This is a genomic window from Streptomyces sp. NPDC051217 (assembly GCF_044455465.1).
Lineage (GTDB): Bacteria > Actinomycetota > Actinomycetes > Streptomycetales > Streptomycetaceae > Streptomyces.
The window spans coordinates 941,126-1,056,468 of the sequence record NZ_JBITEV010000001.1 but is presented as its reverse complement, the minus strand read 5'-3'; the positions used below and the strand labels follow the sequence as shown (position 1 = coordinate 1,056,468).

Below are 115,343 nucleotides of genomic sequence, written 5' to 3'. Positions count from 1 at the left end.
CCTTTCCGATCGGACCCCCATTCGTTCCCTCCCCCAACCAAGCGAGACGGCGTCCTCAAACGTCACAGTGACTTGACGCCCGCCCGTCATCGGAAGGATGCGGTCCCGAGCGAGATCCGGACTACATGCAGTTCAGAACTGGGTTCTAGCCTTGCGAAATCCGGTCGCCAGACGTCCTCGCGTACGACGCGGTCGCGGGTGATTCCCTCACTGGACAGGCCGGCTACCGCATTCCAACGGGCGTCCGCCGCCGTTGATCACCTACCGGTACAGTCCCTGCCCATCGGATCCGTGGAGGACGCATGACTGTTGATACGTCGGTGAAGCTGACCTATGTCGTGACATGGCGTGAGATATCTGAGGGATTGAAGATGCAGATGCGACACAGTCCGGCCGGACGGTGGTGTTATCGCGTCCTGTGGGGACTGTGCGCATTGCTCGGCTTGTTGACCGCAGCCAACCTGTTGACCAGAGGCGTCGGCGCCGCTGGCGTGGAGGTGTGGAGGCTTCTTCTGACTGCCTGCCTCTTCGTGATAGCCATCCGCTGGCTGACGGCCCTGGCCTTGCTCGCCTACGCCCGGCATCTGGGCGAACATCGCGTGACGGTCGACGCGGATGGGATCAGTACCGTTTCCGAGCGGCATACGAATCAGACCAACTGGGGGTTCTACGGGCGCAGCGTCGAGGGCCGGCGGGTATTCGTGCTGCTCACGCCGGACGTGTGGGGAACCGGAGTCCTGATCCTCCCCAAACGTGGCCTGGATGCCCCGCAGGACTCCGAACGACTGCGGTCACTGATCACCCAGCATCTCGCAGCCGCGTGAACGCGGGCGTCGGCCCGTGGCTCCCGAGGTGACTAGGCGACCCCGCCTCAAACTCGCGATTCCGAGCGTCAAGAATCATGAACGAGACTTCGCCACCGCCGCTCACACGATTCTCGCCGCGCCCTCCACGTGCGAGGGTCATCGGGAACAGACTGAAGTTCCCTGAGTTGATGGTGACTGACGCATCTGCGGTACCTCACGGGCCCGCCAGTAATGCGTGCGCGCGGGGCAGGACCGGACGCCTGCCCCTCGTCGTCCCGGGCGCCGCAGTGCCCAGTTGGTTGGTCCGGTTCAGCTCGCGTTCACGATGTAGGCGTAGCAGTCGCCGCAGCCTTTGACGTACGCCCACCGGAACTTGCCGCTAGGGCTGTTGACGGTGACCGAGGTCTCGTGGTTGCGCCACTCGCCCAAGGTGTCACCCATGACACGGAGCCAGGCGTCGCCGTCGCAGCGGCCATTGTTGCCCTTGGCGGCCACGGCTTTCGTCGAGGTGACGCGGAGCGAGTAGGAGGTGAGGCATGAGCGCTCGTAGTAGAAGAAGCCAGTCACGTCGGAGATGATCGTGTCGGACGGGTCCTGCGCCCGCCCGGAGGCGGAGGCGGGGGTGATGGTGAGCATGAAGGCCGCGGCGATGGTGCCGAGGACGGTTAAACCGCGCTTGCCCATGAGAGTTCCTCCCGTGAAGGTCCGTCCGCACGTGCGCCCCTCCGGCCCTGGTGGCGCGAACAAGGATCTTTCAGCACGTCCGGTCGGTCTGCAGGAGTATCCGGCGCGCGGCTAAACGGTCACCGTAAGGGAGATAAACGCCTTGTCGGCCGCGTGAACAAGATGAACTCTCCCCGCACCATCAGAGTCGCTGACTCCGCGCGGGCGCACCGCGTGCTGCACGACCTTGCCCCTGCGACCAGCTCCCACGGCCAGGGCCTGGCGTCGGCGGCTCCGGGACGGTCGCCGCGATCGGCCTGCGGGCTCGCTGCCTGGTCGCCGGTCAGCTCATGTACGACCGGATCCGCTCGGGCGAGTACGAGCGGTCGGTCCGGGCACTGCTGCTCGGTGCCGGACCCGACACCCCCGCTCCGGCTCTGGCCTGACGGCCCCCTGTGCTGCCCCAACCCCCGCATCCGTGCGGGTGGTTGGGGGGGCGGAGGACCAGGCAGACAAGCCCCCCCGGGGCACACCACAGAGGCCCACGTGACCCAAGATCCTTCGACCTGCCGCTCCCGCTGACGGCTCGCCGCTGGCGCGCCTCCCGGGTCCGGTCCCTGGATGCGCCGCGCGAAGCGGTCAGCGACGACTTCTCCGTCAAGTTCGGCGAATCAGTACGGCAAGAGGACCTTCAAGTGAGAACAAGCTTCATCCACGCGGATGATCTACACCACTCCGACCCAGGCCACGGGCCACGCTCTACGGGCGGCGGGCCAGCAAGTGGGTGTCGAGGAAGCCTCGCTCGGACGCCGGGTCGTGGAGCAGCCGGGCGAACGTGACAAGCCCGGCCCCGGCCAGCAGCTCGGCGAACCGGTCCACCGGCCAGCTATAGGCGGGCGTCACCTTATGGTCGAAGCGGACGGGCTCCGGTCCCTCGGTCCCGAAGAGGGACACCAGGAGCAGGCCCCCTGGTGCCAGGACACGCACCTGCTCGGCGAGCAGCGCGGGCAATTCTCCAGGTGGGGTATGGATGATCGAGTAGTGGGCCAGCACTCCGCCGAGTTCACCGTCCTCGACCGGCAGGGCTTCCATTCGCGCTTCGTCGAACCGCAGCGCCGGACGGGCCCGCCGAGCGTGGTCGACCATGGCCGGGGAGAGGTCGAGCCCGAAGGCGTCCAGCCCCAAGTCGTGCAGCATGGCCGTCAGATGACCGGGGCCGCACCCGACGTCGGCTACAGGGCGCCCCTGGTTTATGTCCAGCTCACGATGTCACGTACGCAGTTGAACAGGCTCCTTGTGTGGAGGACATGTCCTCCACACGGCAGTAGCTCCTGATGAGGCGCATACTTCTGCGTCTCATCTATCCGCGATGATGGGCGCCGGACAGGGGGCGAGATGACGCAAGTGTTGCGTGGGAACCTTCGGGGGAAGCAGGGCACCGCGCCGTCGTCGGTCTACTGCATCTCCATACCGGCAGTGCTGGCCGCGCACAGAGCGGTTGTGCGCGCGGACGCGGGTCACCGAGTTTGGTCTGTCGGTCAGATCCTCGGATACGGGTCACTCGTGTTGCTTGTGGAGTCGCTAGGGGTCCTGTTGGTGTTGACCGTGCTCGGCTGAACCCACTAGGAGCTGTCCGGGCGACCACGCTGAGAACGGCGGCGGTGATGTACACGGGACGGGACCCGTCCAGTTGGTCTCCCAGGCCCGGAACAGGGCCCGGGGCCATTGGCTGGGCTCTGTTCAGCTGCGAATCCGGGTCGGCGACGCCGACCGGGTGCCGTCCGGCTCCTCCAGAGCTGGTGGCGCGCCACCGTCGCGCGCCAGACACGGCGGGCCGGGCCGGGGATCGCGGTCAGACCTCGGCGGTGACCGGGGACCAGAGAGCGTCGATTTCCCGCTCGGCCGCCGCCCGGCTCTCCTTCGCAAGGGGGATCAGCTCGGCCATGGAGGGATTCACCTCGGCGAGAGTGAGCTGGGCTGTGATGAAGCGCGGTTCCAGCCCCATGTTCGCCACACCGTGCGGAAGCCAGGCCTGCGCGTGGTCCCAGCCCGCACGGGGCGTCCCCTCGTTGTAACCCCCGCCGCGTGAGGCGAGCACGATGAATTCCCGGCCTCCGAGCAGACCGGTGTGTGTCTCGGTGTCGATCGACAGCCCCGGTGCGAGGAGGTGGTCGATCCATGACTTCACGCTGCTGGGCGCGGCGTAGTTGTACAGCGGCAGTCCCAGCAGGACGGTGTCGGCTTCCTTCACCTCGTTGACCAGTTCCATGGTCAGCGCCCATGACGCGGCCTGGGCCGGGGTGTGCTGCTCGGGCGGCAGCCTTCGCGCCGGGAGGGTCGCCGCGGTGAGGTGCGGCTGCGGATCACTTCCCAGGTCACGGTAGGTGACAGTGCCGCCGGGATGCGCCGCGCGCCATGCGTCGGCTGCCCGTGCGCTGAGTGCGCGACTGATCGAACGATCGCCCTGGATGCTCGAGTCGATGTGCAGCAGATGAGGCATGTCGCTAGTCCTTCATGGTTCGTTTGTGTTAGGCAAGCCATTTATAACACATGGATAATGTGTTGGCTCGCGTAGACTCAGGACATGGCCTCTTCCCCCGTCGACCAGTCGGCCCATCGCTCGGGTGCGTTGCTCGATCACCTTGCGCGGCGGATGCGCCTGCGGGCGGAATCGGTGCTGGCGCCGCTTGGGCTGCGCCCCCGCCACCTGGTGGCCCTCACGGTGCTCAGGGACCGGGGCGGCAGCACGCAGCAGGCGCTGTCATCCACGCTGATGATGGATGGGACCAACGTCGTCGGACTGCTCAACGACCTGGAGTCCGAGCAGCTGATCGAGCGGCGGCGCTCCCCCCGGGACCGTCGGCGCCACGTCGTGGAACTCACCGCGACCGGCCTGGAACGCCTCCGCAAAGCCGAGCGCGCACTCGCCGCAGCCGAGAACGAAGTGTTCTCGGCACTCGACGAAACGCAGCGCGAGACCCTGTACCACCTCCTCCGACAAGCCGCGAGCGGCGAGGGGGGCGAAGGCTGCCCCCGCGCTATGGGCGCCCTGCCCATGGAGGCCGGAGTCGGCGAAAGCGGTGGTCAAGGCTGCGAGGGCGCGGATGGCATCGGCCCGGCTCGCCGGACAGTCGCCACGCCGGAGTCATGAACCCACCGCGGAACCGCCCGTCACGAACTGCTGCCCGGCGCCCTCACGGGGCGGCATTGCTGTGATCACGTCGTAGGCAGCGTCAAACCTCCCATTCAGCTGTCCGGAGTCAGACTCCGGTTGGTTCGCGACCGGCCCATGTGCACGAGGCGGCAAAAAGCGGGGTGTTCGCTGCGGGCGGTGCCGGATGTCGGAAACCGTCCACAGGCGCTCCCGACCATCAACAACTGTGCTCCCACGGGGAACCGGCAGCCCCTGGCCGGGTTACGACGCCGTGGGTCGCGAGGGGCTTCCGGGGAGGGGGAATGACCGCCGACGCGCAAGCCGTCGAGCATCACGGCCAGGGCACGTTCGGGCACCGCCCCCTCCGACGCACCGGGCGGCGGCATCGGCCTCAGGAGCAGTAGGAGCCGCGACGATCGCGCTCGACGCCGCCGGGGACAGGAAGGCGAGCCGAACACAGAGTTGCAGCTCGCGCGCCGCGCCCAGGAGGCGTACGAGAGCGTCCCACGCTCTCGGTCCACCGACGGAACCCCGTGCTTCGTCCAGCACCTTGGTGAAACTCTCGTGGGCGACGGTGACGATCAGCGGTTCCCGGTCGGGGAAACGGCGGTACGGCGTGCCCGACGCCGACGCCTGCCTCCCGCGCGATCTCCTCCATAGGCACGTCGGCCGGACCGGCCGCCCGCGCCACTCATCGGGATCGGCTGCGTCGGCCGCAGCGGGCGCTCGTACGTCAGCACGCTACCGAGCCCCATCCGCTCGGCGGCCTGGGCGACGCGGGTCACGGTGTCGGCCGCGCCGACACCGGCATTCGGAAGGGCCGCACCGATCTGGCGAGTACGTGGGGGCCGACCCGAGAAGCCGGGGAGGCCGCCCCCATCAGGAAATGCCGAGGGTGGGCAGGAGCACGGCGTCGAGGTAGTCGCGGAGGAACGCCTGGTCGACGGACCGGTCCTCGACGAGCTGCCGGGCGACGAAGGCGCCGACCAGCATGTGCGGGAGGAACGGCAGAGCTGGATGGTCCGCGGCGATCTCGCCCCGGTCCATGGCTCGTTGCAGCACCGCCTTGAGTCCGTTCGTTTCGGGCTCGACGATCACTTCGCGCAGCACCTGATGCAGACCGGGGTTGGTGTGGACAGCATGGAAGAGGCCTCTTATCAGTGCGGAGTCCGTCTCCATCCGGGAGTCGTCGGCCATCGAGACCATGGCGTGGAAGTCCCCGCGCAGCGAGCCGGTGTCGATCTGTGCGACATCGGCCGGCTTGTTGTGGCGCAGGGCTCGTGCGACGAGCTCCGGCTTGCTCCCCCACTGGCGGTAGAGGGTGGCCTTGCTGGAGTGGGCGCGAGCGGCGACGGCGTCCATGGTGAGTGCGTCGTAGCCGACATCGCGCAGCAGGTCGAGCACGGCTCCGTACAGCTCTCCCTCGCGCTCCGGCGTCAGCCTGGTGCGTGCCATGATCCACCCCCTGCCGGGCCCGGACCTGCCGCCCGGCCCCGGTCCGGCTGATCGGAAAACAGGTACGGGGCGTCCTGCACGCCGCTCACCTGGTTGTTTACTTCAAGCATGCGCGCAGGGCGGCTGCCGGACGGCGCCTGCCGCCCGTTCGAGGACCATGGCGTCGATCACGGTCGCCGATCCCGTGCACGCATCGTCCTCGTACAGGCGGGCGCTGCCAAGCCTTCCGGCGGCCGGCCGGCCCGTCGGCGGGCCACTCGCCCGGCAGCCGACGCAGCCGGGTGGCGCAGCTCGTCCTGGCCACGGGTACCGATTGAAGGAGGGACGGCCGTCCTTTCCGGTTGACCCGGTCGCCGTCTCAGCGAGAACCGCCTTGACGTCGTCAGTCACGGCTGAAAGCAGCTTGGGCCGATCCGGGGCCGCCCACCGCCTCCAGCCACTGCGCCAGACCCGTCGCTTCCTCGCCCGCCCATCCCACGTAGCCGTCCGGGCGGATCAGGAACAGGCCCTTTCCGTAAGGGGTGTTCGCGGGCAGGCGGCGCACGTGCAATTGGTCCGTTTCACCTGGAGGGGCCTCCGCGTCCGTGCCCGCCATCAGCAGCGTGAAGTGCGGTCCCCGCAACCCTTCGAAGATTCTGGTGCCGTCCGCGAGGCGGCCGTCCGGGGCGCGGTCGCCCGCCTGCAGGGCGCCGGCCGCACCTGTTGACAGAGGGCCGTTGCGGTAGCCGAGGCCCAGTTGGCGCGTGGCCGCGCCGCGCTGTTCCTCGCCCCGGTGGACACGGGTCGACAGGCCGAGCACCTGCTCCGCCACTGGCCGCCGCTCGGCCTCGTACGTGTCCAGCAGCGCCTCCGGTGCCCCGCCGAGGAGCACCTGGCCGAGCTTCCAGCCCAGGTTGTACGCGTCCTGGATGCTGGTGTTGAGGCCCTGGGCACCCGCCGGGGAGTGGATGTGGGCCGCATCGCCCGCCAGGAAGATCCGGCCCTCCCTGAATCGGTGGGCCAGTCCCGTGCGTGGGCGGAAGTCGGACGCCCACAGCACCTCGGTGACGTCCTCCGCGGCCAGATGCGTACGGGCCGCGACGAGTGTCCGGATCCCCGAGTGCGAGGTGTCCGGCGCCGATCCGCTCTCGACGCTCGCCGACAGCTGGAAGTCGTCCGTCCCGGGCAGCGGGCACAGCGTGAAGAACGAGCCGTTCGCGCCCGGGAACATGTGCCAGTTCAGCCGGTCCAGTGTGGGGATACGGAGGTCTGCCACCACGATCGGCTTCGGGTCGACGGTTTCGCCGGTCATCCCGATGCCGAGCAGCCTGCGGACCGTGCTGCGCCCGCCGTCGGCCGCCACCAGGTACCGCGCCCGTACTGTCCTGCCCCCGGCGACTCCCGCGGCCCCGCCGCCTCCGGAGAGCTCCGCGGTCACGCCCTCACTGTCCTGTGTGAAGCCGGTCAGTGCCGTACCGAAGGTGACACTGCCGCCCAGCTCCACCAGCCGGTCGTACAGGATCTCCTGCGTGCGCCACTGCGGCACCAGCCGGGGCCCCGGGTACGGCTCCCCCTCCGACGGCGCCGACTCGTCGGACATCTGGCGCTCGCCTTTTCGCTCGCCGTCCTGCCAGACCATCGGGACCGGCGGGGGGCCGCCCGCCGCGAGCATCGCGCCGACCACTCCGAGGTCCTCCAGGACCTCCATCGTGCGGGGCTGAATGCCCTTGCCCCGCGACCCGGGGAACAGCTGCGCCGACTGCTCCACCACCTGTACGGACACCCCGCGGCGGCTCAGATCGATCGCCAGGGCCAGACCTGCGGCTCCCGCGCCGACGACCAGTACGTCCTTAACGTTGTTCAGTTCCATGATTCCGAGAATGTACTTAACGATGTTAGATTGTCAAGGTGGCTCATACTCGACTCGACCGGACCCTCGTCGCCCGCACCGCGCTTGACCTGCTGAACGAGGTGGGTCTCGAAGGACTGACGCTGCGCGCCATCGCCGCCAAGCTCGGCGTCAAGGCGCCCGCCCTCTACTGGCACTTCAAGGACAAGAAGGCGCTGCTCGACGAGATGGCGACCGAGATGATGCGCCGGATGGTGGACGACCTGTCCGTCTCCGCCCCGGGCAACTGGCAGGACGGGCTGGCCGAGGGCATGCGCGGGCTGCGTGATCATCTGCTGCGCTACCGCGACGGCGCCAAGGTCTACAGCGGTACGCACTTCACGGACACTGCCTACGCCGGGCCGATGGAGGCCAACCTGCGCGCGCTCACCGGAGCCGGCTTCACGCAGGCGGCAGCGGCCCGCGCGTGGTTCACCGCGTACAGCTACACGATCGGCTTCGTCATCGAGGAGCAGTCGATGGGGCCAGACCCCGCCACGGAAGGCGGCGACGCGTACGACGTCGATGCCCGCGCCGAGCGGCTTGCCGCGTACCCGAGGGCGGCGGCCGGCGGGTACGAGATCTTCCGCGACCGCGGCGCGGGCTTCGAGGCGGGGCTCGCCGCCGTCGTCGCCGGCATCGGCCTGACCCTTCTCGGACCCGGCCACGAGAGCGCCTGACGGCATCCGGCGATCTCAGGACGGCGCCCCGTCCCTCAAGAAGGTGCCCGGCGGCCTCAATACCGCTTCCCGCACCCCTGGGCCGGACACCGCCGAAAATTCTCCGCCGGTCGGCGAGATTCTCTCCGCCGGCCAGGTCGGCGTCTCCTCGGAGTAGTTGACCAACGGTGTTGGACAACTGGCTTTGCGGTGCTCCCCGTTCTTCTCTCCGGGTGGAGGACCAGCTTTTGAGGAGAGCCGGTCCTCCATCTCCCGAGCGGGTGCCCGGCCCGGCATCGATGTGGTGATCCGGCAGACCTGAACGCCGACGCCGGTACCGCAACCGCTGCGGACCGGCGCGGCGTCGAAGTCTGCGTGGAGTGCGCTCAGCGGGCGCCTACCACACCACCGTCTTCCCTGGTGATGACGATCGTGGCAGACCGGGGACGGCCGGTGGGACTGAAGTCGGGCCAGTTCGAACTCAGCCGGGGGTTCTCGGGCGTACCCGAGTCACCGGGGTGCTGGATGTTCACGAACAGCGACCGGCCGTCCGGCGTCGACGTGATGCCGGTGATCTCGCTGCGCGGCGGACCGACCAGGAACCGCCGGATGTCGCCGGTGTCGGGGTCGGCCGCCAGCATCTGGTTGTTCTGCGCGACGCCGTTGACCGTCGGCTGGGTGCCGTCGGTCTGGATCCACAGCCGGCCCTGCGCGTCGAACCAGAGGCCGTCGGGCGAGCCGAAGGCCTGGTCCGGGGGAACGGTGGCTCCGCTGGCCTCGTCCCCGGCGAGCAGGAAGATGTCCCACTCGAACTTCTCCGAGCTGGGGTTGCGGTTCTCGTCGATCTTCATGATGTGCCCGAAGCGGTTGTTGAGCCGCGGGTTGGGCGCGTTCACCGACTCGGTTCGGGCCGTGTTGTTGGTGCAGGTGAAGAACACCGCGCCGGTGCCGGGCTGCACCGAGCACCACTCCGGGCGGTCCATCGGGGTGGCTCCCACGGCGTCCGCGGCAAGACGCGCGTGGATCAGCACCTCGGCCTGGTCGGCGAACCCGTCGGCCTCGGTCAGGCCCGGCTTGCCGTGCACCAGCGGCAGCCACCTGCCGGAGCCGTCCTCCTCGAACCGGGCGACGTACAGAGTGCCCTTGTCGAGGGGGCTGCGCCGACGCTTGAGCGCGTCCTTGATCGGCTCGGCGCCCACGAACTTGTAGAAGTAGTCGAACTGCGTGTCATCGCCCATGTAGACGACGGCCTCGCCGCGCCTGCCGCGCACGACGACGGCGTTCTCGTGCTCCATCCGCCCCAGGGCGGTCCGCTTCTTCGGCTTCGACGAAGGGTCGAAGGGGTCGATCTCGACCACCCAGCCGAACCGGTTGTACTCGTTGGGCTCCACCCGCATGTCGAACCGCCGTTCCGTGGTGTACCACGGGTACGGGCTCTCCGATCCGATGCCGTAGCGCTCCTCGACCGAGCCGGCCGGCGGCGGTTCCTCGTCGTAGAAGAAGTACTTGTTGATCGTCTCTTCGCACGTCAGGTAGGTGTCCCAAGGGGTCGGCCCGCTGGCGCAGTTGTTCAGGGTGCCCAGCACCCGGACGCCGTGGGGGTCCGCGCTGGTGCGCAGCAGCGGGTGGCCCGCCGCCGGACCGGTGATCTCGGCAGGCGTGGTCATGGTCACCCGGCGGGCGTACTTGGATTCGTTGAGGCGCCACTGGTCGTCGCGGCGCCGCTCGATCTCGATGATCGACACACCGTGCGCGGCCATCGACTTGGCGGTCTTCTCCGACGTCCAGTCGGCACGGCCGTCGGTGTGCAGCAACTGCTCGGCCGTGGCCTCGTGGTTCACGCAGAGCAGACCGGAGCGATCGCCCTTGAGCGGGAAGAACCACATGCCGTCGTGCTGGTCACCTGCCTGCTTGGCCTGCTCGGCAGCGGTGTTGCCGGCGTCCTCGGCGTAGGCGGGCCCGGACGGCACGATCGGGTCGCCCCAGGGGTAGAGCACTTGGTATCTGTAGCCAGGCGGCAGCACGACCTCGTCGGCGGTACTCGGTGAGACCGCCGGGAACCCGAGCAGCGGCTTGCGGCCACCGCGAGTCGCGACTCCCGCCTGTTCGGTAGCGGCTGCCGCGGGCGGGGCCGCGAAGAACGACGCGGCAGCGGTGACGAGCCCTCCGGCAACCACCGTCCTGCGGGAGAGGCGACGCTGGGCCAGTTCGGACATCGAAGGTGAAGCAGACGGGGAAGGGGAAGCGGGTGTGTCGGGGCGCACGTACGGCCTCCAGCCAAGATCAACAACGGGGGTGCCCCTATCAGGGGTTCGCCACACTAGGAAGCCGAGATGGCCCGATCTCCCCTCGAAGGTAAATGAAAGGTCAAGAGAGGGAGGCGTCGAGGTGGAACTCCGGGATCCACTGGGGCGATTGGGATCATGGCGCGGCCGTCGGCCGCGCCGGCACTCCGTCGATGCGCGCCGCGGGGCCCCGGCCCCGGCGCCGCCCGCGCCCCGTTCACGGGTGACAGGATGCGGGGACCCGCCACGCCGGGCCGCCCCCGGTGCGGGGGCGGCCTTCTTGCCGTGGTGGCTCACCGGTTGTCCTGCCCGGCGGCGCGGTTCCAGGCGGCGTCGCGCAGCAGGCGCAGGCCGTTGAGGCCGACGATGACGGTGGATCCCTCGTGGCCGAGCACGCCGAGCGGCAGGGGCGGTGTCCGGCGAGGTCCCAGATGACGAGGCCGGAGATGAACACCCCGGCGATGACCAGGTTCTGTACGACGAGCTTGCGGGCCGCGCGGGACAGGGCGATGACGGTGGGGACTGTGGCGAGTTCGTCGCGGGCCGCCGGGATCAGGGCCGTCGCGCACTCGGCGGTCCGGTCGTAGACGTCGCCGTTCTGCGCGTCGCCCGGCATGCACCCTCCCGCGAAATCAGAAATGATAATCGTTTAGCTTAGCCGGATACCGAGCCTGTGCGCCACGACACGCACGCCCGACCTCGGGCCAGTTGAGAATGGAATCCATTTCCGTATACCGTCTGCTGCTCACCCACCGAGGAGATACGTCATGGCCGTTCCGAAGCGGAAGATGTCCCGCAGCAACACCCGCCACCGCCGCGCGCAGTGGAAGGCCACGCCGCCCCAACTGGTACCCGTCACCGTCGACGGGGCGGTGTACCGAGTGCCCCAGCGACTGGCCAAGGCGTACGAACGCGGCCTGCTGCGCCCCGAGGGCTGAACGCCATGACGGTGCGTGCGGGCAGGAACATCCCAAGTGGCCGCCGGCGCACCGGGTCCGGCGGTGATGATGCGCGGAGCCCCTATCGGGACCGAGCCCCCTCCAGCCGGGATTGACCTGCACGTCCGCACCCGGGTGCCGTGCGTCACCGCCGTACATACGACTCAGAAGCCCGGGGAAGGTATGCGTGCGAACAGTCACGAACAGGTGGTCACCATGGCCGACCGAGGAGACTGGTTGAGCCCCTTGCCCTTGTACCTCGAACCGCGTGTCGAGCCGCGCATGGTCGACCTGTTACAGGAGGAGGGTTTCCTTCGCACGCTGGTGGACGCGCTCGGTTCACCGTTGAACGTGCTGCTGCCCGATCAGGTCGCGGACAACGTTGCCAGGTTCCGTTCCGTATACCGCAAGCACCGTCTGAGCGGCACGATCTTCTTCGCCCACAAGGCCAACCGTTCGAGCGCTCTGCTGCGCAGGCTCGCCGCCACGGAGGCGTCGGTCGACGTCGCGTCGCTCGGCGAGTTGCAGCACGCCCTGGGCGCCGGCTTCACGCCGGACCGGATCATGGCGACCGGTCCCAAGGACATGCCCTTTCTCTGGCTGGCGGCCCGGACGGGAGTGACCGTTCATGTCGACAGCCGGGCGGAGTTGGAGCGGCTGGCGGCTGTTGTCCGTTCGTCCTCGCTCCCACGGGTTCGGATCGTGCTGCGGCTGTCCGCGTTCGACACCTATGGCGCCAAGGTACTGAGCCGGACCAGTCGTTTCGGCTCGCCTGTGAGCGACCTCGACAGCCTCCTCGGAGCGGTCGCCGAGTGCGGCTCGGCGGTGGAACCGGCAGGGGTGGGCTTTCATCTCGACACGACCAACGTCGCGGAAAAAGCTCTCGCGCTGGAAGGCAGCATCACAGCGATGGAGGTACTGCGCGAGCGCGGTTTCCGACCTCGGACCGTGGACATCGGCGGCGGGTTCGGGGTCAACTACCTGGCTCACCGCGAGCAGTGGGAGCGCTACACCACCGAACTGACCATGGCGGTCCTGGGCCGACGGCCTTCCTTGTCGTGGCGCGGCCATGGCTACGGGCTGCGCAACGAGAACGGCACAGTGCGCGGTTCACTCGGCCTCTATCCCGCCTACCGCGCGGTGGCGGGCGAACAGTACCTGGACGAGATCCTGTCGAGCCCTGTCAGCTCGGAGGCCGGAAGCACCCTGTCCTCCGCACTCCTTGAGAATCTGTACGACCTCAGTACGGAGCCCGGCAGGGCCCTTGTCGACCAATGCGGCGTAGTGGTGGCCCGCGTACTCGAAGTGCGGAACCCCGACGACGGGCCGCCTCTCGTACGGCTGGCGGCGAAAGCGGACGACATCGGTCTGGAGGACCACGGGATATTCGTGGATCCGGTGATCCTCGGCCATGACGCGGCCCGTGACGGCGAAGGCGTGGGGGTGTTCCTGTCCGGCAGCCTGTGTCTGGAAGGGGACCTCATCTCACGCCGGCTGGTGTTTCTTCCCCGTCTGCCGGGCCCCGGCGATCTGCTCGCCTTCGTGAACACCGCGGGATATTGCATGGATTTCCAGGCCAGCCGGGCTCAACACCTGCCTGCCGCGCAGAAGGTGGCCGTCTGGCAGGACGACGGTTCCTGGCGGTGGAGTCTGGATGAACAGTACTGGCCGACGGCAGGTCTGGGGGGAACGCAGTGAGGTACGACAGCGTCACCGCGGCGATCGGGGACACACCGCTGGTCCGCATCGAACCCGCGGTTCATGGGCTGCGTCACATCGATGTGTACGCAAAGCTGGAGATGCTGAACCCCTTCGGGTCGGTGAAGGACAGGGCGGCGTGGAACATGGTGCGACCCGGGCTGGAGTCCGCGGTCGAACGGCGCAGTCAGATCGTGGAGCTCTCCAGCGGTAACACGGCCAAAGCGCTGTCGGTGATCGCCGGCATGTACGGGCTGTCCTTCAAGAGCGTCACAAACCGCATGCGGGTCCCGGAGGTCAGGGACCTGCTCCTCCTGCTGGGGGCGGAGATCGAAGAGCTCCCCGGCCGCAGCGAGTGCCTCGACCCCACCGACACCGAGGATCCGCTGACCCTCTTCCACCGTGCCCTGTCCGACCCGGACAGCACCTACCTGCACACGGACCAGTACTACAACGAGAGCAACACGCGGGCACATGAGCTGGGCACCGGTCCGGAGATCCTGGCGGATCTGGACGGCCGGGCACCGGACTGGTTCATCGCCTGCGTGGGCACTGCCGGCTCTTCCACCGGGGTGGCCAGAGCGTTGCGTGCAGCTGATCCCAGGGTCCACGTCGCGGGGCTGGTCGCCCACAAATCAGATTTCATTCCGGGCATCCGCACCATCGACGAGGTGCACGAGGTGGGACTCTTCGACCCGGCCACGTACGACACCATGGCGTCCGTCTCCGCCGACGAGGCAATCGAGGGGATGCTCACCCTCAACCGCCGGTGCGGCATCCTCGCGGGCCCCACCGGCGGCGCCGCCTTCCACGGCGCGGTCCGTCATCTCCAGGCGGTCGACACTCCGACGGCGGACGGCGAGCGGCGGACCGCGGTGTTCATCGTCTGCGACCGGGTCGAGAGCTACCTCAGCTACGTCAAACAGCGCCGGCCGGACCTGTTCGGTCTCAAGGAACGCAAGAACTCCCTCCGGGACGTCTCCGAGGCGGAGTTGGGCGCGGTTGTTTCTGTTCCGGCCCACGAGGCCGAAGCGTGGATCGGCACGGCACAGCCGCTCATCATCGACTTGCGGAGTGCTTCCGCCTACACCGCGCTGCACATCGAGGACTCGATCAACATCGCCGACGAACTGTTCGGGGAACTCGTCCGCGGCGGTCTCCCCTTCAGCCGGCGTCGGCCTGTGCTGCTGGCCTGCCCGGTCGGCGACCGGTCCGCACGGTTCGCGGCCCTGCTGACCCGGATGGGACATTCCGAAGTCCGGAGTCTGGACGGCGGGATCATCGCCTGGCGTGACGCCGGCGCACCGCTGGTGAGGGACTGACGCCGATGCCCTCAGCCGTACCACCCACCAACGCCCCCGACTTCCCCGAGGAGTTGCGCGACTGGCAGCGCGCCCTGCGGGAGCAATTCCCGATCCTCACCGGTCACCCCGGCCTGGTCTATCTCGACAGTGCGGCGACGGCACAGAAGCCGCAGGCCGTGCTCGACGCCGTCCACAAGTATCTGACGACGGCGAACGCCAACGCCGGACGTGGCACCTACCCGTGGGCGAACGCCTCGACCACCCTGGTCGAACGGACCAAGGAACAGGTCAAAACGTATCTCGACGACCCGGCGCCCGATCGGTCCACCGTCCACTTCACCAGCGGTACCACCGAGGGGCTGCGTACCGTCGCGCGCGACTGGCTCGCCGGGGCGCTGCGGGAGGGGGACGAGATCATCGTGCCGTTCGCCGATCATCAGGCGAATGTCGCCCCGTGGACGGAGGCCGCGGATCTCCTGCTCTCCCGAGGCGTGCGGGTAGCGGTACGCGGTATGCCGTACCAGTCGTCGTCGGGTGATTACGACATGCGGGCACTCGCCTCCATGGTCGGCCCGCAGACCCGTTTCGTCGCGGCGACCCATGTCCATCACGTCTACGGCGCGGACATGAACGTCCCTCGCATCCGTGAAGCGGTCGGGCCGGACATCCCGATCTGTCTCGACGCCGCCCAGAGTGTCGGGCATCTCCCGGTGTCCGTCCGAGACATCGATGTCGACTTCGTGGTCTTCTCCGGCCACAAGGCCATGGCCTTGCCGGGGTCTGGCGCCGTGTGGGCCCGTCAGAGCCGGGGCGCACGGTTCACTCCGGGCGGATGGAGCGGAACGCCCAACACCACCGGCATAGTGAGCCTGTCAGCCGCCCTGGACTGGCTCGGTGAGGCGGGCACGGATCGTATCGAGCGATGGACGACGGCTCTCGCGCTACGGCTGACCGACGGACTGCGACACCTGCCCGCCTATCAAGTGCTGGGCTGCCAGACCAGCCTGGCCCGGGAATCTCAAGTTCAGCACCGCTGCGGCATAGTGACGTTCCGTCATCACACGATCGGGGCCGCCGACTTGGGGTTCGTCCTCTTCAGCCACGGGTTCATGGTGCGTACGGACGGACACTGCCAGGGCGAGGCAGGCGAGCGCACGAGTTCCGTACGGGTCAGCACCCACCTCTACAACACTCCCGAAGAGATCGACCAACTGCTCGGTGTGCTCGGCTCCCTGGAGTGAACTGCGGCGGCTCCGGTCACTCCTGAGTGTGCCGGATGGCGTCCAGGACGATATGGGCCACATGGTCGTCGGTCAGTGAGTACTCGACCTCCCGGGCCTGGCGGCGGGATCGCCCCAGTGGCCTTCATGCGACGCGTGGCGGTGGCCTTCATGCGACACGTGCCGGTGGCCGTCATGAACGTAGTCGGTGTGATCTTCGTGCGGCACGGCCATATGGCCGCAGTCGGCACCGTGCCCGTGGGCGCGTCCCTCGTGCACGGCATGCCCGGCCGTGGGGCACTCGTCTCGCACGGCTGCGCCGTCACTCGCACATGCACCCCGCCATGCGAGGCGGCGCTTAATGGATATGATTTCCAAGAGCTGCGGATCCGGTTGCCGCCGGAGCGTCCTGCCGCGGATGGGAGTCGTATCGACCCCGGGATGACGCGGCATCCGGAGAAGCACATCAGGAAACTGAGGGATCGGGATCACATGAGCATGAGCCTGCCAACCGCCGCACGGTGGGTTGACCGCTGGGAACAGCAGCAGCAGCGATACGCGGTAGATCGCGAGGAACGCTTCACCGTCATCGCCGACGTCGTCGAGCACGTGACCGCGGACCGACCCACCCCTCGCATCCTGGACCTCGGCTGCGGCCCCGGATCGCTGCCCGCACGGCTTTCGAAACGGTTGCCGCACGCGCGAATCGTCGCCGTGGACATGGATCCCCTTCTCCTCGAACTGGCCCGCACTCGCCACCCCGACGCCGCCCGTTACGTCGAGACGACCATCGGCACCCCGGGATGGGTCTCCGCTCTGCAACTCTCCGGCCAACTTGACGCCGTGGTCTCCACCACAGCGCTCCACTATCTGCCGGAAGACATCCTGCGGCGCACCTACGCGGAACTCACTCCGCTGCTGCGCGACGGCGGCGTCCTCATCAACGCGGACCACCTCTCGCAGGACGGCGGCGCCACCACCGCCGAGATCACCGCCCACGTCGGACACCGGCGCGCCGAACGACAGCAGGCGTACGCACATGAGGACTGGGAATCCTGGTGGACCGCCATCGAGCAGGAACCCGAACTGGCCGAGTTGCTGGCCGTGCGACGCCAACGCGGCGTGGCACACGCCAACGGCTGCGCACTCACCGTCACCCGTCACCTCCAGCTCCTCCGAGAGGCGGGCTTCGCGCAGGCCGGCTCTGTCTGGCAGATCGGCAACAGCTGCGTCATCGTCGCCATCCACGAGCAGTCGGCCAACGCGCAGGAGTGGGTGGCACACCGCACGAGGCCCTCTACGACAGGACGGCCGGGTATGCAGCGCTCCTGATGACATCTCCGTCTCCGAACGGCCTCGGCGGTATTCGACGACGCCTCCGACGGCTTCGCCATATGGACTCCGCCGCTGTGGGACCCCCTCGGCCGCGCCACCGTCGACGTCGTCGGGCCCCGGCCGGGCGAGCACGTTCTTGACGCCTGTTGTGGAAACGGCGCCGCTGCCATCCCCGCCGGAAGGGCGATCGGACGGGACTGTGTGACGACGTCTACGGAGGGCCTGTTTGGGCAGCTGAGTGCGAGGCATCGGCCGTCGGCGCTCACCCTGGGGAGGGGCCGGTGATGTCTGGATCCGCGACCGGGCGGGCGGTCAGGGCCGCGAGACGTTGAGTGGCAGATCTCGGTGGAAGACGGCCATGGCCCGGCCGGGGCCGTTGTAGTCGTCGACGGTCTTCGTGTGGAAGCCGAGGCGGCGGTGGAAGGCGATCGAGCCGGTGTTCTCGATTGACGTAATCGCCTTCAGCTGCCGTGCACCGTGACGTTCCGCTGCTTCAGCGAACGCCGCATACAGACGACGCCCGAGACCGGTGCCACGGGCGTCGTCCCGCGTGGCGATCAGATGCGCGTACCCGGTGCCCTCCGGGGTGACGAACCCGAAGATGTACCCACGGATTCCGTCCTCGGCCCGGGCAACCAAGCAGGTGGAACCGAACTCCTGCACCAGCGCCAGAAGATGCAGCGACCGAAGGTCGCGTTCACCCCAGTAACGGGTGTGATCAGTCAGGACCTGGTGGAAGTCGGCCATCTCGGCCGGTGCGATGTGTATCCCCATGATGAAGATCATGGCAGGCACCTTGGCCGTCACAGGCGAAGGTCCACACGGGTTCGGCAAGTTGTGACGCCGACCTCTGGCCCGTGCGGCCAGTTCCCGCGTTCAGCCGCCGGCTGAGCTGAGGGCCAGGCCCACGGCGTAGGTGACCGCCATGGCGAGTGCTCCGCCGAAGACGTTGCGCAGCACCGCCCGCCGCGGGGGAGCCCCGCCCAGCAGTGCGCTGACCGCCCCCGTGGCCGCGAGAACGACGAGGACGGCAACGGCTGTGACAACCACCCGCGACGACGCCGGCAGCAGCAGGATCACGAGCAGCGGCATCAGCGAGCCGACAGTGAAGGACACGAAGCTCGCCCCCGCCGCCTGCCAGGCACTCGTCAGCGCGTCCGGGTCGATCTTCAGCTCGGCGTCCGCATGCGCGGCCAGCGGATCCCTCGCCGTCAACTCCTCAGCCACCATCCGCGCCAGCGCGGACGGAAGCCCCTTCGCCTCGTACAACCCCGTCAACTCATCCAGCTCGGCCTCCGGAGTCTCCGCCAGTTCCCGCTCCTCCAGCCGCAGTGAGGCGCGTTCGGAGTCCCGCTGGCTGCTGACGGAGACGTATTCGCCCACCGCCATCGACATCGAGCCGGCCAGCAGTCCGGCCAGCCCCGCCGTCAGCAGAGCCGTATGCGAGGTGGTGGCGCCGGCCACACCGATGACCAGACCCGCTGTGGACACCACACCGTCGTTCGCTCCCAGTACCGCGGCACGCAACCAGTTCAGCCGTCGGCCCATGGACCGGCCGTGCGGCTCGTCGTGCCCGCTCACCTGTCCCGTCATCTGCCATCCTCCAAGAAAAAACGGGACACGCGGACGCCGCCGGTTCCTGCTTCAGGCTGTCAGCCGCCGTCTTGACGACGTATCAGCAACACGCCGGTGGTGGTGCGCCTGGCCTCGCACGCGGGTGTCAGCCGGGGAGTGTCAGGCGGAAGGTCGTGTGTCCGGGGCCGCTGGCGACGGTAACGGTTCCGCCGTGGGCGGTGATCACGGCGTGGACGATGGCGAGGCCGAGACCTGTGCTTCCGGTGCTTCGGGAGCGGGAGTGGTCGGCGCGGACGAACCGGCCGAAGACTTCGGGCTGGAGCTCTTCGGGGATACCCGGTCCGTTGTCGCTCACGCTCACGGTGGTGTCGGTCCGGTCGGTGGTGAGAGTGATCGTCACATCGGTGCCGGGCGGGGTGTGGGTGCGGGCGTTGGCAAGGAGGTTGCCGATGGCCTGCTGGAGCCTGTGGGCATCGCCGGTGACCGTGACCGGTTCTTCGGGAAGGTCGAGGAGCCAGTGGTGGCCGGGGGCCGCGGCGCGTGCGTCGTCCGTCGCGTTCAGGATCAGCAGCGTCAGATCGACCGGCTCATGTTCGAGGGGGCGTCCCGCGTCCAGACGGGCGAGGAGGAGCAGGTCGTCCACGAGGCGGGTCATGCGCTGCGACTCGCCGTCGATACGTTCCAGGGCGTGGCGGACCTCGGCGGGGACGGGGCCGTCGTGACGCAGGGCCAGTTCGGCGTGGCCGCGGATGTTGGCGACGGGGGTGCGCAGTTCGTGGCTGGCGTCGGCAGCGAAGTGCCGGAGTCTCTCCTCGCTCGTCTGACGTTGGGTGAGGGCGTCCTCGACGTGGCCGAGCATGTGGTTGAGGGCGGTGCCGACCTGGCCTACCTCGGTACGGGGGTCGGTGTCGGGCAGTGGTCCCGGCATGGCGATCTCGCCGCTGGCGAGCGGCAGCCCGGCCACCTCCGCCGCCCGGGCGGTGACCCGCTGGAGGGGCCGCAGCGAAGCGCGTACCCACAGGGCCCCGGCGATGCCGGTGGCCGCGAGGGCGGCGCCGAAGAGTGCGGCTTCGACCGCTTCGATGCGGTGAACGGTCTCCTCCACGGGATGGAGGGGCAGCCCGGTGATGAGGATGTCCCGGTCGTCGCCGCGGACGGCACTGACGCGGTAGGCCCCGAGAGTGGAGAGGTGAATGCTGTGTCCGTCTCCGTCCACGGGGACACCCGCGAGGGCCCGCCGATCCCCGGCGGTGAGCTGGAGGGGGCGGTCGGTCGCGTCGTCGACGACGGCTGCCTGGGTGACGGCGCCGTCCAGCAGGCGGGCGCCGACGGTCGATTCGGCCTGACCGCGCGTGTCGGGGTGGTTGTCGGCGTCGGGTTCGGCTTCGTGTTCCAGGCTGGCGGCGAAGCGACCACCGGACGCGGTGAGCTGTTCGTCGAGGCGCCCCATCAGGAAGCCCCGGAGAGCGAGGGCGGTGGTGATGCCGACGACGAGGCACGCGAGGGCGAGCAGCAGGACGAGTCCGGCGGTGAGCTGGCCGCGCAGAGTGCGCGGCGGCAGCCGCTTCACGAGGATTCCGGTTTGAGTACGTAGCCGACGCCGCGCACCGTGTGGATCATCGGGGCGCGTCCGGCGTCGATCTTCTTGCGCAGGTAGCTGATGTAGAGCTCGACGATGTGGGCGTGTCCGCCGAAGTCGTAGGCCCAGACCCGGTCGAGGATCTGGTTTTTGGACAGCACCCTGCGCGGGTTGCGCATGAGGAACCGCAGGAGTTCGAACTCGGTGCGCGACAGATCCACGACGGCACCGCCGCGTCTGACCTCCCTGGCCTCTTCGTCCATGGCCAGGTCTCCGACGGTCAGCCAGTTCTGGCCCTGCCCGGTGGCCATGCCGGCCCGCCGGAGGAGCCCGCGCAGACGGGCCAGGACTTCTTCCAGGCTGTAGGGCTTGGTGACGTAGTCGTCGCCGCCGGCGGTGATGCCGGCGACGCGGTCCTCGACAGCGTCGCGGGCGGTCAGGAACAGCACGCACACGCTGGGCGCCTCGCGCCTCAGCTCGCGCATGATCCGCAGGCCGTCGAGGTCGGGCAGCATCCAGTCCAGGACCACCGCGTCGGGCCGGAAGTCGCGGGCGGTGGTGAGAGCGGTCGCGCCGTCGGATGCTGTGCGGACCTGCCAGCCCTCGGCGGTCAGGACCCCGGCCAGGACCTCGGTGACATCGGGCTCGTCGTCCACGACCAGCACCCGCACGGGCTCTCCGTCGGGGCGGTGCAGAAGGGATGTCTTACGCGGCTCGTCCATGGTTCCTTCAGCATCCCCTGCCGAGGGCGGCCGACGGGTGAGACGTGACTCTGAGTTCCCTCTGAATCGGCGCCGAGGGAGGTCCTCGGACCGGCCGGCGGGCTGGTTTCAGAAGGTACGCAGAGGTTGGGCTGTGAGGCTGGCCGCCCGTCGCCGGAGCCGGTCTCATCCGGTTCACCCGGTTCACCCGGTTCACCCGGTTCATCCGAGGAGACTCATGGCCACCATGTACGCGAGCCGCGGGCTGCGCCACCGGCGTCCGCGCCGAAGTGCCGTGCCCTTCCTCGCGCCGCTGGTGATCTGGGCCGGCGCCGGGGGGGTCCTCGCCCTGTGGTGGGGCGATACCACCTCGGTGGTCGGACCGGCGGGCTGGCTCACCGGCGCTGGACGCATCACCGGGCTCCTGGCCGGCTACGCCTGTGCGGTCCTGCTGGCGCTGATGGCCCGTGTCCCGCTCCTGGACCACACGATCGGCACGGACCGGCTCGCCCGCTGGCATGCCCTCGGAGGCCGCTGCACCATCTCCCTGGCCCTCGCCCACACCCTGCTGATCGTCTGGGGCTACTCACTGGCCTCGCACACGAGTGTGGTGGGCCAGACCTCCACACTCGTCCTTGACTACCCCGACCTCCTCAAGGGCACCGCCGGCTTCCTGCTGTTCCTGGCCACCGGGGTCCTCTCGGCCCGCGCGGCCCGGCGCAAGCTGACTTACGAGACCTGGCACTACCTCCACTTCGCCACCTACCTGGCCGTCTTCCTCACCTTCGGACACCAGCTCTCCAACGGAGCCGACTTCGTCGGCAACCGCGCCGCCCAGGCGGCCTGGTACACGCTCTTCCTCGGCGTCGCCACGCTGATCGCCTGGTACCGGTTCGCCGTCCCCGTCCGGCGCGGACTGCGCCACCGGCTGCGGGTCACCGCGGTCCGCCCCGAGGCACCGGGCGTGGTCTCCGTCCACCTCACCGGCGAGCACCTCGACGAACTGGGGGGCGAGCCGGGGCAGTTCCTGCGCTGGCGCTTCCTGGTCCGCGGCCTGTGGTGGACCGCCAACCCCTACTCCCTGTCCGCCCCCGCCCACCCTCACCACCTGCGCATCACCGTGAAAACCGCCGGTGGCCACAGCGCCGCGCTCGCCCACCTCCCGCCCGGCACCCGGGTGTGGGCAGAGGGACCGTACGGCGGCTTCACCGCGAACCGCCGCACGGCTCCCAAAGTCCTGCTCCTGGCCGGTGGCGTCGGCATCACCCCCCTGCGCACGCTCTTCGAGACGCTGCCGGGCCAGGTCACCCTCGTCTACCGGGCCCGCCGCCCCGACGACCTCGCCCTGCGCGGCGAGATCGACGCCATAGCCGCCCGCCGCCAGGCCACTGTGCACTACGTCGTCGACGAGCCCGCCGCGCACTCCTCACCGCTCACCGCCCGGGGCCTGACCACCCTGGTGCCGGACCTGGCCGCACACGACGTCTACCTCTGCGGTCCGCCCGGCATGACACAGACCGCCATCCCTGCCCTGCGCGAAGCCGGCGTCCCGGCACGGCGCATCCACCACGAGTCGTTCGCACTCTGAGGACAACCGCCATGCGCCGAGCAATCCTCGCCACCACCGGAACCAGCGCCCTGATCGTCGCGCTGCTGGCCCTCAAACCCCACCAACTCCCCGCCCTCGCCGGAGTGGACGCCCGTACCCCCACGTCCTCCTCGTCGGGCACGTCGGGCACGTCGGGCACAGGCACGTTCACCGGGGATCCCATCAACACCCGGTACGGAACCGTGCAGGTCGCCGCCACCCTCTCCAACGGAAAGATCACCGCCGTCAAGGTGGTCCAGGCCCCGGACCAGAGCGGCAGGGACCAGCAGATCAGCTCCTACGCCCTGCCCCGCCTCACCCAGGAGGCGATCGGCGCCCAGAGCGCGCACATCGACGCCGTCTCCGGAGCCAGCTACACCAGCCAGGGCTACATCCAGTCCCTGCAGAGCGCCCTGGACCAAGCCCATGCCTGACACCACACACGGGCTGCGCCACGTCGAACACGTCATGGGCACCGTCTTCTCCTTCGACATCCGGGACAAGCCCACCACCACCATCCACGACGCCCTCGCCGAAGCCGTGCGGCAACTCCACGACGTCGACGCCGTGTTCTCCACCTACCAACCCGACAGCCACATCAGCCGCCTCGACCGGGGCGACATCCGACTCGACGACTGCCCTCCCCAAGTCCACCAAGTCCTGTCCCTCTGCGCGCGGGCCACCGATGTCACCGACGGCTGGTTCAGCATCGTCCCCGCCGGAACCCTCGACCCCTCGGGCCTCGTCAAGGGCTGGGCCACCGAAGCCGCATCCCAACTGCTCAGCGAAGCCGGCGCTGTAACCGCCCACGTGGCTGTACTGGACACGGAGTCCAGAGTTCCGCAGTGGCCGGTAGACACGCCCGCGTGGTAGGTGATCCGGTGGTCGTGCTCCGTAGAGCCGGTCACACCGCCCGACTGATGTCGGGAACCGACCGTGTCGAGGGGGCTCTTGTGGGGGAACGGGCCGGGGTGTCGAGGGGCCGGTGGCGTGAGCGGGGCGGGCGGAGGTCTGTCTCGTGAGCCCGGGGCTGGACACGGCGTTCATAGCGCCGCGGGACCGGGAGGAGGTGGTCCGCAACGCGGTGTGGGAGTCGATGGTGGCGGTCGACATCGACCACGGCCCGCCGGCGCGGGCGACGGCGTCACCCTCCGCCGCACGGAGCGCCTCGCCCGCCAGGACGAGGAGCCGGGCCAACCCCCGGCCCACGCGGCGTGGACTGCCTGGCCGACAAGGGCTACCGGGGCGCCGGTGACACCGTCCGCGTTCCCCTCTCGACGCTGGGAGACGCTGTCCGCAAGCCAGCGGGCTGTCCACCGCTCTCACTCGAAATCCTGACCGGCCGAACCGCCGCGAGTTCCCGCGCCTCCCCGCGACGCGTGGACGCCTTCCCCAAGACGTCTGCGGTGGGGTCCGGAACGCCGGACCCAGGGGTGGCGCGGAAACTCGCTGCCGTGGGGCTGAACCGGGGTCAGCGGACGGTGGTGACCCGGTGCTCCTTCAGGGCCGCGCAGTTGGAGTTCTCCACCGAGACGTACACGTTGGCGATGTTGCCACCCCAGCTGACGCAGTAGCCCTTGCCGTAGACACGGCTCGGACCCGCGTACGACGTGAAGTTCCCGGAGTCGTCGGCCCACTCGCCGGTGTCGGGCACGTAGATGTACGCCGACATGAGCTTGGCGGTGCCCGGGTTGGTGCGGATGGTCGCGACGCAGTTCTTGCCGTTCGCGGAGTTGTACGTGAGGTAGACCGTGCCGTATGAACCGATGGGAGCCGAGTTCACGGTCTTGTAGCCGCTGCCGCAGACTCCCTGCGGCGTGACGTTGGGCGCGGCGTGCGCGGTGGCGCCGAACGCGGCCGTGGTTCCCACCACCAGCGCGGTCAACGCTCCTGCGGACGCGACATTACGCATGATTCCCACAATTTCCCCCTTATGACTCCGAGAGCGGTTTGCTCACACTTGATAGACCCTCCAACGGCACGGATGGTTGTACCCGGTTCGACGCGGAGGTGTCGCGGTGTCACCCGGCGGCGTCCCGTCCCTACGCGGCTCGCGCGCAGACACCCGGGCTTGCCCCTCCTCGGGCTGGACCACCGTGTCGAGGGGCACGCACCCGCGAACGCCCTCACACACCTGAGAGGTGGGTCACCCCGGAAATTATTGAACATGGTTTTCATTCCAGATAGTGTTCCGCATGTCCACTTCATCTCAACAGGAGGTTCGATGTCCGGAACCCTGACTCGCGCCATATTCTTCTCCGGCGCGGTCGCTGCCTCGATCGGCCTGGCCGCCGCTCCGGCCCAGGCCGCCGCCGTCACCCTGTCCGAAGGTCACGTCGATGTCATCGACATCGCCTACGAGGGCGGCGCGCTCGAACTGGGTCTGCACGACGAGACCACCGGCACCCCGGTCGAGAGGGACCCGGCCGAGGTCACACTGCGCGTCAAGCCGGAGGCGGAGATGGCCGTGCCCGGCAACAGCGCCTTCTCCTTCCTCGGCTCTCCCGGCGACCCGGTGTGGATCCTTCCGCAGACCGAGAACCCCGATCTGCTGTTCGCCGGCTGGGCCGCACACGAGGTGCCGACCGGCACTTTCCAGAACAACTCCGTCCAGTTGAAGCTGACCGCGGTCAGCGGCCCCGCCGACGTCAGCCTCTACGACATGAACCTCACCGCCCCCGTCAAGCGGTTCGACAGCGGGGACGGCCTGCCCGACTCCGTGAACGTCTCCGCGGGCGCCCACCACCACACCAACTGGGCCTTCGAGGCCGAGGGAGACTACACACTCACCTTCCAGGCAACGGGCACGCTCACCGACGGCACGACGATGAACTCCGCCCCCGTGGACTACCACTTCACCGTCGGCTGAGCCCCCCGGGGGCGAGGCAGCGCACTCGGACCCTTCCCGGGAACTGATCGCGGCGGCAGCTGAACCCGTCCCACGCGGACACCGCGCGCCGAACTCCCGAGTCCTGGCGATTCGCCTACCGGCCCCGCCACGCCTCACCGCGCGGACATCGAGGCACTGCGCCACGGACGGCGCGCACGTGAATGGCGGGTGGTTCCTGAGACGTCAGGGGCCACCCGCCCTCGTCCACCTGCGCAACGCCGCAGCCTGGGCCAACCAGGCCACCGGCACTGACCTGGCCGAGCAGGCCGACCCCCACTTCGCAAACCGCGATTCCCCGAGCGACAGGACACCCACCTGTCATGCCACTCGACGTCTCCCCGCAGCCGCCCGCCGACGCCGAGCTCGGCGAGGTCCGTGAAGAAGACTGCGTGGAAACCGTCCGTACTTCTCTGCCGTACGCCTACACGCTCGTCGCGAGCCTCGTCGATGAGCTGCGCGGCGGCGTCACCGAGTTGACCGGCAACCACACTCCGCCGCCATCGGAGAAGGAGCGCGGGCAGCTGCCTCGGACGCTGTCCAGCGACGCCGTCCGCGGCGGCCCGGAGCGGCACTTCGGTGTCGGCCTGGCCTTCATGAACCGCCACCGCGTCGCCGTGTTCCGTCCCGAGGCGGTCCGAGGCGAGACGCACAGGAAGTTCACCTCGCTGCGCTCGCAGATCCTCAACCGGTCGCCCGAGTTCCGCGACCGCTGATCCCGCCGCCCGGGGCCGAGGCTCGCCCCGGCCCCGGGGGTGTGTCCGCTGGTCCGGGATGTGCGGGGCGCATCTTCTCAGGCGTCCTCGGTGGGCACACACTGCGCACAGGTGCCCGCCACGCTTATCGCGTGGCGTACGTCCCGGAAGCCGTACCGGGGACCGATGCCGGCGAACCAGTCCTCCAGTGCCCGGCAGGTGAAGGGCACACTGTCACCGCACGCCGTGCACACCAGGTGGTGGTCATGGACCGGCGGCACGTACCGGTAGACGCGCCCCCAGATGCCGCCCCGGTGGAGCACTTCGACCAGCCCCTCCGATTCGGCGGCTGTGAGGGTGCGATAGATGGTGGACAGACTGATCGCCATGCCCCGGGCACTGATCATCATGTGGAGCCGCGGGGCAGTGACAAACCCTTCCACACCGGCGAGTACGTTCAGGATCACAGCCCTGCGCTCGGTCGCCGGGCGGCTGGGCACGCCCTCCCGTTCGGAGTTCGGCCGGGTGCGACTCACCGCTGGGACCTCCTTCCAACTCATGTCCGGACGTTGTCGTGCTCGTCAGTTCTCCAGCAGACGGCCCCAGACCACCAGTCGGTAGCGGGAGGTGTATTCAGGGGTGCAGGTGGTCAGCGTGAGGTAACGGCCGGGCATGGCAGCCCCGGGGTAGTGACCGACGAACCCACGGTCGAGGACGAGGTATTCGTCGACGCCCTCGGCGATCGGCGCGGTCAGCCCGCTGCGGGGGATACGCAGGACCGCGAACGTCTGAGAGCTCGCTGGGCGACGTCTCTGACTACTGCCGGCGGCGGTGGCGTCGCGCCCATCGTCCGCGCGGCGCCCGCGGGCGTTCGGTTCCTGTCCGCTACCGGGGGCGCCCTCCGATCCCGTGGCGCGATCCGGGCCCGGCTCGCCAGGGTGCCCCCACCGCTGTTCCAGCCGTTCCACCTCGCTGCGGGCCCGCGCCTGGGCGGCGTGGTTGGTCCACCACAGCAGGTAGACGGCGAAAAGCACCATCACCATGCCCAGCGTCAATGCCGCGTCGCTCACCCCTCGGACCACCCGGTGCACCGTGTTCACCCCGCCGGAGTGCGCTCGGTCGGCGCCGCCTGTTCCGCTGTCGCGGAGGGCCCCGGCACGAATGCCGCCTGTTCGGGCTCGTGTACTGCCTTCCCGCGGTGGCGCCTTGACATGAGGAGGCCGTGGTGAGGGGCAAGCAGCCAGCACAGGACGAACACGCCCGTGACAACGAGGACGATCAGGCCACCGGCAGCCAGGTTCAGGGCGTACGAGAGGTAGAGGCCGGTCACCGCGGAACCGGCACCGATGGCGGGAGCAACTGTCATCATCACGCCGATCCGGTCGGTGAGCAGACGCGCGCAGGCCGCCGGCGTGATCAGCAGGGCGAGGACCAGGATATTGCCGACGGCCTGGAGCGAGATCACGACGGTGATGGTGACCAGCGCGTACAGGGCGATGTCCAGGGCGAAGACGGGCAGTCCGGCGGCTTTCGCGGTCTCGCGGTCCAGGCTCACGGTGACCAGTTCCTTGTGCACCGCGCCCGCGACGAACAGCAGGATCAGTCCCGTGAGCGCGACGGTGACGACATCGCCGTCGCTGATGCCGAGGATCTGCCCGAAGAGGAAGGACTCCAGGGAACCGCTGTAGCCGGGGGCGGTGCTGAGGATGACGATGCCCAGCCCGAAGGCCGCGGCGAAGAAGACGCCGATGACGGTGTCCTCCTTCAGGCGGCGGTTCTGGGAGACCACGGCGATCGCCACAGCGGTCAGCAGACCGGCGATGGCACCGCCGATCACCAGATTGAATTGGACGACGAAGGCGATCGCCACACCGGGAAAGACGGCGTGGGAGACGGCGTCGCCGATGAACGCCATGCCCCGCAGGACCACGTGGGCGCCGACGACGCCGGAGACGATGCCGCACATGACAGCGACCGCGAAGGCCCGCCGCATGAACAGGTGCTCCCACGGACCGGTCAGGAAGTCGGTGATCGCGCTCATCGTGTCACTCCCAGGGAGGTCAGCAGCTGGTCGGATCTGGTCACGCCGAAGGCGCGCAGCCACACAGCCGGGTCCCGCAGCGTCTCAGGAGCCCCATCGGCGATCACGGTCTTGTTGAGCAGGCAGAGCCGGGTCGCCATGTCCGCGGCCGCCGGGAGGTCGTGGGTGGTCATCAGCAGCGCCCTGTCCTCCTCGCGCAATTGCTGGAAAAGGGTGGTGAGGAGTTCCTGGGTGGGTATGTCGAGTCCGGTGAACGGCTCGTCCAGCAAGAGGAGTTTCGGGCGCAGGGAGAGTGCGCGCGCGACGAGGACACGCTGGCGCTGGCCGCCGGAGAGTTCTCCGATCGGTCGTCGGCGCAGATCCGTCATGGACACGCGTTCAAGGGCTTCCCGCACGGCTTCGCGGTCCGTGTGCCGGGGGCGGCGCATCCAGCCGATCCGATGGGTGCGCCCGGTGAGGACGGCCTTCTCGACGGAGAGGGGGAAGTCCCAGGCGAACTCGTGGCGTTGGGGTACGTAGCCGACCGTGCCCCGCCGGCGGTCCACGGGCTGCCCTTCGAGGCGGATGGTTCCGCTGCGCGGGGTGAGCAGGCCGAGGACCGCGCGCAGCAGCGTGGTCTTGCCCGCGCCGTTCGGGCCGATGAGTCCGACGAGTTCGCCACTGCGCACCGTGAGGTCTATGTCGTTCAGGGCGAGGCGGCCGCCGAGTTCGACGGCGACCGAGCGTATGTCGAGCGCGGGAGCCCCCGTCGCGGTGTCGTCGGTCACTGGCCCTCCCCTTCAGCGCGGGAGGCGTCACGAGTGTCGTCGTCGGCCGGGGGGCCGTCCGCCACTGCCTTGCCGCGGCCCCGGCGCCACACCAGCGCACCGGAGATCGCCGCCACCGCGGTGGCGGCGCCGACGCCCCACCACAGGCCGGCGGTCGAGTCACCGCTCGTTCCTGACGGCTCCGCCGCCGGATCCTGGGTGTTCGGTGTGGACGGCTTTTCGGCGGGCGGCTTGGCCACGAATGCCTTCGCCGGGTCCTGCGGGCCGACGGAGAACCGCAGGGTTCGGGTGTCGTGGTGGCTCTTGCCGTCCTTGGTCTTCGCGCTCATGGTCACGTCGAGCAGATAAGTGCCGGGCTTGGTGAACGCCCAGTTTCCGTGAACGTGGCTGTTGATCTCGATCCCGGTCTCCTGCGGGAGCTTCGCGGTCCCGTCGAAGAGGATCCTCGGGGCGCCGAAGCTGCCATTGAGGAAGAGGACGAAGTCACCCGGCCCTTCAACCGCGTTGAGCTGCCAGGTCACCTCCCGGTCGACGGTGGCGGCGACCTCGGGTTCCTGGCTGTTCCAGCCCGGCCAGAGGATGCCTTCCTGCTGGACCTGCGGCAGCAGCCATATGTGACTGCCGGGTGTGCCGAGGAAGCTGAACGCCTTGTCCTCGGGGACCTTGATCCTGGCGGTGTCGTTGACCTGGAGGACGACGTCCGTGGTGTCGCGCCAGATGGCGGGCTCGACGGTGTCGTCACGGACCTGCACCGTCCACCGGCCGTGGTCGAAGCGCGGCCCCATGTCGATGTGGCCGTCGCCGACGACGGTGCGGCCCTTCCCGGTTTCCGGGGCGGCGTGGGACTCGGCCCCGGGGGTCGGTGACTCGGCCGCGGCGAGAGCCGGGGTCAGTGCCAGCAGGAGGGTCGCGGCGGCGGTCGCCACGCCTCTGCGTGCCGTGGTGGTGTTCACTTCTTCGTGCCTCCGAGGCAGGAGCGGAGCTCGTCGGCGTTGTGCCGCATCATGTCGGTGTAGTGCTGGGCGTTGTCGTCGAAGGCGTCGCCGTAGAGCGTGCAGACCTTGACGTGCTGGTCCTTGGCGACCTGGGTGAGCACGGTGGCCCGCTGTACCAGGTTCGGCTCCATGAAGACCGCCCGGACCTTCAGGTTCTGGATGGTGCGCGACAGCTTCTCCACGTCGTCCGCGCTGGGTTCCTGTGCCGGGTTGGGTACGACAAAGCCGGCGACCGTCATGTCGTAGGCGTCGGCGAGGTAGCCGAAGGCGTCATGCGTCGTGATCAACTGCCGCTGGCCGGACGGGATCGCGGCGATCTGGTCGCGTACGTACGCGTCGAGTTCGTCGAGTTGCTCCTCGTACGTGCGCGTGCGGGCGTGGTACGTCGTGGCGCCCTCGGGGTCCCGCTTCTTGAGGGTGTCGCGGATCAGCAGCGCGTACGCCTTGGCGTTCTGCACGTCCTGCCACAGGTGCGGGTCGATCTCGCCGTGCACATGCTTGCCCAGGACGGCCTGCGGCAGCTGGTAGATCTCGGCGCCGGGGGCGCCGAGGAAGGAGAACCGCTTCTCGCCGGGCACCTTCTCCAGCGCACGGCTGGGTACGTCGATGACGAGGTCTCCCGGCGGGATCTCCTCCTGCGTCTTGCCCTTCGTACGCAGGTCGGTGAAGGCGGACATCTTCCCGTTGTCGACGTTCACCGTCAGATCGGTGTGTCCTTCGTCAAGAACGGTGTCCCCCGGCCCGGCAACGGTATGGGGGTCAACACCGACCGCGAAGGTGAACGTGCCTTTCCCAACCGGCTGTGGCGCCTTGTCGTCGGGGTTCTTCAGCTTCGCCTCAAGACTCAGCCGGTACACGCCGGGCTTGGTGAAGGCCCAGTTCAGGTGGGTGTGGGCGGCCGGCGGCAGGCTGGTGGAGTCCTTCGCCGAGAAGCCGTCCGCGGAGTTGAAGTAGATCTTCGGCCGGCCCAGGGACTCGGTCAGATAGGCGACCAGCTCGCCAGGGCCTTGGACGTCGGTGGCGGAGAGAAGGATGTCGGAGGAACGGGTCGCACCCCGTGCTTCGCCATCCCCTCGCACGCGCAGGCCGAGCCAGACCACATCCAGGCCGACGTCCTCGACCAGCGGGATGACGTTCGCGCCGTACGTCTCGGACGCCTCGGCGAGCGAGACGTTCGGAGTGCCCTTGCGGGCATTGGCATCCACGGTCTTGATCAGGGCGTGCTCTTCGAGGAGCAAATGGTTGGTGAAGGTGACGTCCGCCTCGGAGACCGCGTCGGCGTCCCTCGGGGTGGGCTCGTAGGAATGCGGGTCACCGCCGGGCGGCACGATTGATGTGACCTGCACGCGGTCACCCCCGACCTCGCGGACAAGGTCTGCGAGGATCTCGGTGGTGGTCACCACCCTCAGTGCCGCGCCCGGCTTCTCATCGTCGGCCGCGGGCCGGGCGTGGCCCGTGCAGCCGGTCAGGGCCGCGCCGAGGGCGGCAGCGGCGGCAAGCGTCCGTACGACGGGTCTGGGAACGCGCATGATGAAGGAACTCCCAACAGGCAGGGGGTCGGCGCCGGGGAAGAGGACTCCCGGCGCCGACCCGGGGGAAGAGTGCCGGCGGCTAGGCCGTGTCTGACACATGGCGCCGTCCGCCCGCAGGGCGGGGCGCGCGCCCGCCGCGGAGCGGCTGATGACTCGTCGGCGCGTGCGATCGCAGGGCGGAGGATCGTTCTCGTACTGGACGTACGTGGACGAGTCCGACAACGCGGCGAACGTGCGTGCCGGGCGTCGCGCGCCAGGCGGGATTTGTCAGACACGGCCCAGAGCCGGGTCGCGGGGCGCACCGTTCAGGACTGGACAGCTTCGCCACCCGCCGCGGTGGTCACGGTGCGGCGCCGGTCGGCGCGACTTAGCAGCATGGCCGCGGCGCCGCCGAGAACCAGAACCCCGGCGCCCATGGCGAGCGGAACTGCCGCGCCGCCACCGGTGTGGGCCATGCTGCCCCCGGTGTCGCCTTCGCTGCCGGTCATCGAGGACCCGCCGGTGCCGGAACCGCCCGGATTGGACCTCGAACCGCCATCCGAACCGGAACCGGAGCTACTGCCACCGGTGGCGCTGCCGGAACCTCCGGTGGAGCCACCGTCGTTGCCGCCGCCGGGGGTGACCGCGTTCGGGTCGACGTCACCGACCGCGAAGGTGTACGTGCGGCTGTCCGATGCGGGCCGCCCGTTGGGCAACGTACCGCTCAGGCGGAAGGTGACCTTGTACGTGCCCTGCTTGCTGAAGCCCCAGTTGGCGTGCGCGTGCACGCCCAGGTTGACCTTGTGGGTGTCGGGCAGGCCGTCCTCGCTGTCGAAGAGGACCTGCGCGCCGCCCAGCCCCGCGGTCTCCCAGATCGCCAACGATCCGGGGCCGGTGACCTTGGTCAGCTTCATGTCGATCGGGCCCTTGAGGTCTCCGCCGTCCAGGGCCTCGGTGTTCCAGCCGGCCCACACCACGCCCTGCTTCTGCACCTGCGGAATCAGCCAGAAGTAGCCGCCGGCCGTACCCAGGAACGAGTAGGCGGTGTCGGCCGGGATCTTCTCCTTCGCCTGTGGGTTCACATGGAGCACCACGGAGGACGGCTCACGCCAGACGATGTCGCTCGGGTCGCGGCTGTCCTTGAACAGCGTCCGCAGCTTCCCGCCGACCATCTTCCCGGCGATCGCGTCCACGTGCCCGTCGTCGATGACGACTTTCTGGTCGGCGATTGGGTCACCGGCGGCCTTTACGTCCGATGCCGGGCCGGTTCCCGGGCGGGTGGCCGCCGCGCCGTCACCGGCCGCCGATGGTGTGGGCGTGGGCGTGGGGTCGGGGGAAGGCCGCGGGGCCGACGCAACGCGTACGGTCCACTCCGCCTTGGTGGTTGCGGTCTTTCCGGTCGCGAGCCGGGCGGTGGCCGTCGACGTGAGCCGGTACTCCCCCGGCTTCGTGAACGCCCAGGCGACCTCACCGCTGTCGGCGGGAGGGAGCGCCTTGGCGTCGGGAAGTCCGTCGGCGCTGTTGAACAGCACCTGCGGGCCGGATGCCTCTGCGCCGGCGGTGGCGTCCTTCGCGGGCTGGAACACCGCGACATTCCCTGGTCCTTCGATACCGGTGAGCGCCCACTCCACCTCGCTCTCAGCGAGTTGGCCCACCGGGATGCCGGTGGTGTCCCACCGCGGGGCCTCGTCCGGGACCTGTCCACCGGGCGTGGAGCCTTCCAGGACCCACACCGGGGTTCCGGGCCTGCCCAGGAAGGTGTAGTCGTCGTCCTCGGGGACGGTGGTGCGGGCGTCGCCGCCGACATCGAGGTCCGGGGCGGGCGTGCTCGATGACGGGGCTCGGGCGTCGTGCTTCAGGTCGAGCGACAGCTCGCCGTCGTCGAGTGACAGGACAACGTTCGTCCGCGGGGCGGCGGGCGCCAGAGCGCCGTTGTCCGGGCTGTCGGCGAACGCCACCGGCGCCAGGCCCGCGGCCAAGGCCGCGGAACCAACGGCCGCGGCTGCGGCCCACCGCGAATTCTTGGGTGATGCCATGGGGTTGGGCACTCCTCATCCAGCGACGGCCTTCGGCACATCGCGATCGACTCATGGACCGGGCGGGCGCGCGTCCGGGTTTCGCGTGGACCATGCGAGAACCCGGGCGATCCGCTCCAGGCGTGGGAATCAGGAGGTCGCGAGGCTCGCGTCTGCGGGCGCCGAGCGCGCCTTGCGCCGGTGCGGATACACCGCGGCACCGGCCCCCGCCGCGAGGAGAACCGCGCCGCCCAGGCCGAGCGGCAGCGCTACGCCGGCGCCGGTTTCGGCGAGTTCGCCGTCGGGCGATGTGCCACCGTCCGCACCGCCGTCGGCCGAGCCTCCGTCGGTGGCGCCCCCGTCCGTAGCGCCGTCGGTCGCGGCACCGTCAGTGGATCCACCGTCGGTCGTCGCACCGTCAGTGGATCCACCGTCGGTCGTGGCACCGTTGGTGGATCCACCGTCGGTCGTGGCACCGTTGGTGGATCCACCGTCCGTCGTGCCGCCGTCCGTCGCACCACCATCGGTGGCCCCCCCGTCCGTACCGCCGTCGGTGGTGCCTCCATCACCCCCAGCGGTCTGACCACCAACGGTCGTACCGCCGTCCGCACCCCCGTCGGTGGTACCGCCATCACCGCCACCGGTCTGACCACCGCTCTGGCCACCCTCGCCAGGCAGGGTCACGTCGTCCGGGTCGACATCGCCGACGGCCATCGTGAACACCTGGCTGTCGGAAACGTCCTCGCCCGAGGCGAGCTTCGCCTTGAAGGTGAACGTCATCCGGTAGACGCCCTGCTTGGTGAAGGCCCAGTTGGCGTGCTCATGGGTTTGCGCCCGTACCTGATACGTGTCGGGCAGGCCGTCGCGGGTGTCGAAACGCATCAGCGGCTCACCGAACGGGGACCAGCCGAAGACGATGAGATCTCCGGGGCCCTCGACCTGGTCCAACGAAAGGCCGAACGTGCCCTGGGTGTCAGCCGCTTGGAATGCCTCGGTGTTCCAACCGGCCCACAGCACCTCGGGGTCCTGCGTCTGCGGTACGGCGTAGTAGGTGTCGCCCGCATTCCCGAGGAAGGCGAGCCCGTCCGCCGGATCCGGGATCGTCTCCTGGCCCTTGGACGTCAGATGCATGATCACCGAGCCCGGCTCACGCCACACCGCGTCATTCGTCCTGCTGTCCCTGAACAGCGTGCGGAACGTGCCGTTCACCAGGCGCGGTGCGACCGCGTCGACGTGCCCTTGGTCAATGACGACGCGTTCGTCGAGTACGTCACTCGGCGTGGGATCCGCTGCCGGTACCGCCGCGTACGCCGCTGGAACGGTGCTCGTACCGCCACCTCCGGCGGCTCCCACGGAAACCAGCCCGGCCACGGCCAGAGCCAGCACCCCCACCACACGCGCAGACCGCGTCATCGATCTCATCCGCCCCTCATCCGTTGTTGTGTCCGCACGCACGCACCGGCGGCAAGAGATGGACGTTCCCCCCCTCGCTCCGCACGCGGCCGCATGTCCGTCTCCGGCCCGCTCGCACAGAGCGCCATGCGCAGGCGAACCGTCGCCCAGAATTCCTGCGTGACCACGACAACGTTAGACGAGATGGTAATCATTTTCAACAACTCGCGGGGTCGACTCCCGGGATCGACTACCGGGGTCGCGGCGGCTCATCAGTAGCCGCGCCAAAGGCATGACGGCCAGGGGGAGTTGGGCCCCTGGGAGACACGCATGGTCAAGCCGTCGACCAACATGCTCCGCCGGCACACCCGAAGGACGCCGTCCACAGTCGGACGATGAGGGACAGCCGGGCGATGGCGCCGGGACGGCGCCGCCCCGGGACCGGCGAACCCCGGCCGTGACCCCGCTGAGCCACGGCCAGGAGTTCCCTCCACTACATGAGCGGCCACATGAGCGGCTACATGAGCGGCACGGTCACCAGGACGACTTGGTGATCCCGGGGAGGAAGCCGGCATGGGCCTGCTCCCGCATGCGGACACGCGACAGGCCGAACTTCCGCAGGTGGCCGCGCGGTCGCCCGTCCACACTGTCCCGGTTGCGCACGCGGGTCGCGCTGGCGTCGCGGGGCTGGCGCCGGAGTTCCCCCACGGCCACCCGGCGTTCGGCCTCGGTGGAGGACGGCCGGCGGATGATCTCCTTCAACTCGGCACGCCGGGCCGCGTACCGCTCGACGATCGTCTTGCGCTTCTCGTTCTGCGCGATCTTGCTCTTCTTGGCCATCAGACCTTCACCCCCCGGGCGCGGACACGGGCCACAGCGGCCTCGATGCCGATGCTGTCGATGGTCTTGATCGCCTTCGCGCTGAGCGTCAGCCGGACATACCGGCCCTCGCTCGGCAGCCAGTAGCGCTTGCGCTGGACGTTGGGGTCGAAACGGCGCGATGTGCGTCGGTGCGAGTGGGAGATCTTGTTGCCGAAACCCGGCTGGGCGCCGGTCAGTTGGCAATGGGCGGACAAGGTCTTACCTGCCTCTCGGGGGGGGCGACTGCTTGTTGGTTATGAAAACCATTGCCATATACTACCCTCCATGACCCGCAACGAGATACGCCCGATCACCAAACTCCGCTCCACCGCGGGGACCGGCTACACCTACGTCACCCGCAAGAACCGCCGCAACGACCCGGACCGCATGGTCCTGCGCAAGTACGACCCGATCGCACGCAGGCACGTCGATTTCCGCGAAGAGCGCTGACCCCTGCGTTCGCCCCCTCCCGCTCCCCCTCCCCCGAAGGACACCGAAATGAAGCCTGGCATCCACCCCGCGTACGGCCCTGTCGTCTTCCGCGACCGGGCCGCGAACCACGCTTTCCTCACGCGCTCCACCCTCACCAGCGACAGGACCGTCGAGTGGGAGGACGGCAACACCTACCCGGTGGTCGACGTCGAGATCTCGAATGTGAGCCATCCCTTCTACACGGGGAACGCCCGTGTCCTGGATACCGCCGGACGAGTCGAGCGGTTCGAGCGCCGCTACGGCCGGCTCGGGGAGAACTGATGCGGGACGAGGCCCGGCTGCCCGTCGTGATCGTCGGCGGGCTCCACTCCGATGCCCGCCGGGAGGTCGTGGACCGCCTGCTGCGTACGGTCCCCGGCAGTGTCGCCCTCCACCACAACTTGTCCACGGCGGCCGAAGGTACTGTCCTGCGCCAGGTGCGCGACGCCTCGGGCGAGCTGTCCCGTGGCCACGCCCCGCTTGTCAACGACTGCGCCTGCTGCGCACTGCGTGAAGATCTGGTCCCCGAGCTGGAGCGGCTGGCCGACAGCGGGCCGGCCCGGCTCGCGATCGTCGAGCTGTGGGACTCCGTCGAGCCCAAGGCGATGGCCGAAGTCGTCGTCGCCCACGGCGTCGGCGTGGTCGAACTCACCAACGTGATCACGGCAGTCGACCCCGCGCTCGTGCTCCCCTACCTCGCGAACGGCGACGACCTGGCCGAGGCGGGTCTCGCAGCTGCCACGAGCGACCAGCGCACCATCGGCGACACCTGGGCCAGGCAGCTGGAGTACGCGCCCGTCCTCGCCATCGTCGACAACGAGGAAACCGACGACGAGGACCGCGCGCTCCTCGCCCAACTCCACCCCACCGCCCGCCAGGTGACCGCCGGCTCCGGCGAACTCGCCCGGCTGGCCTTCGCCGGCTTCGATGTGGAAACGGCCGCCGCCGCCCAGCACCCTGCCTGCGCCCTGCTCCCTCAGGAGGCGGAGGAAGCAGGTGTGGCCACCTTCGTCTGGCGCCGCCGCCGTCCCTTCCATCCCGAACGCCTCTATCAGGCGCTGGAAGACCTGTGCTGCGCTGCCGCCCGGAGCCGCGGGCGGTTCTGGCTCGCCGACCGCCCCGACACCCTTCTCGCCTGGGACGCCGCCGGCGGAGCCCTGTGCGTGGAGAACGCCGGCCCATGGCTGGCTTCCCTGCCGGACGCCGCCTGGGAGATGGTCCCGCCCATGCGCCGAGCCGCTGCCGCACTGGACTGGCACCCGGAGCACGGCGACCGCTGTCAGCACCTCGTCTTCACCTCCCCCGGCCTCGACCGCGAAGGGCTCGTACAACTCCTTGAGTCCTGCCTGCTCACCGATGCCGAGTACGCCGCCGGCCCCGAGGCGTGGAGGCGACTGCCGGCCGCGTTCGACTCCCTCCTCGACCCCGTCACATAAAGCCGGCCACACATCAGCCCGGTCCGCGACCCACCACCGCAGGAGCACACATGGCCCGCCGCCAAGACCCCCGCAAACCGCTGAAGTCCCGCCCCAACCCGCTGGACGCGGCAGGGGTCACGTACATCGACTACAAGGACACCGACCTGCTGCGGAAGTTCATCTCCGACCGCGGCAAGATCCGCAGCCGCCGCGTCACCCGCGTCACGGCCCAGCAGCACCGGCAACTCGCCACGGCGATCAAGAACGCCCGCGAAATGGCGCTGCTCCCGTACGTGAGCCGGTAGCTCTCAGCTTGTTTCCCAACGTCCGCTTCTGGAAGGGGGTTTGGTCGTTTTGGGGCTGTGAGCGCTGGGTGGGACAGAGGTGCGGCCTCGGTGTGTGCGTTGTCACGGAGCTTGACGTCGCCCGGTTGCGGCGACGTCTCGCCGTGGCTGTGCAGATCCGTGAGCTGGTCGGCGCCTGATCGACGCCGGACAGTGGAACAACGGCGACCCGCGGATCCTGATCGTCCTCGCGCCGTTCCCGCTCAGACGCTGGTGGCCGCCATCGTGATCAGTTCCTGGAGGCGCAGCCCGCGTGCCGCGTCGAGCGGGCCCGCGGTCCCCGAGCGGACCGCGGCGGCGAACTCGCGGCGCAGCACGGGCCAGCACTCCTCGTGGTCCAACTCCGCCGTGTCGTAGGTCAGTTCACCGGTCGGTCCGTACAGTTCGACGCGTGTACGGGCCCGGTCGAGGCCCACCGAGCCGGACAGCGAGGCCTGGCTGACCGCGCCGTTGGTGTGTTCGCACGTCAGCTCCGACCAGCGGCGGGGATCGCCCGAGCCGCGGACCGAGGCGATCGGGCCCACCGCCATGTCCAGCAGATCGAGCAGATGTGGTCCGAGGTCGAGCAGTGCGCCCTGTTCCAGGCGCCAGGGCGTGGCGAGTTCACCCGTGCGGAACGCGCCGTGCAGGTAGCACGACCTCGCCCCGGTGACCTCGAACTCCTCTGCGCGGCGCAGGAATTCCCTGGTGACCGGGTGGTACCGCTTGGTGAGTACGAGCTGGGTGACGACGCCGTGCTCGGCCACCGCGTCGGCCACCCGTCGCGCCGCGTCGAGATCGGGCCCGAGCGGCTTCTCCAGCAGCATCGGACGGCCGGCCCGTGCCGCGCGTACGGCCAACTCGGCCTGCACGGAGGGGGGTACGGCGAAGGCCACGGCCTCGCAGCGGTCGAGCAGTTCCTCGAACGAGCCGGCGACAGCGGCAGCGTACGGCTCGGCGGTCTCCCGCGCCGCCTCGGGACGGCGCGCCCATACGGCGGCGAGCGCCGTCTCGGGCCCGGCCGCGAGCATGCGGGCGTGCATCGTCCGGGCCCAGGGGCCGGCCCCCACCAGCCCGACCTGGACAGGGCCGGCATCGGTCGCGGGGTAGGGGTCGTACGGCACGGTGTGCTCCACAGCGGTCGGGGGTGGTGGTCGGTGCGGGGGCGTCTACCCGTTCATCGCGGCCAGCCTGTCGTCGGCCTGGTCCGGCGAGTACAGCCGCTCGACCACCATCGTCGCGGCGCCGGTCAGCGCGGCCTGGTCGCCGAGTCCGGATGTCACGACGTTCAGGTGCGCGGTGGTGCGGGGCATGGCGCGCTGGTACAGCAACTCCCTCACACCCGTGAGGAACGGCGTGCCCGCGAGGTCCCCCGCGAGGACGAGTACCCCCGGATTGAGGAGCGTCACGACCGTCACGAGCACTTCCCCCACCCGCCGCCCGGCCTCCCGCGCCAGTCGGACCGCGTCGGGCTGACCGTCCGCCAGACGCGTCCGTACGTCGGACCCCGAGGTGGTCGGAATGCCCGCCGACGTGAGCTGCCCGGCGATGGCGCGCCCGCTGGCGACGGCGGCCAGACACCCGTACGCACCGCACATGCACAGGGCATCGGCCCGGTCGTGCAGCCGGATGTGCCCGATGTCGCCGGCGCCGCCGTCGATGCCCCGGTACGGCTCTCCGTCCACGACGACCCCGGCGCCGATCCCTGTCGACACCTTCACCAGCACGAACGCCGAGCAGTCGGGGTAGTGGACGCGTTGTTCCGCGTACGCCATCAGATTCGCGTCGTTGTCGACGAGCACCGGCACGGGCGCCGTGCCGGCGGTCGGGACATGGCGCGCGTACGCCCGCTGCATACTCTCCGGGATCGGGTACTGGTCCCAGCCGGGCATGATCGGCGGCTGGATGACCTGGCCGGTGGCCCAGTCGACCGGCCCCGGCACGGACAGGCCGATGCCGCACAGCCGGGCGGGTTCGGCACCGGCCGCCCGGAGGAGACCGGGGAACCAGCCCGCCAGCGTGTCGAGGACCTTGTCGGGCCCGTCGGCGATGAGCAGCGGCTCCGAGCGCTCGGCCAGGATCCGTCCCGCCAGGTCGAGGACGGCGGCGCGGCTGTGCCGGGTCTCCAGGTCGACGGCGATGACGACGGCGTGCCCGGAGTCGAACTCCAGGCGTGCGGAGGGCCGTCCGCCGGTGGACGCGCCCGTCGCGTCGCGCAGCCAGCCCGCCGCGAACAGCTGGTCGAGGCGGTTGCCGATGGTGGACCGGGAGAGTCCGGTCGCGTGCTGCAACTCGCCGCGGGTGGTGGCCTGTCCGCCACGGATCAGCCGCAGCAGATGCCCGGGGCTCGCCTGGTTGGCCGGCATGTTCGTGAATGCTCCTCGCTCTGGTTCTAGCCCTTGTCGGCGCCGCTGGTCAGGCCCTCGGTCAGCAGACGTTCGGCGGCGAAGAACAGCAGTACCACGGGGATGGTGAGGACCACGGAACCGGCCATCAGAACGGTCTTGGAGACCTCGATGCCTCCCGCGAGCTGCTGAAGTCCGAGGGAGACCGTCCATTTGTCCGGCGACGCGGCCAGGAAGAGGAGCGCGAAGAGGAATTCGTTCCACGCGATCATGAACACGTACAGCCCGGTGGCCATCAGGGACGGCAGGGCGAGCGGCAGGATCACCTTCCGTACGGTCTGGAGCCGCGAGCAGCCGTCCAGGGCCGCCGCCTCCTCGATGCTGCGCGGGATGGTCGTGAAGTAGTTCCTCATCATGTAGATCGACACCGGCACGGTCTGTGCGATGTACACGATCGCCAGGCCGACCAGGTTCCCGGAGAGCCCGAGCTTGGCGAACATCACGAACAGCGGCACGGCCAGCAGCGTGGCGGGGAACAGATAGACGGCGAGGAACATCGCGCTGACGTGCCGGCTGCCGAAGAACCTGAGCCTGCTGATGGCGTACGCGCCGGGGACGGCCGCGGCGAGGGTGAGCAGCACCGTACCCAGCGCGACGGCCGCGGAGTTGAGCAGCATGCGCAGGAAGCCCTGGCCTCCCTCGGAGGTCGGCTTGAGCACGCTGCGGTACGTGTCGAGGGTGAAGTCCTTGGCGGCCACCCAGAGCGAACCGGGGTCCAGCAGCAGGGCGTCGATCGGCTTCACCGACAGCAGGAGCATGTAGTAGAAGGGCACGATCGTGATCGCCGCCAGGAAGGCGATGGTCACCCATCGGGCGACGCCGAAGAAGCGTTCCTCGAACTGCGTGCGTGTCATCACGACTCCTCCTGGACCTTCTTGGCGAAGAACGTGAAGTAGATGCCGAGCAGCACCATCAGTACGGCGGCCAGCACGAGTGCCTGGGCCGCCGCGGCGCCCACGTCGAAGCGCGCGGTGAGGAAGTCGTAGACGCGGACGGCGACGACGTCCGTGCCTGCCCCGCCGCCGGTCAGCAGGTAGACGTCGTCGAACTTGTTGAAGGTCATGATGAATCGCAGGACGCTCAGCAGTGCGATGACGGGCATCAGTTGGGGCAGCAGGATGTGGCGGAAGTTCTGCGACGGTGTCGCGCCGTCGACCCGCGCGGCCTCCTCAAGACCGTCCGGCACGGCCTGGAGCCTGGCCAGCAGGAAGAGGAAGGCGAAGGGGAAGTAGCGCCATGCCTCGAAGGCGATGACGGTGAGCAGCGCGAGGGGTATGCCGAAGTGCAGCCCGAGCAGGCTCACTTCGTACGAGCGGGTGGACAGGAACGCGATGGGATCGTCCCAGCCCAGCAGCTTGCCGCCCCACTCGTTGACGATGCCGTACTGGGGGCTGAGCGCGACCTGCCAGACGAAGGCGACCGCGACGACGGGTGCGACGTACGGCAGGAGCATCGAGCCGCGCAGCAGTCCCCGGCCGCGGAACGGCCTGCGCAGGGCGAGCGCGGCGATCAGGCCGAGCAGGATGGAGCCCGCCGTGGACCCCGCCGTGTAGAGCAGGGTGGTGGAGAGGCTGGACCAGAATCCGGCCGAGCCGAAGACAGCGGTGAAGTTGTCCAGGGACCAGTTGCCGAACAGGCCCATGCCCTGGATGTCGACCAGCCTGGCGTGCTGGAACGCCAGCAGCACGGTCCACAGGATCGGGATGATCACCACGACCAGCACCACCAGGAAGGTGGGCGTGACGAAGGCGAGTCCCGCACGGTTCTCGCGCTGCCCGGCGGTGACCGGGCGGCGCTTCTTCCCGGTGGGTGGGCGGCTTTCGGTGGGAACGCGGCGCGTCTTCGCGCCGCTCGGTGCAGTGCTCATATGGATTCCTCGACGGGGGCGCCGGGCGGCGGCTACTGGAGTGACTTCTGGAGGGCGGAGACTTCTTCGTTCGCCTCGCGGGCGGCCTGGCGGGAGGAGATCTGGCCGCTGGTCATCGCGCCGATCGCCTTGGGGACCGGGAGTTCCCCGTTGGTGGCGCCGACGAGGGCGCCCTGGCCCTCGGTGATGCCCCAGCGCTTCATGTTGTCGACGCCGTCGGCCAGTTGGTCGAGCAGGTCGTCGGAGTAGACCTCGTTCATGGGCTTGCGGGTGTCGACGCCGGCGGTGCTGGCACGCCAGGCCTTCTGGTACTTCTCCGGCTCCGCGGCCGTCCCCCGGCGGACGGGGATCTTGCCCTCGGGCGCCATGCCGAACCAGTCCTCGTACCCCTTGTCCATCATGTACTCGATGAACTTGGTCGACGCGGCGGTCTCCGCGGTCCTCGTCACCGCCCACGAGGTCACCTCGCCGAACTGCGCGGGTGACCCGTCGGGGCCCGCGAGCGCGGTGACGATCCCGGTGTTGTCGGCGAGGAACGTGCCGTCCTTCTTGCATTCGGGGCAGCTCGGCAGCGCGTCCTTTCGCAGTCCCGCCAGCTCGTCCAGGATGAACGACGACCACACGATCATGGACGAGGCGCCGGAGAAGTAGGTGGCGCGCGTCGAGTCGACGGACTGGGTGCCGGCCGGACCGTACTGGCGGCCGAGCTTGTCGTAGGTGTCGAAGGCCCTCTCGCAGGCGGGGGAGTCGAGTGCCACGTCGCCGGCGTCGTCGACGAGTCGGCAGTTGTTCGCGAGCGCGATGTTCTCGAAGCTCTGCTGCGTGAAGACGTCGCTGGGGTCGGTGGCCACGGAGATGCCGTCGCGGCCCTCCTGGTCGAGCGTGTCGGCGGCCTTGAGCAGCTTGTCGTACGTGTCGGGCACCGCCAACCCCGCCTCCTTGAGCTGGTCCTGGCGGTAGAGGAGCAGTTGCAGCCAGGCGTCGGAGGGGACGGCGAGCTGCTTGCCCCCGTCCGCGGTCAGACTCAGGGCGTTGTCGGCGAAGGTGTCCTCACCGAGGCTGTTCACGATCTCGCCGCTGACCTCGGTGTTGAGCAGGTCGTTGCTGTACATCTGCCAGACCTGGCCCATCGGTACGGCTCCGATGACGTCGGGCAGCGTGCCCGCCGCAGCCGCCGACATGATCAGCTGCGGCAACTGGCCCTCGTCCACCCCGACGAGGTCGACCTGGACGCCCGTCTCCTTCTCGAACCGGTCGATGATCTTGTTGGTCGCCGCCATGCGCGGCGGAAGGTTCTCCTGTGACCAGACTGTGATCCTGTTGTCCGGACGGGCCGGGCCGGTGCCGGCGGAACAGCCCGCCAGCACACCGACACCCAGCACCGCCGCCAGGCCCGCCGCGATCCCCTTCGACCGCCGGATCCTCTTGCGCATGGCTCGCCCTCACCTACTCGGATCCCGAACTGCTCGGATCTTCGCGCCTTATGTTTTGGATAGCGGCATCTCAGCACTACTTCTGCGTATTGACAAGACATAAGTCTGAGATAGGTTCGACCTAAGTCCGACGAGGCGTGCCACGCCTCACCCAGCCGGACGCTCAGCACCGACCCACATCTCGGAGTCTTCACGTGGAACGCGTCGTCCAGTTCACCGCCCCACGGCACGTCGAAGTGGCCGCGCACGCCAGTGCCCCGCTGCCGGCCGGGCACCTGCGGGTCCGCACCCGCTACTCGGGCATCTCGGCCGGTACGGAACTCACGGCCTACCGGGGCACCAACCCGTATCTGACCCGTACCTGGGACCCCGAGGCACGGATCTTCCGTGACGGCGCGGCCGGCATCGAGTACCCCGTCGCCGGCTGGGGCTACTCCGAGGTCGGCGAGGTCACCGAGGTCTCACCCGAGCTCGAAGGCGGCTTGGACGGCGAGCGCGCCCGCCCGGCCGGGCTGCCCCGTGTCGGCGACCTGGTCTGGGGCATCTGGGGCCATCGCAGCGAAGGCATCGTCCCGGTCGAGCGGATGATCGGCCACACCCTCCCCGAAGGCCTCGAACCGCTCGCCGGAGCCTTCGCCCGGGTCGGCGCCATCGCCTACAACGCCGTACTCGCCGCCGACATCCACGTCGGTGAGGACGTGGCCGTCTTCGGCCAGGGCGTCATCGGCCTCCTCACCACCCGCCTCGCCCAGCTCAACGGCGCCCGCGTCACCGCCGTCGACGCGCTCGACGGACGGCTCGCCACGGCACGCGCCCACGGTGCGAGCCGCACCCTCAACGCCCGTAACGACGCGGTCGCCGAGTCCATACGCGAAGCCACCGACGGCCGGGGCGCCGACGTCGCCATCGAGATCAGCGGCGCCTACCCCGCCCTGCACGAGGCCCTGCGCTCCGTCACCGTCGGAGGCCGTGTCGTCGCCTCCGGCTTCTACCAGGGCGACGGCGCCGGACTGCGGCTGGGCGACGAGTTCCACCACAACCGCGTCCAGCTGATCAGCTCTCAGATCGGCGGTGTACCACCGCAGTTGGCCGGCCGCTGGACGGTGGACCGACTCCAGCGGACCTTCCTCGCTCTCGTCGCCGACGGCCGGGTCGACGTGGCGTCACTCGTCAGCCATGTCGTCCCCGCCGCCGAGGCCGCCGACGCCTACGCGCTCCTCGACGAACGCCCCGCCGACGCCCTCCAGATCGTCCTGGAATTCTGAAAGGCTCCCCGATGCTCAAGACCGCTTGCCAGGAGCAGTTGCTGCCCGGGGAGACCCTTCAACAGAAGTGGGACTTCGCGCGGGACGCCGGATTCGACGGGATCGAACTGCGCGCCAAGGGCGACCTCCACTTCCAGGAACGCCTCCCCGAACTCCGCCGGGCCCTGCGCGACGGCGTCGTCATGCCGACCGTCTGCGTCGACATGCTCCACTTCTTCGGAGCCTTCGACGCGAACCTGCGCCGCGACGCGATCGTCCAACTCAAGTCCCAGCTCTCCGTGATCGCCGAACTCGGCGGACTCGGCGCCCAGACCCCGGCGTCGTACGGCATGTTCTCCCGCCGGCTCCCGCCGTTCGAACCGCCGCGAGGCGCCGACGAGGAACGCGCCGTCCTGCTCGAAGGACTCACCGAACTCGGCGAACACGCGCGCAAGGAAGGGGTGTCCCTCTTCCTGGAGCCGCTCAACCGGTACGAGGACCACATGGTCAACCGGCTCGACCAGGCCGCCGAGTTGATCCGCACCGTCGGCCTCGACTCGGTCCGCATCGGCATCGACAGCTACCACATGAACATCGAGGAGGCCGACCCGGCGGGCGCCATCCTCGCCGCAGCGCCCTATATCGGACACGCGCAGGTCAGCGACTCCAACCGGTTCCAGCCCGGCGCCGGCCATCTGGACTGGCCCGCCTGGCTCGCCGCGCTGCACTCCATCGGTTACGAGGGCTACCTCGCCGTCGAGTGCCGTCTGACCGGCGATCCGGTCGAAGCCGTACGGTCCATCCCCACCCTGCTGCGAAGGTCGGGTGCATGACGGCCATCACCGCCGGCACAGCCGCGCCCCTCGTATCGGGCGCGGCCGGGACCCACACCGGCCGTCGGGCCCTGCGCGCCGCGGCGTCCCGTGTGCTGCTCGCCAACTGGACCGGCGCCTCCACCGTGCCCTCCCACACCCTCTACCCGCACCAGTGGAGCTGGGACTCCGCCTTCATCGCCGTCGGCCTGTCCCGCCTCTCGCCCCGCCGGGCACAGCGCGAGCTGGAAACGCTCCTCGGCGCGCAGTGGGCCGACGGCCGTATCCCGCACATCGTGTTCAACCCGGCCGTACCGCACGAGGCGTACTTCCCGAGCCCCGACTTCTGGCGCTCCAGCACCGCCGGAGCCGCGGCGGGCGCGCCTCGGGACATCGAGACCTCCGGGATCGTGCAGCCACCCGTGCACGCCCTCGCCGCCCGGCTCGTCCACGAGAGCGACCCCAAGACGTCCAGGCGGCGCGGCTTCCTGGAGCGGGTCTACCCGCGGCTCGCCGCCTGGCACGGCTATCTGCACGCGAACCGCGACCTCGGTGGCGGCGGGCTCGCGTCCGTACTGCACCCGTGGGAACCGGGCATGGACAACAGCCCCTGCTGGGACCGGCCGCTGGAGCGGATCGACCCCGCGCCCGCCACCTCGTTCCGCCGGGCCGACCTCGCCCACGGCGACGCCGCGGACCGGCCCACCGATCTGGACTACGGCCGCTACGTACGCCTCGCCACCGACTACCGCGACCGCGGCTACACCGACGCCGGCGATCCGCACGGCTTCGTCGTCGAGGACCCCGGCTTCAACGCCTTCCTCATCGTCTCCGAACACGCCCTCGCCGCCATCGCCCTGACCCTCGGTCAGGACCCGGAACCGCACCGGGAACGCGCCCGCGCCCTGACCACCGCCCTGGTGGCACGGCTCTGGCACCCCGAGGCCGGCCTGTTCCTCTGCCACGACCTGCGCACCGGCACGCCCATCGACGAGAAGAGCGTCACCGGACTGCTCCCGCTGCTGGTACCGGACCTGCCCGGCGATGTCGTCGAGGCCCTGCTGCGCACCGCCTGCGGCGAACACTTCGGGCTGGGCTCCTCCCCCACGGCACTCGCCCCCAGCTACGACCTGCGCGGACGCTCCTTCGACTCCTCCCGCTACTGGCGCGGACCGGCCTGGTTCAACATCAACTGGGCCGTCGAGCGCGGACTCCGGCAGCACGGGGCGCTCGCCGGCGCCGACGGCCTGCGGCACGCGATCCTCACCTCGGCCGGTGCCTCAGGCTTCGCGGAGTACGTCGATCCGCGCACCGGCCGGGCACGCGGCACGACCGACTTCAGCTGGACCGCGGCCGTCGTCCTCGACCTGCTGGCACGCACCGAGGAGCGGGAGGAGGGCATGGACCGATGAGTGCGGCACCCCAACTCCTCGTCCACGCGGGCACGTTCGCGGCACTCGACGGCGGAGGCGACATCACCGGCACCCGCGGCAGATCACCCGACGGACTCTTCGTCCGCGACGCGCGCCACCTCAGCCGATGGCGGCTCACCGTCGACGGAGACGTACCCACCGCCCTCGTCCCCGGCGACCCCACCGGCGGCACGACAGTGGTGCTCACCGCGAGCAGCACCCGCGACGAACCCTCCGACTGGACACTGATGCGCCGACAGGCGCTCGTCCACGGCCGGTTGGTGGAGCGCGTACGGATCATCAGCAACATCGCCCAGGACACCACGCTCATCCTCACCGTCGAAGCCGACGCGGACTTCGCCGACCAGTTCGAGCTGCGCGGCGACCGGCGTACGTACGACAAGCCCGGCGCCGATCGGGACACCCACACCGTCCCCGGCGGCGTCGAGTTCATCTACCGGCGCGGCGACTGGCGCTCGTCCACCACGGTCACCGCGACCCCCGCGCCGACCACCCTCACGGACAACGGCACCGGCCGTGATCTCACCTGGCACCTGCCGCTGCCCGCCCACGGCAGCGCCGAACTCACCCTGACCGTCACCGCGCGCGCCCACGGGGCCGCCGAACCGCCAACCGCCCCGAGAGGCCCCGAAGAGGCCGAGGCGCACGTGCGGCGCGAGAGCGCGTGGCTGCGGTCCGTCCCTCCGCTCCCGGCCGACGACGACACCCCACTCGGCCGCGCCTGCGCCCAGGGCCTCGCCGACCTCGCGCTGCTGCACGTCCCTGCCACCGGCCCGGACGGCGAGGACCTGCGCGTTCCCGGCGCCGGGGTTCCCTGGTTCCTCACCCTGTTCGGCCGCGACTCACTGCTCACCTCGTTCTTCGCGCTGCCCCACCTGCCGCGCGTCGCCGAGTCGACCCTCCTCGCGCTCGCCGCCACCCAGGCCACCGCCCACGATCCGGCGGCCGTGGCCCAGCCCGGCAAGATCGTGCACGAGATCCGTCACGGCGAGCTGTCCCACTTCCGACAGGTCCCGTACGGTCGCTACTACGGCTCCGTCGACAGCACCCCGCTGTTCGTCGCGCTCCTCGCCGCCCATGCCCGGCAGACCGGGGATCCCGCCCTCGCGCGCCGCCTCCAGCCCCACGCCCGCGCCGCCGTCCGCTGGATGTTCGAACACGGCGGACTCGACCGGCACGGCTACCTGGTCTACGTCTGCGACCCCGGCGGCCTGCTCAACCAGAACTGGAAGGACTCCGCCGGCGCGGTCTGCTTCGCCGACGGCACGCAGGCGACGGGCGCCATCGCCGTCGCCGAGGCCCAGGGCTACGCGTACGACGCCCTGCGCGGCGCGGCGACCCTCGCCCGCACGGCATGGGACGACCCCCGCTGGGCGGACCAACTGGACGCGGCGGCACAGCAGTTGCGGGCCCGTTTCCACGACGACTTCTGGATGCCCCGCAGCGGCTTTCCCGCGCTCGCCCTCGACGGGGCGGGGCGCCAGGTCGACGCGCTGGCCTCGGACGCCGGACATCTGCTGTGGTCGGGCATCCTCGACGACGAGCGCGCCCGAACCGTCGGCCGCCGGCTGCTGGAGCCCGACTTCTTCTCGGGCTGGGGCGTCCGCACCCTCGCGGCGGGCCAGGCGCCGTACCACCCGCTCTCCTACCATCGCGGCTCCATCTGGCCGCACGACAACGCCGTCATCACGCTCGGACTCGCCCGCCACGGACTGCACGACGAAGCCGCGCGGGTGAGCGCCGGTCTCCTCGACGCGGCGGCGGCGCACGGCCACCGGCTGCCCGAAGTCATCGCGGGCCACCCGAGGGAGGACGGCCACGGACTCATCCCGTACCCGCACTCCTGCTCGCCGCAGGCATGGGCGGCGACCACCCCCCTGGCCCTGCTCACGGCCCACCGCGCCGCCGGCGCCTGACGCCGGGGGCCGGTCCGGCGATCGAGGACGCGGGGACTCACTCCTGGGCCGGCAACTCCTCGATCCCGTCGTGCAGTTGGAGCGGCGGCCCGGTGCCCCCAGCGCGCCACCGCCTCGGCGTCCAGATCCCGGCTCCACGGCCAGCTCTCCATCGACGCCGACCGGAGTTCGCCGGTCGCTGCCTCAGCGGCCGCGCGCAAAGCGTCGCGTTGTCCACGCTGTTCCTCCGTTCCGTCATAGGGTCGGGGGGCCCTGAAGCTCTGCGAAGAAGTCGGCCAATTCCGCCGCCGTCTTCTCCGGGTACTCGAAGGGCACCATGTGCCCGCATCCGGGTATGACTTGACAGCGCTGAGGACTCAACAGGGCTTTGACCTCGGAGAGTTTGCCGATCGGCGTGACCTGGTCCTCCTCGCCCCAAAGGAGCAGGGTGGGTGTGGCAAGAAGTCCCGCCTGCCGGTAGAGGTCCTGCTGACGGTGCAGGTCGTAGTCGCCCAGAGTGGCGAAGAGGGCGTACATCGAACCCTCGCAGCGGTAGGTGTCGCACACCATGTCGGTCAGGGCTCGCACCTGTGCGGGGGTGCGGACGTTGTGGGACAGGTGCCCGCGCAGCAGCAGTTGACCCAGGTGCTTGCCGAGGAACGGCCCGACGCCGGGCGCCGTGGCCAGTCGTACGGGTGGGGCGTCGCCCTCGGTGAGTCCCGCCGGGCCGATCAGAGTCAGGGACTTCGTCTGCTCATGACTGCGCCGCAGCAGGGCCAGCGCGGTGAGCGCCCCCATCGAGGAGCCGACGGTGTGCCACGGCTGCGGTACGTCGAGGGCCTTGACCAGGTCGTGTGCCTGGCGCACGAACAGTTCACGGTCGTACGGGCCCTTGACGCGGTCCGAATACCCGCGCCCGTAGGCGCTGTACGTCAGGGTGCGCAGCCCGCGGCGGTGGAGATGGTCCACGACACCGTCCCAGTAGAACAGCGGGACGGTGAGGCCCCCGAGGAGGAAGACCAACTCCCCGTCGTCGGGTCCGGTGAGTTCGTAGTGCGTGATGCCGTCGGACAGCGGGATGAAGCTCCCCCGCAAGCGGCTGCGGGTGTCCGGGTTCAGGGGGAGGTTCTCGCCCCTGGCTCGGTAGAACTTGGGCATGGCGGAACTCATTCCTGAGAGGCTGTGGGACTCATTCCTGGCTGGTGGACGAGGGAAGCCCCAGATGCGAGCGGATGGCTTCGCGTATCTCTTCGGGTGCTTCTTCGGGCATGAGGTGCCCGATACCGGCGAGGACCACTTCCCTGCTGCCGGGGATGTCCGGGAGGAAGTGCTGGCCGTCGATCAGGTCGCTGCGGAGGATCATCGTCGGGGCAGCGATCTCGGCGATCCGGCCGGAGCGGTCCAACTGGTCGGTGTTGGCGAAATCGATGAAGGCGGAGCGGTTACCCGGCCGGTTCATCATCGCGGTGACCCGGTCGACCAGGGCCTGGTCGACGTGCATGCGCGGACCGACCGACGCACGCAGATTCTGCTCGGCCGTTCCGCTCGGCGCCCACCGCCGAAGCAGCGGACGCAGCAAGGGGTTTCGGGCCATCCGCAGAGCCTGCGGCAGGGACTTCTCGGGGTACCCCGTGGCGTTCATCAGAATCAGCCGCCGCACCCGCCGCGGGTGCTCGACCGCCAGGTTCCAGGCGATGTTCCCGCCCAGCGAACTGCCTGCCACGTCCACCTTGTCGAGGCCCAGGCCGGAAAGGAATTCCGCGACGAGGGACACGTACGCCTCGATGCGGTAGTCCCGGTCGGGACGGGGTCCGGTCAGACCGAAGGCCGGCAGGTCGAGCCTGATGACCTCGCAGTCGGCCTTGAGACCGTCCGTGACGGGATCGAAGGCCTGAAGTGAGGAACCGCTGCCGTGCAGCAGGAGAAGGGGAGGACCGCTGCCTTCTCGTTTGAAGTGCACGCGCACTCCATCGACCCAGGTGAAACGGGACTCCTCGTCGACATGGGCGTCGGCATCGGCATCGGCTTCGGCAGCAGTCATGTGTGGGCTCCGTCGAACATGCGCATCACCGAGGTGCGCTCAAGTCGGGCGGGAAGGCCACGCAGCACGGCGTCCCGTGCGGTGCTGAGCGGTCCCGAGGGCACGGAAGCGATCTGGTTCATACGAATCGCCTGGCGCTGGATCCACCGGACCCGCGCGCGACGTTCTTGTTCGTAGGCCCGGAAAGCGGCGGCCGGCGAGGCGGCGTTGTCCAGGCGGCGGGCCAGCACCGCCGCGTCCTCGATGGCCTGCCCGGCCCCCTGGCCGAGGTTGGGCAGCATCGGGTGTGCGGCGTCGCCCAAGAGGGTCACCGCGCCGGAGCCACCGCGCCAAGGCCGGTGCCGCAGCTCGAATTCGACAGTGTTCTTCGGCTCGGTGGCGGCGAGCGAATCCCGTGCCTCACGCGGAAATTGGCGGTAGAGCCGTTGATAGAAGGTGAGACGGTCGTCCGGGTCCAGCACAGGATGAGCGGGCGTGGGAATCAGGGCGAACCAGGAGCTGCGTCCGTCAGGCAGCGGAATGATCCCGAACTGCAGGCGGTAGCCCCACCATTCGAGCACCTCGTCGGGCCGCTCGGCCGCGGTCTCGGTGACCCCTCGCAGGCAGGTCGTCCCTGAGCTGACGGCCGGTCGGTCCCCGTGCAGCCTCGCTCGTATCAGCGAGTCGATGCCGTCCGCGGCCACCAGACCTCGGCCCGGCAGACGCTCGCCGGAGCGCAGATACACCGCCACTCCCCCGGCGGCCGTCTCGAACCCGATCACGGGATCTCCTGTGACCAGGCACCCGTAGTGGAGTTGGGAGAGCAAGGTCTCGTGCAGGTCGGCACGGTGGATGCCGAGCGCGGGAGCGCCGACGGCGCCCTCCACGTCCTCGGCCTTCACCTCGGTGAGGATCCTGCCGTTGACCGACATGATCGAGGTACGGGCAACTCGCCGCCCCCTGGCCGCAGTTCGGCGGCCGATGTCCAGTTCACCGAGCACCCGCATGGTGTTGTTCTGGAGCAGGATGCTCGCGTTGACCACCGTCGGCCGGGGCGCCGCCTCGATGACCGTGCAGGCGATTCCGCGTCGCTGGAGTGCCAGGGCGGCGGCCAGACCCCCGATGCCGGCACCGGCGATCACTATGTGCTCAGGCGATGTCGACAACAACCTTCCCCTTTGAACGTCCACGCTCCACGTACTCATGAGCGGCCGCGATGTCGGTCAGCGGATAGGTCTGGTCGATGACGGCCCGCACCTTGCCCCCGGCGGCCAAGCGCGCAAGGAGCTCCAGGGCGGCTCGGTCCGGGCGGAACAGGGTCCAGCCGTAGCCTCTGCGCCGCAGAGCCTGGCGAAGCCGTCGGCCGAGGAGCGTCGCGGCGGCCTGAACACCACCGACGAGCAGACCTTTCTCGTCGACGAGCGGCATCAGCGGGTGCACGATCGTGCCGTAGCCCGCTCCCGGTCCGCGGCGCAGGATGGAGAGCATCTTCCGCTCCTCGGCCTGGTCGGCCAGGCAGATCGCGAAGTCGATGTCGCGCAACTCCTGGGCGAAGTCCTGCGTGTGGTAGTTGATCACCGCGTCGGCGCCGAGGTCCCTGCACAGGTCGATGCCCGCCGGTCCGGCCGTGGTGGCGACGTACGCACCGAGTCCCTTGCAGACCTGGAGGGTCACCACGCCGGTGCCCCCGGAACCGCCCTGCAGGAAAACCCGCTTACCGGGAGCGCTCTCGGGCCGGAACCCCGCAGCCTTCAGGGCAGCCCATGCTGAAAGGAAGGCGTATGGGAGGGCGGCCGCCTCGCGGTAGGACAACTCCTCGGGCTTGGCCACGAGGTCGTCGGCCTTGACGACGCAGTACTCGGCGTACGCCCCCTGAGGTGAGGGCCGCTGCGCGCCGAAGACGGCATCGCCGACCCCCAGTGCGGAGACCCCGGGGCCGACGGCGGCAACGTCTCCGGACACGTCGTTGCCCAGAACGAGGGGGAATCCGGCGAGCCCGCCCAGCTTCATCAGTTTCCGGCCGTAGCCGCCCCGCCTCCGGCAGTCGATCGGATTGACCGAGCTGGCGCGCTGCCTGACCAGGACCTCGCCCTTGCCGGGCGTGGGAGTCGGCGCGTTGTCGGCCACCTCGAAGACCTCCCGAGCCGCGCCGAACCGGGCTATCCGGGCGGCCCGCATATGGCTGGGGGTAGTGGGTGCGATGCTGGAGCTCATAACGGATACGCTAGCACCGAAAAACTCTTTACGGCTACACAGACTCCGTAATTAGTGAGTGCAGGAGGGTGAAGATTCATGGCCGCCGAAACCTCTGCCCTACCGGGGAGTCCGGCCTGGTGGGCGAATCGCCCGCCGGCTCCCGTCCGCCGGCGCGGGCGTCCACCGGTGGACGTGGGCAAGGTCATCGACATGGCCCTGAAGCTCATCGACGAGGTGGGCGTCCAGGCGCTGACCCTACGGATGCTGGCCGACTCGCTGGGATCGGGCACGGCGACCCTGTACCGGCACTTCGCCGGCAAGGACGAGCTGCTGGCTCATGTGGTGGACCGGATTCTGGGCGAAGTCCGGCTGACGCCGGATGCCGTGAAGGGGCTGTCCTGGCGAGAAGCCGTCACGGTGGGGGCCGAAGGGCTGTACGACACCCTGCGCCGACATCCGAACGCGCTCCCCCTGCTGGTATCGCAGGTACCCGTCGGCCCGAACGGTCTGGCGAACCGGGAGCGCGCCATCGGACTCCTCCTCGGCTTCGGCTTCCCCGTCGGTTTCGCGGCCCGCGCGTTCACCGCGATCGGCCACTACGTGGTCGGATTCGCCATCCAGCAGCACGGCCCGGGTGCAGCCCAGCCAGAAGAACAGCCCCAACTGCACGACTACTACCGGTCCCTCGACCCAGCCGCCTACCCGGCCACGACAGCCGCCGCGGCGGAACTCACCAGCGTCCCACTCCACGAGGAATTCCGCTTCGGACTCGACCTGCTCCTCGACGGTTTGGAGCGCGCCAGGCGGGCGAGGTGACAAACCGTCGGCGTACCGCGAGCACGCGTGCAGTGCGGTAGCCGGGAACGTCGACCGGGTGGCGCGGCTCCTGGGCCACGCCTGTCGTCAATCGCCGGACGGGACCCGGTGAACCTTCCCGGTCACAGCACCAGGGCCGTCTTGGGGATCAGACCCCGCTCGCGGGCCCGGCAAGATCCCAAAGACTCGCCCCAGCAGCAGAGGGCGTCGGCGGCAGTTCGTGTCCGGCGGTCAGCGGCGGCTCCGCCGAGGTGAGCAGGTTCCGATACCGCTCCGCCAGTTGGGACGGCCGATTCCGGCTGAAGGCGACGAGCTCGCGGAAGACGCCGGAGTCGGCCAGGGCCACCGGGTCTTTCTGGTCGACGGCGTGGAGATCGACGTCATCCATCGCAGCCTCGGCCGTCACCACGTCGGCCAGTGCGGCACCTGCCCGCTTCGCCCGCAGTGCGTCGAAGGGTTCTGGGCGCTGCGCGTCGACCACGCCGGCGGCATCCAGCCGTGCCTCCTGCGCTCGGACCTGCGCCTGAACGCGAAGAGCCTGCTGCACGACCCCGACCGGTTCGCCGAAGCCGTCGCCGGACACATCTCGTCATTCACCGAGGGGACCCTGTGAGCCTGCCGCCCACCTACGCACCGATCCCACTCGACCGCCACGGCCGGCAAGGGCACTTCGTCGTACTGGAAGGGGTCTCACTGCGGGCCACCCAGTCCGGCCGTCAGCCCCGTGACCGACGTTGGGAGGGCCACGCGGGAGCAAATCTGGCCTCAAGCCGTGGAACGCTTCGAGCACGGGGCAGAGATCCCGTTCTCCGTCACCACTCGTGCTCGGCGGATGTCTTGACAAGCCGGTCGCGCCAAACGCGACGGCCTTGCGTTGTTCTGCAGTGTGATCATGCGCGGGCGGTGTTACGCGTTGTCGAAGTCGGTGCCACGGGTGAGGTCTTCCCACGCGGCCCGCTCCTCCAGTGTCTGCTGGACCCGCGGCGTTCAGGCGGTCGAGTGTCTCGTTGCCGAGGGCAAGCCTCAGCGGTGGACTGTCGTCGCCCAGAGCGGTCAGCAGCGCCGAAGCGATCTTCGCCGGATCGCCCGGCTGCTTGCCCGTTACCTCCTCCATGTGGGCCCGCAGGGCGCCGACCGTGTCTCCGTAATCACGATCGCGTCGATACGCACCGGGTCGGTCACGTCGAGCTCGACCGATTGCGCCCGCCCCGGGGTATGCGGAGACCAGCATCCGTGCCCCCTGCGTACGGCGGTCGGCCAGAACGACAGTGTCACCGGCCCCCAGTGCTGCCCGCGAGATCTCACGGCCGAGCCCCGAAGCGGCACCCGTAACCAGCCAAATCCGTTCCATGGAAGGATTCTCCCCTCCTGGGGAGACGTATCATCCATGGCTCAAGATGATACATCACCCTTACTGGACATGCAAGGCGCCCTCCCCTTGATCATCAAAAGGTTCGTTCGCCACCGTCCGTATCTTTGTCTCCGACTCCCGTCGGGGCGCCTCGGCGGAGCCGTCCTCGCGGGTGGGCGCCACTCGCCCGGCGTGGGTGACGTGTCCCCTCTTCGGTTAGGCTCGGCGCCATGGCTGATCCCCAGTGGTTGACGGAGCGCGAGCAGCGAGCATGGCAGGGATTCCTCTCCATGCAGGAGGAAGTAATGCGCCGCCTGAACCGGCAGCTACTCCTCGACTCCGGCCTTTCGGAGCCGGAGTACGCCATCCTTGCCACACTGTCCGAGGATGCGGAGAGCCGCCTCCGCATCTTCGAGCTACGGGATCACCTCAGGTGGGAGAAGAGTCGTCTCACCCACCTGCTCTCCCGCATGATCAAGCGCGGACTGGTCGAACGCCACCCCTGCATGGCTGATTCCCGCGGGGCATACGTCACCCTCACGGTCGAGGGCCGTGAGGCCATCCAGGCGGCCAGCCCGCTCCATGTCGCCTACGTGCGCCGCTCGTTCATCGATGCGCTCAGCCCGCTTCAGCTCGACGCCTTGGCGACCATTTCCGAAGCGGTGCTGACGCATCAGCGGGACGAGCCCGAGGAATGAGCGGGCCACGAGCGCGGTGCGGTCGGCGTCTCGGACGTCCCAGGACACGGGGGGCATCCGGGGACGCCGGGGCGTCAGCGGCCCCACGCTTTACTGAATGGGTGATGCATCAACCTTCTTAGGTTGATACATCACCCACTAAGCGCTAATCTTTGATGAGTCGCCCGCACTCTGCGGGCCGCATGACCTACCGCTAGGCGCTGTCCGCAAGCCACGGCGGCCACTGAACGAAGGACACTCTGATGCCTGATTCCGTCAAGCTTGCCGTCGTCTACTACTCGTCGACCGGTACCGGCACCGAGATCGCGAAGGCGGTCGCCGAAGGCGCCGAAAAAGCGGGTGCAGAGGTGCGCATCCTCAAGGCCGCCGAGCTGGCCCCGCAGGGTGTCATCGACAGGAACCCGGTCTGGGCCGCCCACCATGTCGACACAGCCCACCTGCCTGCGCCCACGCTCGACGACATCGAGTGGGCAGACGCGGTGATCTTCGGATCGCCGACCCGGTTCGGCAATGTCGCGGCTCAGCTGAAGCAGTTCATCGACACGCTCTCCCCCTTGTGGGGTGAGGGCAAGCTGGCCGACAAGGTCTACAGCGGCTTCACCTCCACCGCCACTCTGCACGGCGGTCAGGAGTCCACGTTGCTGGCTCTCTACAACACCATCCATCACTTCGGCGGTGTCATCGTCCCTCCCGGCTACACCGATGCGGTCAAGTTCGCCGACGGCAACCCCTACGGCACCTCGCACTTCGACGCCCAGGGCACCATCCCGGTCGGCGAGGACACCCGCGCCTCCGCCCGCTACCAGGGCGAGCGCGTGGTGCGGTTCGCAAAGGCGCTCAAGCTGGGCCTCGACGCCTGATCCGCACGGAGCGCCGCCGCCCCGGACTCGGCGGCGGCGCGAAGGGCCGGCGAGCGCACGCCGGAGGGGGCCCGCAGCCCCCGGCAGGTCGAAGACCTGGTTGGGCAACATCAACCTGTTCGGGGTCTTCAACGGCGTGATCGCCTGTATACCTTCACGAAGAGGGTCGGCGGCGGCTCGATCGTCAACATCGGCTCCAGTGCCGGACTGCGCGGCTATCCCAGCGCGGTTGGCCACGTCAGCTCGAAGTGGGCCATCCGCGGCCTCACCAAAACCGCCGCGATCGAGATCGGAACGCACGGGATCCGGGTCAACACCGTCCACCCCGGGCAGACCCATACCCCCGCCACCGTGAAGGCTCCGTTCAAGACCGACCACGTCGCCCTCAAGCGCGTGGGGGGAGTCCGAGGACATTACCCCGGTCGTCCTCTTCCTCGCCGGCGACGACTCGCGCTGGATCACCGGAGCCGACTTCAGTGCCGGCGGAGAACTCGCGGGCGACGCCACCCAAGGGCTGAACGTCCTGCGGAGCGGCCTCACCGACTCTCTCGCCCCGCGGGGACGCTCGGGTTCGAACGCGCAATGCGAACAGCGAGAGCGCTTGAGGAATGCTCGACGACTTGGCAGGGCGCATTGATCACTGCGGGCCGATAGGCACCGAACCGGCGCTTCCCTTTATCGCCCGCCGAATGACGGCTTCATGACGGGGATCGGAGCCCTCGCCGAAGAGTCGACTACCTATGAATGAACGCTGCGCGAGTCCAACATGCTCGAAGAGCCGCAGAACTGGCAGGCGCACTACGGTGACCGGCCGACCTTCGTTTTCACTTCCCGGGAGCTTCCACGGCCCGTCGGCGCCGACCTTCGCTTCGTCCGGGGACTGGTCGCCGACGCTGTGCCCGCGATCGTGAAATCCGCCGGTGGGAAGGACACCTGGGGCATGGGCGGTGGTGAACTCGCCGGTCGGTTCCTCGATGCGGGCGCCCTCGACGAGATGGCCTTCTTTGTCGCTCCGGTCTCTCTCGCCACCGGAGCGCCACTCTTCCCCGGCGAACAGCCGCAGAACGAATGACGCTCACGAGCGTCGCGCGGTTCGGGCCATTCGCCCACTTGAGGTACAACATCAAGCGGCAGCTTTAGACGGTGTCTTATGCCGAACGGCAGTACTTCCGCGAGGAGTTACAGCTCAGGAAGGCGAATTCGGTGATCGCCAAGGACCTGCGGGTCAGTGTTCGCTCGGTGCAGCGCCGGCGGCAGACGTAGGACGAGGGCGGTCCGCGCGCTCTGCGGTCGCAGGGCCAGTGTCGCTGCCGCCGCTTTACGGGACTGGCTGACCATCTGCTACCTGCCGCGCGTCGGGCGGGCTGCTGCCAGGACCCGCAGTGCCGACGTAGCAGCCTCTACGTCCCCTCCACGGTCTACATACAAGACGTGGGCGTGACGAGTCCTCGGAGGCCAGGGCCCTCCAGGTGCTCCAGCAGTGGTTCGGGGGCCGGTCACGGCTGCCGATCACGGCCCCCGGGGCTGTCGGACATCGCACCGGTGTCGGTGTTCCTGGCCGGTTGCCCCGGGGTGTCCGGGTCAGGGCCGGAGGCCGCCGGAGGCGAGCAGGACCTCTCCGGTCACCCATCGGGCCTCGGGCGAGGCGAGGAAGGTCACGGCGAGGGCCACGTCCTCCGGGCGACCCAGCCTCCCGAGCGGTGTCTCGGAGATCAGCTTGTCGATGTACGGGCTGCCGATGAGCCCGTGTTCGTGGCCGCCCTCGGTTTCCGTGCCGCCGGGGGCGACGGCGTTCACTCTGATGTTGGCCGGTCCGAGTTCCTTGGCGAGGACGCGGGTGATGGCCTCTACGGCGCTCTTGGTCGCCGTGTAGATCATCTGGTTCGGCTGGGAGATCTGGACCGCGGTGGAGCTGATGTTGACGACGCTGCCGCCGCCCCGGCCGAACCGTTTCACCGCTTCGCGGGTCGCCAGGACGACCCCGAGGACGTTGGTGTCGAACTGGTGGTGGAAGTCCCGCTCGGTGATCTCGGCCAGCGGGCCGAACTCGTAGACACCCGCGTTGTTCACCAGGATGTCCAGCGAACCGAATGTCTCGACGGTGCGATCGAACAGCGTGCTCAGGTCGACGGCCTTCGTGACGTCGGCGACCATGGCGATGGCCTTTCCGCCCTGGTGGGTGATGGCCTCCACGACCTGCTGCGCGCGGGTGCGGTCCCGGTCGCCGGGGTAGTGGTTGACGACGACCGCCGCACCGGCGGCAGCCAGGTCCTTCGCTATGCCGGCGCCGATTCCCTGTCCAGCGCCGGTGACCACGGCGACCTTGCCCGTGAGTGAGCCCATGATGTGTCCCTTTCGCAACGAACGGACTTCAGTCCGGTTTGTTGAGTGCAACAGGACCACGGTCCGTTTGTATTTCCGTCGAAGGCGCCGGGTTCGGCCTCGGCGCGACAGGTGGCCTTGAGCACCACCTACACCGCTGGGGCCAGACGGACCACGACGTCGAACCAGCCGGCCTCCAGGCGCTTCAGGGACATCCCGCGCCGGCCGATCAGGTGATCGACGAGTGCGGTGGTGAGATAGCCCATCAGGGTGTGCGCGAGGAGTTCGATGTCACGATCCGCGTTCACCTGGCGCAGCAGCGTGGCGATGTGGGTGGTCCGAAGAATGTATGGCGGGGTCGTATAGAGGCGGTCGGTCTCCGCGTGGGCGGCCAGATAGAGGTCGCGGTGGGAGCGTTCGTGGCGGATGACGGCCGGCCCGAAAGCCCGAAGCCGTTCCATGGCGGGCGCGTCGGGCCCCAGCGGTGGTGGGCCGGTGAGGAAGGCGGCCTGGAGCCGTTGCTCGTGGTGATCCAGGAGTGCCTGCACGAGGCCGGCCCGGTCCCCGAATCGCCGGAAGACGGTGCCCTTACCGACCCCCGCGGCAGCGGCGACTTCCTCCATGGTCACGTTCGCGACTCCACGTTCCGCGGCGAACCGGGCCGCCACTTCCAGCAGTCGAGCGCGATTGCGCGCCGCGTCGGCCCGTAGCCGCGGCTGTTCGCCGAGCAGGAAGACGGACTGGACCGCGCCGTGCCGCCCGAACTGTGGGGCAAACTGCGCGCCGCTGATGTCCTCGGGTCTGGCGCGGAGGAGCGCTTCGAGGAAGACGAGGAATTCAACCTGGGCGGTCGGGCCGCCATCCCCGTCATCGTGGAGCACCCGCAGGTCTCCAGGGCGGGAGTTCGAGTTCGAGGCGGCGATGGGGCGGTGAGTGCTTCCTCACCCCACTGGCGGTGACGGGCCCGCTCCGTGCCGCACCCCGCCAAGACACCCCCGCAGCCGACATCAGCCGAAGCCACCCAGGTCACCACCGACGACTGATCACACGGCTTGGATGAGGACCAACCTATGCCTCCCCAACCGGCAACTGGCCGGCAGGCGGCGTGGCGTGTGAGTGAGTGAGCACGCGGAACGCCTCGGTATGTAACGAGGTTCGCCCTTTCTGTTCAGTGGTCCTTCATTTGCTGATCGCCCTGGTTAACAAAGCTCCGTTCGTCGCCCCCCTGACACACCTGGCCCCGCAGAAAGACGAAGCACCGTGCCCCTTCCTTCCCTGGACAGACGGAAGTTCCTGACTCTGACGGGTGGCACCCTCGGTGCCGCTATGACGTCTCAGCTCCTCGGAACCCCGGCTCAAGCCGATACGGCTGAACTCGACCCGGCACCTTTCACTCTCGGCGTCGCCTCGGGCGAACCCGACGACGAGAGCGTCGTGTTGTGGACCCGGCTGTGCAACGACCCCTTCGACGTGGAGACCGGTGGCATACCGGCCCAGCCCGTCACCGTGCGCTGGGAGCTCGCCCGCGACGAGGACTTCAAGCACGTCGAGTGCTCCGGCGAGGTCACCGCCGTCCCCGAGTCCGCGCACACGGTCCACGCCCTCGCCGAGGACCTGAAGGCGGACCGCTGGTACTGGTACCGCTTCCAGGCCGACGGCGTGTACAGCCGCACCGGGCGCACCCGGACCCTGCCCGCGCCGGGCACGGCCGCCGACAGGATGCGCTTCGCCTTCGTCTCCTGCCAGGCGTGGGCGGGCGGCCCGTACCCGGCTTACCTCGACCTGGCCACCCAGGATGTCGACTTCGTCGTTCACCTCGGCGACTACATCTACGAGACCAGTAATGGCTCCCTGGAGGAGTTCCGGCGGCTGTACGCCCTCTACAAGACCTCTCCGGACCTGCGGGAAGCCCACGCCCGGTTCCCGTTCTTCCACACCTGGGACGACCACGAGGTCCAGAACAACTACGCCGCCGACGCCCCGGGCGGAGCGGGCGACGGCAGGCCGTTCCTCGACCGGCGCGCCAACGGCTACCAGGCGTTCTACGAGCATCTGGCGATGCGGACGGAGCAGCGTGCCGCCGGCCCCGACGCGCTGATGTACCGCACGCTCAAATACGGCCGACTCGCCCAGTTCAACGTGCTGGACACCCGTCAGTACCGCAGCGACCAGGCGCTCGGCGACGGCCGCAAGGAGCCGACCGGCGAGGTCTACGACGAGTCGCGCACCATGACCGGCCCCGAGCAGGAACGCTGGCTGCTCGATCAGCTCGACGCGTCCCCGGCCCGGTGGAACGTCATCGCGCAGCAGACCATCATGGCCGCCTTCGACTACGACCTCGGTCCGGGCCAGGTCGTCAACCTCGATCAGTGGGACGGTTATCCGGCCGCCCGGTCGCGCATCCTCGACCACATCGCGAAGCGCAAGCCGTCCAACCCGGTCGTCCTCAGCGGCGACTGGCACACCCACTGGGTCAACGACCTCAAGACCGACTTCACGGACCCCGCCTCGCCAGTCATCGCCACCGAGTTCGTCGGAACGTCGATCTCCTCCGGTGCGGGCTGGGACAACGATGTCCGCCAGGGGCTCGCGGCGAACCCGCACGTCAAGTTCTACAACGGCGGTTACCGCGGCTACGTCCTGTGCGACGTCACCGAGGACCGGTGGCGCAGCGACCTGAGGATCGTGCTGGACTCCCGGGACGCCGTGTCCCCGGCGTACACCATCGCCTCCTTCGACGTACACGACGGTGTCTCGGGGGCGCGGCGGCGCCGGGACGGCGGTGACGGACTGGTGGGCAGGGTCGTGGACCGGTCCGGGAGGCCGCTGCGAAACGTCGCGGTCACGGTCACCGACCTTGAGGGGACCCGTATCGCGGGTACCACGACCGACCCGTCCGGCGAGTTCATCGCCTTCGCCCCCGCGGGCACCTACCAGGTCATCGCCAACGGCGTCGGCTACGAACCCGAAAGCCGCGAGGTGACGATCCGCCGTAACGGCTCCACCGCGCTCGACCTGCGGCTGGACCGGACCACGGCAGCGTACGCCGCGACCGGACGCACTGTGCCGGGCCCGCAGTCCGAGGCCACCACCTCGGACATCATCCTCGGCAACGATCTGCTCGCCCTCGCGGTCTCGGCCGGTTCCAGCGACGGCCAGCTGCCGAACGTGACGGTCGGCAAGCCCCGCGACCTGGCCGCCGTCGGCCACCTCGACCAGCTCGACTGGCTGAACCTGCCCTACGCGTCCACGGCCCGCCCGCGTGGCGGCAACGCCTGGCAGCAGCTCACCGTCAGGTCCGCCGCCGTGGACATCGTCCGCGCGGGTGGCACCAGCGCGGTGGTCCGTGCGGTCGGCGCCGGTACGCAGGTACCCGACCTGGACGTGGTGACGACGTACACCGTCACGCAGGGCGAGCCCTGGGTCCGCGCGGAGAGCATCTTCACCAACCGGGGTACGGCGGAGCAGACCTTCTGGACCGGGGACGTGATCGACCACGACGGTCTCGGCCAGCGCACCGGTGTCCCCGGAACCGGCATCATCACCGCCGGAACGCCCGCCGACTTCACCCCGACCGCGCCGTGGATCGGCATGACCGGCCTCGACGGCCAGACGTACGGCCTCGTCTATGAGGACACCGCGTTCACGGTCTACGCCTGCGGCATCTGGGTCATGAGCCAGCGTCAGGTCACCCTCCCGCCGGGCGGGACCTTCACCCTGCGCCGGCGCATCGTCGCCGCCGACAGCCGGGACTCGGCAGACCCCTTCGCCCTCCTCGACCGGCTGTGACAGCGCGTCACTGCAGCCCGGCCGACGCGACGGCCGACGCGACGGCGGGCGAGCCCGGACCGCCCCGGCTGGTATCCACGACTCAATCACTGTGACGATACGTCGCCCCTCGGGCGGCACCGGAGTCCGGTGCCGCCCGAGGATGTGCCGTCGTCCTCCATGGCAGGCGTCGGCACCAGCGGACGTGCTCGCACACCGAGACTTCCGGGATGCGGGCGTGGATGATGTCGGCGAACGGTCGTAGTCGCTGGGCACCTGGCGCTTGTAGCCACAGCCGTGTCCACCGGGACGATGAGTTCCAGCACGCTCGCCAGCCTGTACACCACCGGCCGGACGCCACCGCGACCGGCGTCGATCCTCGAGTGGGAACGGCTGGGACACCTCCGCCGTGCAGTCCTCTCACACCCGTCAACGAAATCACCTGACGGCACCCCGTCGGCTCTGCCACGGATTAAGAAGCTGTGCTTCTCACCGCCTGCGTTTTCTTCTGTTGGACCGTGCGACCGAGCCGCCCTGAGCATGGACGAGCACGTCACCATCGCAGTCAAGGAGTAAGACGGGCATGAAATCGACCTCGCTCGGCTCGACCGGGCTTCACGTCTCCCGCATCGCGTTCGGCACCTGGCAACTCGGCGGCCAGTGGGGGAGCTTCGACGAGAACCGGGCCATCGCGGCCATCCGGGAAGCCCGCGAGCTCGGAATCAACTTCTTCGACACCGCCCAGGCCTACGGCTTCGGTGAGTCGGAGCGCTTGCTGGGCAAGGCCCTGCGCCCGGAGATCACCGGGGACCGGGACAGCGTGGTGATCGCCACGAAGGGCGGTGTCCTGCCGGAAGGCGGGCGTGACGCATCCGGCGATTACCTACGGCAGGGTGTGGAGCGGAGTCTGCGCAGCCTCGGAGTCGAGACCATCGACCTCTACCAGGTGCACTGGCCCGACCCGACGGTGCCCGCCGTGGAGACGGCAGCCGTGCTGCAGGAACTGGTCGACGAGGGAAAGATCCGATTCGTCGGGGTCTCCAACTACGACGCCCGGGAGATGGCCGAGTTCGCCGCGGTCCGCCCGGTGGACACCCTCCAGCCGCCCTACCACCTCTTCCGCCGCGGCATCGAGACGGAGATCCTGCCCTACACGATGGAGCACGGCATCGGCGTCCTCGCCTACAGCCCGCTCGCCAGCGGATTGCTCACCGGCAGCATCCACGAGAGCACCATGTTCGAGGAGAGCGACTGGCGAAGCCGGGCGACCGCCTTCACCGGCGAGACTCTGAAGCGCAATCTGGCGGTCGTACGGCGACTCGCGGACTTCGCCGAAATGCGCGGGCTGACGGTGGGACAGCTGGCGATCGCCTGGGTGCTCAACCAGCCCGGGGTGGACGTGACCATCGTGGGGGCCCGCAGCAGCGCCAACATCAAGGCCGGCGCCATGGCCGCCCACGTGGAACTCAGTGCTGAGGACCTCTTCGTCATCGCGGAGCTCACGGCCGACGCCGTGCCCATCGAGGGTGCGACACCCGAGGGGGTGGTGTGATCCCGTGTCCTTGAATGACCGGCCTTCGGGCCGGACCCCGGGGCTGCGGCTCCTCCGGGACCCGCCCGGAGGACGGACCGCACTGATCAGCCACGGCCCGTGGCGAGGCCGGGCACAAGGCTCAGCAACCGCTGCGCGGCCGGACTCGTCCCGCCCTGGCCGGGGACGACGACGGCGGAGCGCCACACCGGACCGTCCTCGCCGCTCAGCGGCACCGCGCTCAGCTCCGCAGCCTGCGGTTTGTCCGCGATGTGTGCTGGTACGAGGGCCAGCCCGAGCCGGTGCCCGACGAGATCGAGGAGGCTGTGTACGTCGTTGACCTCCAGGGCGACCACACGTTCCACCCCGGCCGCCGCGAAGGCACGATCGGACAGTGCGGGCCGCACTGACGCAAGGGCTCTGCACCCCGGCAACCCTCGTGTTCATGGGTGTTCGGCGGTCAGGCCGCCCAGTACCCGGTGGACACCCCTGTCGCCTCGAAGACGAAGGCAAACTTCGTGGCGTCCCTCACGTCGGTGGCGATAACCGTCCACACGCCCCTGCGAGCCAGCTTGAAGTCGTCCTGGCACTGGGTGCCGCCACTCGAAGGAACGAAGCACACTCTGATGTAGCGGTCGGCATTCGTCTTGATGTTGATGTCCGCGCAGTTACTGGTCGTTCGGAAATGGCCGTTGCCTATGTTCGGCAGGAACGTCGAGTCGGCCGGTTTGCTGTAGCTGTGGGCGCTCCCGTAGCAGGTGGCGGCGCTGGCGGTGGAGGCGCTTCCGATGAGCGCCGTGCTTGCGAGGGCCGTGGTGACGACGAGACTGCTGATCTTCCTGTGGATACTCATGCATTCCCCCTGCTTGACCACTCTGGGCTGACCACGACTCAACGCGACCAGCAGGTGGCGTCCTGTAGTACAGACGGTCGTGTGCGGTATCTGGCGAGGCGTTCAGCAGAAGTATCGAGTGAACGGATAAACGGCTGATGAACGGGGATGTCTGATTCCCTTCGTACCGTCCCACCCGCCGTCGAGGCTCTCCTTCACCACCAGGTCGGCAAGCCCAGCGCGCAGCTGCGCGAGCAGTTCGGCCGGAGCTCCCGGCGCGGGAGCGTACGGCGTGAGGGGTGCGTGGTCGGGCTGCGCGTTCCGCGGCGAGACCTCTTCTTCGTGTGTGCCGAGGCGCTGTAGTTGTCACCGACGGCACCGAATAACCTGCGAAGGAACCAGGTCGAAGCAGCCGGACTGTCACCAGAGAGGTGCTGTAGTTGTCACACACAGCCGATCGCCGGTCTTCCTGTCACGGGGCGCAGTGTGACCCGCGACGACCTCATCGCCATGCTCCGCGAACAGACCCCGGCATGCGGACCTGCACGCGACACCTTGATCGCCGGGGGTGACTTCGTCGTCTGGGACGGCCTGGTCCCCGCCAACCGGCACGCGGGCGTCTTCCGACGGCGAATGCGCCACTCCCTGAGGCGTGGGCACACGATCGATGGCCGTGCCGACAGCGTCGACATCCTCAGGCGGGCCGGGGAAGAGCCGCTTCGTACCGGAAGCATCGACGCGGTGGACAAGTCGTCGGTGTTCACGATCTTCCTGAACTCCACGGCGACAGTAGTGGTGGCCTGCTGCGGCGGGCGCCGACCCACCACCATGGAGGCGGCCGACGCCCCCGAGTGACAACAAGCCTGCCTTTGTGCCAACTGTCGTGCTTCGGCTCAGGCGGGGAATTCAGCGGTCGTATATTCGCTCCTTTTCAGTAGTCCAGATCGAGGTAGTCAATGTCGTTGATTGCCACCTCCGACCGTCCCATGGCGCGCCCGCCGTCGTCCTGGCACCGCGAGTACGGGAAGCTCTTGGCCGTCGACGTCCGCACGAGCTGATCGCGCCGTCGTACCTGAGCGGCATCATCGCCCGGCAGGATCCGAGGGCGGTGTACGTGCTGGGGCAGCCGGGGGCGGGCAAGCTGGTGTCCTCGCCCATGGTCAAGCGGGCGATGCGGGCGGGCGCCACCCGTCTGGAAGGTGACGACTTCAAGGCATCGCATCCGGACCACTTCCAGCTGCTCAATGATGATCCGCGCAACGCCGGGGCGGCGGTCCGGGCGGATTACCGGGCCTGGTTCGCGCGGGCCGAGGCGTACGTGCGCGACCGGCGTGGCGACGTTCTCATCGAGGCCGCGCCCGGCAGCGCCCAGGAGTTCCTGGGCAGCGTGCTGCCGTTCGCGGGCGCTGGCTACCCGGTGGAGCTCGTGGTCCCGGCCGTGCGTGCGGCCGACAGCCGGCTCGCCACCGCCCTGCAGATCGGTGTCAGCGGACGGTTCACCACCGAGTCCGGGCATGACCAGTGCTTCGGAGCCCTCGCCGACGTCGTTGTTCTTGCCGAGCGGCATCCGGCGATCAACGCGATCACGCCGGGCGCTGCCCCGTCACCGCTGGGAGCTGGACGCCATCGCGGCCCTCGCACGCCCGCTGATGCCCTCCATGATGCAGCCGCCCCGCCTCGGCCAGGGGCCCGCACAGGCGACGATGAGCGAACCTTCTCTTGCGTTGGGCCGCTACGCGGCCAGAGCACGAAGGCCCTGAGCGCTTCCGACGCTGCCTACCTCGGGCCGCCGCGGCGGCACTCGGCAGGTTCTACCCAGGCTCTACTTCGATGCCCTCGCCACCACTGGGTACGTCGGGCTACTCCAGGATGTCCAGCTCCGGGAGCATCCACGATCTTCATCGTCTCCAGGCTGACCGTGACGACTCGCTTTGCTCTTCGTGTCGACCGTCGCCTGGAAGCGATCGATGATCCACTCGATCGCGGAACGGGCGTCAGCCGACCTCTCGATGCGTCTCGCTGAAATGTGGGCAGAGTGGCATGGACGTAGTGGACCTCTGGCTCTTCTGGGATGCGACGTTGGCCCGAGTAATGTGACCGCGTGTCTGTTCAATCACATGGTGAAGAGGAAGCCGAGCGCGTCGCAGTGGCTTGGCGGGCTGTGACCGACTGGCTTGCCGAGCACGCCCCCACTTCGTACGCCTCCCTCCTGCCGCCCGCGACGGACGAAGAGATCGCCACCGCCGACTCCCAGCTGAGGCAGCACCTCGGGTTCGGGCTGCCCGTGGAGCTGGGCGCGCTGTGGCGACTGTGCGGTGGTGTGGAGCACCAGGACATCGAGGCCGACGAGCAGGGCGAGATCTTCTCCGGGGAGTTCTTCCCGGACGGGCTGCTTCTCTCGCCGGCCAAGGCGCTGGGGCCGCGCCTTCCCGGGCCGGGGACGGAGGACTTCTGGGGCGCCGAGGTGGTTCCCTGGCTCACGGGGGACGACGAGGACGCTCCGCTGCAGGGCTCCTACATCGGCGCCCGTGGTGTCGGGAAGTGGTCGTTCGAGGACAACCCGGCCGGCACGCCCGATTACCCGTCGATGGCCGTCTACCTGGAGAGCGTTCACCGCACGCTGAACGTAGGGCCTGCGAACCTGATGGGCTCCGATGTGCCCGGCGTCGTGTGGGGCTGCCTGATCTGGGACCGTCCTCAGGGGTCCTGGCTGACGGATGCCGCCGGGCACTGGAGCCCGGTTCACTGACCAAAGCGGTCCCCGCCCGGATCCGGGCGGGGACCGTCAAGGATTACTTGCTACGGCTTGGCCATCGTGCAGAGCAGTGCAGCCTTGGACGGGTCACACGCCTTGAACCAGGCATTGCCCGGGTCGAGGGTGTAGGCGTCGCCGTCCAGAACCCGGAACGTCTTGATGAATGTTGGGTCGGTGAACCCGAACTTGTTCATCGATCCGGAGTTCACCTTCAGCGACATCGACGACCGGCCGCAGTTCTCTGCGAACGTCGGGGCGTCGTAGCGGGTGTCATCGAGCAGGTGCTCACTGCCGTCGTCGGTCTTGGCCGCAACGGTCTGGATGCACTCGCCGCCACCGTTCGCACCAGCGGTGTTCATCCCGCCGTTCACCAGGGGCGTGCCGGGGGATTGGTAGGTGGAGGAGAACGGGAACTCGTCGCAGGAGATCGCTTCAGCGGCGCCTTCGGTGATCTCCGGGTGCAGGGCCGTCCAGGGGTGCTTGAGGAACGGCTTGCTGGGAACCCATCCGTCCGTGCGCTTGGACCGGGACTTGGAGCACATCACCTTTTCCCGGTTGTTATCAGTGTCATAGCCGGTCGCGTTTCGATTCTGGGGCGGCAGGTAGGTCAGTGGATCGGAGCGGTTCTTGCCGCTTCCCTTGACCTTCGACTTGTTCTGGATCAGCCAGGCATGCGCCGCGGCGGCCGGGTACTTGCCGGTGTTGAACTTGTACTGAGGGAAGTACTGCGGCAGCACACAGCCGGGGTCGGCGCCGTTCGCCGTGACCTTGTCGCAGCGCACGTCGATGCGCGGAGAGCGGAACGGAGTGTGAAAGGTGTCGTCTTTCTTGCCCCCGCCGGCTCGTAGTAGGTGTCGAACTGGCCGATGAACCAGACCGGGAGCCCCTTCGACAGGTCGACGTCCCGGGAACCGGTGGCGCTGTTGACCGAACCGTCCCACTTGTGGCCGGCCGTTCCGGTGGCTGCCGCAGGACATCAGCCCGCTCGTTAGGGCACCCTCCTCTTACAGACCGCCTCGCCTTCCGCGAAATTGCGACTGAGCGTGCGAGCTGCCCTGGTCAGGAGTCCGGACTGGGGTCAGGGTAGGAGGTCAGCACGAGGTCGATGAGGGCTTTGGCCGCGGCGGACGGGCGACGGTCGGCCGCGGTGATCAGCGAGGGCACGAACAGCGGTGCCGGCCGCACCCTCCGCAGGGCGACACTGCGCGAGCCCGATGCCACTGACGCGCTCAGAAACGCGAATCCGAAGCCCGCTCTGACGAGTTCGACGACTGTGGGGATGTCGGCCACTTCGACGGCGACCACGCGCCGCAGACCGTTTTCCTGGAACAGCCGGTCGACGCTGAGGCGGGTGCCCCATCCGGAGGGAACCTCCACGAACGGCTCGCCGTCGAGCTCGCTGAGCGCGATGACCTTGCGCTTGGCGAACGGGTGGTTGTCCGGACAGGCCAGCAACATCGGCTCGGACGCCAGCGGGCGCACCGTCAGGCCAGGCGGATAGTCACTGGGCAACGCGGCGAAGGCCAGGTCGAGTCTGCCATCGATCACCTGGTTGACCAGTTCGACGGACCCGCCCAGGGCGGCGCTCGGGATGATCTGGACCTGCGGGCGTTCCTGGTGGTAGCGGGTCAGCACGGCGGCCAGGTCGATCAGGGTCATCGAGTGCATGATGCCCACCCGCACCGAGCCGCGGAGGCCCCCGTGCACGGCGGCGACGGCGTCCCGCGCGGCGTCCGCCGCGGACAGTGTGTTGCGCGCCTCGACGAGGAGCGCCCGGCCGGAGTCGGTGAGCTCGACGTGGTGCGTGGTGCGATCGAACAGCCGACTGCCGAGCTCGCGTTCCAGTGACCGGATCGAGACGGACAGCGCCGACTGTCCGAGATGTGCGCGGGCTGCGGCGCGAGTGAAGCTGCGTTCCTCGGCGACGGCGATGAAGTGTTCCAGGTGCCGCAGCTCCATGTCATGCCCCGAATCAATGACTGTCTTCGGAATTCTTTGTTGGACAGCATAACCGCAAGGCAGAAGGCTGAAGGGGCTGGGCGTGGCAACGGGCTGCGGCCATCAATCGTCTATCGCGACAAGGACACCTTCATGTCTTCCGTCCTCAGCGCCGGAGGTGAACGGGCCGGGGTGGAGCATCTGCACCCTTCGCACCCGCGACGCCGCCGACACCACTCGTTCGGTTTCTGGGCCGCGACGTTGGCCTTCCTGGTGAACATGGGTTTCTCGGCGGTCCCGACGCCGCTGTACGTGCTGTACCAGCAGCGCGACCACTTCTCCACGATCATGCTCACCGTCGTCTACGCCGTGTACGCGGTCGGGGTGATCGCCAGCCTGTTCCTCGGCGGTCACCTGTCCGACTGGGTGGGGCGCAAGTGGATATTCGTGCCCGCGCTGCTGCTCAACGTGGTCAGCGCACTGATCTTCCTGTTCGCCCCGAGCCTGCCCGGACTGATGGTCGCGAGGGTCATCTCCGGCATATCCATCGGTCTCACGACCGCCACGGCCACCGCGTACCTCGGTGAGCTGCATATCGGGGTGCTCGGCGGCGACACGAGCTCGCCGCGCCGCGCCCAGGTCGTCGCCACCGCGGCCAACCTGGGCGGCATCGGCGTCGGCCCGCTGGCCGCCGGCCTGCTGGCCGAGTACGCGCCGCAACCGCTGCGCCTGCCCTACATCGTGTTCGCCGCCGTGCTGCTGGTGCTGGCCCTCCTGGTCGCGGTCTCGCCGGAGACCGCGAACCGGCCGGTTCCGGCTCCGCGGTACCGGCCGCAGCGGATCGCCGTACCGCGGCACGCTCGCGGAATGTTCTTCGCCGCCACCGCCGCGGGCCTGGCTGCGTTCTCCGTCTTCGGCGTGTTCAACTCGCTGGCTCCGAGTTTCCTGGCCGGCACCATGCACCAGGAGTCGCACGCGGTGGCCGGCGCGGTGGCATTCGCCGCATTCGCAGCGGGCGCCGTCGCACAGATCGCACTGAGCCGGGCCGGCCTGCAACTGACTCTCCGCGTCGGCCCGTTCCTCCTCATCCCGGGCCTCGCGCTCCTCGCGGGCGGGATGTGGCTGCCGAATCTGGCGACGTTCGTGATCGGTGGCGTGCTCACCGGCGCCGGTGGGGGCCTGGCCTTTCGGGGTGCGCTGACCGCCGCGGGGTCGACCGGCCCGCCGGAGTCACGGGCCGAGGTGCTCTCCGGCTTCTTTCTCGGCGGGTACATCGGGCTGTCTGTTCCGGTCGTGGGGCTGGGCATCGCCACGCAGTACGTGTCGGCTCGCCTGGTGATGCTGGTGTTCGTGGTGTTCGTTGCCGCCGCCGTGGTGCTGTGCGTCCGCTCGGTGCTCGCGCAGCACTCCCAGGGCGACACGGGGGTGCGACCCGAGTGACCTGGTCGCCGACAAGGGTGACCTGGTCGCCATCAAGAAGGGCGACTCCATCATGCCGTGGAGCAGCCGCGCGTGCGCCCGAAGGGGGAACCGCCATGACCACCACCAATTCACCCCGGCCGGCACCTCTTGGGCCGGCTCCGACGGAGAGGGCACTGCCCCCACACTTCTGATGCGGTCCGACACGAACGAGGTGCGCCCGGTCAGGAGCGAATGGAGCAGGACCAGCCTGGGCACAGCCTGGACACCATCGCCCAGACCGTCGGCCTCAGCACGCGGCACCTCAGCACGCGGCACCTCAGCGCCCGGTTTCACCGGGAGAGGGGCATGACACCGGGCCGGTACCAGGAGTCCCTGCGCATCGAGGCCGTTCGGGCACTTCTGGATGCGGGCGACGATCCCGTCGAGACGGTCGCGGCAACATCCGCTCCGCGCGTCCCCGACCGCCTATATCAGGCGCGGTTTCGTACGACTGTGGTGGACGTCCGGGTCTGATTGTCGCGGCCGGAAAGCATACGATGGATGTATGCCTGGACAAAGCTCCATGTGCACCAAAGGATCCGTTACGTCCCCGAATGTACGTCGCGACGCGTACATGGCCGCGGCTCTGCGTCGGATTCACGCCAGACTGCGTCCGAGCACGATCACGGCGTACCTTGTAACGGCCGGTGCCGGTGGTGATCTACCCGTCCTGGCCCCCGCGATGGCGCTCGACACTCCTCTGGGGTTCACCCTGACGCCGGGAATGGCAGCGGACGACGGGCGGTTCGCGACCGCGGTCGCCTACCGCACCGGTGAGCCGGTGATCTGGGACGAGGAGCACCTCCGTACCCTGACCCAGAGCGAGCCGGTGCTGATGCAGTATGCGCCGTACGCCATGATCGTGGTCTCCGTCCCGTTGCGAACGGACCGTCGGCGCTTCGGCGCGGTGACCCTGCGCTGGGCTCCGCCCGAGGACGTGCCCCCGGAATCCATGGACTTTCTGGTGGGAGCCGCGGATCGACTCGCTGTCGAACTGGAGCGGGCAGCCGGGGATGGCGCCGCCATGGAGTCGCCCTTGGTGCCTGCGTTCATTCCGGAGTCTCCCGGCGCGGGCTCGAGCGGGAGTACGGCTGTCCTTTACCGGTTCCAGCGTCTTGCCACCGAACTCAGCGCCGCGAAGAGTCCCAGGGACATCGTGGCGGCCGCGCAGGCCCAGGTGGTGCGCCCGTGCGGCGGGCGCGCGATGGCCCTTTGCCTGGCCGAGAGAGGCCGGCTGCGTGTGGTGGGTGCAGCGGGTTTCTCCAAGGCGGACCTGCGCAGAGTCGACGGGGTTCTGCTCACACCCGGTACCCCGGAGGCGGACGCCACCGTAAACCCTCAGCTCATGGTCTTTGCGACGGGGAAAGAGCTGCGCGCGGAATATCCCGGTCTCGACCGGTACCACGACGACACGATGGCGTGGCTTTTTCTCCCGCTGATTGCGGACGGTCGGGTGGTGGGCTGCTGTGTCCTGTCCATCGACCGGCCCCGCGGGCTGCGGGACGAGGAACTCGCGGTACTCACCATGATGCTGGGCCAGGTAGGGCGGTCGCTGCAGCGGGCCCGGGCACACGAGCTGGAGCACATGATCGCCCGGAGCATGCAGCACGGTCTGCTGCCCCGGACCCTGCCGCACCTGCCGGAGATCGTCTCCACCGCGCGCTATCTCCCGGCGACCGGCGGTGCCGAAGTAGGCGGCGACTGGTACGACGTCATCAGCCTGCCGGGCCAAGGCGGCATCGGACTCGTTATCGGGGACGTCGAGGGACACAGCCTCGAAGCCTGCGGGACCATGGCACAACTGCGCAGCGGTGTGCGCGCCTACGCCACGGAGGGCCATGACCCCGCCACCGTGCTGAACCGCAGCAACCGGCTGCTCGCCGAACTGGACCCCGACCACTTCGCCACCTGCTGCTGCCTCTGGCTGGACCTCGAGACCGGGACGGCCACCCTTGCCAGCGCGGGCCATCCCGCGCCGGCGATCAGTGACGCACAGGGACGGGCCAACACTCCGCACCTGCCCGTCGGCCCACCTCTGGGAGTCAACCCCGAGACCGTCTACCTTCAGACGGAGACAACACTGGCGCCCGGCTCGCTCCTCGCCCTCTTCACCGACGGACTGCTGGACCTGAGCCATCCGGACATCGATGCCGGCGTCGAACGGCTGCACCGCACCCTCGCCGACGGCCGCGGCCAGGACTTGGAGCTACTGGCCAACCGGCTTGTCGGCGGTGCTTGTCCGGAGGCTCGGCGCGACGACGACATGGCCCTGCTGCTGGTGCGGTACGACGGCGCCCGCGAAGGGCCGCAGCGCCGGGTCGCCCGGGTGTTCGTCCAGCGCCGCGATCTCCAGCATGTGCGGCGCCTCCGGCACTTCCTGCAGGGGCTGCTGCCCGGCTGGGGGCTCGCAGCCCTGCTCGACAACCTGGAACTCCTGATCACCGAGGCAGTCACCAACGCCTTGATCCATGCCGACACCGAAGTCGACGTACGACTGCGCGGATATCCCGATCACCTGCGCGTCGAGGTCCGCGACAGCGATCCCCGTCCGCCTCTCCTTGTCGCCAACCTGGGACCTGGGGAGGCAGGAGACGCCGAAGCCGAGTCCGGACGCGGCATGCTCATCATCGACGCACTGGCATCGTCCTGGGGCAGCTCACCGGCCGGCCGGGGCAAGACGACCTGGTTCGAACTCGGCGTCGCGGACCAGCTCTGACAGCCCTGCACGGGGCGGGCGAGCCCGCCCCGTGCAGGGACGGCGGGAACGCCCCGACCCGCGATGTCCGCGATGTCCGCGATGGCCGGCGTAGATTCCATCAGCCCGTCGACGATCACGCACATGTCCGCCAGGACCCACTCGTCCGCATCATCCACGGCCGCGTTCACTGCGGAAGCATGGTGAACCGCGTCGCCGGTCATGGTTGTACGCACCCGGCGAGGCGCCCCGGTAGCTGATGGGCTGAGCGGCGGCGGCTTCGGGGCCTCAGCTGACCGTCTCGGCCGTGCGGCAGATGGTGCAGACGACCCTGCGTGCCGGCAGCCGACTCGTCGTGCGAGCGAGGCCATTGCGCTGTTGGACGTGTTCCCGGACGATCTGGGCGTGGTCCTGACATGTGAACAGGCCGCATCGGGCACAGACGCCGATGCCGACAGTGTCGACGCGTCCCTCCTGGGTGCAGTCATAGCAATTCATGTTTCACTCCGTTGCGTGAAGGTCGAGCCTTGGACTTGGACCGGGTAGTCGGAGTCCGGGTGAGCGGACGGCTTCGTCCGTTTGCGGTGTCGGACGGCGTCCAGTTCCAGCAGCTCCTGCCGGCTGAGCAGGAGGTCCGTCGCCGCGGCGGTAGGTTGCCGCCCCCCCGTGGTGACCAGGACGTCTTTGCCCCGCTCGCGGGAGGCGAGGGCCTTGGCGATGAGCGTCTCGTCGTGGCCAGAGTCGCCGGGCCGACAGCCAGAAGTCCAATAGAAGAAAACGAACGTGTTCAGCAGCTGCGCTTCTGGATCGCGGAGCTTCGGGGCAAGCGGCTGCTGCCTGGCGCGGTTCAGGCGACCTTGTACGGCGCGGGCTCCTGGGCTTTGGTCCACTGCTTCGCGCCGGCCTTGTCCCGGATGTAGTCGCGTGATGCTTCTGCCAGGCGCCGTGCCCGCTTCAGGTCCGGGGAGATGAGCTCGCCGCCGTACTTGAGTACGCGACCGTTGACCAGGACCGTGTCGACCTCCGCGCGCGTGGCCTGGAAGACGATCTGGTGGGAGGCGTTGGTGAGCGGCACCATGGACGGTGTGTCGGCCCGCAGCAGAACCAGATCCGCCAGCTTGCCCGGCGTGATCGAGCCCAGTGACGAGCCCAGCCCCAGGGCGTCGGCCCCGCCCTGCGTCGCGAAGTGGATGACATCCTCGGTGCGCAGGTCGTTGTTGACGACGGTCTTCCCGTCAGCCTGTGCGGCTTGGTGGCCGAGTCCCCGGTCGGCGTTGAGAGTGGCGCGCATCGCGGAGAACATGTCGGAGCTCCACCAGACGCTGGTGTCCATCGACAGGGAGATGGGGATGCCGTGTTCCCTGACCTTGCCGGTGGGAGGGTAACCCTGGCCCGCGTTGAGCTCGCTCTCGGCGGAGATCGACACGTTGCCGCCCGAGTCCGCGATCAGACCGTAGGCGCTGTCCGGAAAGGATCCGCCGTGCACGTAAGTGTTCGTGGGCAGCAGGAAGCCGTTGTCGCGCAGGATCTGGAGGGCGTTGTCGGGAGAGTACTCCCAGATACCGGCGTGCTGGGTGACCATGAGGTCCCGGTTCCGGGCGAACTCCCAGGCCGGCCGCTCGGGGAACGCCGGATCGGTGGGGGTGTCCCAGGCAAGTTGCATGGTCACGAGCTGGTTCTTGGACGAGAAGCGGGTGCGCAGCAGCCGGTCCACGTCACCACCGGCGGTGGCCCACTCCTGCGGCGGTGCGGAGAGGTCGCTGTAGGCCAGGCGGGCCCGCCCACGGGAGTCGAAGAGGGCGTCCGCGGCGGCTTCGGCGTGATCGAGGGTGTACAGCGCGTGTGACCAGTCCAGACTGGTGGTCACACCGCTGTTGATGGCTTCCACCATGGACAGGTAGTTGCCGGCGTAGACATCCTCGGGGCGCCAGTACTTGGCCCACCCCAGGTACATGAACTGGAAATAGTTCTGGATGCTCCATTCCGCTCCGACACCTCGCAGCACCGTCTGCCACATGTGCCGGTGGGTGTCGATCATGCCGGGCATGAGAATGCGATCACGCCCGTCGATGACGACGGCGTTCGAGGGCGTGTGCAGATTCTGTCCGACCGCCCGGATGGTGGAGTCGGTGACCAGCACGTCGGCGTTCTGCTGGACGCTGAGCCGGGGGTCGCCCGTCACCACGGTGGCGCCGCGGAAGACGATCGGGCGGCCCGGCGTGAAGGACGGCGTCCGAGCGGGCGCCTCCGGCCGGGCCACGGCGGTGGCACCCAACCCGACGGCGGCGACTCCCAGGCCTGTGCCCGCTCCGACCAGGAAGGATCTGCGCCCCAGTCGGGACTGAGAGCGGTCCTGGGGGTTCTGCTGGTCCGAAGGCGACGGCTCGTCGCTGTGCATAAGGAACTCCAAGTCTGTACCGGCCGCTTGGCGTGCCGGAGTGGAACGTGGTGGGTGGTGGCAGACAAGGCGGGATCGTTCAGCCGCCCTGTGGGATCACCTGACAGGACGCTAGCAAAGTAGTTGAGTATTCATAAGTTGAAATTTGTACTACATCTAAAGTCTGAGGTGTCTGGTCCTTGAGGCCTCGGCAGGCCGAGCGTCGGCGAAGGCCGGGGGTTCGCGAATACGGGGCGCGAGCGCGCACCACTGCTGCGACGGCACGCGGGGGCGCCGATCGTGTGGCCCGCCATCAAGTAGCCGCGGCGAGGCCGGGCGCCGCCGCCCAGCCCCCGGACTCGGCCGCCACCTGCCGGATCAGACCTCGAGTACGCCGGGCAGCGCACCGAGTTCGGTGTTCCCATCGGGTCGTTCCAGAGCGTGCCGACCGAGTCCGGAGCCGGACGGCACATGCCGGTGCGGCTGCTGTCACTTGATGCGCCCGAGTTGGCGAAGTGCTCTGCGGTAAGCCGGAGTTCGGCGGCCGCTGCCGAACTCCGGGCGGTCTGGGGGCGGCTGGACCCGGGGTCGGGATGACGACCGGCGAGAGGGCGAGCATCCAGGCCAGGCACACCTGCTGTGGGGTCGTGCGCGGCTACTGGTTGTGCACGGAATTGATCACTGAAATGGATGGAGGTATGGCAATCCTGTTGTTAGGCTTATGAATCATGGAATTGCGGCATTTGGAATACTTCGTCGCCGTCGCCGAGGAACGGCACTTCACCCGTGCCGCCGAGCGACTGTTCGTGTCCCAATCGGGGCTGTCGGCGTCGGTGCGGGTGCTGGAGCGTGAACTGGGCGCCCAGCTCTTCCGGCGCAACACCCGGAGCGTCGACCTGACCGAGGCCGGCTGGGCCCTGCTGGGCGAGGCCCGCCGTACGCTGGCCGGAGCACGGGCTGCCAAGGACGCAGTGAGTGCGATCAGCGGACTCCTGCGCGGCACTCTGGCGGTGGGCGCCGAGCAGTGCCTCGGAGCGGTGCACGTCTCCGCCCTGCTGGCTGAGTTCCGCGGCCGACACCCTGGGGTCGAGGTCCAGATGCGTCAGGATGGTTCCCAGGCCCTGGCCGAGGACGTGGGCACAGGCCACCTCGATCTGGCCTTCGTCGCCCTGACCGGGGACACCCCGAGTGGAGTTCGCGTGATCCCGCTCGCGACGGAGCGGATGGTGCTGTTGTGCGCCTCCGGTCACCCCCTCGCAGGGCAGGAGGCGGTGGACTGGAAGGAACTGGTCGGCGAGACCTTCGTGGACTTCGCTCCCGACTGGGGCGCTCGCGCCGTGTCCGCTGGGCCTGCCTGCTGTTCAGGCCGACAGGACCAGCGTGATGGGTGAAGACGGACGCCGGCTCAGGCAGCAGAGCGACCAGACCCGTCACCACGCCAGCGCTCTGGCCCTCGCCCTGATCCTTTAGGAGAGGATCACCGGCCCGGCGCACGTACGGTGAGATGACGACCCGCCGGCGGGAGGACCAGCCGATGAGCGCGCAGCCCGACCACGCACCCCTCACGCCGTACACCCCCACGCCGGGAACTCCGGCCGAACTGCTCGCGCAGCTGCGCGCAGAACGCCGCGCACTGGGTGCCGGCCTTCGAGCAGGAGTGGGCGCAGGCCCTCGAGGAGTCGCGCCGCACGTTCTCCCTCACCACGCCGTACGAGGTCGTCCAGATCTGGCAGGCCCGCGTCGCCTCCGCTCCGGCGGTCGACGCGTTCCTCGCCTCCGGCCGCGACGAGAGCGGCTTCGGGGACCTGGAGGAGCTCCGGAGCAGGCGCCGGTGACTGGTCAGCCGTATGCGGTCCGGCTGTCGCCGCCGGCTGCGAAGGTGCTCACCGAACTGCCCGAGCACGCGGAAGAGATCGTGTGGGACGTGCTGGACGCCGCCGCGTCCGCCCCGTGGTTCCGCCAGTGGGACACCGGTAACCCCGAGGGCGAGGAGGTCCGTATCGCGTCCGTCGGCCGGCTGTCCGTCATCTACTTCGCGAACCGCTCGCTGCGACACCTGTCCGTCCTGGACATCGTCTGGATCGGGTAACTGCCAGAGACAACGCCCCCGGCCACGGTAGCTGCCGAGGTCGGGTTCGTAGGCGGCCAGGTTGTCCGCAGCCAGCCGACGCCGGATCTCCACCGCCTCCTCGGCAGCGGTCAGAGCCTCGCCCCGCCGGCCCGCCTCCGCCAGCTGGAATACCGAGGTTGGACAGAGAGGCGGCGAGGTCGGGTTCGTGAGCGGCCGGGTTGCCTGCGGCGAGTTGATGGTGAGTGTGGGCGATGACGGTGGTGAGGCGCAGGGCGAGGGGGCGGCGATGCGGGATGGGTAGGGGAGTGCGTCTGCTGCGGTCTCGGCACCCGGGTAGGTCAGGGGGACGGCGTCCACGTGTTCGTGCGCTTCCCGTACGGCAAGACGAAGTAATGGCGCATTCGGCGCTCGTCACGCGAGGGCGCGGATCGCCTCGATGGTCCGGTCCACGCTGAGGGTCCCGTTCGCGCAGTCGCGCAGCAGGGCCGTCACCCGTTCGTCCTGGTATTCACGCAAAGGCGCGGGTGGGGCCTCGGGTGCTGCGGCTTGGGCGACGTCGTCGCGGGTCAGGAGGTAGTCCGCCAGGGCGGCGCAGGAACGGTGCTGGAAGATGACGTCCGGCTTGATCGGAACGCCGAGGACCGTCCCGACCCGGCGGGCCAGGCGCACGTAGATGATGGAGTTCAGGCCGAGCTGCCGGAACGACGCGTCCTCGTCGAAGCCCAGCGCCTCGTCGCCGATCTCCGGCTGGAGGATCTCGCGCTTGATGCGCTCGATCAGGTCTCGGCGTAGGTCGGGCGCGGGCTCTTGCGCGGCGGTGATCCGGTCGATGAGCGAGGTGAGCACCTTCGATTCGCTCAGTTCCGTGAAAACCGACACGCCCGCGTCCCGCAGATACCGGATGCAGTCGGTCCAGCGGACGGGCTTGGCGATCTGCTCGGCGAGCAATTCGCGGACTTCCTGCGCATCGGGGCCGAACGGCCGGCCGGTCACGTTGGAGATGACCGGTGTCCGCAGTTCGCCCACGTCGACCGAGGCCAGCAGGTCGCGGAAGCGCGCGGCGGCCGGGGCCATCGCCGGCGCGTGGAAGGGTCCGCTGACTCGGACCGGGACGAAGCCTCGGACACCCTCCACCTTCTCGAAGACCAACTTGATCCGCGCCAGCTCCTCGCGGCTGCCGGAGAGCACGAACTGCTCGGGCGCGTTGTAATTGGCGATGACGACGCCGGTGGCATCGTGCTGCTTCAGGGTCTCCTCGACGATCTGCTCGGAGACACCGACGACTGCGGCCATCGCACCGCCGCTGACTTGGCTCATCAGTTCCGCACGGCGTTGCACCAGCGTCAGGCCGGTTTCGAAGTCGAAGGCGCCGGCCGCGAACAGTGCGCTGTACTCGCCGAGGCTGTGGCCCGCGAAAAAGTCCGCGGGTGGCAGGTCCTCCTGCGCCGCTGACCAGTGCAGCGCGTTGACGACGTAAGTCGCGGGCTGCGCGTACGCGGTCTCGGACAGCCGTCGTTCCGGGTTTTCCAGACAGAGCTCTTCGATCGAGTATCCGAGCACCCGGTCGGCGCGGCAACGGAGGTCGGGGAACCTTCCGAACAGGCTTCGTCCCATCCCCTTCTTCTGGGTGCCCTGTCCCGGGAACACGTAGCAGCGCATCAGATCCGCCCGCCCCCGAGGTCGAATCCAGCCGGCGGCGTCGGCCACTCGGGAAGCTCAATGATCCGGACCACGGCGCACGTCCAGGTGAAGCCGGCGCCGACGCCGAGCAGCATGCAGAGGTCGCCGACGTCTACGGCGCGCTCCTCCACGAGGTGTTCGAGTCCGGCGATCTGGTCGCCCGCGCCGAGGTGGCCGACGGTGCGACCCCAGGACCAGGTCGTGAGATCGAGGTCGATATCGAGTGCGGCGAGGACCTCGCGCTGCAGCACAATGCGTCCGAAGTGCGGAACGACGAACCGGGCGACGTCGCCTAGACGAATGTCCGCGTCGTGCAGGGCTCGATTGACGCAGTCGCTGAGGCCGGCCCGGAATCGGCGGGTGAACTCGTCGAGCTCCACGTCTCCCAGGTACTGCAGTTTGCGCACACGCAGGTCAATGGGGAGCGTGGGGTCGTGGTGAGGCGTAAAGGGCGCGTCGCCGCGATGCAGGCGCTCAAGGGTTGGATCCGACACCGTGGAGGTGCTCAGCACCTGTGCGAACCCGGACCTCTTGCTGAGCACCATCGCCGACGCACCGTCGCCGGGGACGATGCCGATGTCGCTGTTCCAGCGGTCGATCGCCGGCGGACTGACCTTGTCGGCGGTGGTCACCAGCGCCGCCACGTCGTCGGTGGCCGTGAGGGAGCGCGCCGCGATGTCCAACGCGGTCATGCAGCCGTTGGAAGCATTCTTGACTTCGAAGGCGAGCGCCGAATGGTCCCCGAGTACTTCGCGGTGGATGTAGGAAGCCGTCGGGTAGAGCTCGAGGCCTTGGAAGTACACGCAGGCGTGCAGCAGCAGCGCGATGTCCTCGGCCCGGTGACCCGACCTTTCCAGTGCATCTCTGGCAGCGGCCACTGCCATCTCGGGCGGAGCTTCGTCCGTGGCCTCGCAGACCGACTCGAGCTGCGTGTCCTCGGCGTCCTGGGCGTCGAACCGGCCGTCGGCGACGGCTTGTTCGACCTTGGTCGCCGGGGGCAGGTAGGTTGCGATACCCGCGATGAACAGGGCCTCTGTCTTCACTTCTCGTTCCCTCTCAGGGTGGTGGCGTCGTGGAGCAGGAGCCCGACGATGGCCTCGGCGGTCGGGTAGTCGAACACCAGTGTGGCGGGCAGCACGGTGTTCAGCCGCTTGGCGAGGCGCTTGCGCAACTGGACCATGGTGAGCGAGTCGATCCCGAGGGAACGCAGTGCTCTGTCGGCCGGCACGCTGTCGGGTCCGGGCAGGCCGAGCACGTCGGCGGCTTCGCTGCGGACGAGGTCCAGCAGCAGAGCCGGTCGTTCGGCTTCGGAGGCGTCCGCCATCCGCGTATCGAGCGACTGTGCGGTCTCGGAAACTTCGGCTTGGCGCCCTTCAGTTGTGCGCTGCAGCATGTCGCGCAGCAAGGGAGGCGCTTCCGCATCGCCGAGCGCGTGTCGCAACGATGCCAGTTCCAGCTGCACGGGCATCAGCTGGGTCTCGGGCCGTGTAAGTGCGACATCCAGGGCATTCAGGCCCTCGGCCAAGCTCAGGGCACCGATCCCCTGACGCCGCAGGCGTCCCAGCTCGGCCTTGCCGAGGTGGGCGGTCATGCCCACTCCGGCCTGTTCCCAGAGCCCGAAAGCGAGGCTGAGTCCTGTCAGACCCCGCTTGCGTCGGTTCGCCGCCAGGGCGTCCAGCGTCGCGTTCGCCGCGGCGTACCCGCTTTGTCCTGCGGTGCCCAGCGTTCCGGCCGCCGAGGAGAAGAGTACGAACGCGGCCAAGTCCAGCCGCTCGGTCAACTCGTCCAACAGGCGCGCGCCTTGGACCTTGGGTGCCATCACCCGGTGCAGCCGCTCTGCGGTAAAGCCCTCCACCAGGCCGTCGTCGAGCACGCCGGCGAGGTGGAACACGGCCGTGAGGGGATGGCTCGGGTGGATCCCTTCCAGTACCGCAGCCACTGCGGCCCGGTCCGCGACGTCGCCCGCGACCAGGTCCACTCGCTCGGCGCCCGCGGCTTCGAGCTCCCGCACGAACGAGCCGGCTTCGGGGGTGTTGCCACCGCGCCGCGACAGCAGCACGAGCCGCCGCGTTCCGTGCGCGCGGACCAGGTGTGCGGCGAGCGCGCTGCCGAGCTCGCCGAGACCGCCGGTGATCAGCACCGTGCCGTCCGGGTCGAGGGCGCGTGGCAAGGTCAGCACGGTCTTGTGCGCAGCGTTCTGCTGCGCGTGGCGCAGGGCATACGGCGCGTCGCGTACGTCGAAGGCAGTGAACGACCCCCTGTCCTGCCTCGAATCGGGGGCGGACGGATCAGCGGCCGCCTGTGCGAAGGTGAGGTTCGCGGGCATCGGCCTGAGGGTGGCACCGTCCACGCGGATCTGATTGCCGAGCGCGCCTGCCGCACTGCCCATGACCCGGTCACCCGCGTGTACGGAGGTGACGCCGCTGCCGACCTCCATGACGATCCCTGCGAACTCCAGGACCTGTGCGTGCCCCGGGCTCATCCCGGCGGCGCGCACCTCGACGCGGACTTCCCACGGCGCGACCGGCTCCGGCGCGCCCTCGTCGTGCGTGGCGGCGATGACGTCCAGCTGATCGTCTTCCCGCTGATGCAAGTGCCAGCTGCCTTCGTCCGACAGGACGAGCGCGTCGACCTCCTCGACGGTCGGCCTTGCTCGTGGCACGTGGGCGGTCTCGCCGCGCAGCACGCACTCCGGCTCGCCGCCGGTCTCGATCACGCGCGCCAGGAGCCGGAAGTCCGGGGTACCGGGATTGAGGTCGATCAGGCGCAGCACGCGCCCAGGTTGCTCCGTGCGGGCCGTGCGCACCATGCCCCACACTGCGGCATGGGCCCAATTCCCTACCTGATCGTCAGGACTCGATGACACTGCGTCACGGGTGATCCAGACGAACTCCGCGCCCTGGAGCCGGGCATCGCCGAAGCACACTTGAAGCGTCCGCAGCGCTTCGGCGGCGCTCCGTTCCGCATCGAACCACTGAGCGGACGCGCAGTCAGGCAGCGCGAACAGCAGTCGCCGAGGCGTATCCGCCCGGACATCGAGCCGCTTCACGAGGGCGTCCAGGTCGGGTACGACGTCGGCGCCAAGCCCCGCGCCCAACTCCGCGTCGCCGACCACGAGGGTGCCCGCAGGGTCGGGGGTTTCGGCCACGGGGTGTACGAGTTCGAAGCCGACGCGGTAGAGGTGCTCGGCGAACGGGTGTCCGCGACGTCTGCCGCGCTGGAACTTTAGCCTGCCGATCCGGGCCACCAGGTGGCCTGCCGGGTCGGCCAGCCATACGGTGGCCGGCGCGAGGTCCTCGTCTCCGCCGGATTCGAACGACACTCGCACGGTCAGTTCTCTACCTGCGGCACGAAACAGCTCGACGTCCGACCAGATGAACGGGACGAGCGGCCCAGGAGCCGCACCCGCCTCCATCAGACCGGCGACGACGACCTGCAGTGCCGCGTCGAACAGCGACGGATGCAGGCCGTGGTCGGCCGGATCCAGCGCGCCTGGAAGGGATACCCGCGCGTAGTAGACGCCGTCGCGGCAGGCGAGTTCGCGCAGTCCTCGGAAAGCCGGGCCGTAGTCGAGCCCGTTTGCGAGGGCGCGTCCATAGAAGGCTTCGATGTCGAGGGCCCGGGCATCGGGCACCGGCCAGTTATCGATGTCCGGCGGCATCGTGGCGCCGACGCACGCACGGGTCACGCACTCTCCGGTCACGTGCTGCTGCCAGATCAGCGGCTCATCCGTGTCCTCGGGTTGGCTGTAGAACGCGAAGGGGCGTCGTCCGTGCGCGTCCGGATCGCCGACGGTGGCCTGGATCCGCAGCGCGCGGCCCGGAAGGAGGACGACCGGCTCCAGCAGCGTCAGGTCTGCCACGGCGTCGGCACCTGCGGTCCGGGCGGCGAACAGCGTAGCGTCGATCAAGCCCGCGCCCGGCACGTAGACCTGCCCGCTGACGACGTGATCGGCCAGCCACGGGCAATCGTTGAGCGACAGCCGGCCGGTGAACAGGTAACCGCCGCTGCCGGCGAGAGTCGTGATCGCATCGAACCACGGGTGGCCGTCCGCGGACTGACTTGCCGTCACCACGACGGGCCCGGCCGGAAGCTCGCCGAGCCAGAAGCGTTGGCGTTGGAACGCGTACGTCGGGACGTCAACCTTGCCGGCGCCACGGGACCCGAGGGCTCGCTCCCAGTCCAGAGAGAAGCCCCGCTCGAACAACGTGGCGGCCGCTCGCCAGAGCTGGTCCACGCCGCCCGAGGCACCTTCAGAGGGTGGGCCGACCTCGACGAACACTCCGAAGCCCTCGCCGCGCAGCCGCTCCAGCGCGCGGTCGAGCCTCATGGGCTCTGGCTCGGGCAGGTCGCGGAACCAGTAGTCGCCGCCGAGCTCCGGGCCCGGCACGACCTCGCCCGTCAGGCGCGAATAGAAGGGGATGGAAGTCCGGGCAGGGGCAATCCCTGAAATCGCACCGCCGACCGCGTCCCCCGAGCGCGCGCGAGCTTGAAGGGCGATGACGCGGGCGCCGTCCTCCAAACTCAACGCCCCGCTCACCACGGCGGCGGCGACCTCGCCTTGCGCGTTGCCCACCACCGCCGCCGGCTCCACACCCCAACTGCGCCACAGCGCCGCAAGTCCGAGGTATGTCGCGAACAGCGTGCACGGCAGCACATCCAGACTGTTCACGTCCTCCTCGCCGCGCAGCACCTTCAGCACGGACCAGCCGGTCAACGGCGAGAGGACCGCGTCGCACTCCGCCACGGTGTCGCGGAACACTGCGCTCTGCTCCAGCAGTTGACTGTTCATCCCTGGCGGCTGCGCGTCCTGACCGGCGAATACGAAGGCGATCTCCCCCAGCGCCGTGCCGGAGCCGGGCTCGACTGCCCGCAGGGCTTCGGCAGCATCCATGGCGTTGCCCGCGAAGACCACGGCGCGCGCGTCGAAGTGCGTACGGCCGACGGCGGAGGTGTAGGCGATATCTCGCATCGACGCGGCGGGCCGCGCGTCGAGCCACTCGGCCCAGTGCTGGGCCTGCGCACGCAGGGCGGCCGTGTCGGTGCCTGAGATCACCAACGGGTGGACGAGATCGTCGCCAGGCTGGTCCGCGACGACGGTCTCCGGGGCTTCCTCGATGATGATGTGCGTGTTCGTGCCACTGATACCGAATGAGCTGATGCCGGCGCGACGCACCCGCCGTGTCCGCGGCCACTGCCTCGGCTGCCGCAGGAGCTCCAGTTCGCCGCCGGTCCAGTCGATCCGGGTGTTCGGCCTTTCCGCGTGGAGCGTGCGGGGCAGCCACTCGTGCTGAAGCGCCATCACCATCTTGATGACGCCGATGACGCCGGAGGCCGCCTGAGCGTGGCCGATGTTGGACTTGGCCGATCCCAGGTGCAAGGGTCGCACGCGGCCCGAGAACACTGCGGCAAGGGCGCCGGCCTCGATGGGATCGCCGAGCACGGTGCCCGTGGCGTGCGCTTCGACGGCGTCGATGTCGGCCGGGGCCAGTCCCCCGTCGGCCAAGGCACTGCGTAGCACGCGCTGCTGCGCGAGGCCGTTCGGCGCGGTGAGCCCCTGGCTGCGGCCGTCCTGGTTCATAGCGGTGCCCCGCACAACGGCCAGCACACGGTCACCGTCGCGCCTCGCGTCCGAGAGCCGCTTGAGCACCAGGACGCCGCAGCCTTCCGCCCAGCTCGTCCCGTCGGCGTCGTCGGCGAAGCTCTTGCAGCGGCCGTCGGCCGCGAGCCCATTGAGGCGGCTGAACTCGACGAAGATCTGCGGGGTGCTCATCACGGTCACTCCGCCGGCGAGCGCCAGGTCGCATTCGCCGCTGCGCAGCGCCTCGCACGCCAGGCGCAAGGCCACGAGCGACGAGCTGCACGCGGTGTCGATGGTGAGCGCCGGCCCGGACAGGCCGAGTGTGTAGGCCACACGCCCGGAGATCAGGCTCGACCCGTTGCCAGTGATCTTGTAGCCGTCGCTGCTCCCGACGTCCCAGCGCCGAGCAACGTCGTAGTCCGAACTCATCGCGCCGAGGTAGACGCCTGTGTTGCTGCTTTCGAGGGACGCAGTGCGCAGATTGGCCCGCTCCAGTGCCTCCCATACGACTTCCAGAACGAGCCGCTGCTGCGGGTCCAGGGACAGCGCCTCACGCGGGCTGAGCCCGAAGAACGCCGCGTCGAAGTCCTCGACGTCGCGTACGAAGCCGCCCTTGCGCTCGAAGCGCCCGCCAGTGGCGGCGCGCTCCGCCTCCTCGATCGTGCTGAGATCCCACCCGTCCCAGCGCTGTGGGAACGGGGAGGAGGCTTCGCGGCCGTCGACGAGCAGTTCCCAGAACGCTTCGGGCGTGTCGATTCCGTCCGGAAGCCGGCAGGCCATGGACACGATAGCGACGGGGTCGTCGTCGTCGGGCCGCATGGGCACTACGGCGACGGCGGGCGAGACTTCCGGGGCCTCGTACCGCGCATCGGCGTGCGTCAGCAGCAGTGTCGCGATTGCTTGCGGTGTGGGGTAATCGAAGGCGAGCACTGTGGGCAGCGAGACCCGTGTCCGTGCGCTGAGCCGGTTTCGCAGCTCGACCACCATGAGGGAGTCAAAACCCTGTTCGCGCAGCGTCATGTCGGGGCGCACGCCTTCCTCGGGCCGGCCGAGCAAGGCTGCGGCCTCCTCCGTGACGAGTGCGACCATCGATCCCAGACGCTCGGGTTCGGGCAGTGCCATCACGTCCTCGCGCCACGAAGCACTGTTGACGACCGGGATCGCGTCGTCGTGTTCGTCCAGCCAGTAGCTGCGGTGTTCGAACGCGTACGTCGGAAGGTCCGCCCTGCGCGTATCCGAGGTCGAGAACACACGCTTCCATGGGATCGGGACCCCTTGGATGTGCAGCTCCGCCAGCGCCCGCAGCGCCTGTTCGATCCCGCCGTGATCGCGGCGCAAGCTGCCCACCACGACGGCCGCCCCGTCGGCTTCGGTTCCCTGCGCCAGGGCTATCTGGAGCACCGGATGCGGACTCACCTCGACGAAGATCCCGAACCCGTCCGCTCGCAGGCGTTCCAGCGCGCGATCGAAGCGCACCGGCTCGCGCAGGTTGCGGCACCAGTAGTCCGCGTCGAGCTCCGGCCCAGCTGCCCGCTCCCCCGTCACGCTCGAATAGAAGGCGATCCCCGCATCCGCGGGGGCAAGGCCCGTGAGCTGCTCGCGCAGCGCGGGCAGCAGCGAATCCATGTGCGGGCTGTGCGATGCGTAGTCCACGTCCACGCGCTGGCAATACGCGCCGGTGGCCTCCATCTGCACGAGGAAGCGGTCCACCGCCTCGGCGTCTCCGGCCACGACGGTCGATCGCGCGGTGTTCACCACCGCGACGGACAGCGCCTCGCCGTAGGCCGCCAGCTCCTCGATGACTTCGCCCACCGGGCGCTCCACGAGTCCCATCGCCCCGTCCGGCGCATGATCGTGCACGGCCCGAGCGCGCAACGCCACAATTCGAGCGCCGTCCGCCAGGCTCAACGCCCCGCTGACGACCGCCGCGGCCACCTCGCCCTGACTGTGGCCGACGACCGCCGAGGGCTCGACGCCCCAGGCGCGCCACATCGCGGCGAGACCGACATACATCGCGAACAACGCCGGCTGCACCACGTCCGTGCGCGTGAAGGGCGGCGCGAGACCGTCCTGCCCACGCACGATTGCGGCGACCGAAAACCCGGTGTGCGGGGTGAGGGCCTCGTCGCAGGCCGTCACGGCCTCGCGGAACGCGTCGTTCTGCTCCCACAGCGACCGGCCCATCCCCCACCACTGAGCGCCCTGGCCGGGGAAGACGAACGCGACGCGGCCGCGACCGGTAGCCGCGCCCGTCACTACCGCGTCGTGGCTCTCGTCCGCGGCGAGCGCCCGCAGACCGGCCACCGCCTCGTCCGTCGTTCCAGCGATCACCACGCCGCGCGTGGGGTGCTGCGTGCGGGTCGTCGCCAGCGAGTAGGCGACGTCGGACAGCCTCGTCTCAGGCGACTGCCCGAGGTGGCTCGCCAGCCGTGCGGCGTTACGCGCGAGCGAGTGCGGGCTCGTGCCGGACACCGCCAGGCAGACAGGACCGCCCGCATCCGGTGTGGCCTGTACCGGCGCGCCCTCGGGCGCCTCGCCGAGGGCGATATGCGCGTTGGTGCCGCCGTATCCGAAGCTGCTCACCCCCGCGAACCGCGGCCCGGCCGGCCACGCAGCTGCCTCGGTGACCACTTCCAGACGTTCGGCGGGGAAGTCGATGCGCGGGTTCGGTGTGCGGAAGTGCAGGCTCGGCGGAATGACACCGTGGTGCACTGCCAGCGCGACCTTGACGAGCCCGAGCACGCCGGCCGCCGGCTCGAGATGGCCGAAGTTCGTCTTCGCCGAGCCGATGCGCAGCGGCGCGGGCCGGTCGGGCCCGAACACGGTGCCGAGCGCACCCGCCTCCGTTACGTCGCCCAGAGGCGTGCCCGTGCCGTGCGCCTCGACGTACGACACCGCACACGGCGCGACGCCGGCGTTCTCCCACGCCGACCGCAGCACCTCCGTCTGCGCCTCGTGGCTGGGGGCGGTGAGTCCGTCTGTCGCGCCGTCGTTGTTGACGGCGCTGCCGTGCACCAGCGCATAGACGCGGTCGCCGTCGGCGAGCGCGTCGGACAGTCGGCGGAGCACGACTACCGCGCAGCCCTCGCCCCGGGCGTAGCCGTCGCCGTCGCCGTCGAAGGCCCGGCACAGGCCGGCAGGGCTCTGCGTGCCGAGTTTCGTCAAGGCCACCGAGGTGTTCGGATGCAGCATCAGGTTGACGCCGCCGGCAAGTGCGAAGTCCGACTCGCCGGAGCGCAGGCTCTGCACGGCGAGGTGCACCGCGACCAAAGAGGAGCTCGACGCGGTCGCCACGCCCATCGCGGGGCCGCGCAGCCCCAGCGCGTAGGCGATGCGGGACGGGATCACCGAGTTGTCCCAGCCGATGGCCGAGTGGGCGTGGATCGCCTCGGCGACGCCCTGCGTGAACAGCGGGTACTCCTGCCACATCGCGCCCATGAAGACGCCGGTGCGCGTGCCCGCGAGACTCGCTGTGGAACGCCGCGCGTCCTCGACTGCGGCGCACGCCACCTCCAGGGCAATCCGCTGCTGCGGGTCCATCTGCCGTGCCTCGGCCGGTGGGATGCCGAAGTACTCCGCGTCGAATCCCGTGACGTCATCGAGGAATCCACCTCGACGGTTCGCCGCCCAGCCGGACGCCTCCGCGTCGGCCCACGCGGTGGCGTTCCACCGGTTGGCCGGCACCTGACGCACCGCGTCGATACCCTTGAGCAGAGCCTGCCAGAGTGCGGTCGGATCCTCGATCAGTGCCGGCAGTCGGCAACCGATGCCGACGATCGCCACCGGCTCGTGGCGGTCGTACGTCTGGGCGGCGGTCTGGTCAGCCACGGGAAGCCCCGATCTCGCCGGACGCGTAGAGCGCCAGGCATGTCTCCTCGACCGCGGCGAGCGGCCCCGCGTCGTTCAGGATCGTCATGTGGTTCGCGGCGTCGATCTCCACCAGGCGAAGGCCCGGCAGCTCTCGCCCCCAGTCCTGCTGGTAATTCACGTGGTCGAGGGAGAAGGTCTCGCCGGCGACCTGGAAGTAGGGTTCGACCTCGCCCAGGAAGAGCCCGCGCCGGTTACGGAAGTAGGTGCACACCACGGCTTCCGGCCGCGGCAGAGGCTTGATGGTGTGCTCGCCGAGCCGGTAGGCGAGCTGGATCGCCATGTTGCGCCTGATGAACCGCGTGATCTGGGCAGGTCTCATGGCGAGCCCGCGCTCGGCCGCCAACTCCGCGAGCCGCAGTACGAACGCGTCCTCGTCCAGGTCCTCCGCGACCTCGTCCCGGTGGACGAGACGGGCACGCAAGACCGCCGGGTCCTTCTCCCCCGCCGGCCAGAGCAAGGAATTGACGACCTGCAGAGCCGCGCTCTGCGCCGACTGGAACCCGTTCGCGTTCGACTTCGCCAGGCCGGTCTCGTCCGGCGAGTCCACCATCGTCAGCGAGGCCACGTCCTGGCCCTGCGCCTGCAGCCGCCGGGTCACCTCATAGGCGACGATGCCGCCGAGGCAGAATCCGCCGACGTCGTACGGCCCCTCGGGCTGCACCGAGCGGATGACCTCGGTGTAGTACTCGGCCATGGCCGTGACGCCCTCGATCGGCGCGTCCTCGGTCAGCAGGCCACGGGCCTGAATGCCGTAGAACGGGCGGTCGATCCGCTCGGCAATCGTGCGGTAGGACTCGACGCCGGCGAGGGCGCCGTGGATCCAGAAGACCGGCCTGCCCTCGGTCGCGCCGTTGAGGCGCACCTGCTCCGGGGCCAGCACGCGCGTGGAGCGGGCCTCCGCCTCAGGCAGCCTCGCGACCACGTCGTTCAACGTGTCATGCGGCTGCCACCATTCAGGCTGGAAACCCGGAAACACATTGCTGATCCGGCCCAGCATCGCGACCAAAAGCAGGGAGTTGAGACCGTAATCGGCGAGCGACCTCGTGCCGTCGATCTCGTGGCGCGACAGGCCCAGCACCGAGGCGACGAGGTCGGCGACGAAGGCTTCGCCGTCCGGAGGGCCGACGCCTGTGTGCGAGACCTGATCCGGCCGCGGCGCCTGCTCGGCGAAACACGTCAGACGTGCGAAGGGATACCCGGGCAGTGCGATCCGCCTGCGTCGAGCGCCGCGATGCATCAGGTCCCAGTCCATGAACGTGCCCGCGGCCCAGTGTTCTGATACGTGGTCGAGCTGCGTCGGCTTCCCGTCGTGTTCGGCGCCGGCAGCAGGATCGACGCCGTCGGCGAACGCCACGTGGGCGAGCGTGTCCGGGTCGCCGCCCAGCCAACCGCCCAGAATGCGAGCGGCCTCGTCAGTGCTCTGCGCTACGAACGCCAGCCGGCAGCTCATCGCTTCCCGGCCGACCTGCAACGTGTACGCGATGTCCGCCCAGGAGCGCGGATCCGCTTCGGCAAGCCGATGAATCAGCCGGCGCGCCCGCTCGCGCAGAGCGTCGACGCTCTGCGCCGAGAGCACAAGGACCTGCGCACCCGGGTCGTCGTCCAGGTTCGCGGAGGCGATGTGCTGCTCCAGCACAACATGCGCGTTCACGCCGCCGATCCCGAAGCTGTGCATGCTCGCGCGGCGCGGTAGCGGCCGACCGGCGTCGTCGGTGCGCTCGGGCCATGGCAGGTTCTGCGCGGCGATGCGCAGCCGCGTCCCCTTGAGGGAGAGGTCGCGGTGCAGCCGCCCGAAGCCCGGGAGCGCCGGGATCACGCCGTGCCGCATCGCCTGCGCGGTCTTCACCAGCGCGGCCAGGCCGGAGACCACCTCCGTGTGCCCGATGCAGGGCTTCACGTTGCCCAGATACGTCACGTCTTCGCTGTCGTCCTCGCTGCGGAGTCCGGCGCCGAGCGCCGCCAGCTCCGCGCTGTCCGCCAGCATCGAGCTCATGCCGTGGGTCTCGATGTAATCCACGGCGCCCGGATCGATCCCGGCGTCGGCGTAGGCGTGCGCGACGGCTGTCTTCATGCCCCTGATGTTCGGTGCCGTAAAGGACACACCCCTGCCGCCGTGGGCCACGCCGGTGCCGCGCACGACGCAGTAGACGAAGTCCCCGTCCTCCATGGCCCGACTCAGTGGTTTGATCAGTACGGCGGCGACGCCCTCGCTGCGCGCTGTACCGTCGGCGCCTTGCTGAAACGGCCGGACGTCGCCGCGCGGGCTGAGCATCCCGGCGGCCTGCATCCCGCCGAAACCTGCGGGCGACATCACCAGGTTCACCCCGCCGACGAGCGCCTGCTCGCACTCGCCGTCGCGGATGGATCGGATCGCCCGGTGCAGGGCCACGAACGAGGACGAGCACGTCGTGTCGCACTGCTCGCTGGGGCCGTTGAGGTCGAGCAGGTACGAGATCCGGTTGGGCACCATCGCGGGCGACGGCAGGCTCATCAGGTCCATGGCTGCGGGCCGGTATTCGCTCTGCGTCGTAGCGACGAACACGCCCGTGGGCCGGTTCCGCAGCTCGGCCGGCCGATAGCCCGCGTCCTCGACGGCGTTCCACGACGTCATCAACAGCAGGCGCAGCTCCGGCGTCACCTGGCGCGCCTCGGTCATCGACATGCGGAAGAAGAGAGGATCGAATTCATGCACCCCGTCGAGGAATCCGCCCCGCAGCGCGGCTGCCTCGTCGCCGTAGCACGCCCAGTCCGCACGCTTTTCCGGCGGTGCGGTGATGCACCGTCTGCCTTGCTCGACGATCCGCCAGAACTCGTCGATGTCGTCGGCCCCGGGGAAGCGTGCGGACATGCCGACGATCGCCATGCCGTCGAGCGCGGCCTCGTCGAGCTCAGGCTGAGGTTGAGGCTGCACAGGATCGGGCGCCCGGTCTGGCAATGCGGGCTCCGGCGGAAGCACATCCCGCAGGTCCTCGGCGTATTCGGAGACGATGAACTCGCCGAGCTCAGCCAGGGTGTTGTGCTCGAACAGCACAGTGATGTCGAGGTCGATGCCGAGCGTCCCGCCGAGGGTCCGGGCCACGTTCACCGCGAAGATCGAATCGAGCCCGTAGTTCGAGAAGGGCTCGCCCCGCCCGATCCTCGTCCGCGGGATGTCCAACGCCTCTGCCAGCACATCGAGCGCGACTGCCTCGATGTGGGCGCGCAGCCGGTCTCCGGGCTCGCTCCCGGCGCTGTGATCGGCCACGGCGCGCGCCGGACTCTCGCGCACCGGCGCCACTTGCGGCGCGGACGGGCGCGGTACGGCCGTCGCCTGCCGTATGACGCCGTCGCTCTCGGCCACGATGATCTGCTGTCCCAGATCCTCGGCATCCTGCGCGGGCAGAGCGATCGCGCGGAATCCCTCCTGCATCAGGACGTGCCGCCAGTGCGCCGTGGAGAGCAGCGGGCTGCCCTGGATACGCAGGTGCGGGTCCTCGTAGCGCCACCATCCGTCGAGGAGGCCGAACGAGAACTGGCTGAGCAGGTTGTTCGCGGTCAGCTCGTTCAGAACCAGCAGTCCGCCGGGCTGGAGAAGCGCCTTGGCGTTGCGCAGGGTGTGGCGGATGTCCCGGGTGGCATGCAGGACGTTGGCGGCGACCACGACGTCGTACCCGCCGAGGGTGAAGCCCTGATCCGCCACCGGGCGCTCGATGTCCAGGATTCCGCAGGTCAGCGAAGGATTTCCCGCACCGAACGAACGCTCCGCGTGGTTCAGGAAGACCCTTGATATGTCGGTGTAGCAATACTCGCGCACGTCCAGCTGCGCGGACCGCAGCGCCTCCAGGACGACGGCGCTCGTGGCACCCGTGCCGGCGCCGATCTCCAGGATCCGCGCGGCATCCGCCGTCAGGGCTCGTGCCCGCCGTCGCAGCCGCGCCACCATGTCGGCGGCCAACACCTGGTTGAAGAACGCTGACGCCGGGTTGGTCGCGTAGGCGTTCTGCACCAGCTCCAGCGATCCCCCGGGGAAGATGACCTCGGTGGCCGGTCGCCGTCCGCTGAGAATGTCGGGGAAGGCACGCAAGGTGGTCTCTACCAGTAGGTGGGTGGCCGCGAGGTCGGGATTCTCCTGCCACGCGGGCTTTCCCGTCTCCCACTCGCGCCACAGCTGCTCGATCGGCCGATACCGCATGGCATCGTCGAGCAGGATCCTGCCGTCCCGCCGAGCGATGTAGCCGGCCCCCTCGAAGACCCGCAGGCACTCGTCGAACCAGGCGCCGTACCCCGGCGCGAGGCCTGCCGACTCCCGTGCGGCCTCCGGAGTCTGCCCGGATTCACGGAACGCGCCGAGCGTGCGCAGATGGGACCAGAGAAAGTCGAGCAGCAGCTGTTTCATGATCAGTCCCTTCGAAGGCCGCGATCAGATCGCGAGCGCGGTCAGCTCTGCGGTGCGGGCGCGTAGCCGCTCCAGTTCGCCGCCCGGCGCCGCCGCCGGTTCCTGGACGTCGGCGGGCACAGCGTCCGGCGGCACGGCCGTGGGCAGGATGACTTCGTCGTCGCCCAGAACGATGCCCCGGTTGTTGAGCGCGGGACTGAACTTCATCAACGTCAGCCTGCTGACTGGCCCCGCGCACAGCCGTTCGATCGCCGCCGTCAGCTCGTCCGGCTGGATGAGCGGCGCCTGCGCTCCGACCACCGCGCCCCGCTCTCCCTCGGTGGGTGCGTTGTTGAAGCAGTAGCCCAGGTTCAGCACCTTGCCGACAGCGCCGTAGTGGCGTTGCACCGTCAGTGCGAACGAATCGAGGAACGTGCAGGCGGCCGCGTAGTTCGCCTGCTTGATGGCTTTGAGGTAGGAGTTGATCGAGGACAGGAACAGTGCGAAATCGAGCGAGTCACCGCCGAACACCTGCATGCACCGGACGCTCGCGTCGACCTTGCCGCGCAGCACGTCCTCGAACTGCGCCTCGCTCATCCGGGCCAGGCTCGCCCCCGAGAACACGAGGCCCGAGTGGATGACGCCGTGCACCGCGCCGAACCGTCGTACGATCTCGTCCTTCGCCGCGCGCAGGGACGCAAGGTCGGTGGCGTCGGACCGCAAGTACAGCGGCGCAGGCCCGTCCGCGCCGGTCGCCTGAGCGATAGCGGCTTCGACTCGCGCGTCCTGCGGCCTGCGTCCGAGCCACACCACCTGGGCGTGGTACCGGCGGATCAAGTACTCGCTGATGACCGTGCCAAGGGCGCCCGCCCCGCCGATGATGACGTAAGTGCCGCCCTGCCGCAGCCGGGACGACGTCGGCGAGGCCGGCTGAACAGTCATCAGCCGCTGCCCGTGCCACCGGCCGTCGCGGTGGATCCGCAGGTTGCCGTCCGGGGCCGCGGCCAGGTCGAGCACCGCGGCGAGAGAAGGCGCGTCGTAGTCCTCGACGTCCGCCACCCGCACCCGCCAGTCCGGATACTCCTTCGCAGTCGACCCCGCCAGGCCGGCGACACCGGCGTGCGCCGGGTCGACGACCTCGGCCTCATGGACGGCGTGCGCCCGCTCAGTGATCAGGGTCAGGCCCAATGAGCGATCGCCGTACCCTGCGGCCAGAAGTGCTTTCACCGTGCGGAAGGCATGCAGCGAGCCGCTGGACTGGCCCTCGACGACGCTCGCACCGGACCGGTCATCCACGGCGCTGGGCGCCACCCAGATCAGATGGTCGAGTTCCGGGACCGACCGGAGAGACGTCTCCAGGTCGTCGTGCGTACTCTGCGACGGGTCCGCGACCACGTGCGCGCCTGGAAGGCGCGCGATGAGAACGTCCCGCGCCTGCCCTGGGGACGCGATGATGCCCACTGATTCGGCACTCCGCGGCCACGTCGCGGATTCCGTCTGCTGAAGGGGATCCCACACCGGCACCAGCGTGGCGACGCCGTCCGACGGGTCCGGCGTCTGCTCGGCTCGACGGCCTGCGATGCCTCGCAGACGCAGGCACACCGTGCCGTCGTCGGTCGCGAGGTCGATGTCGATCCGGTCCGCGCCGCGCGCGTCCTCGGCACGGCGTATCAGGGCCCACATTGTGGTCGCGCCGGGGGCGAGGACTTCGGCCGACTTGATGGTGAACACCAACCCGACCCGATCGTCGCCGTCGAGCAATCGCATGCACTGCATCGCCGAGTCCACCAGCGCCGGGTGCAGGACGAGGCCGTCCATGGTTCCTGACGCCGCGCTGGGCAGCCGCAGTTCGGCGAGCACCGCGTTGTCGCTGCGGTGCACCGCCACGACCCCCTGGAACGTGGGGCCGTAGGCGATGCCGCGATCCCGCCACTCGGCGTAGAACCGCAGGGGGTCGAATTCTGTGGCCTGGAAATCCCGAAGCAGCGCGGGCAGATCGAGCGCCTGCGCAGCCGTCGGCTCCGCGGCGGACACCTCGCCTTGACAATGGAGAACGGGTTCGTCTCCGGCGGACTCCGTGGAGGACACCATGAACCGGGTGACGTCGCCGTCCGCGCGAAGAGCCACCCGAAGTGCGCGCGGCACCCCCGACACCGAGAGAGGTTGCAGGAAGACGATGTCGTGCAAGCGAACCGCGTCGCTCGCGGTCCGCCTCGCCGCTGCTGCGACCCACTGCAGATACATGGCCCCCGGGGCGATCCCGGTTCCCTGCACCTGATGTTCACGCAGGTAGAACTCGTCGCCGGTGAGGACTCGCCCATCGCGCTGCGGCCCATCGTCTGCCACCGCGCGGATCGGCAGCGCATAGCGTTCCTCCTCGAAGGGGTAGCCAGGCAGCGGAACGCGGCGGTAGCGGCTGTCGCGGAACAACTCGGCGAAATCCGGTGCCTCACCGTCAAGGAACTGTTGGGCGAATGCCTGCAACCTGGAGTCTGCGCTCTGCGCCGGAATGTCCTGCCCGGAGAGCCAGGTAGTGCACTGGCTTTCCAGTTCTGCGATATCCCGGACCACACTCGCCCATCGATGCCGCAGGTGCCTGCGGCCGAGCAGAAGTGTGTGGCTCACGTCGCCGACATCGAGGTCCGGGTGCTCGCGGCAGTGGCGCGCGAGCCGGGCCACCTGTTCGCGCAAGGCGTGCTCCGTCGCCGCCGACAGCGCGATCAACCGGGCCCCGTCTTGCCTGCTCCGCGGCGGCGTGGGCGGCTCCGATGGCTGCTCGATGACAGCGTGGGCGTTGGTTCCGCTCGCGCCGAGCGACGTGACCGCGGCGCGCCGCTTGCCGCCTTCGGGCACGGCCCACCGCCTCGGCTCCGTGTGCACGAAGAACGGGCTGCCGGCCAACGTGACACTGGAGTTCGTCGCGGTGTGGTGGGGCAGACCGGGGATCACCTCGTGCCTCATCGCCAGCAGTGCCTTGATGACGCCGATCACGCCGGCCGCGGCCTGCGCGTGGCCGATGGAGGCCTTTGTCGAGCCGAGCGAGCAGAACCGCTCGGCGTCCGTGAAGCCGCGGAACGCGCGATCGAGCGCCCGGAATTCCACCGGATCGCCGAGCCTGGTTCCGGTGCCGTGTGCCTCGACCAACCCGATCCCCGCGGGGTCGATTTCAAAGTCCTGATAGATCTGCCGGATCAGCCGTTCCTGCGAGGTCCCGTTCGGCGCGGCGATCCCGTTCGTAGTGCCGTTGTGGTTAATCCCGATTCCACGGATCACGCCGTGGATGTGGTCGCCGTCCGCCTCAGCGTCCGAGAGCCGTTTGAGGATCAGCGCACCGACTCCCTCGGCGGGCACGAATCCGTCGGCCGCCTGGTCGAACGAACGGCACCGGCCCGTCGGGGAAAGCATCCCGGCCCGCGACGCCGCCAGATACAGCCGCGGCGAGTTCTGGACGTAGACCCCGCCCGCGATCGCCGTGGTGACCTCGCCCGCCCACAGCGCCTGACACGCCAGGTAGAGGGAGACCAACGAGCTGGAGCATGCGGTGTCGACCGCGATCGCCGGCCCGTGCAGGTCCAGGTAGTACGCGATGCGGGACGGCACGAGCGAGTTCATGTTGCCCCACAGTGCCTGGCCCGGGTAGTCGGACGGCCCCGTCATATCCAGGTAGTCGCCCGCAGCGCAGCCCACGTAGATACCGCACCGGTCGCGGTCGAGCGACTCGCCCGCGTGGCCCGCGTCCTCTAGCGCCCGCCACGCTTCCTGAAGGAACAGCCGCTGCTGCGGCTCCATGTAGACGGCCTCTGCACCGGAGATCCCGAAGAAGAGCGGGTCGAACTCGTCGACGCCGTCCAGGAGACCGCCGTCCAGGCAAACGCTGCCCAGCGACGCGAGGTCCCAGCGGGACACCTTCGAGACAGCATCCCGGCCGGAGGCCAACAGGTCCCAGAACTCGTCGGCATCCCGGGCGCCCGGGAACCGGCCGCTCATGCCGACGATCGCGACGGGCTCCCGGCCACCGCCCGACGGCTCGGATACCGCGGACGGCTCGGGTTCCGCCGCCACGATGGCGGCGCCTTCCTCGTCGACGATGAAACTCGTCAGCCGCCTGATCGACGGGTTCTCGAACAGCACGCTCGGATCGAGGTCAGTGCTCAGCGACTCGTTGAGCCGGTGCACCAGGGAGACGCCGGTGAGCGAGTCCAGTCCGTAGTCGGCGAAGGGCTTGTCGGCCGCGAGCTCATCCGCAGTCAGCTTCAGCGTTTCGGCGAGGATCCGCTCGACGGTCGCGCGGACGTGCTTCTCGAGCGAGCCGGGCGCGGCAGGCCGCGGATCCCGGCGCGGGACGGGCGAACCGGCGCGCGCCAGCAGTACCTGCTGGCCCAGGTCGCGGGCGGGCTCCGCCAGCAGTTCAACCGTGTCGAACCCGCACTCCCGCAACACTTCGCGCCACGAGTTCGAGGACAGCGCCGGTCCGCCCTGGTTACGCCTTCCGTCCGTGAACCGCCACCACCCTTCGAGGAGCCCGAAGGTCAGGTGCGACCACCAGTCGTTCCGGGCGAGCTCGTTGAGTACGAGGACTCCGCCGGGCCGCAGCAGTGCTCTGGCATGACGCACTGCCTGCACGATGTCCTTGGTGGCGTGCAGGACATTGTTGGCGATGACGATGTCGTAGTCGCCCGCGGTAAGTCCCTGTGCGCCGGGCTCCCGCTCCACGTCGAAGGTCGTGAAGGACAAGTACGGCACGTGGCCGGCGAACCGCCGCTCCGCGTCGATCAAGAACGCCTTCGAAACGTCCGTATAGCAGTACTCAGCGAGGTCGCGGCCCGTCAGTTGGGCGAAAACGCGCTCGCTGGTGCTGCCGGTGCCCGCTCCGATCTCCAGCAGCCGGATCCCGTCGCGGCGGGTGTCCACCTCCGCGCGCACCGCGCCGGCCGTCACGTCGTTGAAGTAGTCGGCCGTCACGTTCCCCCGGTACGCCGGTTCGACCAGCTCGAACGAGCCGCCCGGGAACATGACCGCAGTGGCCTTCGTCCGCCCGGACAGGATCGCGGGCAAGGCCTCGATCATGCGCTCGGTCAGGCCGGTCTTGGCCGCCAGCTCCGGATCTTCGGCACGGACGTCCTTCCACGCGCGCCAGGTGCGCCACGCCTGTTCGAGGCCTGGCGCACTCATCCTGGGCGCCACGAATTCGCCCTCACGCACGAGTTCTCCGTGGCTCAGCAGCACGGTCACCGTATGGTCGAGCCACTGGGCGAGGGACGGCGTGATCCTCTGCCCGATCAGGTCGCGACGAACGGGCGCGTCGAAGAGTCCCGCCGCCACGAGCTGTGCGAGCACGAGCGGGCGCGAGAGGCTGTCCATCTCGTCTGTGGCGGACGCGCGACCGGACAGGAACGTCTCGACGCTCTCAGGCCTGGCCGCGGCCACGAGCAACGATGCCGCGTCGAGCGGGTCAGTGGCCCGAGGAACCGACACCGCCTCGGCAGCCGGCCAGTACCGTTTCGCAGCGAACGGATACGTCGGCAGGCTCACCCGCACCGGCGGATTCGCGCCGTGGTAGGCGTGCCACTCGACGTCGATGCCGTTGACCCACAGGGGCGCGATCTTGTCCCACTCCCCGTGCTCGAGCCACCCGGCGGCCAGGTCTCGCAGCTCCCCGGGGCGATCGAAGAGGCCGAGCAGCTTGTCCTCAGGCCGTCGGGCCGTACCTTCGAACACCGTTCCGCGCGCCCCGCGCTCGACGTAGTCCTGAAGGGTTGCGATCAGCCCGTCGACGTCGTTCGCGACGAAGACCACTCGTTCGGCCATCGCCCGCCGCCCGACCTGCAGCGTGTACGCGAGCGACGCCAGATCGCCGTGCGCGTCCCGGTATCCCGGCAGGAACTCCAGAAGCTGCCGCGCGAGGACGCCGAGCCGCTCCCCATCGCGGGCCGAGAGGACCACCGCTTGGGGGCCGGGGCGTCCGGCGGCCCGCGCACCGGTCGGCGCCTGTTCCAGTACCGCGTGCACGTTGGTGCCGCCGATCCCGAAGGAGCTCAATCCCGCCCGCGCGGGCTCGTCGCCGTCCAGCGGCAGATTCCGGTCGGCCACGAAGAACGGCGACTCGTCCCAGTCGATCTCCGAGCTCGACACGTCGCAGTGCAGGGTCCGCGGAACCTCTCCGTGCTGCAAGGCCAGGGCCACCTTGATGAGGCCGGCGATCCCCGCGGCCGCGTCCAGGTGGCCGATGTTGCTCTTGACCGAGCCGATGCCGCAGTACTGGCTGCGTGCCGTGTAGTGGCGGTACGCCTCGGTCAGAGCCGCGACCTCGATGGGATCGCCGAGCCTCGTGCCCGTGCCGTGCGCTTCGACGTAGCTGATCGTCGACGGGTCCGTGCCCGCCTTGTCCAGCGCCTTGCGGATCACCTCGGCCTGGCCGCGCACACCGGGCGCGTAGAACCCTGCTTTGTCGCCGCCGTCGTTGTTCACCGCGACGCCGCGGATCAGGCAGTAAATGTGATCACCGGCAGCGATCGCCTCACTGGCGCGCTTGAGGACGACCACGCCGACACCTTCACCGCCGGACATGCCGTCGGCGCCGTCGGCGAACGCGCGGCTGCGCCCGTCGCTCGAGAAGTTCAGGCCCGGCTGGTGCACGTATCCCAGTTCCCCCGCGGAGAACAGGCTGGCCGCGCCGACGATCGCCTGGTCGGCATCGCCGGCCAGGAGTCCCTGACAGGCGACGTGCACCGCGCTCAGCGCCGAAGAGCAGTTGGTGCTCACCGCCATGCTGGGGCCACGCAGGCCCAGCTTCGTGGAAATCATCGTGGGCACCGTGCCGCCTTGGGCGAACAGCCACGCGGCGTAGGTCTCAGAGCTCGCCAGGACCCGCGGGCCCGACGCGTTCGCCATCAGAGCCGGGAGCAGGGCCTGGTAGAAGTTCGTGCTCGTGGACGTGGTGACGCTGGTCTCGGGAACGTCCTCCGGGCGGTAACCGGCGTCCTCCAACGCCTGCCACGCGTGCTGCAACAGCAAGCGCGCCTGTGGGTCCATGAACTCGGCGTCGCGGGGGGAGATGTCGAAGAACGCTGCGTCGAACTCCGCCCTGCCGTCCACGACCGACCGCTGCGGCACGTACCCGGGTCGGGTGATCAGCTCCTCCGGCACTCCGAGCGTGCGCAGTTCCTCGACTGACCATGACGTGCCGCCGCTGCGTCCTTCCACGAGCGCGGACCAGAATTCGCGGTGGTCCATGGCTCCCGGGAACCGGCAGGAGATGCCGATCACCGCGATCGAATCATCGAGCGAGGCGTCGTCGGCCGCCGGAGTGGCATGGCGCGGATCAGGGTGCTGCTCGGGCTCGACCGGCTGCGCCGCAGGTGCCTGCCCAGCAGGCAGCAGCCCCGTCAGGTGTCGGGCCATCGTCGCGACGGACGGGTGCGCGAAAACGCTGGTGGGTCGCAACGAGCAGCCGAACTCGCGGTTGATCTGCGCCACCGCTTCGATGGCCGCGAACGAGTCTCCGCCGATGTCGAAGAAACCTGCGGCACGATCGATATCACGCGAGCCGAGCACCTCTTCGAAAATCCCGCGCACGGTCCGCTCGATGTCGAGCGCGGCCACCGGGCTGTCGGCGGCCGGGAGCGGCACCGTCTGGGCCGCCTCGGTCAGCTTCGCCCGGTCGACCTTGCCGTGCGCCGTGAGCGGAAAGGCGTCCAGGGCCACGAATGCGGCGGGCAGCATGTAGGCGGGGAGGGCCTTGGCGAGTTCCGCGCGCAGCAGCGCGGCGTCGACCGGCGCGTCCCCGTTCCCGGTGTAATAGGCCGTGAGCCTGTCTGACAGGCCGACATGCTCGAGCAGGACGACGCTTCGGCCGATCTCCGGGTGGGCATTGAGCACCGCCTCGATCTCACCGAGTTCGATGCGGTGGCCGCGCAGTTTGACCTGGTTGTCCATCCGGCCCAGGACGACGATCTCGCCATTCGGCAGTCGGCGCGCGCGGTCGCCTGTCCGGTACAGCCGTCCGGGCGCGAACGGGTTGTCCAGGAAGCGCTCGGCCGTCAACTCCGGCTTCCGGTGGTAGCCCAGGGCGACCCCGTCGCCTGCGATGTGAAGCTCGCCGGTTACGCCGACAGGCAGGGGACTCATGTTCTGGTCGAGGACGTATAGCTGGGTGTTCGCGATGGGGCTGCCGATGGTCACCGGCTCCTCACGGCGCAGCCGCTTGGCCGCTGACCAGATGGTCGTCTCCGTGGGCCCGTACAGGTTCCAGGCCTCGCCGCGCGCCACGAGTTGGTCCTTCAGGCCGTCGGGTAACGCCTCGCCGCCACACAACACCTTGACGCCCTCGGTGTTCTGCCACCCGACGCGCACCAGCATGGCCCAGGTCGCCGGAGTGGCCTGCATGATGGTGGGCCGCCAGTCGGCGACCTTTTCGGCCAGCAACGTGGCATCGGCGGCCGTGGCCGATTCACAGATGCAGACCTGCCCGCCGGTGATCAGCGGGAGGTAGAGCTCCAAGGCGGCGATGTCGAAGCTGTGCGTGGTGATGGCCAACAGCCGATCGTTGGACGCCACTCCTAGCGTGTGCGCCATGGCCAGCACGAAATTGGTCAGCGCCGCGTGCGGAACTACGACGCCCTTGGGCTTCCCCGTGCTGCCCGAGGTGTAGATGATGTAGGCGGCTGAAGGTGTCGAGGCTCGCGAGTCCGGCGCATCGACGGTCGTCTCCCCCGCCGCTGCCCATGCCTGGGCGACCTGATCATCCTGGCGGTCTGTCGGGTACAGTCTCGCCTTCGGCGTCCCCACGGCGGCCAGCCTGTCCATCACCGCCTCATGGCAGATGACGAGTTGCGCGCCGCTGTCCTCGACCATGTAGGAGAGGCGTTCGGCCGGCAGTCGGCCGTCCAAGGGCAGGTACACCGCGCCGAGCCTCATGACGGCCAGGAGGGCCACGACAAGGTCGAGTGACCGTTCGTAGCAGACCCCTACAACGTCCCCGGGGCCGACGCCTTGACGCGTCAGCGCCTGTGCCAGCGCCGAGCTGTGGTCCGCGAGTTCGCGATAGGTGAGAGTCCGCTCCCCGCAGGTGACCGCCGGGGCATCCGGGTTCGCCTCTGCCTGCTCCGCGAAGAGATCCCAGCACGTCCGATGCGCGGGAAAGTCGACCTCGGTGCGGTTCCATGCCTCGATGACGAGGCGCCGTTCCTCGTCGTCGAGCAGGTTCAGCCTGCCTATGGGCGACTGCCCGTCCGAGTCGAGGATGCTGTCCACCAGGGTGGCGAAGTGTTCTGCCATGCCCGCGACGGCGTGGGCCGAGAAGGCGTCGGGGTGGTATTTCCAGTTCACCAGGAACCCGTCACCGGGAGCCACGTCCACCGTGAGGTCGTACTCACCCAGCTGGTACAGCCCGTCGACGAGCTCGAAGTCCGTCTCGCCGGTGGCGCGGGCCCGCTCGCCCAGGTATCCGGAGAGAGCAGAATCCTGATAGTTGTACACGATCTGATAAAGAGGCGACCGCGGATTCACGCCCCGGGCACCGAGATCGCCCACGATCCGGTGGAACGGGTAGGTCCCGTGCTCGAGTACTTCGAGCACCGTGGACTGTACGCGCCGGGCGAACGACGTGAACTCCTCGGAGGCGTTTGGCCTGCTCCGGACGGGCAGCGTGTTGACGAAGTAGCCGACGATCGGGTCGAAGTGTTCCGTCGGGCGCCCGGCCACCGGCATCCCGATGACGAGGTCCTCGCTTCCGGTGTACCGGTGCAGCAGAGTCAGGAAGGCCGCCAGGAAGAAGATCCCCGGGCTGATCCCATGTGAAGCGGTGAAGGCCGCGATGACGGCGGCCTGCTCTTTCGGCAGCCGGCTCGTGTATACCTCGCCCACATGAGGCGCGTCCGGCAGAAGAGCCACCTGCGAGGGTAACCCTGTCAGGACGTCCGCGCCGGCGAGCTCCCGCACCCAGAACTCGCGGTCCTCCTCAGCGCGCTCGCCGGCGAGTACGTCCCGCTCCCACGCGACGAACTCACCGAATGAGGCGGAGCCCACCTCGATCGGCACGTCCCGCCCCTCGACCCGCGCCCGGTACGAACTGAACAGCGTGTCGATGACGAGACGCCCCGACACTCCATCGATCACGAGGTGATGAATGACCAGCAGAACGTACGCCTCGGACGCGGAGCGACGCAGGACAGCCAGCCTGGTCAAGGGATCACCGGCCAGGTCGAACGGCCGCCTCGCGCTTTCCTTCAAAAAGTTCAACACTCGACCGGACGGCAAATCGGAGATGTCCACGTACTCGACGAAGAAACCGTCCGCATCTCCGTGGGACAGACGCGGCCCGTCATCCGTCTCGCGCACCGCGGCCGAGAGAAGCGGATGCCGGGAAAGCGTGTCGCGGAATGCGGCCTGAAGCGCCGCAGTATCTACGTCCGCAAACGAAAAGCACACGGGAACGTTGTACGCATACGTCTCCGGCTCCATCTTGGCAAGCGCCCACAAGCCGCGCTGCCCCTCGGACAAAGGAATGTCCACGCGTCTGTCGAGCTCGGCCAGTACCCCGGTCGTCGACATGTCGCCGTCGGCATACATGCGGGCGAGCGCGCGAAGGCTCATGACGGACTCCTTCCTGCCACACCACCCAGGCATGACGCTGCGGCAGAAGATCGCGAGCGAACGCAAGGACTCTGCCCAAGCCCGCACGGAGCGGGCTTCCAGTTGTCTTCCAACTCCCACTCGTGCACCCCGCCGACTACGACCGTTCCTTGATCATCGTGGTCGAACATCGCGTCCCTGTACCAGGCCACGTCCCCGAGCGGCTCCCGCAGCGGCACCGGCTCCGGATTCCGGGTGCCGAAGATCAATTGGTCTTGTGATTCGACGTACAGCACCTCGACCAGATCCCAAGCGGGTGGTGTCGAACGACTCGGGATGGTCTGACCGCTTCGGCACGCTCACCAGCGCGTCGGCCAGGTCGTAGGACCAGCCGTGGTGGGTACAGGTGCGATTGCGGATCGAGCCAAAATCGGCGCGGCACACCAGGGTGCCGCAGTGAGGGCACGAGTCGAGGCAGGCGCGGATCCGGGCGAACACGCGGCCCCACTCCTGACGGTAGCGTTCCGCATCGGTGAACACGGCACGGTCCACCAGTCCGCCCTCGGCGTCGACGAGCCCCGAGAGGACATCTCGGCCGGGCACTTGAGGCCTGCGCGCAGCAGCGAACAGAAGGCGCCCACGGATGTGGCCGTCGGTGTCATGACAATCAGTATGACCCGCAGACCGTTGCGTGTTCTCACGTTTGTTCCGATGTGGGGCACATCACTTATGCGTTTCGGCCAGCGTGGAGTACGTGATGCATGCTGCCGCCGTGAGTCAGTGCCTGACCGATCCACTTGCCGGCCTCATGCCGACCGAGGAGGGCTCACCGACGGCCTCGATCACGACGTCGACGAGGTCGAACGGGCGTCGCATGGCTCATCGCCATGTCCCGCCGGACCGAGTTCCGCGAGCCGGATTCGGGCCACCTGCAACTGCTCAAAGTTGTTCACCGCGACCTGCTCGCCTACGACCCCGACAGGCCCTCAGACGGGGCGACCGGAAGCCTTCACGAAGCCCAATCGCGGGCAGAAGAAGCCATTCCTGAAGGTTTTGGGTGGCTCGCGCCGGGCTGTTGGCTGGATCGTGGAGGGCCACTACCTTGAGAGCGGCGAAAATCTGGTCGTGTCCGATCTCGACGATTTCGGGCAACAGCGGCACGCTGACTAATACTCCAGCCCTAGATCGTGATCTTCGTGGGGGCCCCTATGGGTTTCGTCAAGGGGAACGGGCTGCGTTCTGGTGGGGTTCGGGGCAGCATGACGTGATGCCTGACCTGTTGTGGGATGACGTAGTGAGCTTCTTCGACCCGGATTTGATGGGGTCGCTGCCGGACGTGGTTGTTCCTGATGCCTCGGTTGGGGACTGGCAGGCGGTTTTGGACCTCGTCAGCGTGAGCGGGTGGAAGTTTCAGTACTCCGAAGGCGAGACTGTGCTGCCAGTGCCTCGGGCGGAGGCAGTTCTGTCTCGCCCGGCTGACGCTGAGTGCCCGGAGCTGAGGGTCTGGCCGGCTGCCGACGTGCTGGCGATCTTCCGGTTCTGGGCGGTGGAGGAGATCGACTTCGATGTTGATCTGCGGGAGCTCCAGGGCCAGGAACGACTGGACGTGTTCTGCGGCTTCCTGCGGGTGGTCGGGCGGCGGTTGGGCAAGCCGGTGCTGATGGTTTCCGAGGGCGGTGACCACAGTCATCCGCTACTCGGGTTCGATGTTGAGGTGGATCAGGTGGTGTTGTTGGCGGACCCGCTGGTCACGTGACCGCCGCGGCTGGCCGAGGTTCGTAGAAGGTGCCGTCGCGGAGCATCGCGAACAGGACGTCGGCCCGGCGTCTGGCGAGGCAGAGGATGGCTTGGGTGTGGTGTTTGCCCTGGGTGATTTTCTTGTCGTAGTAGGTCCTGGACGCGGGATCGGCCAGGGCGGCGAACGTGGACAGGAAGAAGGCCCGTTTGAGTTGCTTGTTCCCCCGGCGGGACGGTTGCTCGCCACGGATCGAGGACCCCGAACTGCGGGTCGCCGGGGCGAGGCCGGCGTAGGCGGCGAGGTGGGCGGCGGAGGGGAAGTTACTGCCGTCGCCGACGTCGATGAGGATGCGGGCTCCGGTCCTGGCCTCGCCCGGGTAGAGGTCGGCGATCCGCGACTTCCGCCCTGGCCTCGACCAGTCGCACCTATAGCCTCCGGTTCCTCTCTTCGAACGCCTTCTTCCCGGTCGGCGGCCCGCCCCCTACGCTTCTGAGATGGGCTCACTTGCCACCGCCGCCGCATCGGCAATACCGCAAGCGGCGCCTGTTGGCTCTCCCGGTAGCCTGCATTGGTGGCTGCTGGTCGGCGGTGGCGCAGGCGTAGTGATTGCGCTCGTGATGAGCAGCGCTCTGTACTGGGCTGCCTACCGCTGGGTCTCTCTTGGCCTCGAAACGGGCAGCTTCTTCTTCGCCCTCGTCGCGCTCGCGGGGGCGGTGCCACCCTTGTACGGTGCGGGGAAGATCGTCGAGGAGGCGCCAAGCGGACCTCCGGCTGACACCAGCGCCTTCCTCCTCCTGCTCGCCGCGAGCGTCGGCGTCGGCGTCATTCTGGTGGGAGCGTTCATTTTGAACACACCCGTTCCTCCGGACTCCGGCTCATTCTTAGCTCGTTCATTCCTGGTTCCTCCCATGGACGACCTGCAGGCGAAGCCCGTAATCAGCATCGCCGTCGCGGTTACTGTGGTTGTGGACGTGCTGGCGGTACTGGGCGCGATCGGCGTCCTTCGCTTGAACCTGGTCAAGGCCGTGGCGTGGGCCTACTTTGGCCTGGGGGCCAGCGTTGTGGTAGCAGGTGCAACGGTCTTCCTCATCGTGGCCGTGGTCCTTGCGACTGCCCCCGGCGGTGACAGCGGCTCAGCCTGAGGGCAGCCCTCCCCATGCTCGCTCGCGACTTCCCGCCCGGCGCTTCTTGTCCTGCGGAGCCAGGACAGGCACGGACGTCGTCGACCGCCCGATCGTGCCGGGCCGCCTGCTGCTATCTCTCGCGAACAGCCACGGACCCGAAGATCGCAACTGCTGCTCAAAGCAGGAGACAAACGCTGCTGCTTGAAGTGAACGATGCCACCCGCGGGTAGACGGGGGCGGTACGAACGCCCAACATCGCCAGGGGAGGGGTGTGATGTTTTTTCGCGCAGGTGCCTTCAAATTGATGGCACGCGCGGCGGTCATGGGCCAGGTGAGGTCCGGCGACACCGCGCGCGGACAGAAAGAGTTCATCAAGGTCCTGGAGTTCGCGCTGGGGCCACGGCGCGACAAGGACCTGTGGTCGGTTTGTCGGGCGCTGGGCGGGATCGCGCGCAAGGCGGCGGCCAGCAGCAGGTACCGCAGCCAGACCGACGTGCTGACGGCGGCTATCGGAGCCAAGACGCGCGGTAAGCCCAGTCTCACCGCGATTCAATGCATTGGCAGCCTGACACGCAACGAGGACCCAGCCATAGCGTGGGCGGGGGAGTTCCTGCAGGCGTGGGCAGTGGAGAAGAGTCGGCCGCGGGCGCGGGAGCTGTACGACGCGGCGCGTAGCGGCGGCGAAGAGCACTGGGTGCAGTGCGTGGGAGAGCTGTACACGGCAACGTGTGCAGTGCTGGAGAGGCTGAGGACGTACCAGGTGCGCTAGACGGGCCGGTAACGCCCCTCGCCGGCCGCTCCCCCGTGCCGGTGGAGGAGGCTGTCTGCTGAACGGAAAGGGCAGGTGGCCGCAGTCCCTCTGGACCTGTATAGGGCATCGTGAGGACATGGACTCAGCCGAAGCCAAAGCCCAGGCACAGCGTCAACTAAGGCGCGCCCTCACCCGTCGCTCCGACGGGAGCCGCGGCCTCTTCGCCCGTCGCGCCTGGCGCCGCCTCGTACAGAACGCCGCCGCAGGCTGGCCCCATGTTCAGGACGCCATCCGCGCTGCCGCCACCGAGCTGCCCCCGTCCGACGTCCTCGAACTCCTCGATGCCGCCCCGCAGCGCGAGGCCGACCGTGCCGCCTACCTCTCCCTCATCGGCCAGCACGAACAGCGCCACGCTCTCGACCCCGACGGCACCCTTTTCGCTGAGGCCTACCACGCCACCGACCCCATCACCAGAAGGCGGCTGCGCACCGTACTCACGGAAACCGGCGATTCCACCGCCCTGCGCAGCGTCGTCACCAGCGACCGGAGCGACCACCTGGCCAGCCTCACCGCCACCGAACTCGGCTACTTCGCAGGCCAGTTAGCCAGTCAAGACCGCTGGGACGATCTGCGCCTGCTCACCCTCAGCCTCGCCCTCCCGCAGGCCGCGACCGTCGCTGCCCTATTCCCGCCACGGCACCGCACCGGCGAACACGCTCCGCTCCTCGACCGGCTCGCCGCCGTACAGGCGGGCCGACTCACCGACACCGTTCGGCGCCTCCCCGCGAGCACCGTCACCCACCTGGACCGGCACTCGACTGATGGCGATATCAGCACGGGCGATATCAGCACCACGGTCTCCTTCTCGCCCGACTCAGCAGAGTTCGCGCTTCTGACTAAACATCACCTCTCCTACGGGGACCGCAAAAGACAACCCCGGGTGGAGACCATCCACGTCGGCTCCGGCGAGGTACGGACACATCCGATCGGGCGCCTCGATCCGCACACAGAGACCAATGGCCTGCTGCACCTCGGCGGCGAAGTCCTACTACAGCTGCGCACCTGGGGTGTCCCCGACCACACGGAGCTGGTGCGCCTGACGCCGACACCCCGGCAGGGCCTGGGCCGCCTCGCCCCACTCTCACGACTGGAGCGCTCCAGCGGCGGCGCTGTCTGCCTCGGCCGGCACGGCGAGCTGATCTTCGCCGACATCGGCTCGGATCAGCTACGCAAGGCCTCCCGGTCACTCACCCTCGGCGAGTCCCATCCGTACGACGATTCCGCCACCAGCGCGATAGCCACGCTTCCCAGCCACGGGCTCGTCGCGGTCGCCCACCGCGGGCGGATGGTAGTGACCGACGAGGACGGAGCGTTGGTAGCCGAATTCGCGACGAACAAGGTCCAGAAGGGGGCAACCGCCCCGGCCGTCGCGTTCACCTCACCCACCTCCATAGCCGTGTGCCACCGTTTCCAGGTGAACATCATGTTTCATACCGGGAAGCTGTACACGGAAATGTGGGACTTCTCCGGCGCTCGGCCGCGCTGCACCGGCAGCCATCGCGGGCGGGTGCTGGACAAGTGGCCGTGGAAGTTCTGGCTCGGCCTGCCCATGGCCGACCACTTCGCGCAGCGACTGTTCTCCATTCGACCCGACGGCTTGCTGGACAACGACGCCCCGCAGCCGGCCAACGCCAAGGGCGGTGGAATGCATCCGACGCAGCGCCGCTTCGGCACACTCTCGCCCCACAAGGACTCAATGATCATCAACGGATACGCAGGGCACTCCGTACACCTGGAGCTGCACAGCCCATACCTGCCGGCCGCACGCGCACTGCTCGAACTTCCGCTGGTCCAGGCCACCCCACGCCATCTCCACGAGGTGGGACAACTCCGCAAGCAGATCCATGACCCGCAGGTCCTCGACGCCCTCACCCACCTCGAACTCTGCCTCGCGGACTATTTCGGTGCGGACAGCTCCCCCGAAGATCGACCCGACGGAGGCTAGGCGCTGAAGGGTCTCCTCAGCGGCGAGCAGGACGTGTTCACCGGGGGCGGTGAACTGATGCGGCAGCACGACCTGCCGATGGAGCGAAGGACGGCGGCGCGGACACCTCGGACGCCCTAGGTGTATTGCCCTGTGAGGTTGGGGACGCGGCTGGCGGGTGGTTTGCCTGCGAGCGCGGTGTGTCCGCGGTGGTGATTGTAGGTGTGCAGCCATTGCGGGAAGGCGTCGCGTCGTTCCTGCTCTGAGCGGTAGGGCTTCGCGTAGGCCCATTCGTCGAGCAGGGTGCGGTTGAGGCGTTCGACCTTGCCGTTGGTCTGTGAGCGGTAGGGCCGGGTTCGCTTGTGGGTGATCCCGGCGGCTGCCAGGGTGTTGCGCCAGGCATGGGACTTGCAGCAGGCGCCGTTGTCGGTGAGGACGCGTTCGACGGTGATCCCGCACGAGGTGAAGAAGGTCTGGGCCCGTTGCCGGAACCCGGTGGCGGTTTCCTTCTTCTCGTCGGTGAGGATCTCGCTGTAGGCGAGGCGGGAGTGGTCGTCGACGGCGGTGTGGATGTAGCTGTAGCCGGACCCGGACCGGGTCTTCCTGCCCGCTTGGCGGCCCAGTGCTTTGTGGCCGCCGCCGTCGGGGATGTTGCCGAGCTTCTTGATGTCCACGTGCACCAGTTCACCGGGCCGGTCGCGTTCGTAGCGGCGGATGACGCGGCCGGTTGCCCGGTCGAGGTGGGTTAGGCGGGCCAGGCCGAAGCGGGTCAGCACGCGGTGGACGGTCGAGGGGACCAGGCTGAGCAGGTGGGCGATGCGGGCAGGTCCCCACCGCCGCAGGATCCGGACCTTGATGATCCGTCGTTCGGTCCGCGTCGGGGTCCGGCGTGGGCTGGTGTGCGGACGGCTTGACCGGTCCGCCATGCCCGCCTCGCCATACAGCCGGTAACGGTCCGCCCATCGCTGGGCTGTCGTCGGTGAGACTTGCAAAACGCTCGGCCGCCCGCCGCAGAGGCCAGCCGTCCTCGACCACACAACGGGCCAGACGCAGACGTCCGGTCTCGGTCAGGGGTGCATTACGGTGTTGATCAACGGCATACGGTTCCGCACTCGGACAGGGATACCGTGGCGAGACCTGCCCCAACGGTACGGGCCGTGGGAGACCGTGTACGGGCTGGCAGCGCGACGGAACGTGGCACCGCATCTTCGAGCAGCTCCAGGCTCGGGCCGACGTGAAGGGCTGATCACCTGGGACATTTCGGTGGGCTCCACGATCGCCCGCGCCCACCAGCATGCCGCTGGCGCCCACAAAAGGGGGATCTGCAGGTCGAGCCGCCCGGCGGGGTCTTCACCGAGCCCGCCGACCACGGACTCGGACGCTCACGCGGCGGGCCGATCACCAAGATCCACCTCCCGGTCGAGCAGGCCCAGAAGCCGATGTCGCTGGTGATCACGGCCGGCCAGCGCGGTGACTCCCCGCAGTTCCGGGTCGTCCTGGGCCGCATCCGCGTGCCCAGGCCCGGCCCGGGACGGCCCCGACAAGGTGCGCGCGGACAAGGCGTACGGCTCCCTCGCGAACCACACATACCTGCGCAGACGCGGCATCCGCTGCACGATCCCGGAGAAGAAGGACCAGATCGCCAACCGCAAGAAGCTCGGCGCCCGCGGTGGTCGGCCACCAACGTTCGACAATGAGGACTACAAGGAGCGCCATGCGGTGGAGTGCGGGATCAATCGTCTGAAGCGCCACCGCGCGGTGGCCACGAGGTACGACAAGCTCTCCGTCCGCTACGAGGCGACGGTGCTGATCGCGGCCATCAACGAGTGGCTGTGACTGCTACCGCTTGCGGGCCAGCAGCTGCACCGCCTGCGACAGGTGGCCGTTCATCGTGGTGACCTCGATCCCGCGCTCGTCCACCAGGTCGAAGTCCGACAACAAAGCGCGTAGCTCCGCAATGTCGTGGTGTCGGCATACCGCACCGTCGTCCGTGGCGAACACGCCGTACGGTGTGCCAAATTGCCGGGCGTAGGCCGCGTAGCGGCTGTGGTTTCGTTCGTCGTCCTGCAAGCCGATGTCGCTGATGTAGAGCAGCCCGCCAGGTGCGAGGACGCGGTTCAGCTCGCCGACCAGCGCTCGCTGGGCATCGGCGTCGGGGATACACGTCACCACTGCGAACAGCAGGACGACATCGAAGCTTCCCGATGCGTCAATCAGGTCCGGCGGGGACTTCAGAACGGCAAAGCGCAGGTCAGGCCGCATCCGACGGCCCCGCTCGATCAGCGCGGGAGACAGGTCCACACCGGAAACATCACGGAAGCCGTGCTCGCTCAGCTCGGCCATGACACGACCGTATCCACAGCCGTAGTCCAAGACCCGAGCGTCCGGATCCACCCCCGCCGGCCAGCTGAGATTTACCGGATGGGTGAACGTCTTTGTTGTACCGACACTGTCCCAGTACGCGATCTGACTACCAAGATCCTTCATGCGAGTGCAGCATCCGGCCCTCCCGGCTCCGCACATCACTACTTGATCCACTTCTGAAACGGGCCCAGCAGCGCCGCGCGAGGTTCCAAGCGTCAGCCACGGGAAATTACGTGACGCCGGGCAAATAGCCGCCTGGAGCGGATCCCGCAACCGTACCGGCCGGCACTTGCGCTCGGTCCGCCTCGGTCGAGCCTGAGTACGTGCCCAGCAGGCGCGGGTTTCGGTCCGCGCGCGTGGACGGCTGTCGCCCGGCCGCAGTCCGGGGAATGAGTTGGACGGCCTCACCGACTCCACCTGCCGGCCGAACAGATTTCGGGACCGTGTGGTCATGTTCGACAACTGTTTGGCTGACCGCGGGCAAGTGCCAGGTTGATGCGAGGGCGGGCCGTCCCGTGGGTGTGGCGTGGGTCATGGCAACGCTCACCCCATGAGCGGACAGGAGAGAGTGTGAATCCCTCAACTCGCGCTCGTATTCGGGACGGCGATCCGGCGGCTTTTGAGCAGCTCTTCGAAGATCACGCCCGGGTGGTCTACCGCTACGCCCTGCGCACCACGGGGAATTGGGCCACGGCGGAGGACGTCGTTTCGCTCACGTTCCTCGAGGCGTGGCGGCTGCGGCAGAAAGCGCATCCGGGCGGGGATAGCCTGCTTCCCTGGCTTCTCGGTGTCGCCACCAACGTTATGCGCAATACCTCCAGAGCCGCCCGGCGCCACGACGGCGCCGTCGCGCGGCTGCCCGCCCCCGAGGCCGCTCCTGACTTTGCCGACGGACTCGTCGGTCAGCTGGCGGACGCTGAGGAGCTGGCCGCTGCCCGGGCCGCGCTGAGCACTCTCAGGCGCGCGGAGCGGGAGGTCTTCACGCTTTGCGTGTGGGAGGGCCTCAGCCACGGGGAGGCCGCACAGGCGCTCGGGATCGCTGTCGGCAGTGTGCGCGCGCGGCTGTCCCGGGCGCGTGCTCGTCTGCGCGAGCACACCGAGGCGGAACTTGTGCGCAGCCGGATGCAACGCTCCGCCGCCCGCGGACAGTTCATCAACAACCGCATCAACGCGGCAAGGCCGACAGAGAAAGGAATCCGATGAACGTCTTCCCGCGACGGTCCGCCGGCTCGACGCACGCCCCCGCGAGCGGGCATGTGCCCGATGGCGGGGCGCTGTCCGAGGCTCAAGCCGGGCCCTCCGCACCGGACGTACCGGACCTCCCCGTCGGCCGCCAGAGCCTGCTCAAGGAGCACTTTATGCAGTCCATCACCAAGCATCCCGCTACTCGCGAGACCGTCGACGCCCCCGTGCCGCATGGTTCATGGCGCCGGCGCACCGCACTCGTCCTGGCGCCGGCCCTCGCCGTTGCCGCGGTCGTCACCGCTGCCGGTCTCGGCGGATTTTTCAGCCAGGGAGGGGCGGGCGGGAGCAGCGCCGCCACGGCTGCCGAACACCAGGAGGCAGCAGGGCTGCTGGACCGGATCGCCAACGTCGCCGCCCAAGGTGACTCCGGGAAAGTCGCCGACAGTCAGTACGTGTACACCCACGTCAAGGGGCGGCAGCGGACGTTTCAGGACGGGAAAATACAGACCGCGACGGTGCCCTACGAGCGTGAGGACTGGCACGCGGTCGACGGCAGCCGCCACGGCCTCGCGGTGCAAAAAGTGGGTCCTGGCGCCGGAGTGCCCGAGGGCCCCCAGCGCATGACGTTGGACAGCGACCCCAACTACACCACGTACCGGGAACTCGCCGCCCTGCCGACCGAGCCGGGCGCGCTGCTGGACAAGATCTACGCGGACACCAAGGGCCAGGGCCCCACGCAAGCACAGGCAGCCTTCGAAGCCATCGGCTCGATGCTGGACGAGGCCCTCGTCGTTCCGGACGTTGACGCTGCTCTCTACCGCGCTGCCGCGCGGATCCCTGGTGTGGTGGTACAGCAGGATGCCGTGGACGGCGCCGGACGTCAGGGCATCGGCCTCACGCTGAAGGGCGCTCATGGCGACCGCACCAGCTGGGTGTTCGATCCCGTCCGGCTCACGTATCTCGGTACGAATGAAGTCGCCCTGATCCAGGTCGGCATCGTCGACAAGGTGGAACAGCGCCCGTAGCCGCAGAGCAGTACATACCGTCGGGGGGGGGGGGGGGGCCCGGGGGGCCCCCCCCCCCCGGGGGGGGGGGGCGGGGGGGCGCCGCGGGGGGGGGGGGGGCGGGGTGGGGGGGGGGGGGGGGGGGGGGGGGGT

The 115,343-nt window shown here is 69.0% G+C and carries 89 protein-coding genes and 8 pseudogenes; 46 read left to right on the top strand and 51 right to left on the bottom strand.

All coding sequences use genetic code 11. The features are described from left to right. Positions 1-302 precede the first annotated feature (302 nt). Entirely contained in the window at positions 303-824 is a 522-nt protein-coding gene (locus ACIBBB_RS04800) for a YcxB family protein (RefSeq protein ID WP_398978662.1), read from the top strand. A gap of 291 nt (positions 825-1,115) precedes the next feature. Here the strand turns inward: ACIBBB_RS04800 and ACIBBB_RS04795 are convergent, their stop codons facing one another. From ACIBBB_RS04795 to ACIBBB_RS04785, 3 genes and pseudogenes are all read right to left on the bottom strand, one after another. After that, entirely contained in the window at positions 1,116-1,490 is a 375-nt protein-coding gene (locus ACIBBB_RS04795) for a hypothetical protein (protein WP_398978660.1), read from the bottom strand. A gap of 738 nt (positions 1,491-2,228) precedes the next feature. Beyond that, positions 2,229-2,714 (bottom strand): annotated as a pseudogene (locus tag ACIBBB_RS04790) (class I SAM-dependent methyltransferase); the annotation flags it as partial. A 607-nt stretch (positions 2,715-3,321) separates the two neighbouring features. Next, positions 3,322-3,969 (bottom strand): FMN-dependent NADH-azoreductase, encoded by a 648-nt coding sequence (locus ACIBBB_RS04785; protein ID WP_398978658.1) that lies wholly within the window; start codon positions 3,967-3,969, stop codon positions 3,322-3,324. Positions 3,970-4,053: 84 nt separating this feature from the next. Between ACIBBB_RS04785 and ACIBBB_RS04780 the strand changes: the two genes are divergently transcribed. After that, entirely contained in the window at positions 4,054-4,620 is a 567-nt protein-coding gene (locus tag ACIBBB_RS04780; RefSeq protein ID WP_398978656.1) for a MarR family winged helix-turn-helix transcriptional regulator, read from the top strand. A gap of 882 nt (positions 4,621-5,502) precedes the next feature. On the opposite strand, the gene ACIBBB_RS04775 is transcribed toward ACIBBB_RS04780, so the two are convergent. Together ACIBBB_RS04775 and ACIBBB_RS04770 are read right to left on the bottom strand one after the other, a co-directional pair. Further along, positions 5,503-6,078: a TetR/AcrR family transcriptional regulator gene (locus tag ACIBBB_RS04775; protein ID WP_398978653.1), complete on the bottom strand. Its 576-nt coding sequence runs from the start codon at positions 6,076-6,078 to the stop codon at positions 5,503-5,505. A 382-nt stretch (positions 6,079-6,460) separates the two neighbouring features. Further along, a complete protein-coding gene (locus ACIBBB_RS04770; RefSeq protein WP_398978651.1) occupies positions 6,461-7,927 on the bottom strand; it encodes an FAD-dependent oxidoreductase in 1,467 nt (488 codons plus the stop codon). A gap of 29 nt (positions 7,928-7,956) precedes the next feature. Here ACIBBB_RS04770 and ACIBBB_RS04765 point away from each other — a divergent pair, with 29 nt between their 5' ends. Beyond that, positions 7,957-8,625, top strand: a complete 669-nt coding sequence (locus tag ACIBBB_RS04765) for a TetR/AcrR family transcriptional regulator C-terminal domain-containing protein (RefSeq protein WP_398978849.1) — start codon at positions 7,957-7,959, stop codon at positions 8,623-8,625. Between the two features lie 365 nt (positions 8,626-8,990). On the opposite strand, the gene ACIBBB_RS04760 is transcribed toward ACIBBB_RS04765, so the two are convergent. Together ACIBBB_RS04760 and ACIBBB_RS04755 are read right to left on the bottom strand one after the other, a co-directional pair. Beyond that, a complete protein-coding gene (locus tag ACIBBB_RS04760; protein WP_398978648.1) occupies positions 8,991-10,820 on the bottom strand; it encodes a PhoX family protein in 1,830 nt (609 codons plus the stop codon). Between the two features lie 362 nt (positions 10,821-11,182). Then, positions 11,183-11,433, bottom strand: a pseudogene (locus tag ACIBBB_RS04755) (heavy metal translocating P-type ATPase); the annotation flags it as partial. Positions 11,434-11,656: 223 nt separating this feature from the next. On the opposite strand from ACIBBB_RS04755, the gene rpmF reads away from it, so the two are divergent. The 4 genes from rpmF to ACIBBB_RS04735 all read left to right on the top strand — a co-directional run bounded on the left by rpmF (position 11,657) and on the right by ACIBBB_RS04735 (position 16,070). After that, positions 11,657-11,827 (top strand): 50S ribosomal protein L32, encoded by a 171-nt coding sequence (gene rpmF / locus ACIBBB_RS04750; RefSeq protein ID WP_398978646.1) that lies wholly within the window; start codon positions 11,657-11,659, stop codon positions 11,825-11,827. 237 nt (positions 11,828-12,064) lie between these two features. Then, positions 12,065-13,525 carry a Y4yA family PLP-dependent enzyme gene (locus tag ACIBBB_RS04745; RefSeq protein ID WP_398978644.1) on the top strand — a complete coding sequence of 487 codons (1,461 nt, stop codon included), beginning with the start codon at positions 12,065-12,067 and terminating at the stop codon, positions 13,523-13,525. Continuing rightward, complete coding sequence (locus ACIBBB_RS04740; RefSeq protein WP_398978642.1) at positions 13,522-14,847, top strand: pyridoxal-phosphate dependent enzyme; 1,326 nt, start codon at positions 13,522-13,524, stop codon at positions 14,845-14,847. Before ACIBBB_RS04745 ends, ACIBBB_RS04740 begins: the two co-directional genes overlap by 4 nt. A gap of 5 nt (positions 14,848-14,852) precedes the next feature. Beyond that, on the top strand, positions 14,853-16,070 hold the full coding sequence (locus tag ACIBBB_RS04735) for an aminotransferase class V-fold PLP-dependent enzyme (RefSeq protein WP_398978640.1): 1,218 nt from the start codon (positions 14,853-14,855) through the stop codon (positions 16,068-16,070). Between the two features lie 72 nt (positions 16,071-16,142). On the opposite strand, the pseudogene ACIBBB_RS04730 reads toward ACIBBB_RS04735, so the two are convergent. Beyond that, positions 16,143-16,355 (bottom strand): annotated as a pseudogene (locus ACIBBB_RS04730) (hypothetical protein); the annotation flags it as partial. 192 nt (positions 16,356-16,547) lie between these two features. On the opposite strand from ACIBBB_RS04730, the gene ACIBBB_RS04725 reads away from it, so the two are divergent. After that, a complete protein-coding gene (locus ACIBBB_RS04725) occupies positions 16,548-17,381 on the top strand; it encodes a class I SAM-dependent methyltransferase (protein WP_398978638.1) in 834 nt (277 codons plus the stop codon). A gap of 315 nt (positions 17,382-17,696) precedes the next feature. Here ACIBBB_RS04725 and ACIBBB_RS04720 read toward each other — a convergent pair whose 3' ends face one another. From ACIBBB_RS04720 to ACIBBB_RS04705, 4 genes are all read right to left on the bottom strand, one after another. Further along, positions 17,697-18,170: a GNAT family N-acetyltransferase gene (locus ACIBBB_RS04720; protein ID WP_398978636.1), complete on the bottom strand. Its 474-nt coding sequence runs from the start codon at positions 18,168-18,170 to the stop codon at positions 17,697-17,699. A gap of 90 nt (positions 18,171-18,260) precedes the next feature. Then, complete coding sequence (locus ACIBBB_RS04715; protein WP_398978635.1) at positions 18,261-18,977, bottom strand: VIT family protein; 717 nt, start codon at positions 18,975-18,977, stop codon at positions 18,261-18,263. A gap of 127 nt (positions 18,978-19,104) precedes the next feature. Continuing rightward, positions 19,105-20,529, bottom strand: a complete 1,425-nt coding sequence (locus tag ACIBBB_RS04710; RefSeq protein ID WP_398978633.1) for an ATP-binding protein — start codon at positions 20,527-20,529, stop codon at positions 19,105-19,107. Beyond that, the gene (locus tag ACIBBB_RS04705) at positions 20,526-21,260 is read right to left on the bottom strand and encodes a response regulator transcription factor (RefSeq protein WP_398978631.1); all 735 of its coding nucleotides are present in this window, start codon (positions 21,258-21,260) and stop codon (positions 20,526-20,528) included. Before ACIBBB_RS04705 ends, ACIBBB_RS04710 begins: the two co-directional genes overlap by 4 nt. Before the next feature lie 217 nt (positions 21,261-21,477). On the opposite strand from ACIBBB_RS04705, the gene ACIBBB_RS04700 reads away from it, so the two are divergent. The 4 genes and pseudogenes from ACIBBB_RS04700 to ACIBBB_RS04685 form a co-directional block, all read left to right on the top strand. Further along, positions 21,478-22,827 (top strand): ferric reductase-like transmembrane domain-containing protein, encoded by a 1,350-nt coding sequence (locus ACIBBB_RS04700; RefSeq protein ID WP_398978629.1) that lies wholly within the window; start codon positions 21,478-21,480, stop codon positions 22,825-22,827. Between the two features lie 11 nt (positions 22,828-22,838). After that, entirely contained in the window at positions 22,839-23,261 is a 423-nt protein-coding gene (locus ACIBBB_RS04695; protein WP_398978627.1) for an FMN-binding protein, read from the top strand. Continuing rightward, on the top strand, positions 23,254-23,700 hold the full coding sequence (locus ACIBBB_RS04690; protein ID WP_398978625.1) for an FAD:protein FMN transferase: 447 nt from the start codon (positions 23,254-23,256) through the stop codon (positions 23,698-23,700). Before ACIBBB_RS04695 ends, ACIBBB_RS04690 begins: the two co-directional genes overlap by 8 nt. Positions 23,701-23,845: 145 nt before the next feature. Further along, a pseudogene (locus tag ACIBBB_RS04685) lies at positions 23,846-24,018 on the top strand (AraC family transcriptional regulator); the annotation flags it as partial. 280 nt (positions 24,019-24,298) lie between these two features. On the opposite strand, the gene ACIBBB_RS04680 reads toward ACIBBB_RS04685, so the two are convergent. Beyond that, positions 24,299-24,739, bottom strand: a complete 441-nt coding sequence (locus ACIBBB_RS04680; protein ID WP_398978623.1) for a spore-associated protein — start codon at positions 24,737-24,739, stop codon at positions 24,299-24,301. Positions 24,740-25,051: 312 nt separating this feature from the next. On the opposite strand from ACIBBB_RS04680, the gene ACIBBB_RS04675 reads away from it, so the two are divergent. After that, positions 25,052-25,696 carry a choice-of-anchor M domain-containing protein gene (locus tag ACIBBB_RS04675; protein ID WP_398978621.1) on the top strand — a complete coding sequence of 215 codons (645 nt, stop codon included), beginning with the start codon at positions 25,052-25,054 and terminating at the stop codon, positions 25,694-25,696. 341 nt (positions 25,697-26,037) lie between these two features. After that, positions 26,038-26,430, top strand: a complete 393-nt coding sequence (locus ACIBBB_RS04670) for an SCO5389 family protein (RefSeq protein WP_398978619.1) — start codon at positions 26,038-26,040, stop codon at positions 26,428-26,430. Between the two features lie 77 nt (positions 26,431-26,507). Here ACIBBB_RS04670 and ACIBBB_RS04665 read toward each other — a convergent pair whose 3' ends face one another. The 10 genes from ACIBBB_RS04665 to rpmB all read right to left on the bottom strand — a co-directional run bounded on the left by ACIBBB_RS04665 (position 26,508) and on the right by rpmB (position 36,206). Continuing rightward, entirely contained in the window at positions 26,508-26,945 is a 438-nt protein-coding gene (locus tag ACIBBB_RS04665; protein WP_398978617.1) for a Fur family transcriptional regulator, read from the bottom strand. Positions 26,946-26,990: 45 nt separating this feature from the next. Next, positions 26,991-27,479 carry a hypothetical protein gene (locus ACIBBB_RS04660; RefSeq protein WP_398978615.1) on the bottom strand — a complete coding sequence of 163 codons (489 nt, stop codon included), beginning with the start codon at positions 27,477-27,479 and terminating at the stop codon, positions 26,991-26,993. Positions 27,480-27,505: 26 nt separating this feature from the next. Further along, complete coding sequence (locus tag ACIBBB_RS04655) at positions 27,506-28,450, bottom strand: anchored repeat-type ABC transporter permease subunit (RefSeq protein ID WP_398978612.1); 945 nt, start codon at positions 28,448-28,450, stop codon at positions 27,506-27,508. Then, positions 28,447-29,217 carry an anchored repeat-type ABC transporter ATP-binding subunit gene (locus ACIBBB_RS04650; protein ID WP_398978610.1) on the bottom strand — a complete coding sequence of 257 codons (771 nt, stop codon included), beginning with the start codon at positions 29,215-29,217 and terminating at the stop codon, positions 28,447-28,449. The genes ACIBBB_RS04655 and ACIBBB_RS04650 overlap by 4 nt, the downstream gene beginning before the upstream one ends. Then, the gene (locus ACIBBB_RS04645; RefSeq protein ID WP_398978608.1) at positions 29,214-30,170 is read right to left on the bottom strand and encodes a TIGR03773 family transporter-associated surface protein; all 957 of its coding nucleotides are present in this window, start codon (positions 30,168-30,170) and stop codon (positions 29,214-29,216) included. The genes ACIBBB_RS04650 and ACIBBB_RS04645 overlap by 4 nt, the downstream gene beginning before the upstream one ends. Beyond that, on the bottom strand, positions 30,167-31,741 hold the full coding sequence (locus tag ACIBBB_RS04640; protein WP_398978606.1) for an anchored repeat ABC transporter, substrate-binding protein: 1,575 nt from the start codon (positions 31,739-31,741) through the stop codon (positions 30,167-30,169). The genes ACIBBB_RS04645 and ACIBBB_RS04640 overlap by 4 nt, the downstream gene beginning before the upstream one ends. A 308-nt stretch (positions 31,742-32,049) precedes the next feature. Then, positions 32,050-33,759, bottom strand: a complete 1,710-nt coding sequence (locus ACIBBB_RS04635) for a choice-of-anchor M domain-containing protein (RefSeq protein ID WP_398978604.1) — start codon at positions 33,757-33,759, stop codon at positions 32,050-32,052. Between the two features lie 129 nt (positions 33,760-33,888). Further along, positions 33,889-35,151: a choice-of-anchor M domain-containing protein gene (locus ACIBBB_RS04630; protein ID WP_398978602.1), complete on the bottom strand. Its 1,263-nt coding sequence runs from the start codon at positions 35,149-35,151 to the stop codon at positions 33,889-33,891. 513 nt (positions 35,152-35,664) lie between these two features. Beyond that, positions 35,665-35,970 carry a 30S ribosomal protein S14 gene (gene rpsN / locus ACIBBB_RS04625; RefSeq protein WP_398978600.1) on the bottom strand — a complete coding sequence of 102 codons (306 nt, stop codon included), beginning with the start codon at positions 35,968-35,970 and terminating at the stop codon, positions 35,665-35,667. Next, a complete protein-coding gene (rpmB, locus tag ACIBBB_RS04620; RefSeq protein WP_398978598.1) occupies positions 35,970-36,206 on the bottom strand; it encodes a 50S ribosomal protein L28 in 237 nt (78 codons plus the stop codon). The genes rpsN and rpmB overlap by 1 nt, the downstream gene beginning before the upstream one ends. 70 nt (positions 36,207-36,276) lie before the next feature. On the opposite strand from rpmB, the gene rpmG reads away from it, so the two are divergent. Genes rpmG through rpsR form a run of 4 tightly spaced genes read left to right on the top strand, consistent with a single transcriptional unit; the run spans position 36,277 to position 38,185 of the window. Next, positions 36,277-36,441, top strand: a complete 165-nt coding sequence (gene rpmG, locus ACIBBB_RS04615) for a 50S ribosomal protein L33 (RefSeq protein ID WP_398978596.1) — start codon at positions 36,277-36,279, stop codon at positions 36,439-36,441. 48 nt (positions 36,442-36,489) lie between these two features. Then, on the top strand, positions 36,490-36,744 hold the full coding sequence (locus ACIBBB_RS04610) for a type B 50S ribosomal protein L31 (protein WP_398978594.1): 255 nt from the start codon (positions 36,490-36,492) through the stop codon (positions 36,742-36,744). After that, positions 36,744-37,898 (top strand): CobW family GTP-binding protein, encoded by a 1,155-nt coding sequence (locus tag ACIBBB_RS04605; RefSeq protein WP_398978592.1) that lies wholly within the window; start codon positions 36,744-36,746, stop codon positions 37,896-37,898. Before ACIBBB_RS04610 ends, ACIBBB_RS04605 begins: the two co-directional genes overlap by 1 nt. Positions 37,899-37,948: 50 nt before the next feature. After that, a complete protein-coding gene (rpsR, locus tag ACIBBB_RS04600; protein ID WP_398978590.1) occupies positions 37,949-38,185 on the top strand; it encodes a 30S ribosomal protein S18 in 237 nt (78 codons plus the stop codon). Positions 38,186-38,427: 242 nt separating this feature from the next. Here rpsR and ACIBBB_RS04595 read toward each other — a convergent pair whose 3' ends face one another. From ACIBBB_RS04595 to ACIBBB_RS04575, 5 genes are read right to left on the bottom strand one after another with little or no spacing between them, the layout of a single operon-like run. Further along, positions 38,428-39,327, bottom strand: a complete 900-nt coding sequence (locus ACIBBB_RS04595) for a Gfo/Idh/MocA family protein (RefSeq protein ID WP_398978588.1) — start codon at positions 39,325-39,327, stop codon at positions 38,428-38,430. 45 nt (positions 39,328-39,372) lie between these two features. After that, complete coding sequence (locus ACIBBB_RS04590) at positions 39,373-40,569, bottom strand: ROK family protein (RefSeq protein ID WP_398978586.1); 1,197 nt, start codon at positions 40,567-40,569, stop codon at positions 39,373-39,375. A 26-nt stretch (positions 40,570-40,595) separates the two neighbouring features. Beyond that, entirely contained in the window at positions 40,596-41,462 is an 867-nt protein-coding gene (locus ACIBBB_RS04585; protein ID WP_398978583.1) for a carbohydrate ABC transporter permease, read from the bottom strand. Beyond that, positions 41,462-42,475: a carbohydrate ABC transporter permease gene (locus tag ACIBBB_RS04580; protein WP_398978581.1), complete on the bottom strand. Its 1,014-nt coding sequence runs from the start codon at positions 42,473-42,475 to the stop codon at positions 41,462-41,464. Before ACIBBB_RS04580 ends, ACIBBB_RS04585 begins: the two co-directional genes overlap by 1 nt. Positions 42,476-42,507: 32 nt before the next feature. Next, on the bottom strand, positions 42,508-43,908 hold the full coding sequence (locus ACIBBB_RS04575; protein ID WP_398978579.1) for an ABC transporter substrate-binding protein: 1,401 nt from the start codon (positions 43,906-43,908) through the stop codon (positions 42,508-42,510). Between the two features lie 194 nt (positions 43,909-44,102). On the opposite strand from ACIBBB_RS04575, the gene ACIBBB_RS04570 reads away from it, so the two are divergent. Genes ACIBBB_RS04570 through ACIBBB_RS04555 form a run of 4 tightly spaced genes read left to right on the top strand, consistent with a single transcriptional unit; the run spans position 44,103 to position 49,313 of the window. Beyond that, positions 44,103-45,173 carry a zinc-binding alcohol dehydrogenase gene (locus ACIBBB_RS04570; protein ID WP_398978576.1) on the top strand — a complete coding sequence of 357 codons (1,071 nt, stop codon included), beginning with the start codon at positions 44,103-44,105 and terminating at the stop codon, positions 45,171-45,173. A gap of 11 nt (positions 45,174-45,184) precedes the next feature. Then, positions 45,185-45,985, top strand: a complete 801-nt coding sequence (locus ACIBBB_RS04565) for a TIM barrel protein (RefSeq protein ID WP_398978574.1) — start codon at positions 45,185-45,187, stop codon at positions 45,983-45,985. After that, positions 45,982-47,376, top strand: coding sequence for an MGH1-like glycoside hydrolase domain-containing protein (locus ACIBBB_RS04560; protein WP_398978572.1), 1,395 nt, complete (start codon positions 45,982-45,984; stop codon positions 47,374-47,376). Before ACIBBB_RS04565 ends, ACIBBB_RS04560 begins: the two co-directional genes overlap by 4 nt. Next, a complete protein-coding gene (locus ACIBBB_RS04555; RefSeq protein WP_398978570.1) occupies positions 47,373-49,313 on the top strand; it encodes a glycogen debranching N-terminal domain-containing protein in 1,941 nt (646 codons plus the stop codon). The genes ACIBBB_RS04560 and ACIBBB_RS04555 overlap by 4 nt, the downstream gene beginning before the upstream one ends. 234 nt (positions 49,314-49,547) lie before the next feature. On the opposite strand, the gene ACIBBB_RS04550 is transcribed toward ACIBBB_RS04555, so the two are convergent. From ACIBBB_RS04550 to ACIBBB_RS04535, 4 genes are read right to left on the bottom strand one after another with little or no spacing between them, the layout of a single operon-like run. Beyond that, positions 49,548-50,450 carry an alpha/beta fold hydrolase gene (locus ACIBBB_RS04550; RefSeq protein WP_398978568.1) on the bottom strand — a complete coding sequence of 301 codons (903 nt, stop codon included), beginning with the start codon at positions 50,448-50,450 and terminating at the stop codon, positions 49,548-49,550. Positions 50,451-50,481: 31 nt separating this feature from the next. Then, entirely contained in the window at positions 50,482-51,333 is an 852-nt protein-coding gene (locus ACIBBB_RS04545) for an alpha/beta fold hydrolase (protein WP_398978566.1), read from the bottom strand. Beyond that, entirely contained in the window at positions 51,330-52,478 is a 1,149-nt protein-coding gene (locus ACIBBB_RS04540; RefSeq protein WP_398978564.1) for an FAD-dependent monooxygenase, read from the bottom strand. Before ACIBBB_RS04540 ends, ACIBBB_RS04545 begins: the two co-directional genes overlap by 4 nt. After that, positions 52,462-53,526, bottom strand: coding sequence for an NADP-dependent oxidoreductase (locus tag ACIBBB_RS04535; protein WP_398978562.1), 1,065 nt, complete (start codon positions 53,524-53,526; stop codon positions 52,462-52,464). Before ACIBBB_RS04535 ends, ACIBBB_RS04540 begins: the two co-directional genes overlap by 17 nt. A gap of 174 nt (positions 53,527-53,700) precedes the next feature. Here ACIBBB_RS04535 and ACIBBB_RS04530 point away from each other — a divergent pair, with 174 nt between their 5' ends. Beyond that, the gene (locus ACIBBB_RS04530; RefSeq protein WP_398978560.1) at positions 53,701-54,324 is read left to right on the top strand and encodes a TetR/AcrR family transcriptional regulator; all 624 of its coding nucleotides are present in this window, start codon (positions 53,701-53,703) and stop codon (positions 54,322-54,324) included. Between the two features lie 148 nt (positions 54,325-54,472). Here the strand turns inward: ACIBBB_RS04530 and ACIBBB_RS04525 are convergent, their stop codons facing one another. After that, positions 54,473-54,907, bottom strand: coding sequence for a hypothetical protein (locus ACIBBB_RS04525; RefSeq protein WP_398978558.1), 435 nt, complete (start codon positions 54,905-54,907; stop codon positions 54,473-54,475). A 998-nt stretch (positions 54,908-55,905) separates the two neighbouring features. Here ACIBBB_RS04525 and ACIBBB_RS04520 point away from each other — a divergent pair. The 4 genes from ACIBBB_RS04520 (at position 55,906) to ACIBBB_RS04505 (ending at position 58,305) form a co-directional block, all read left to right on the top strand. After that, entirely contained in the window at positions 55,906-56,373 is a 468-nt protein-coding gene (locus ACIBBB_RS04520) for a MarR family winged helix-turn-helix transcriptional regulator (protein ID WP_398978556.1), read from the top strand. Between the two features lie 242 nt (positions 56,374-56,615). Further along, on the top strand, positions 56,616-57,233 hold the full coding sequence (wrbA, locus tag ACIBBB_RS04515) for an NAD(P)H:quinone oxidoreductase (RefSeq protein WP_398978554.1): 618 nt from the start codon (positions 56,616-56,618) through the stop codon (positions 57,231-57,233). 96 nt (positions 57,234-57,329) lie between these two features. Further along, positions 57,330-57,887: an SDR family NAD(P)-dependent oxidoreductase gene (locus tag ACIBBB_RS04510; RefSeq protein WP_398978847.1), complete on the top strand. Its 558-nt coding sequence runs from the start codon at positions 57,330-57,332 to the stop codon at positions 57,885-57,887. Between the two features lie 112 nt (positions 57,888-57,999). Continuing rightward, positions 58,000-58,305 carry a dihydrofolate reductase family protein gene (locus tag ACIBBB_RS04505; RefSeq protein WP_398978552.1) on the top strand — a complete coding sequence of 102 codons (306 nt, stop codon included), beginning with the start codon at positions 58,000-58,002 and terminating at the stop codon, positions 58,303-58,305. Between the two features lie 509 nt (positions 58,306-58,814). Here the strand turns inward: ACIBBB_RS04505 and ACIBBB_RS04500 are convergent. Beyond that, positions 58,815-59,576 (bottom strand): SDR family NAD(P)-dependent oxidoreductase, encoded by a 762-nt coding sequence (locus ACIBBB_RS04500; RefSeq protein ID WP_398978550.1) that lies wholly within the window; start codon positions 59,574-59,576, stop codon positions 58,815-58,817. A gap of 128 nt (positions 59,577-59,704) precedes the next feature. Continuing rightward, the gene (locus ACIBBB_RS04495; RefSeq protein WP_398978547.1) at positions 59,705-60,436 is read right to left on the bottom strand and encodes a TetR/AcrR family transcriptional regulator; all 732 of its coding nucleotides are present in this window, start codon (positions 60,434-60,436) and stop codon (positions 59,705-59,707) included. A gap of 445 nt (positions 60,437-60,881) precedes the next feature. On the opposite strand from ACIBBB_RS04495, the gene ACIBBB_RS04490 reads away from it, so the two are divergent. Both ACIBBB_RS04490 and ACIBBB_RS04485 read left to right on the top strand, forming a co-directional pair. Continuing rightward, a complete protein-coding gene (locus ACIBBB_RS04490) occupies positions 60,882-63,344 on the top strand; it encodes an alkaline phosphatase D family protein (RefSeq protein ID WP_398978545.1) in 2,463 nt (820 codons plus the stop codon). Between the two features lie 562 nt (positions 63,345-63,906). Then, positions 63,907-64,875, top strand: coding sequence for an aldo/keto reductase (locus ACIBBB_RS04485; RefSeq protein WP_398978543.1), 969 nt, complete (start codon positions 63,907-63,909; stop codon positions 64,873-64,875). 86 nt (positions 64,876-64,961) lie between these two features. Here the strand turns inward: ACIBBB_RS04485 and ACIBBB_RS04480 are convergent, their stop codons facing one another. Together ACIBBB_RS04480 and ACIBBB_RS04475 are read right to left on the bottom strand one after the other, a co-directional pair. After that, entirely contained in the window at positions 64,962-65,261 is a 300-nt protein-coding gene (locus ACIBBB_RS04480) for a LysR substrate-binding domain-containing protein (RefSeq protein WP_398978541.1), read from the bottom strand. A gap of 53 nt (positions 65,262-65,314) precedes the next feature. After that, a complete protein-coding gene (locus ACIBBB_RS04475) occupies positions 65,315-65,707 on the bottom strand; it encodes a hypothetical protein (RefSeq protein ID WP_398978539.1) in 393 nt (130 codons plus the stop codon). 147 nt (positions 65,708-65,854) lie between these two features. Here ACIBBB_RS04475 and ACIBBB_RS04470 point away from each other — a divergent pair, with 147 nt between their 5' ends. The 4 genes from ACIBBB_RS04470 (at position 65,855) to ACIBBB_RS04455 (ending at position 68,435) form a co-directional block, all read left to right on the top strand. Beyond that, positions 65,855-66,049 carry a hypothetical protein gene (locus tag ACIBBB_RS04470; RefSeq protein WP_398978537.1) on the top strand — a complete coding sequence of 65 codons (195 nt, stop codon included), beginning with the start codon at positions 65,855-65,857 and terminating at the stop codon, positions 66,047-66,049. Between the two features lie 123 nt (positions 66,050-66,172). Then, positions 66,173-66,541: a hypothetical protein gene (locus ACIBBB_RS04465; protein WP_398978535.1), complete on the top strand. Its 369-nt coding sequence runs from the start codon at positions 66,173-66,175 to the stop codon at positions 66,539-66,541. A gap of 16 nt (positions 66,542-66,557) precedes the next feature. Continuing rightward, positions 66,558-67,709, top strand: a complete 1,152-nt coding sequence (locus ACIBBB_RS04460) for a zeta toxin family protein (RefSeq protein ID WP_398978533.1) — start codon at positions 66,558-66,560, stop codon at positions 67,707-67,709. A 138-nt stretch (positions 67,710-67,847) separates the two neighbouring features. After that, positions 67,848-68,435 (top strand): hypothetical protein, encoded by a 588-nt coding sequence (locus ACIBBB_RS04455; protein WP_398978531.1) that lies wholly within the window; start codon positions 67,848-67,850, stop codon positions 68,433-68,435. A 50-nt stretch (positions 68,436-68,485) separates the two neighbouring features. On the opposite strand, the gene ACIBBB_RS04450 is transcribed toward ACIBBB_RS04455, so the two are convergent. Beyond that, positions 68,486-69,223, bottom strand: a complete 738-nt coding sequence (locus tag ACIBBB_RS04450) for a hypothetical protein (RefSeq protein ID WP_398978529.1) — start codon at positions 69,221-69,223, stop codon at positions 68,486-68,488. A 277-nt stretch (positions 69,224-69,500) separates the two neighbouring features. Continuing rightward, positions 69,501-70,400, bottom strand: a complete 900-nt coding sequence (locus ACIBBB_RS04445) for a LysR family transcriptional regulator (RefSeq protein ID WP_398978527.1) — start codon at positions 70,398-70,400, stop codon at positions 69,501-69,503. 132 nt (positions 70,401-70,532) lie between these two features. Here ACIBBB_RS04445 and ACIBBB_RS04440 point away from each other — a divergent pair, with 132 nt between their 5' ends. From ACIBBB_RS04440 to ACIBBB_RS04430, 3 genes are all read left to right on the top strand, one after another. Further along, positions 70,533-71,819: an MFS transporter gene (locus ACIBBB_RS04440; protein WP_398978525.1), complete on the top strand. Its 1,287-nt coding sequence runs from the start codon at positions 70,533-70,535 to the stop codon at positions 71,817-71,819. A gap of 213 nt (positions 71,820-72,032) precedes the next feature. Further along, the gene (locus ACIBBB_RS04435; protein ID WP_398978523.1) at positions 72,033-72,314 is read left to right on the top strand and encodes a helix-turn-helix domain-containing protein; all 282 of its coding nucleotides are present in this window, start codon (positions 72,033-72,035) and stop codon (positions 72,312-72,314) included. 250 nt (positions 72,315-72,564) lie between these two features. After that, positions 72,565-74,556, top strand: a complete 1,992-nt coding sequence (locus tag ACIBBB_RS04430) for a SpoIIE family protein phosphatase (RefSeq protein WP_398978521.1) — start codon at positions 72,565-72,567, stop codon at positions 74,554-74,556. 267 nt (positions 74,557-74,823) lie between these two features. Here the strand turns inward: ACIBBB_RS04430 and ACIBBB_RS04425 are convergent, their stop codons facing one another. The 3 genes and pseudogenes from ACIBBB_RS04425 to ACIBBB_RS04415 form a co-directional block, all read right to left on the bottom strand. Next, positions 74,824-75,033: a DUF2180 family protein gene (locus ACIBBB_RS04425; RefSeq protein WP_398978519.1), complete on the bottom strand. Its 210-nt coding sequence runs from the start codon at positions 75,031-75,033 to the stop codon at positions 74,824-74,826. A gap of 349 nt (positions 75,034-75,382) precedes the next feature. After that, positions 75,383-76,933 (bottom strand): amidohydrolase family protein, encoded by a 1,551-nt coding sequence (locus ACIBBB_RS04420; protein ID WP_398978517.1) that lies wholly within the window; start codon positions 76,931-76,933, stop codon positions 75,383-75,385. A gap of 476 nt (positions 76,934-77,409) precedes the next feature. After that, positions 77,410-77,558: pseudogene (locus ACIBBB_RS04415) on the bottom strand (aldo/keto reductase); the annotation flags it as partial. Positions 77,559-77,640: 82 nt separating this feature from the next. Between ACIBBB_RS04415 and ACIBBB_RS04410 the strand changes: the two are divergent. From ACIBBB_RS04410 to ACIBBB_RS04400, 3 genes are all read left to right on the top strand, one after another. Beyond that, entirely contained in the window at positions 77,641-78,303 is a 663-nt protein-coding gene (locus ACIBBB_RS04410) for a LysR family transcriptional regulator (RefSeq protein WP_398978515.1), read from the top strand. A 246-nt stretch (positions 78,304-78,549) separates the two neighbouring features. Continuing rightward, entirely contained in the window at positions 78,550-78,747 is a 198-nt protein-coding gene (locus ACIBBB_RS04405) for a DUF6247 family protein (RefSeq protein ID WP_398978513.1), read from the top strand. Further along, positions 78,744-79,001 carry a hypothetical protein gene (locus tag ACIBBB_RS04400; protein ID WP_398978511.1) on the top strand — a complete coding sequence of 86 codons (258 nt, stop codon included), beginning with the start codon at positions 78,744-78,746 and terminating at the stop codon, positions 78,999-79,001. Before ACIBBB_RS04405 ends, ACIBBB_RS04400 begins: the two co-directional genes overlap by 4 nt. 393 nt (positions 79,002-79,394) lie before the next feature. On the opposite strand, the gene fabD is transcribed toward ACIBBB_RS04400, so the two are convergent. The 6 genes from fabD to ACIBBB_RS04370 all read right to left on the bottom strand — a co-directional run bounded on the left by fabD (position 79,395) and on the right by ACIBBB_RS04370 (position 105,538). Further along, a complete protein-coding gene (gene fabD, locus ACIBBB_RS04395) occupies positions 79,395-80,642 on the bottom strand; it encodes an ACP S-malonyltransferase (RefSeq protein ID WP_398978509.1) in 1,248 nt (415 codons plus the stop codon). Further along, positions 80,642-81,706: a ketoacyl-ACP synthase III family protein gene (locus ACIBBB_RS04390; protein WP_398978507.1), complete on the bottom strand. Its 1,065-nt coding sequence runs from the start codon at positions 81,704-81,706 to the stop codon at positions 80,642-80,644. Before ACIBBB_RS04390 ends, fabD begins: the two co-directional genes overlap by 1 nt. Then, positions 81,703-90,072, bottom strand: a complete 8,370-nt coding sequence (locus ACIBBB_RS04385) for a type I polyketide synthase (RefSeq protein WP_398978505.1) — start codon at positions 90,070-90,072, stop codon at positions 81,703-81,705. The genes ACIBBB_RS04390 and ACIBBB_RS04385 overlap by 4 nt, the downstream gene beginning before the upstream one ends. Next, positions 90,065-94,489, bottom strand: coding sequence for a beta-ketoacyl synthase N-terminal-like domain-containing protein (locus ACIBBB_RS04380; protein ID WP_398978503.1), 4,425 nt, complete (start codon positions 94,487-94,489; stop codon positions 90,065-90,067). Before ACIBBB_RS04380 ends, ACIBBB_RS04385 begins: the two co-directional genes overlap by 8 nt. Positions 94,490-94,513: 24 nt before the next feature. Continuing rightward, positions 94,514-105,061, bottom strand: coding sequence for an amino acid adenylation domain-containing protein (locus tag ACIBBB_RS04375; protein WP_398978501.1), 10,548 nt, complete (start codon positions 105,059-105,061; stop codon positions 94,514-94,516). Positions 105,062-105,214: 153 nt separating this feature from the next. Next, positions 105,215-105,538, bottom strand: coding sequence for a Rieske 2Fe-2S domain-containing protein (locus ACIBBB_RS04370; protein ID WP_398978845.1), 324 nt, complete (start codon positions 105,536-105,538; stop codon positions 105,215-105,217). A gap of 769 nt (positions 105,539-106,307) precedes the next feature. Here ACIBBB_RS04370 and ACIBBB_RS04365 point away from each other — a divergent pair. Then, a complete protein-coding gene (locus ACIBBB_RS04365; RefSeq protein WP_398978499.1) occupies positions 106,308-106,796 on the top strand; it encodes a hypothetical protein in 489 nt (162 codons plus the stop codon). On the opposite strand, the pseudogene ACIBBB_RS04360 reads toward ACIBBB_RS04365, so the two are convergent. Next, positions 106,789-107,142, bottom strand: a pseudogene (locus ACIBBB_RS04360) (transposase); the annotation flags it as partial. The gene ACIBBB_RS04365 and the pseudogene ACIBBB_RS04360 overlap by 8 nt on opposite strands. 130 nt (positions 107,143-107,272) lie before the next feature. Here ACIBBB_RS04360 and ACIBBB_RS04355 point away from each other — a divergent pair. From ACIBBB_RS04355 to ACIBBB_RS04345, 3 genes are all read left to right on the top strand, one after another. Further along, a complete protein-coding gene (locus ACIBBB_RS04355; RefSeq protein ID WP_398978498.1) occupies positions 107,273-107,920 on the top strand; it encodes a hypothetical protein in 648 nt (215 codons plus the stop codon). A gap of 256 nt (positions 107,921-108,176) precedes the next feature. Next, positions 108,177-108,671: a hypothetical protein gene (locus ACIBBB_RS04350; RefSeq protein WP_398978496.1), complete on the top strand. Its 495-nt coding sequence runs from the start codon at positions 108,177-108,179 to the stop codon at positions 108,669-108,671. Between the two features lie 118 nt (positions 108,672-108,789). After that, entirely contained in the window at positions 108,790-110,658 is a 1,869-nt protein-coding gene (locus ACIBBB_RS04345) for a hypothetical protein (RefSeq protein WP_398978495.1), read from the top strand. Between the two features lie 116 nt (positions 110,659-110,774). Here the strand turns inward: ACIBBB_RS04345 and ACIBBB_RS04340 are convergent. After that, a pseudogene (locus ACIBBB_RS04340) lies at positions 110,775-111,783 on the bottom strand (IS481 family transposase). On the opposite strand from ACIBBB_RS04340, the pseudogene ACIBBB_RS04335 reads away from it, so the two are divergent. Beyond that, positions 111,685-112,473 (top strand): annotated as a pseudogene (locus ACIBBB_RS04335) (IS5 family transposase); the annotation flags it as partial. The pseudogenes ACIBBB_RS04340 and ACIBBB_RS04335 sit on opposite strands and share 99 nt — an antisense overlap. A 3-nt stretch (positions 112,474-112,476) precedes the next feature. On the opposite strand, the gene ACIBBB_RS04330 reads toward ACIBBB_RS04335, so the two are convergent. After that, on the bottom strand, positions 112,477-113,124 hold the full coding sequence (locus tag ACIBBB_RS04330; RefSeq protein ID WP_398978493.1) for a class I SAM-dependent methyltransferase: 648 nt from the start codon (positions 113,122-113,124) through the stop codon (positions 112,477-112,479). Positions 113,125-113,571: 447 nt separating this feature from the next. Here ACIBBB_RS04330 and ACIBBB_RS04325 point away from each other — a divergent pair, with 447 nt between their 5' ends. Beyond that, positions 113,572-114,204, top strand: a complete 633-nt coding sequence (locus ACIBBB_RS04325) for an RNA polymerase sigma factor (protein ID WP_398978491.1) — start codon at positions 113,572-113,574, stop codon at positions 114,202-114,204. Then, positions 114,201-115,211 (top strand): CU044_5270 family protein, encoded by a 1,011-nt coding sequence (locus ACIBBB_RS04320; RefSeq protein WP_398978489.1) that lies wholly within the window; start codon positions 114,201-114,203, stop codon positions 115,209-115,211. The genes ACIBBB_RS04325 and ACIBBB_RS04320 overlap by 4 nt, the downstream gene beginning before the upstream one ends. Positions 115,212-115,343: the final 132 nt, after the last annotated feature.

What these genes read in the sequence shown, in the direction of transcription:
- ACIBBB_RS04800 (WP_398978662.1), top strand. Translation starts at nt 303, where the DNA reads ATGACTGTTGATACGTCGGTGAAGCTGACCTATGTCGTGACATGGCGT.
- ACIBBB_RS04795 (WP_398978660.1), bottom strand. Translation starts at nt 1,490, where the DNA reads ATGGGCAAGCGCGGTTTAACCGTCCTCGGCACCATCGCCGCGGCCTTC.
- ACIBBB_RS04785 (WP_398978658.1), bottom strand. Translation starts at nt 3,969, where the DNA reads ATGCCTCATCTGCTGCACATCGACTCGAGCATCCAGGGCGATCGTTCG.
- ACIBBB_RS04780 (WP_398978656.1), top strand. Translation starts at nt 4,054, where the DNA reads ATGGCCTCTTCCCCCGTCGACCAGTCGGCCCATCGCTCGGGTGCGTTG.
- ACIBBB_RS04775 (WP_398978653.1), bottom strand. Translation starts at nt 6,078, where the DNA reads ATGGCACGCACCAGGCTGACGCCGGAGCGCGAGGGAGAGCTGTACGGA.
- ACIBBB_RS04770 (WP_398978651.1), bottom strand. Translation starts at nt 7,927, where the DNA reads ATGGAACTGAACAACGTTAAGGACGTACTGGTCGTCGGCGCGGGAGCC.
- ACIBBB_RS04760 (WP_398978648.1), bottom strand. Translation starts at nt 10,820, where the DNA reads ATGTCCGAACTGGCCCAGCGTCGCCTCTCCCGCAGGACGGTGGTTGCC.
- rpmF (WP_398978646.1), top strand. Translation starts at nt 11,657, where the DNA reads ATGGCCGTTCCGAAGCGGAAGATGTCCCGCAGCAACACCCGCCACCGC.
- ACIBBB_RS04735 (WP_398978640.1), top strand. Translation starts at nt 14,853, where the DNA reads ATGCCCTCAGCCGTACCACCCACCAACGCCCCCGACTTCCCCGAGGAG.
- ACIBBB_RS04725 (WP_398978638.1), top strand. Translation starts at nt 16,548, where the DNA reads ATGAGCCTGCCAACCGCCGCACGGTGGGTTGACCGCTGGGAACAGCAG.
- ACIBBB_RS04720 (WP_398978636.1), bottom strand. Translation starts at nt 18,170, where the DNA reads ATGATCTTCATCATGGGGATACACATCGCACCGGCCGAGATGGCCGAC.
- ACIBBB_RS04715 (WP_398978635.1), bottom strand. Translation starts at nt 18,977, where the DNA reads ATGACGGGACAGGTGAGCGGGCACGACGAGCCGCACGGCCGGTCCATG.
- ACIBBB_RS04705 (WP_398978631.1), bottom strand. Translation starts at nt 21,260, where the DNA reads ATGGACGAGCCGCGTAAGACATCCCTTCTGCACCGCCCCGACGGAGAG.
- ACIBBB_RS04700 (WP_398978629.1), top strand. Translation starts at nt 21,478, where the DNA reads ATGGCCACCATGTACGCGAGCCGCGGGCTGCGCCACCGGCGTCCGCGC.
- ACIBBB_RS04695 (WP_398978627.1), top strand. Translation starts at nt 22,839, where the DNA reads ATGCGCCGAGCAATCCTCGCCACCACCGGAACCAGCGCCCTGATCGTC.
- ACIBBB_RS04690 (WP_398978625.1), top strand. Translation starts at nt 23,254, where the DNA reads ATGCCTGACACCACACACGGGCTGCGCCACGTCGAACACGTCATGGGC.
- ACIBBB_RS04680 (WP_398978623.1), bottom strand. Translation starts at nt 24,739, where the DNA reads ATGCGTAATGTCGCGTCCGCAGGAGCGTTGACCGCGCTGGTGGTGGGA.
- ACIBBB_RS04675 (WP_398978621.1), top strand. Translation starts at nt 25,052, where the DNA reads ATGTCCGGAACCCTGACTCGCGCCATATTCTTCTCCGGCGCGGTCGCT.
- ACIBBB_RS04670 (WP_398978619.1), top strand. Translation starts at nt 26,038, where the DNA reads ATGCCACTCGACGTCTCCCCGCAGCCGCCCGCCGACGCCGAGCTCGGC.
- ACIBBB_RS04655 (WP_398978612.1), bottom strand. Translation starts at nt 28,450, where the DNA reads ATGAGCGCGATCACCGACTTCCTGACCGGTCCGTGGGAGCACCTGTTC.
- ACIBBB_RS04640 (WP_398978606.1), bottom strand. Translation starts at nt 31,741, where the DNA reads ATGCGCGTTCCCAGACCCGTCGTACGGACGCTTGCCGCCGCTGCCGCC.
- ACIBBB_RS04635 (WP_398978604.1), bottom strand. Translation starts at nt 33,759, where the DNA reads ATGGCATCACCCAAGAATTCGCGGTGGGCCGCAGCCGCGGCCGTTGGT.
- ACIBBB_RS04630 (WP_398978602.1), bottom strand. Translation starts at nt 35,151, where the DNA reads ATGACGCGGTCTGCGCGTGTGGTGGGGGTGCTGGCTCTGGCCGTGGCC.
- rpsN (WP_398978600.1), bottom strand. Translation starts at nt 35,970, where the DNA reads ATGGCCAAGAAGAGCAAGATCGCGCAGAACGAGAAGCGCAAGACGATC.
- rpmG (WP_398978596.1), top strand. Translation starts at nt 36,277, where the DNA reads ATGACCCGCAACGAGATACGCCCGATCACCAAACTCCGCTCCACCGCG.
- ACIBBB_RS04610 (WP_398978594.1), top strand. Translation starts at nt 36,490, where the DNA reads ATGAAGCCTGGCATCCACCCCGCGTACGGCCCTGTCGTCTTCCGCGAC.
- ACIBBB_RS04605 (WP_398978592.1), top strand. Translation starts at nt 36,744, where the DNA reads ATGCGGGACGAGGCCCGGCTGCCCGTCGTGATCGTCGGCGGGCTCCAC.
- rpsR (WP_398978590.1), top strand. Translation starts at nt 37,949, where the DNA reads ATGGCCCGCCGCCAAGACCCCCGCAAACCGCTGAAGTCCCGCCCCAAC.
- ACIBBB_RS04590 (WP_398978586.1), bottom strand. Translation starts at nt 40,569, where the DNA reads ATGCCGGCCAACCAGGCGAGCCCCGGGCATCTGCTGCGGCTGATCCGT.
- ACIBBB_RS04585 (WP_398978583.1), bottom strand. Translation starts at nt 41,462, where the DNA reads ATGACACGCACGCAGTTCGAGGAACGCTTCTTCGGCGTCGCCCGATGG.
- ACIBBB_RS04580 (WP_398978581.1), bottom strand. Translation starts at nt 42,475, where the DNA reads ATGAGCACTGCACCGAGCGGCGCGAAGACGCGCCGCGTTCCCACCGAA.
- ACIBBB_RS04575 (WP_398978579.1), bottom strand. Translation starts at nt 43,908, where the DNA reads ATGCGCAAGAGGATCCGGCGGTCGAAGGGGATCGCGGCGGGCCTGGCG.
- ACIBBB_RS04565 (WP_398978574.1), top strand. Translation starts at nt 45,185, where the DNA reads ATGCTCAAGACCGCTTGCCAGGAGCAGTTGCTGCCCGGGGAGACCCTT.
- ACIBBB_RS04560 (WP_398978572.1), top strand. Translation starts at nt 45,982, where the DNA reads ATGACGGCCATCACCGCCGGCACAGCCGCGCCCCTCGTATCGGGCGCG.
- ACIBBB_RS04555 (WP_398978570.1), top strand. Translation starts at nt 47,373, where the DNA reads ATGAGTGCGGCACCCCAACTCCTCGTCCACGCGGGCACGTTCGCGGCA.
- ACIBBB_RS04550 (WP_398978568.1), bottom strand. Translation starts at nt 50,450, where the DNA reads ATGCCCAAGTTCTACCGAGCCAGGGGCGAGAACCTCCCCCTGAACCCG.
- ACIBBB_RS04545 (WP_398978566.1), bottom strand. Translation starts at nt 51,333, where the DNA reads ATGACTGCTGCCGAAGCCGATGCCGATGCCGACGCCCATGTCGACGAG.
- ACIBBB_RS04535 (WP_398978562.1), bottom strand. Translation starts at nt 53,526, where the DNA reads ATGAGCTCCAGCATCGCACCCACTACCCCCAGCCATATGCGGGCCGCC.
- ACIBBB_RS04520 (WP_398978556.1), top strand. Translation starts at nt 55,906, where the DNA reads ATGGCTGATCCCCAGTGGTTGACGGAGCGCGAGCAGCGAGCATGGCAG.
- wrbA (WP_398978554.1), top strand. Translation starts at nt 56,616, where the DNA reads ATGCCTGATTCCGTCAAGCTTGCCGTCGTCTACTACTCGTCGACCGGT.
- ACIBBB_RS04505 (WP_398978552.1), top strand. Translation starts at nt 58,000, where the DNA reads ATGCTCGAAGAGCCGCAGAACTGGCAGGCGCACTACGGTGACCGGCCG.
- ACIBBB_RS04500 (WP_398978550.1), bottom strand. Translation starts at nt 59,576, where the DNA reads ATGGGCTCACTCACGGGCAAGGTCGCCGTGGTCACCGGCGCTGGACAG.
- ACIBBB_RS04490 (WP_398978545.1), top strand. Translation starts at nt 60,882, where the DNA reads ATGACGTCTCAGCTCCTCGGAACCCCGGCTCAAGCCGATACGGCTGAA.
- ACIBBB_RS04485 (WP_398978543.1), top strand. Translation starts at nt 63,907, where the DNA reads ATGAAATCGACCTCGCTCGGCTCGACCGGGCTTCACGTCTCCCGCATC.
- ACIBBB_RS04475 (WP_398978539.1), bottom strand. Translation starts at nt 65,707, where the DNA reads ATGAGTATCCACAGGAAGATCAGCAGTCTCGTCGTCACCACGGCCCTC.
- ACIBBB_RS04470 (WP_398978537.1), top strand. Translation starts at nt 65,855, where the DNA reads ATGTCTGATTCCCTTCGTACCGTCCCACCCGCCGTCGAGGCTCTCCTT.
- ACIBBB_RS04445 (WP_398978527.1), bottom strand. Translation starts at nt 70,400, where the DNA reads ATGGAGCTGCGGCACCTGGAACACTTCATCGCCGTCGCCGAGGAACGC.
- ACIBBB_RS04440 (WP_398978525.1), top strand. Translation starts at nt 70,533, where the DNA reads ATGTCTTCCGTCCTCAGCGCCGGAGGTGAACGGGCCGGGGTGGAGCAT.
- ACIBBB_RS04435 (WP_398978523.1), top strand. Translation starts at nt 72,033, where the DNA reads ATGGAGCAGGACCAGCCTGGGCACAGCCTGGACACCATCGCCCAGACC.
- ACIBBB_RS04430 (WP_398978521.1), top strand. Translation starts at nt 72,565, where the DNA reads ATGGCAGCGGACGACGGGCGGTTCGCGACCGCGGTCGCCTACCGCACC.
- ACIBBB_RS04425 (WP_398978519.1), bottom strand. Translation starts at nt 75,033, where the DNA reads ATGAATTGCTATGACTGCACCCAGGAGGGACGCGTCGACACTGTCGGC.
- ACIBBB_RS04420 (WP_398978517.1), bottom strand. Translation starts at nt 76,933, where the DNA reads ATGCACAGCGACGAGCCGTCGCCTTCGGACCAGCAGAACCCCCAGGAC.
- ACIBBB_RS04410 (WP_398978515.1), top strand. Translation starts at nt 77,641, where the DNA reads ATGGAATTGCGGCATTTGGAATACTTCGTCGCCGTCGCCGAGGAACGG.
- fabD (WP_398978509.1), bottom strand. Translation starts at nt 80,642, where the DNA reads ATGCGCTGCTACGTGTTCCCGGGACAGGGCACCCAGAAGAAGGGGATG.
- ACIBBB_RS04380 (WP_398978503.1), bottom strand. Translation starts at nt 94,489, where the DNA reads ATGAAACAGCTGCTGCTCGACTTTCTCTGGTCCCATCTGCGCACGCTC.
- ACIBBB_RS04375 (WP_398978501.1), bottom strand. Translation starts at nt 105,061, where the DNA reads ATGAGCCTTCGCGCGCTCGCCCGCATGTATGCCGACGGCGACATGTCG.
- ACIBBB_RS04365 (WP_398978499.1), top strand. Translation starts at nt 106,308, where the DNA reads ATGCCTGACCTGTTGTGGGATGACGTAGTGAGCTTCTTCGACCCGGAT.
- ACIBBB_RS04355 (WP_398978498.1), top strand. Translation starts at nt 107,273, where the DNA reads ATGGGCTCACTTGCCACCGCCGCCGCATCGGCAATACCGCAAGCGGCG.
- ACIBBB_RS04350 (WP_398978496.1), top strand. Translation starts at nt 108,177, where the DNA reads ATGTTTTTTCGCGCAGGTGCCTTCAAATTGATGGCACGCGCGGCGGTC.
- ACIBBB_RS04345 (WP_398978495.1), top strand. Translation starts at nt 108,790, where the DNA reads ATGGACTCAGCCGAAGCCAAAGCCCAGGCACAGCGTCAACTAAGGCGC.
- ACIBBB_RS04330 (WP_398978493.1), bottom strand. Translation starts at nt 113,124, where the DNA reads ATGAAGGATCTTGGTAGTCAGATCGCGTACTGGGACAGTGTCGGTACA.
- ACIBBB_RS04320 (WP_398978489.1), top strand. Translation starts at nt 114,201, where the DNA reads ATGAACGTCTTCCCGCGACGGTCCGCCGGCTCGACGCACGCCCCCGCG.